This is a genomic window from Natronococcus amylolyticus DSM 10524, assembly GCF_000337675.1.
Taxonomy (GTDB): Archaea; Halobacteriota; Halobacteria; order Halobacteriales; family Natrialbaceae; genus Natronococcus; species Natronococcus amylolyticus.
Window position 1 is genome coordinate 145,044 of sequence record NZ_AOIB01000013.1, and the last position, 112,154, is coordinate 257,197.

At 65.9% G+C, this 112,154-nt stretch carries 107 protein-coding genes, 1 tRNA gene and 2 pseudogenes; 49 read left to right on the forward strand and 61 right to left on the reverse strand.

Annotation, left to right across the window (positions count from 1 at the left end; translation table 11 throughout):
• Positions 1 to 9: 9 nt before the first annotated feature.
• Positions 10 to 453, reverse strand: coding sequence for a cupredoxin domain-containing protein (locus C491_RS02845; RefSeq protein WP_005553654.1), 444 nt, complete (start codon positions 451 to 453; stop codon positions 10 to 12).
• A gap of 221 nt (positions 454 to 674) precedes the next feature.
• Here C491_RS02845 and C491_RS02850 point away from each other — a divergent pair, with 221 nt between their 5' ends.
• The 3 genes and pseudogenes from C491_RS02850 to C491_RS02860 all read left to right on the forward strand — a co-directional run bounded on the left by C491_RS02850 (position 675) and on the right by C491_RS02860 (position 4,977).
• Complete coding sequence (locus C491_RS02850; protein WP_005553656.1) at positions 675 to 1,406, forward strand: protein sorting system archaetidylserine synthase; 732 nt, start codon at positions 675 to 677, stop codon at positions 1,404 to 1,406.
• A 324-nt stretch (positions 1,407 to 1,730) separates the two neighbouring features.
• A pseudogene (locus C491_RS02855) lies at positions 1,731 to 3,168 on the forward strand (HEAT repeat domain-containing protein).
• 54 nt (positions 3,169 to 3,222) lie between these two features.
• Complete coding sequence (locus C491_RS02860) at positions 3,223 to 4,977, forward strand: phospholipase D-like domain-containing protein (protein WP_005553657.1); 1,755 nt, start codon at positions 3,223 to 3,225, stop codon at positions 4,975 to 4,977.
• Between the two features lie 39 nt (positions 4,978 to 5,016).
• Here C491_RS02860 and C491_RS02865 read toward each other — a convergent pair whose 3' ends face one another.
• From C491_RS02865 to C491_RS02895, 7 genes are all read right to left on the reverse strand, one after another.
• Entirely contained in the window at positions 5,017 to 5,445 is a 429-nt protein-coding gene (locus C491_RS02865; RefSeq protein ID WP_005553659.1) for a metal-dependent transcriptional regulator, read from the reverse strand.
• A gap of 64 nt (positions 5,446 to 5,509) precedes the next feature.
• A complete protein-coding gene (locus C491_RS02870) occupies positions 5,510 to 6,004 on the reverse strand; it encodes a hypothetical protein (protein ID WP_005553660.1) in 495 nt (164 codons plus the stop codon).
• 32 nt (positions 6,005 to 6,036) lie between these two features.
• A complete protein-coding gene (locus C491_RS02875) occupies positions 6,037 to 6,783 on the reverse strand; it encodes a hypothetical protein (protein WP_005553662.1) in 747 nt (248 codons plus the stop codon).
• An 80-nt stretch (positions 6,784 to 6,863) separates the two neighbouring features.
• Positions 6,864 to 8,084: a Fe-S cluster assembly protein SufD gene (gene sufD, locus C491_RS02880; protein WP_005553663.1), complete on the reverse strand. Its 1,221-nt coding sequence runs from the start codon at positions 8,082 to 8,084 to the stop codon at positions 6,864 to 6,866.
• A gap of 1 nt (position 8,085) precedes the next feature.
• Positions 8,086 to 9,516 carry a Fe-S cluster assembly protein SufB gene (gene sufB / locus C491_RS02885; RefSeq protein WP_005553664.1) on the reverse strand — a complete coding sequence of 477 codons (1,431 nt, stop codon included), beginning with the start codon at positions 9,514 to 9,516 and terminating at the stop codon, positions 8,086 to 8,088.
• A gap of 61 nt (positions 9,517 to 9,577) precedes the next feature.
• Entirely contained in the window at positions 9,578 to 10,486 is a 909-nt protein-coding gene (locus C491_RS02890; RefSeq protein ID WP_005553665.1) for an ABC transporter ATP-binding protein, read from the reverse strand.
• Between the two features lie 213 nt (positions 10,487 to 10,699).
• Positions 10,700 to 14,662, reverse strand: coding sequence for an intein-containing DNA polymerase II (locus tag C491_RS02895; RefSeq protein ID WP_005553667.1), 3,963 nt, complete (start codon positions 14,660 to 14,662; stop codon positions 10,700 to 10,702).
• A gap of 110 nt (positions 14,663 to 14,772) precedes the next feature.
• On the opposite strand from C491_RS02895, the gene C491_RS02900 reads away from it, so the two are divergent.
• Genes C491_RS02900 through C491_RS02910 form a run of 3 tightly spaced genes read left to right on the forward strand, consistent with a single transcriptional unit; the run spans position 14,773 to position 16,074 of the window.
• Positions 14,773 to 14,961, forward strand: a complete 189-nt coding sequence (locus C491_RS02900) for a DUF7331 family protein (RefSeq protein WP_049891401.1) — start codon at positions 14,773 to 14,775, stop codon at positions 14,959 to 14,961.
• Between the two features lie 55 nt (positions 14,962 to 15,016).
• A complete protein-coding gene (locus C491_RS02905) occupies positions 15,017 to 15,586 on the forward strand; it encodes a DUF7322 domain-containing protein (protein ID WP_005553670.1) in 570 nt (189 codons plus the stop codon).
• Complete coding sequence (locus C491_RS02910; RefSeq protein ID WP_005553671.1) at positions 15,583 to 16,074, forward strand: DUF7346 family protein; 492 nt, start codon at positions 15,583 to 15,585, stop codon at positions 16,072 to 16,074. The genes C491_RS02905 and C491_RS02910 overlap by 4 nt, the downstream gene beginning before the upstream one ends.
• A 27-nt stretch (positions 16,075 to 16,101) precedes the next feature.
• On the opposite strand, the gene rad50 is transcribed toward C491_RS02910, so the two are convergent.
• The 3 genes from rad50 to C491_RS02925 form a co-directional block, all read right to left on the reverse strand.
• A complete protein-coding gene (rad50, locus tag C491_RS02915) occupies positions 16,102 to 18,780 on the reverse strand; it encodes a DNA double-strand break repair ATPase Rad50 (protein WP_005553673.1) in 2,679 nt (892 codons plus the stop codon).
• On the reverse strand, positions 18,777 to 20,237 hold the full coding sequence (mre11, locus tag C491_RS02920; RefSeq protein ID WP_005553675.1) for a DNA double-strand break repair protein Mre11: 1,461 nt from the start codon (positions 20,235 to 20,237) through the stop codon (positions 18,777 to 18,779). The genes rad50 and mre11 overlap by 4 nt, the downstream gene beginning before the upstream one ends.
• A gap of 113 nt (positions 20,238 to 20,350) precedes the next feature.
• Positions 20,351 to 20,620 carry a MarR family transcriptional regulator gene (locus C491_RS02925; protein WP_005553676.1) on the reverse strand — a complete coding sequence of 90 codons (270 nt, stop codon included), beginning with the start codon at positions 20,618 to 20,620 and terminating at the stop codon, positions 20,351 to 20,353.
• A 125-nt stretch (positions 20,621 to 20,745) separates the two neighbouring features.
• Here C491_RS02925 and pan1 point away from each other — a divergent pair, with 125 nt between their 5' ends.
• Positions 20,746 to 21,963: a proteasome-activating nucleotidase Pan1 gene (gene pan1 / locus C491_RS02930; protein WP_005553679.1), complete on the forward strand. Its 1,218-nt coding sequence runs from the start codon at positions 20,746 to 20,748 to the stop codon at positions 21,961 to 21,963.
• A 36-nt stretch (positions 21,964 to 21,999) separates the two neighbouring features.
• Here pan1 and C491_RS23105 read toward each other — a convergent pair whose 3' ends face one another.
• A complete protein-coding gene (locus C491_RS23105) occupies positions 22,000 to 22,137 on the reverse strand; it encodes a hypothetical protein (protein ID WP_005553680.1) in 138 nt (45 codons plus the stop codon).
• 160 nt (positions 22,138 to 22,297) lie between these two features.
• The gene (locus C491_RS02935) at positions 22,298 to 23,872 is read right to left on the reverse strand and encodes an oligosaccharide flippase family protein (protein ID WP_005553681.1); all 1,575 of its coding nucleotides are present in this window, start codon (positions 23,870 to 23,872) and stop codon (positions 22,298 to 22,300) included.
• 294 nt (positions 23,873 to 24,166) lie between these two features.
• On the opposite strand from C491_RS02935, the gene C491_RS02940 reads away from it, so the two are divergent.
• Positions 24,167 to 24,727 (forward strand): GMP synthase subunit A, encoded by a 561-nt coding sequence (locus tag C491_RS02940; protein ID WP_005553682.1) that lies wholly within the window; start codon positions 24,167 to 24,169, stop codon positions 24,725 to 24,727.
• 235 nt (positions 24,728 to 24,962) lie between these two features.
• A complete protein-coding gene (locus C491_RS02945) occupies positions 24,963 to 25,868 on the forward strand; it encodes an NmrA/HSCARG family protein (protein WP_005553683.1) in 906 nt (301 codons plus the stop codon).
• Positions 25,869 to 25,883: 15 nt separating this feature from the next.
• On the opposite strand, the gene mfnA is transcribed toward C491_RS02945, so the two are convergent.
• Complete coding sequence (gene mfnA, locus C491_RS02950; RefSeq protein WP_275040004.1) at positions 25,884 to 26,981, reverse strand: tyrosine decarboxylase MfnA; 1,098 nt, start codon at positions 26,979 to 26,981, stop codon at positions 25,884 to 25,886.
• Between the two features lie 213 nt (positions 26,982 to 27,194).
• Here mfnA and C491_RS02955 point away from each other — a divergent pair, with 213 nt between their 5' ends.
• On the forward strand, positions 27,195 to 27,545 hold the full coding sequence (locus C491_RS02955; protein WP_005553685.1) for a helix-turn-helix domain-containing protein: 351 nt from the start codon (positions 27,195 to 27,197) through the stop codon (positions 27,543 to 27,545).
• A 2-nt stretch (positions 27,546 to 27,547) separates the two neighbouring features.
• Positions 27,548 to 28,033, forward strand: a complete 486-nt coding sequence (locus C491_RS02960) for a hypothetical protein (RefSeq protein WP_005553686.1) — start codon at positions 27,548 to 27,550, stop codon at positions 28,031 to 28,033.
• 52 nt (positions 28,034 to 28,085) lie between these two features.
• On the opposite strand, the gene ppsA is transcribed toward C491_RS02960, so the two are convergent.
• From ppsA to C491_RS02975, 3 genes are all read right to left on the reverse strand, one after another.
• Positions 28,086 to 30,428, reverse strand: coding sequence for a phosphoenolpyruvate synthase (ppsA, locus tag C491_RS02965; RefSeq protein WP_005553688.1), 2,343 nt, complete (start codon positions 30,426 to 30,428; stop codon positions 28,086 to 28,088).
• Positions 30,429 to 30,535: 107 nt separating this feature from the next.
• The gene (locus C491_RS02970) at positions 30,536 to 31,435 is read right to left on the reverse strand and encodes a PhzF family phenazine biosynthesis protein (protein WP_005553689.1); all 900 of its coding nucleotides are present in this window, start codon (positions 31,433 to 31,435) and stop codon (positions 30,536 to 30,538) included.
• Positions 31,436 to 31,542: 107 nt separating this feature from the next.
• Positions 31,543 to 32,871: a S46 family peptidase gene (locus C491_RS02975; RefSeq protein WP_005553690.1), complete on the reverse strand. Its 1,329-nt coding sequence runs from the start codon at positions 32,869 to 32,871 to the stop codon at positions 31,543 to 31,545.
• Between the two features lie 129 nt (positions 32,872 to 33,000).
• Here C491_RS02975 and C491_RS02980 point away from each other — a divergent pair, with 129 nt between their 5' ends.
• The 3 genes from C491_RS02980 (at position 33,001) to C491_RS02990 (ending at position 35,664) form a co-directional block, all read left to right on the forward strand.
• Positions 33,001 to 33,696, forward strand: a complete 696-nt coding sequence (locus tag C491_RS02980) for a phosphoribosyltransferase (protein WP_005553691.1) — start codon at positions 33,001 to 33,003, stop codon at positions 33,694 to 33,696.
• Positions 33,697 to 33,746: 50 nt separating this feature from the next.
• Entirely contained in the window at positions 33,747 to 34,601 is an 855-nt protein-coding gene (mtnP, locus tag C491_RS02985) for an S-methyl-5'-thioadenosine phosphorylase (RefSeq protein WP_005553692.1), read from the forward strand.
• Positions 34,602 to 35,052: 451 nt separating this feature from the next.
• Positions 35,053 to 35,664 (forward strand): DUF7344 domain-containing protein, encoded by a 612-nt coding sequence (locus C491_RS02990; RefSeq protein ID WP_005553693.1) that lies wholly within the window; start codon positions 35,053 to 35,055, stop codon positions 35,662 to 35,664.
• A gap of 74 nt (positions 35,665 to 35,738) precedes the next feature.
• Here C491_RS02990 and C491_RS02995 read toward each other — a convergent pair whose 3' ends face one another.
• The 4 genes from C491_RS02995 to C491_RS03010 form a co-directional block, all read right to left on the reverse strand.
• Positions 35,739 to 36,674 carry a segregation and condensation protein A gene (locus C491_RS02995; protein ID WP_005553694.1) on the reverse strand — a complete coding sequence of 312 codons (936 nt, stop codon included), beginning with the start codon at positions 36,672 to 36,674 and terminating at the stop codon, positions 35,739 to 35,741.
• A complete protein-coding gene (gene smc, locus C491_RS03000) occupies positions 36,667 to 40,248 on the reverse strand; it encodes a chromosome segregation protein SMC (protein ID WP_005553695.1) in 3,582 nt (1,193 codons plus the stop codon). The genes C491_RS02995 and smc overlap by 8 nt, the downstream gene beginning before the upstream one ends.
• 53 nt (positions 40,249 to 40,301) lie before the next feature.
• Positions 40,302 to 40,616: a DUF7518 family protein gene (locus C491_RS03005; RefSeq protein ID WP_005553697.1), complete on the reverse strand. Its 315-nt coding sequence runs from the start codon at positions 40,614 to 40,616 to the stop codon at positions 40,302 to 40,304.
• Positions 40,617 to 40,700: 84 nt separating this feature from the next.
• Complete coding sequence (locus C491_RS03010; protein ID WP_049891404.1) at positions 40,701 to 41,417, reverse strand: helix-turn-helix domain-containing protein; 717 nt, start codon at positions 41,415 to 41,417, stop codon at positions 40,701 to 40,703.
• 143 nt (positions 41,418 to 41,560) lie between these two features.
• On the opposite strand from C491_RS03010, the gene C491_RS03015 reads away from it, so the two are divergent.
• The 4 genes from C491_RS03015 to C491_RS03030 all read left to right on the forward strand — a co-directional run bounded on the left by C491_RS03015 (position 41,561) and on the right by C491_RS03030 (position 46,366).
• Complete coding sequence (locus C491_RS03015; protein WP_005553699.1) at positions 41,561 to 42,418, forward strand: SDR family oxidoreductase; 858 nt, start codon at positions 41,561 to 41,563, stop codon at positions 42,416 to 42,418.
• Between the two features lie 8 nt (positions 42,419 to 42,426).
• On the forward strand, positions 42,427 to 44,484 hold the full coding sequence (locus C491_RS03020; RefSeq protein ID WP_005553700.1) for an AMP-binding protein: 2,058 nt from the start codon (positions 42,427 to 42,429) through the stop codon (positions 44,482 to 44,484).
• Between the two features lie 134 nt (positions 44,485 to 44,618).
• Entirely contained in the window at positions 44,619 to 45,635 is a 1,017-nt protein-coding gene (locus C491_RS03025; RefSeq protein WP_005553701.1) for a PhnD/SsuA/transferrin family substrate-binding protein, read from the forward strand.
• Positions 45,636 to 45,886: 251 nt separating this feature from the next.
• Positions 45,887 to 46,366: a hypothetical protein gene (locus C491_RS03030; protein WP_005553702.1), complete on the forward strand. Its 480-nt coding sequence runs from the start codon at positions 45,887 to 45,889 to the stop codon at positions 46,364 to 46,366.
• Between the two features lie 72 nt (positions 46,367 to 46,438).
• Here the strand turns inward: C491_RS03030 and C491_RS24345 are convergent.
• Positions 46,439 to 48,443, reverse strand: a pseudogene (locus tag C491_RS24345) (primary-amine oxidase).
• Between the two features lie 336 nt (positions 48,444 to 48,779).
• Here C491_RS24345 and gatB point away from each other — a divergent pair.
• From gatB to C491_RS03050, 3 genes are all read left to right on the forward strand, one after another.
• Positions 48,780 to 50,276 (forward strand): Asp-tRNA(Asn)/Glu-tRNA(Gln) amidotransferase subunit GatB, encoded by a 1,497-nt coding sequence (gatB, locus tag C491_RS03040; protein WP_005553703.1) that lies wholly within the window; start codon positions 48,780 to 48,782, stop codon positions 50,274 to 50,276.
• Positions 50,277 to 50,372: 96 nt separating this feature from the next.
• Complete coding sequence (locus C491_RS03045) at positions 50,373 to 51,386, forward strand: MBL fold metallo-hydrolase (RefSeq protein WP_005553704.1); 1,014 nt, start codon at positions 50,373 to 50,375, stop codon at positions 51,384 to 51,386.
• Positions 51,387 to 51,478: 92 nt separating this feature from the next.
• Positions 51,479 to 52,990, forward strand: a complete 1,512-nt coding sequence (locus C491_RS03050) for an amidase (protein WP_005553706.1) — start codon at positions 51,479 to 51,481, stop codon at positions 52,988 to 52,990.
• Positions 52,991 to 53,030: 40 nt separating this feature from the next.
• Here C491_RS03050 and C491_RS03055 read toward each other — a convergent pair whose 3' ends face one another.
• Positions 53,031 to 53,735 carry an SDR family oxidoreductase gene (locus C491_RS03055; RefSeq protein ID WP_049891405.1) on the reverse strand — a complete coding sequence of 235 codons (705 nt, stop codon included), beginning with the start codon at positions 53,733 to 53,735 and terminating at the stop codon, positions 53,031 to 53,033.
• 146 nt (positions 53,736 to 53,881) lie between these two features.
• Entirely contained in the window at positions 53,882 to 54,673 is a 792-nt protein-coding gene (locus C491_RS03060; protein WP_005553709.1) for an N-acyl homoserine lactonase family protein, read from the reverse strand.
• 201 nt (positions 54,674 to 54,874) lie between these two features.
• On the opposite strand from C491_RS03060, the gene C491_RS03065 reads away from it, so the two are divergent.
• Together C491_RS03065 and C491_RS03070 are read left to right on the forward strand one after the other, a co-directional pair.
• Positions 54,875 to 55,012: a hypothetical protein gene (locus tag C491_RS03065; protein ID WP_049891406.1), complete on the forward strand. Its 138-nt coding sequence runs from the start codon at positions 54,875 to 54,877 to the stop codon at positions 55,010 to 55,012.
• Between the two features lie 67 nt (positions 55,013 to 55,079).
• Positions 55,080 to 56,378 (forward strand): NAD(P)/FAD-dependent oxidoreductase, encoded by a 1,299-nt coding sequence (locus C491_RS03070; protein WP_005553710.1) that lies wholly within the window; start codon positions 55,080 to 55,082, stop codon positions 56,376 to 56,378.
• A gap of 73 nt (positions 56,379 to 56,451) precedes the next feature.
• Here C491_RS03070 and C491_RS03075 read toward each other — a convergent pair whose 3' ends face one another.
• The 3 genes from C491_RS03075 to artA all read right to left on the reverse strand — a co-directional run bounded on the left by C491_RS03075 (position 56,452) and on the right by artA (position 58,657).
• On the reverse strand, positions 56,452 to 56,856 hold the full coding sequence (locus C491_RS03075; RefSeq protein WP_005553712.1) for a hypothetical protein: 405 nt from the start codon (positions 56,854 to 56,856) through the stop codon (positions 56,452 to 56,454).
• Positions 56,857 to 56,930: 74 nt separating this feature from the next.
• Positions 56,931 to 57,650, reverse strand: a complete 720-nt coding sequence (locus tag C491_RS03080) for a metallophosphoesterase (RefSeq protein ID WP_005553713.1) — start codon at positions 57,648 to 57,650, stop codon at positions 56,931 to 56,933.
• Entirely contained in the window at positions 57,647 to 58,657 is a 1,011-nt protein-coding gene (gene artA / locus C491_RS03085) for an archaeosortase A (RefSeq protein WP_005553715.1), read from the reverse strand. Before artA ends, C491_RS03080 begins: the two co-directional genes overlap by 4 nt.
• A 106-nt stretch (positions 58,658 to 58,763) precedes the next feature.
• On the opposite strand from artA, the gene C491_RS03090 reads away from it, so the two are divergent.
• The gene (locus tag C491_RS03090; RefSeq protein WP_005553716.1) at positions 58,764 to 59,543 is read left to right on the forward strand and encodes a DUF7839 domain-containing protein; all 780 of its coding nucleotides are present in this window, start codon (positions 58,764 to 58,766) and stop codon (positions 59,541 to 59,543) included.
• 44 nt (positions 59,544 to 59,587) lie between these two features.
• On the opposite strand, the gene C491_RS03095 is transcribed toward C491_RS03090, so the two are convergent.
• The 7 genes from C491_RS03095 to C491_RS03130 form a co-directional block, all read right to left on the reverse strand.
• Complete coding sequence (locus C491_RS03095) at positions 59,588 to 59,785, reverse strand: hypothetical protein (RefSeq protein WP_005553717.1); 198 nt, start codon at positions 59,783 to 59,785, stop codon at positions 59,588 to 59,590.
• Between the two features lie 243 nt (positions 59,786 to 60,028).
• The gene (locus tag C491_RS03100) at positions 60,029 to 61,408 is read right to left on the reverse strand and encodes a flavin monoamine oxidase family protein (RefSeq protein WP_005553718.1); all 1,380 of its coding nucleotides are present in this window, start codon (positions 61,406 to 61,408) and stop codon (positions 60,029 to 60,031) included.
• A 346-nt stretch (positions 61,409 to 61,754) separates the two neighbouring features.
• Entirely contained in the window at positions 61,755 to 62,528 is a 774-nt protein-coding gene (locus tag C491_RS03110; protein ID WP_005553722.1) for a proteasome assembly chaperone family protein, read from the reverse strand.
• A gap of 6 nt (positions 62,529 to 62,534) precedes the next feature.
• Positions 62,535 to 62,714, reverse strand: a complete 180-nt coding sequence (locus tag C491_RS03115; protein WP_005553723.1) for an RNA-protein complex protein Nop10 — start codon at positions 62,712 to 62,714, stop codon at positions 62,535 to 62,537.
• Complete coding sequence (locus tag C491_RS03120; protein WP_005553724.1) at positions 62,714 to 63,514, reverse strand: translation initiation factor IF-2 subunit alpha; 801 nt, start codon at positions 63,512 to 63,514, stop codon at positions 62,714 to 62,716. Before C491_RS03120 ends, C491_RS03115 begins: the two co-directional genes overlap by 1 nt.
• Positions 63,511 to 63,684, reverse strand: a complete 174-nt coding sequence (locus C491_RS03125) for a 30S ribosomal protein S27e (protein WP_005553725.1) — start codon at positions 63,682 to 63,684, stop codon at positions 63,511 to 63,513. Before C491_RS03125 ends, C491_RS03120 begins: the two co-directional genes overlap by 4 nt.
• A gap of 5 nt (positions 63,685 to 63,689) precedes the next feature.
• A complete protein-coding gene (locus tag C491_RS03130; protein ID WP_005553727.1) occupies positions 63,690 to 63,971 on the reverse strand; it encodes a 50S ribosomal protein L44e in 282 nt (93 codons plus the stop codon).
• A gap of 124 nt (positions 63,972 to 64,095) precedes the next feature.
• Between C491_RS03130 and C491_RS03135 the strand changes: the two genes are divergently transcribed.
• The 4 genes from C491_RS03135 to C491_RS03150 all read left to right on the forward strand — a co-directional run bounded on the left by C491_RS03135 (position 64,096) and on the right by C491_RS03150 (position 66,357).
• Positions 64,096 to 64,362, forward strand: coding sequence for an HAH_0734 family protein (locus C491_RS03135; protein WP_005553728.1), 267 nt, complete (start codon positions 64,096 to 64,098; stop codon positions 64,360 to 64,362).
• Between the two features lie 51 nt (positions 64,363 to 64,413).
• Positions 64,414 to 64,860, forward strand: coding sequence for a GtrA family protein (locus tag C491_RS03140; protein WP_005553730.1), 447 nt, complete (start codon positions 64,414 to 64,416; stop codon positions 64,858 to 64,860).
• A 66-nt stretch (positions 64,861 to 64,926) separates the two neighbouring features.
• A tRNA-Met gene (locus C491_RS03145) sits at positions 64,927 to 65,001 on the forward strand.
• 480 nt (positions 65,002 to 65,481) lie between these two features.
• Positions 65,482 to 66,357, forward strand: coding sequence for a hypothetical protein (locus tag C491_RS03150; RefSeq protein WP_005553732.1), 876 nt, complete (start codon positions 65,482 to 65,484; stop codon positions 66,355 to 66,357).
• Between the two features lie 12 nt (positions 66,358 to 66,369).
• Here C491_RS03150 and C491_RS03155 read toward each other — a convergent pair whose 3' ends face one another.
• The 10 genes from C491_RS03155 to C491_RS03200 form a co-directional block, all read right to left on the reverse strand.
• Positions 66,370 to 66,912, reverse strand: coding sequence for a hypothetical protein (locus tag C491_RS03155; protein ID WP_005553733.1), 543 nt, complete (start codon positions 66,910 to 66,912; stop codon positions 66,370 to 66,372).
• Positions 66,913 to 66,958: 46 nt separating this feature from the next.
• A complete protein-coding gene (locus C491_RS03160; RefSeq protein WP_005553734.1) occupies positions 66,959 to 68,338 on the reverse strand; it encodes an ABC transporter ATP-binding protein in 1,380 nt (459 codons plus the stop codon).
• Complete coding sequence (locus tag C491_RS03165) at positions 68,335 to 69,420, reverse strand: ABC transporter ATP-binding protein (RefSeq protein ID WP_005553735.1); 1,086 nt, start codon at positions 69,418 to 69,420, stop codon at positions 68,335 to 68,337. The genes C491_RS03160 and C491_RS03165 overlap by 4 nt, the downstream gene beginning before the upstream one ends.
• 1 nt (position 69,421) lies before the next feature.
• A complete protein-coding gene (locus tag C491_RS03170; RefSeq protein WP_005553736.1) occupies positions 69,422 to 70,471 on the reverse strand; it encodes an ABC transporter permease in 1,050 nt (349 codons plus the stop codon).
• Positions 70,464 to 71,420 carry an ABC transporter permease gene (locus C491_RS03175; protein WP_049891409.1) on the reverse strand — a complete coding sequence of 319 codons (957 nt, stop codon included), beginning with the start codon at positions 71,418 to 71,420 and terminating at the stop codon, positions 70,464 to 70,466. The genes C491_RS03170 and C491_RS03175 overlap by 8 nt, the downstream gene beginning before the upstream one ends.
• A 39-nt stretch (positions 71,421 to 71,459) precedes the next feature.
• Positions 71,460 to 73,397: an ABC transporter substrate-binding protein gene (locus C491_RS03180; RefSeq protein WP_005553740.1), complete on the reverse strand. Its 1,938-nt coding sequence runs from the start codon at positions 73,395 to 73,397 to the stop codon at positions 71,460 to 71,462.
• 202 nt (positions 73,398 to 73,599) lie between these two features.
• Positions 73,600 to 74,166 (reverse strand): hypoxanthine/guanine phosphoribosyltransferase, encoded by a 567-nt coding sequence (hpt, locus tag C491_RS03185; RefSeq protein WP_005553743.1) that lies wholly within the window; start codon positions 74,164 to 74,166, stop codon positions 73,600 to 73,602.
• Positions 74,167 to 74,323: 157 nt separating this feature from the next.
• The gene (gene coaBC / locus C491_RS03190) at positions 74,324 to 75,523 is read right to left on the reverse strand and encodes a bifunctional phosphopantothenoylcysteine decarboxylase/phosphopantothenate--cysteine ligase CoaBC (protein WP_005553744.1); all 1,200 of its coding nucleotides are present in this window, start codon (positions 75,521 to 75,523) and stop codon (positions 74,324 to 74,326) included.
• Between the two features lie 46 nt (positions 75,524 to 75,569).
• On the reverse strand, positions 75,570 to 77,684 hold the full coding sequence (locus C491_RS03195) for an IucA/IucC family protein (RefSeq protein ID WP_005553745.1): 2,115 nt from the start codon (positions 77,682 to 77,684) through the stop codon (positions 75,570 to 75,572).
• A gap of 49 nt (positions 77,685 to 77,733) precedes the next feature.
• Positions 77,734 to 78,477: an NAD(P)/FAD-dependent oxidoreductase gene (locus C491_RS03200; protein ID WP_005553746.1), complete on the reverse strand. Its 744-nt coding sequence runs from the start codon at positions 78,475 to 78,477 to the stop codon at positions 77,734 to 77,736.
• A gap of 140 nt (positions 78,478 to 78,617) precedes the next feature.
• Between C491_RS03200 and C491_RS03205 the strand changes: the two genes are divergently transcribed.
• Together C491_RS03205 and C491_RS03210 are read left to right on the forward strand one after the other, a co-directional pair.
• Positions 78,618 to 79,139 (forward strand): SRPBCC family protein, encoded by a 522-nt coding sequence (locus tag C491_RS03205; protein WP_005553747.1) that lies wholly within the window; start codon positions 78,618 to 78,620, stop codon positions 79,137 to 79,139.
• Between the two features lie 284 nt (positions 79,140 to 79,423).
• Complete coding sequence (locus C491_RS03210) at positions 79,424 to 79,897, forward strand: response regulator (RefSeq protein ID WP_005553748.1); 474 nt, start codon at positions 79,424 to 79,426, stop codon at positions 79,895 to 79,897.
• 93 nt (positions 79,898 to 79,990) lie between these two features.
• On the opposite strand, the gene C491_RS03215 is transcribed toward C491_RS03210, so the two are convergent.
• Positions 79,991 to 80,485 carry an FxLYD domain-containing protein gene (locus tag C491_RS03215; protein ID WP_241431287.1) on the reverse strand — a complete coding sequence of 165 codons (495 nt, stop codon included), beginning with the start codon at positions 80,483 to 80,485 and terminating at the stop codon, positions 79,991 to 79,993.
• A gap of 170 nt (positions 80,486 to 80,655) precedes the next feature.
• Positions 80,656 to 81,723 (reverse strand): M42 family metallopeptidase, encoded by a 1,068-nt coding sequence (locus C491_RS03220; RefSeq protein ID WP_005553750.1) that lies wholly within the window; start codon positions 81,721 to 81,723, stop codon positions 80,656 to 80,658.
• Positions 81,724 to 81,887: 164 nt separating this feature from the next.
• Here C491_RS03220 and C491_RS03225 point away from each other — a divergent pair, with 164 nt between their 5' ends.
• From C491_RS03225 to C491_RS03235, 3 genes are all read left to right on the forward strand, one after another.
• Positions 81,888 to 83,054 carry a thiolase domain-containing protein gene (locus tag C491_RS03225; protein WP_005553751.1) on the forward strand — a complete coding sequence of 389 codons (1,167 nt, stop codon included), beginning with the start codon at positions 81,888 to 81,890 and terminating at the stop codon, positions 83,052 to 83,054.
• On the forward strand, positions 83,051 to 83,440 hold the full coding sequence (locus C491_RS03230; protein WP_005553752.1) for a Zn-ribbon domain-containing OB-fold protein: 390 nt from the start codon (positions 83,051 to 83,053) through the stop codon (positions 83,438 to 83,440). Before C491_RS03225 ends, C491_RS03230 begins: the two co-directional genes overlap by 4 nt.
• A gap of 264 nt (positions 83,441 to 83,704) precedes the next feature.
• Positions 83,705 to 84,559: an NAD+ synthase gene (locus C491_RS03235; RefSeq protein ID WP_005553753.1), complete on the forward strand. Its 855-nt coding sequence runs from the start codon at positions 83,705 to 83,707 to the stop codon at positions 84,557 to 84,559.
• Between the two features lie 85 nt (positions 84,560 to 84,644).
• On the opposite strand, the gene C491_RS03240 is transcribed toward C491_RS03235, so the two are convergent.
• The 3 genes from C491_RS03240 to C491_RS03250 are packed head-to-tail and all read right to left on the reverse strand — an operon-like array spanning position 84,645 to position 87,170.
• Entirely contained in the window at positions 84,645 to 85,637 is a 993-nt protein-coding gene (locus C491_RS03240) for an alpha/beta fold hydrolase (protein ID WP_005553754.1), read from the reverse strand.
• Between the two features lie 46 nt (positions 85,638 to 85,683).
• Positions 85,684 to 86,757 carry a methylmalonyl Co-A mutase-associated GTPase MeaB gene (gene meaB / locus C491_RS03245; RefSeq protein ID WP_005553755.1) on the reverse strand — a complete coding sequence of 358 codons (1,074 nt, stop codon included), beginning with the start codon at positions 86,755 to 86,757 and terminating at the stop codon, positions 85,684 to 85,686.
• On the reverse strand, positions 86,754 to 87,170 hold the full coding sequence (locus tag C491_RS03250) for a cobalamin B12-binding domain-containing protein (RefSeq protein WP_005553756.1): 417 nt from the start codon (positions 87,168 to 87,170) through the stop codon (positions 86,754 to 86,756). Before C491_RS03250 ends, meaB begins: the two co-directional genes overlap by 4 nt.
• Before the next feature lie 230 nt (positions 87,171 to 87,400).
• Between C491_RS03250 and C491_RS03255 the strand changes: the two genes are divergently transcribed.
• Positions 87,401 to 88,072 carry an HD domain-containing protein gene (locus C491_RS03255; RefSeq protein WP_005553757.1) on the forward strand — a complete coding sequence of 224 codons (672 nt, stop codon included), beginning with the start codon at positions 87,401 to 87,403 and terminating at the stop codon, positions 88,070 to 88,072.
• Positions 88,073 to 88,136: 64 nt separating this feature from the next.
• Here C491_RS03255 and C491_RS03260 read toward each other — a convergent pair whose 3' ends face one another.
• A complete protein-coding gene (locus tag C491_RS03260; RefSeq protein WP_005553758.1) occupies positions 88,137 to 88,811 on the reverse strand; it encodes a LysE family translocator in 675 nt (224 codons plus the stop codon).
• A 52-nt stretch (positions 88,812 to 88,863) separates the two neighbouring features.
• Positions 88,864 to 89,016: a hypothetical protein gene (locus C491_RS23110; RefSeq protein WP_169331726.1), complete on the reverse strand. Its 153-nt coding sequence runs from the start codon at positions 89,014 to 89,016 to the stop codon at positions 88,864 to 88,866.
• A gap of 314 nt (positions 89,017 to 89,330) precedes the next feature.
• On the opposite strand from C491_RS23110, the gene C491_RS03270 reads away from it, so the two are divergent.
• The 4 genes from C491_RS03270 (at position 89,331) to C491_RS03285 (ending at position 91,773) form a co-directional block, all read left to right on the forward strand.
• Positions 89,331 to 89,972 (forward strand): TlpA family protein disulfide reductase, encoded by a 642-nt coding sequence (locus tag C491_RS03270; RefSeq protein WP_005553761.1) that lies wholly within the window; start codon positions 89,331 to 89,333, stop codon positions 89,970 to 89,972.
• Between the two features lie 108 nt (positions 89,973 to 90,080).
• Entirely contained in the window at positions 90,081 to 90,779 is a 699-nt protein-coding gene (locus C491_RS03275; RefSeq protein WP_005553763.1) for a TlpA family protein disulfide reductase, read from the forward strand.
• 190 nt (positions 90,780 to 90,969) lie between these two features.
• Complete coding sequence (locus C491_RS03280; protein WP_005553764.1) at positions 90,970 to 91,272, forward strand: ribbon-helix-helix domain-containing protein; 303 nt, start codon at positions 90,970 to 90,972, stop codon at positions 91,270 to 91,272.
• Positions 91,273 to 91,773 (forward strand): hypothetical protein, encoded by a 501-nt coding sequence (locus C491_RS03285; protein ID WP_005553765.1) that lies wholly within the window; start codon positions 91,273 to 91,275, stop codon positions 91,771 to 91,773. It abuts the gene before it with no gap.
• A 21-nt stretch (positions 91,774 to 91,794) separates the two neighbouring features.
• Here the strand turns inward: C491_RS03285 and C491_RS03290 are convergent, their stop codons facing one another.
• Complete coding sequence (locus C491_RS03290; RefSeq protein WP_005553766.1) at positions 91,795 to 94,278, reverse strand: DNA topoisomerase I; 2,484 nt, start codon at positions 94,276 to 94,278, stop codon at positions 91,795 to 91,797.
• Positions 94,279 to 94,586: 308 nt separating this feature from the next.
• On the opposite strand from C491_RS03290, the gene C491_RS03295 reads away from it, so the two are divergent.
• Positions 94,587 to 96,038, forward strand: a complete 1,452-nt coding sequence (locus C491_RS03295) for an MATE family efflux transporter (RefSeq protein ID WP_005553767.1) — start codon at positions 94,587 to 94,589, stop codon at positions 96,036 to 96,038.
• Here C491_RS03295 and C491_RS03300 read toward each other — a convergent pair.
• Positions 96,035 to 97,552, reverse strand: coding sequence for an oligosaccharide flippase family protein (locus tag C491_RS03300; protein ID WP_005553768.1), 1,518 nt, complete (start codon positions 97,550 to 97,552; stop codon positions 96,035 to 96,037). The two genes, C491_RS03295 and C491_RS03300, sit on opposite strands and share 4 nt — an antisense overlap.
• A gap of 84 nt (positions 97,553 to 97,636) precedes the next feature.
• Positions 97,637 to 98,026 carry an FxLYD domain-containing protein gene (locus C491_RS03305; protein ID WP_005553769.1) on the reverse strand — a complete coding sequence of 130 codons (390 nt, stop codon included), beginning with the start codon at positions 98,024 to 98,026 and terminating at the stop codon, positions 97,637 to 97,639.
• A 104-nt stretch (positions 98,027 to 98,130) separates the two neighbouring features.
• Between C491_RS03305 and C491_RS03310 the strand changes: the two genes are divergently transcribed.
• The 3 genes from C491_RS03310 to C491_RS03320 all read left to right on the forward strand — a co-directional run bounded on the left by C491_RS03310 (position 98,131) and on the right by C491_RS03320 (position 100,353).
• The gene (locus C491_RS03310; protein ID WP_005553770.1) at positions 98,131 to 99,060 is read left to right on the forward strand and encodes a sulfide-dependent adenosine diphosphate thiazole synthase; all 930 of its coding nucleotides are present in this window, start codon (positions 98,131 to 98,133) and stop codon (positions 99,058 to 99,060) included.
• Positions 99,061 to 99,132: 72 nt separating this feature from the next.
• Positions 99,133 to 99,399: a hypothetical protein gene (locus C491_RS03315; RefSeq protein ID WP_005553771.1), complete on the forward strand. Its 267-nt coding sequence runs from the start codon at positions 99,133 to 99,135 to the stop codon at positions 99,397 to 99,399.
• 51 nt (positions 99,400 to 99,450) lie between these two features.
• Entirely contained in the window at positions 99,451 to 100,353 is a 903-nt protein-coding gene (locus C491_RS03320; RefSeq protein WP_005553772.1) for an NAD-dependent epimerase/dehydratase family protein, read from the forward strand.
• Positions 100,354 to 100,383: 30 nt separating this feature from the next.
• On the opposite strand, the gene C491_RS03325 is transcribed toward C491_RS03320, so the two are convergent.
• Positions 100,384 to 100,674 (reverse strand): hypothetical protein, encoded by a 291-nt coding sequence (locus tag C491_RS03325; protein ID WP_005553774.1) that lies wholly within the window; start codon positions 100,672 to 100,674, stop codon positions 100,384 to 100,386.
• Between the two features lie 90 nt (positions 100,675 to 100,764).
• Between C491_RS03325 and C491_RS03330 the strand changes: the two genes are divergently transcribed.
• Positions 100,765 to 101,532 (forward strand): DUF7001 family protein, encoded by a 768-nt coding sequence (locus tag C491_RS03330; RefSeq protein WP_005553775.1) that lies wholly within the window; start codon positions 100,765 to 100,767, stop codon positions 101,530 to 101,532.
• Positions 101,533 to 101,536: 4 nt separating this feature from the next.
• Here the strand turns inward: C491_RS03330 and C491_RS03335 are convergent, their stop codons facing one another.
• Positions 101,537 to 104,968, reverse strand: a complete 3,432-nt coding sequence (locus C491_RS03335; protein ID WP_005553776.1) for a PAS domain S-box protein — start codon at positions 104,966 to 104,968, stop codon at positions 101,537 to 101,539.
• Positions 104,969 to 105,131: 163 nt separating this feature from the next.
• Here C491_RS03335 and C491_RS03340 point away from each other — a divergent pair, with 163 nt between their 5' ends.
• Positions 105,132 to 105,542, forward strand: a complete 411-nt coding sequence (locus C491_RS03340) for an acyl-CoA thioesterase (protein ID WP_005553777.1) — start codon at positions 105,132 to 105,134, stop codon at positions 105,540 to 105,542.
• Here C491_RS03340 and C491_RS03345 read toward each other — a convergent pair.
• From C491_RS03345 to C491_RS03355, 3 genes are read right to left on the reverse strand one after another with little or no spacing between them, the layout of a single operon-like run.
• A complete protein-coding gene (locus C491_RS03345; protein ID WP_005553778.1) occupies positions 105,539 to 106,219 on the reverse strand; it encodes a class I SAM-dependent methyltransferase in 681 nt (226 codons plus the stop codon). The two genes, C491_RS03340 and C491_RS03345, sit on opposite strands and share 4 nt — an antisense overlap.
• A gap of 1 nt (position 106,220) precedes the next feature.
• Positions 106,221 to 107,120: a thiamine-phosphate synthase family protein gene (locus C491_RS03350; protein ID WP_005553780.1), complete on the reverse strand. Its 900-nt coding sequence runs from the start codon at positions 107,118 to 107,120 to the stop codon at positions 106,221 to 106,223.
• A 55-nt stretch (positions 107,121 to 107,175) separates the two neighbouring features.
• Complete coding sequence (locus tag C491_RS03355) at positions 107,176 to 107,601, reverse strand: universal stress protein (RefSeq protein WP_005553782.1); 426 nt, start codon at positions 107,599 to 107,601, stop codon at positions 107,176 to 107,178.
• 80 nt (positions 107,602 to 107,681) lie between these two features.
• Between C491_RS03355 and C491_RS03360 the strand changes: the two genes are divergently transcribed.
• Positions 107,682 to 108,035, forward strand: coding sequence for a hypothetical protein (locus C491_RS03360; protein WP_005553784.1), 354 nt, complete (start codon positions 107,682 to 107,684; stop codon positions 108,033 to 108,035).
• Here the strand turns inward: C491_RS03360 and dcd are convergent, their stop codons facing one another.
• Both dcd and C491_RS03370 read right to left on the reverse strand, forming a co-directional pair.
• On the reverse strand, positions 108,036 to 108,638 hold the full coding sequence (gene dcd / locus C491_RS03365; RefSeq protein WP_005553786.1) for a dCTP deaminase: 603 nt from the start codon (positions 108,636 to 108,638) through the stop codon (positions 108,036 to 108,038).
• Positions 108,639 to 108,701: 63 nt separating this feature from the next.
• On the reverse strand, positions 108,702 to 109,271 hold the full coding sequence (locus tag C491_RS03370; RefSeq protein ID WP_005553787.1) for a YIP1 family protein: 570 nt from the start codon (positions 109,269 to 109,271) through the stop codon (positions 108,702 to 108,704).
• A gap of 90 nt (positions 109,272 to 109,361) precedes the next feature.
• On the opposite strand from C491_RS03370, the gene pth2 reads away from it, so the two are divergent.
• From pth2 to truD, 4 genes are all read left to right on the forward strand, one after another.
• Positions 109,362 to 109,700 carry a peptidyl-tRNA hydrolase Pth2 gene (gene pth2, locus C491_RS03375; RefSeq protein WP_005553789.1) on the forward strand — a complete coding sequence of 113 codons (339 nt, stop codon included), beginning with the start codon at positions 109,362 to 109,364 and terminating at the stop codon, positions 109,698 to 109,700.
• 60 nt (positions 109,701 to 109,760) lie between these two features.
• Complete coding sequence (locus C491_RS03380; protein WP_005553791.1) at positions 109,761 to 110,432, forward strand: alpha/beta hydrolase; 672 nt, start codon at positions 109,761 to 109,763, stop codon at positions 110,430 to 110,432.
• A gap of 77 nt (positions 110,433 to 110,509) precedes the next feature.
• Positions 110,510 to 110,638, forward strand: a complete 129-nt coding sequence (locus C491_RS23945) for a hypothetical protein (protein WP_005553792.1) — start codon at positions 110,510 to 110,512, stop codon at positions 110,636 to 110,638.
• A gap of 82 nt (positions 110,639 to 110,720) precedes the next feature.
• Complete coding sequence (truD, locus tag C491_RS03385; RefSeq protein WP_005553793.1) at positions 110,721 to 112,091, forward strand: tRNA pseudouridine(13) synthase TruD; 1,371 nt, start codon at positions 110,721 to 110,723, stop codon at positions 112,089 to 112,091.
• The last annotated feature ends 63 nt before the right edge of the window (positions 112,092 to 112,154 follow it).

Below are 112,154 nucleotides of genomic sequence, written 5' to 3' on the forward strand. Positions count from 1 at the left end.
TCACGCGGGCTACTCGACGACGACTTCGCCGATCATTCCGCCCTTGACGTGGGGTTCGCAGATGTAGGCGTACGTTCCGGCAACCTCGAAGGTGTGTTCGTACGTGTCCCGCGTTCCGAGCCGTCCGCCGCGGTACTCGTGCCAGGCGTCGATCGCCGTGTCCTCGTCCTCGTAGCCGCCGCTTGCGAAGTACGCGGCGTCGTCGGGGATCTGGTTCTCGAGGGCGGTGACGGTGTGATCGGCCCCGCTCGTGTTCTTCCAGACGACGGTTTCGCCAACGCTCGCGGTGTACGTCTCGGGGAGGAACTCGTTGCGGCTCATCCCGATGTCACACTCCTCGCCGGCACACGGGCCGTCGTCATCGTCGTCGAAGACGCTGAGGACGGACGAGCAACCGGCCAGGCTGGCCGAGGCGGCGGTCCCGACGGTGGCGAGGTAGACGCGCCGGTGCATACGCGAGCGTTAGGACGGTCACGGTATAACGGGCCCGGTTCGACTCTCGAGCCTGTCCTGTAGTGTCGAACACGTTCGGAGGCGGGCGTGACGCGGTCGACCGTCCGAACGGATTCGAGTCGGTCTCGCGTCTCGCCTGGTTCGATTCGACCGTCGATCAGATTAGTTCACCCCCTTCTGAAACGAAAACAGTAAGGTATCGGCCGCTCGAATCGAGGAGTATGCTTCCGCGGTTCGTCGGACGACTGGGGGTCGCGGACGCGGTGACGATCGCCAACGCGACGCTCGGCTTCGTCGCGATCGTCGTCGCGTTCGTCGACATCGAACTCGCGGCGCGGCTCATCCTGCTGGCGGCGATCGCCGACGGCCTCGATGGCCTGCTCGCGCGCCGGTACGGCGGGACCGAGGCAGGGCCCTACCTCGACTCGCTGGCCGACGTCTCCTCGTTCGCCGTCGCTCCGGCCGTCCTCGCGTTCGTCGTCGTCAGCGACGGGCTCGGACTGAGCTTCGACGCCGTTACTGCCGAGTTACTCGTGGTCACGGCGGTCTGTGCGCTGTTCGTCGCGATGGCCGTCACCCGACTGGGGCTGTACACTGCTTACGACACGACCGGCAGCTACACCGAAGGGGTCCAGACGACGCTGGCCGCGACGATCATCGGCGCCGCCATCCTCGCCGGCGACCCCGCCGACGCCCCCGTGCTCATCCTGGCGATCACGGCCGGCTTCACGTATCTGATGGTCTCGCGGATTCCGTATCCGGATCTGCTGGCTCGAGACGCCGCCATCATGGGGGTCGTCCACGCGCTGGCGATCCTCGTGCCGACAGCCGCCGGCCGAACCTTCCCCTACGCCCTGTTGACCCTTGGGATCGCGTACATGACGCTGAGTCCCTGGCTCTACTGGCGCCCCGAACCCCGTCCGGCCGAAACCGACGTGCATGGAAACGCTTAGGAACGTGCTGACACGACCTGTACGTATGAACGAAGTCACGCGTCGGTGTCGTCCCCGGGTGATTCCATGAGCGAGGACGAGGCGAACGGTGACGAGGAGCCGGCCGACGAGCCGGACGAGCAGGAAACGGCCGACGAGGAACCCGAAACAGAGGCGGCCGAAACCGAGGAGGAAGCGGAAGACCAGGCCAACGAAGAAGCCGAATCCGACGAAAACGGGACCGAGGAGGAGTCAGAGTCGGCTGAAGACCCAGAGGATGAAGAGGACGTAGGTGACGAAGCGGACGCAGAAGAGGAAGAAGGCAAAGCGGACGCAGACGACGAAGTGGACGAAGCGGACGCAGACGGCGAAGCGGACGCAGAAGACGAAAAAGATCTGGACGAAAATGCGAACGAACTCGAGGCGATCCGCGGTCAGCTCGCCGCCTTCGAGACCCAGATCGAGGAGTTCGAGGCCGAACTCGAGGCCGCCGAGACCGAGGACAACCTCGACGAGGTCGAGCCGAAACTCGAGGCGTTCCGCGAGGAGCTCGAGGGCCTCGAGATTCCCGAACCGCCCGAGGAGGACGAGGACGACGAAGACGAGGAAGAGGAAGACGTCGTCCACCCCGAGGAGGAGCTCCAGGACCGCTACGACGAGATCGAGGACGACCTCGACGACCTCGAGGACGATCTCGAGGACCAGCGCGGGCCCTACGCCGAGGACGTGATCGGCGAGATCAACGGCGTCGCCGGAACGATCACCGGCACCCGCTGGACGATCGAGGGCGAGGAGGAACTGATCGACCCCGTCGAGGCGTTCGTCGCGAAGACGAACGACCTGCTCGGGGCGTCCGTCACGGTTCCCGACGACCTCGAACCGACCGAGTGTGCCGAACTCCGCGAGGACGTTCCCGACGAGGACGAGGGCGTTCCCGAGCGGCTCGCGGCGACGCTCGAGGACGTCACCGACGCCGTCGAGGACGCCGATCTCGATCCCGACGAGGACGCCGAGACGATCGCCGCGCTGCTCGAGGCGACCGACGACCTCGAGGACGGCGTCGACGACGCCACCGAGTGGACCGATCTGAAGGTCCGCGAGCAGCTCCGCCGCGAGGGCTTTTACGACGTCCTCGACCACGTCAAGGACTTCCCGCCGGAGTGGCACGCCCTCAAAGTCCACGAGAAGCAGGGCAACGTCGAGATGATCCTGCTCGCACTNAGATGTGTATAAGAGACAGATCCTGCTCGCACTCGACTCCCTGGGATCGGAGTTCATGGAGGACCACTGCATGGAGGCCCTCGAGCGAATGGGTCGCGAGGAAGCCATCGAGCCGATGATCCAGAAGGCCAGCCGACGGGATACCAAGGCGATGAGCATCCTCGGGAAGATCGGCGCTGACGACGAACAGGTCGTTGACGCGCTGCTCGACTACGTCGACTCGAACATCCAGCTCCAGCGGCCTGCGTTCAGGGCCCTGGGCGAAATCGGCGCCGAGGACGCCGTCCAGCCGATCGCCGAGGAGCTCGCCACCAACGACGAGCCGGCCGTTCGCAGCAACGCCGCGCGTTCGCTCGGACTGATCGGTGACACGCGGGCGATCCAGCCGCTTTCGGACGTCCTCGAGGACGATGACGCCGACCGCGTCCGGGCCAGCGCCGCGTGGGCGCTCAACCAGATCGGCACGAAGGAGGCCCTCGAGGTCGTCGCGGACTACGCGGACGACCGCGCCTACCTCGTCCAGGCCGAGGCCGAGCGCGCCGACCTCGAGCCGGCTGCCTGATCATCACTCCTTCTCTCCGCAAGTTTATATCCGAGAGCGCGGCCAGGAGAGCCGATGGTCTCCAGGCGAGTCGCGCTCGTACTCTGCGCGACGGCCCTGCTCGGTACTCTCTTTGGAACCCCGCTCGCGGCGAGTCTCGGCGCTGCATCTCCCTCGTCGGGGCTCGACGGTCCGGACGCGACAGCCGAAGCTGACGAAGCCGACGGGCTCCGCTGTCCGCAACCGATCGACGCTACCGAAACGGGTGATGATCCTCGAATCATCGAGCTATATCCGAACCCAACGGCACACGGAAACGTCGGCGAGTACCTCGTCGTCGAGATCCCTTCGGAGACCGACCTCGAGGACTGGTCGCTCACTGACGGCCACACGACCGCGCACCTCCCGAACGAGACGGTGTCCGGACGGGTCGCGCTTACGACCGACCCCGAGGAAACCCGAGAACTGACCGACGATCCGGTCGTCGAACTCGAGGGAACGGTGCGACTCGCCACCGACGGGGACGACCTCGAGCTTCGAGACGGAAACCGAACGGTGGATACGGTGACGTACGACCGCGCGCCGACGGCCGAGCGGTGGTACCGGACGACTGAGACCGACGGCGGCGAGTCAGCCAACGTGACGCCCGCCGGTGGCGAGTGGTGGCCCCGCGGTGCGACCTGTGTCCCGACGTCGACCGTCGACGCCGACGAGGCGACCGCGTTCGTCCTTCCCGACAGCCCCGACATCCCGCAGGAGACGATCCGCGACGCGGACGATCGGCTCCTGGTAGCCGGCTACACGTTCACCGACGAGGACGTCGCCGACGACCTCGTCGCGGCCGCCGACCGGGGCGTCGACGTGGCAGTGTTGCTCGAGTCGGGACCCGTCGGCGGGACGCCCGATACGAGCGAGTCCGTCGTCGAGACGCTCGAGCGCGGCGGCGTCGACGTTCGATTCGTCGGCAGCGAGGGGGCACGCTACCGGTTTCACCACCCGAAGTACGCGGTCGCGGACGAGTCGGTCCTCGTAACGAGCGAGAACTGGAAGCCTGCGGGCGTCGGCGGCGAGTCGAGTCGCGGCTGGGGCGTCCGCCTCGCGGACGACGCGCTCGCGGACGAACTGGCCGAGATCTTTCGGGCGGACTTCGAGGGCTGGGACGCCAAGTCGGGAGCGAGCTTTCGGGAGGACGCTACGTTCGTCGAGGACGACGCCGCGCCGCCGCGGGAGTTCCCGATGAATCACGGAGCGGAGACCGTTTCGGTCGACGCCGCCGAACTCCTTCTCGCGCCGGAGAACGCCGAGCCGCGGCTGCTGGAGCTGCTCGACGGCGCCGACGACGAGATCCTCATCAAACAGGCCAGCATCGCCGACGACGTCTCCCTGCTCGAGGCGACGCTCGACGCAGCCCGGCGGGGCGTCGACGTCCGGATTCTGCTCGACTCGAGCTGGTACGTCGAGGACGAACACGAGACGCTGGCGGCCGACCTCGAGCGCACGGCCGACGAGGAGGAGTTATCACTCGAGGCCGAACTCGTCGAGGACACCGACGCCTTCGAGAAGATCCACGCGAAGGGGATCGTGATCGACCGCGAGGTCGCCGTCGTCGGGAGCGCGAACTGGAACGAGAACTCGCTGCAGAACAACCGCGAGGTGTTGCTCGCCCTGCACGGAACCGACGCGGCGGCGTACTACGCCGACGTCTTCGAGAGCGATCAGGCTGAGGACGACACCTGGTCGCTCCCGTTCGAACTCTCCGTCGCGGTCGTCGTCGCACTCGCGGTTGCGGCGGTCGTCGGTCACCGGTACGTGCGATTTGGCTCGGAGTAGTCCGATTCTCGTCCGAAACGGTCCGTCGTCGGGAACTCGCTAATCTGCCCGGGTGGGGACCTCGAGGTACTTACAGCAGTCGGCCTCGGGGTCGAAACAGTCCGGACACTCCTCGGGGCGGTCGATGATCGTGTCGAGTCGCTCTGCGACGGTGTCGTCGATCACCGCCTCGAGCGCGTGAGCCTCCTCGCGGAACTCCTCGACTTCGAGGACGTTCGCGAGAAACCGCTCAATGATACAGTAGGTCTGGAGGGCGTCGTGGGCACGCTCGAGCCCCTCGTCGGTCAGGCTGGCCCCCTTGTACTTCTCGTGTTCGACGAGGCCACGTTCCTCGAGCTTGCCGATCATCTCGTTGACGCTGGCCGGACTGACCTCGAGCAGGTCGGCGAGCGTGCCGGTCGAGGCTGGACCGTCGTCGATACGCTGTGCGAGGTAGATCGCCTTGAGATACTGGTCTGCGGTGTTCATCGCGTCCCTCCGTCGGTGTCGGTCCGGCTGCGATCCGTCGGTCGTCGATCGGTCTGGACGCCGATCATGCTCTGCGCTCCATAATCTCGGTTACTTCTTCGACGCCCTCCCGTTCCTCCTCGCGGATGTCGTACAGCGTCTCGAGGAGGCGATCGCGGTCGATGGCGAACTCGGCGTCGGAGGCCTCGACGGCCTCGATCAGGTCGTCGTAGAACTTGTAGGCGGTCTCCTCGTTGCAGAGCTGATCGTAGAGCACCCCGTCGGTATCCTCCGGGGGGCCGTACTGCGCGTCGACCAGGGCGTTGATCTCCTCGTAGGCGACCGTCTCGGCGTCGAGGTCGTCGACCAGCGTCTCGAGGCGCTCGCGATGCTCGGCCGACTCCTCGGCGGCTTCGGCGAGCAGCGCCCGCACCTCGTCGTCGATCGTCTCTCGTTCGTCGGCCGGCAGCGACTCGAGGTGGTGGGCGGCGCGCGACTCGACCACCTCCTCCAGAACGACCCCGATCTGGAGGAGTCGGGCGAGCTGGTGGTCGCTCGAGACGCGCTGTCCCAGACTCATACACGTACCGTCGGTGAGCGTGCTACTTAACTTCAGGCATCCCGCCTTCGAGTGCTCCCGACGTACCGCCAGACGCGGCTGCCGGCACCGCCCTCGACCGCGTCGACCTGCTCGAAAACGTCCTTGAGAAACGCCCACCAGCCGTCGGCGGTCTCGTAGCCCACAGGATACGAGTCGTACAGCTCCCCCACGACCGTCGCCTTCTTCGCCTGGCCCTCGTCGCGGAGGAAGGCGATCGCGCGTCCGGCGACGGCCCGTCGCCGCTCGCGTCGATCCGCGGATCGACCCGGAACCGACAGCGCGTCGAGATCGATGAGGTCGGCGCCGGGTTGGAGGCCCTCCCGTCCGAGCGGGGTCGTCGATCGGTACTCGAGGCCCGTCTCGACCTCCCGATCCAGCCGACTGCGCGTCTCGGCGACCGCTCGTCGCGAGAGTTCGTCGAGGCGATCGAACCGGACGGTCTCGAGGACGGTCGCGTCCGCGCCGACGTTGTCCTCGGGAACTCTAGTAACGCGCTCCGGAGTCAGCGATCCCGGAGCGTCGTCGAATCCGTCGGTTTCGGTCGCCCCACTCGTACCGTCCGGGTTCGTCGTGGTCGAATCCTGGTCCTCGGACTCGATCTCGAGTCCGTCCGCTCGAGGCCGAGCGTCCTCGAGCGCGTCCCGCCGGTCGACGAGCCACCGGACGTAGGCGCCTCGGCTCTCGAATCCCAGGAGCCGTCGCTCCGCCTCGAGTTCCTCGAGCGTTTCGGCGTCGAACGCGACCGACAGCCCCGGCATTACTGATCGGTACCGGGCTTCGATACAAAAAAGCTCGTCAGACGGACGAAAACGGCGCGTCCGAACCGGTTCGATCGTCGTTAGTCGCGCTTCCGGAGACGCGCCGCGACGAGATCCTCGAGGTCCTCGCGGAGCTCGTCGACCGCGATCTCGTCGAGGACGGGCACGAAGAACCCTTCGACGAGCATGTTGCGCGCGTCCCGGGGCGAGATGCCGCGGGAGGTCATGTACAGCAGGTCCTCCTGGTCGATCTGACCGACTGTCGCGGAGTGGCTTGCCTCCGTGTCGTGGTTGTTGATGATCAGCTTCGGCGAGGCGTCGGCCTCGCTCTCGTCGCTAAGCATCAGCGTGTTCTCGCGCTGGTAGGAACTCGTGTCCCACGCGTCGCGACCGACGTCCTGGACCCCCTCGTACACCGAGCGGGCGACGTCGTCGGTGACGCCACGGGTGACGAGGTCGGCCGTCGTGTGCTCGCCGCGGTGCCAGACCTTCGCGTCGAGGTCGAAGTGCTGGTCGTTGTGGCCGTAGAAGGCACCGACGATCTGCGTCTCGGAGGAGTCGCCGTTGAGCTCCGTCGAGACGCCGGACTTGGTCAGCTGTGTACCGACGTTGACCTCGATCCAGTTGATCGTCGCGTAGGTGTCGGCGTCGCCGCGCTTGAGCGCGAAGTTGTAGGCCTCCTCCGAGAGATTTTGAAGGCTGCCGTACTGGACGTTGCTGTTCTCGCCGGCGACGACTTCGACGATCCCGCTGTAGTACTGCTCCTCGGCTTCCTCGCCGGTCGACTGGCGCTCCATGATCGTAACCGAGGCGGACTCCTCGGTGACGACGAGCGTGTAGTTGAACAGCGAACTGGAGTTCTGCTCGGTCCGGATCGTCACGTCCTCGGCGTCGACGCCCTCGGGGACGTAGACCACGGTCCCGGTGCTGAACAGCGCCGTGGACAGGGCCGTCAGGTAGTTCTCCTGGGGGTCGACGATCGAACCGAAGTGCTCCTGCAGGAGCTCCTCGTGTTCGGCAACGGCCTCGCTCCAGGGCAGGACCTCTGCCTCGTCGGGCCCGACCTGATCCTTGTTTTCCGCCGCGTTCAGCGGATCGACCAGCGACTCGAAGTCGAGCTCGTGGAGGTTCGTCCAGTCCCGACCCGGCGTCCGGATGACGTCGGGCATGTCGAGTTCCTCGAGGGCCTCGAGGGCCTCGAGACGGGTCTCGAGCAGCCAGTCGGGCTCGTCGAGATCGCCGCTGATCTGGCGTACCTGTTCTTCGGTCAGATTGGCGTGTACCTGCGTTCCTGCGCTCATATTATCCGAGGCTCCCCTCCATCTCGAGTTCGATGAGGCGGTTGAGTTCGACCGCGTACTCGATCGGCAGTTCCTCCGTGATCGGCTCGATGAAGCCGGCGACGATCATCTTCTTGGCGTCGTCGTCGTCCAGTCCGCGGCTCTGGAGGTAGAAGATGTCCTCGTCGCCGATCTTGCCGACGGTGGCCTCGTGGGCGACGTCGACCTTCGACTCCTCGATCTCCATGTACGGCATGGTGTCCGAGGTGGACTCGTTGTCGAACATCAGCGCGTCGCACTCGACGGCAGTGCTCGAGTTCTCGGCGCCGTCGGCGATGTGGACGAGACCGCGGTAGTTGGTGCGGCCGCCGTCCTTGGCGATCGACTTGGATTCGATGGTCGAGCTGGTGTCGGGCGCGTTGTGGTAGACCTTCGCGCCGGTGTCGATGTCCTGGTCCTCGCCCGCGAAGGCGATGGTGATGTGGGTGTCCGTCGAGCCGCGACCCTTGAGGATCGTACACGGGTAGAGCATGGTGGCCTTCGAGCCCATCGAGCCCGAGACCCACTCCATCGTTCCGTTCTCCTCACAGATCGCGCGCTTGGTGTTGAGGTTGAACGTGTTCTTCGACCAGTTCTGGACCGTCGAGTACTGGACGTGGGCGTCCTCGCCGACGAACACCTCGACACCTCCGCTGTGGAGGTTGTGGGTGCCGTACTTCGGCGCGGAACAGCCCTCGATGTAGTGCACTTCGGAGCCTTCCTCGGCGATGATGAGCGTGTGCTCGAACTGGCCCATCCCCTCGGAGTTCATCCGGAAGTACGCCTGGACGGGCATCTCGACGGTGACGTCCTCGGGGACGTAGACGAACGAGCCGCCCGACCAGACGGCGCCGTGAAGCGCGGCGAACTTGTTGTCGCTCGGGGGGACGCAGGTCGTCATGAAGTGCTCCTTGACGAGCTCAGGATGCTCCTGAACCGCCTTGTCCATGTTCATGAAGACGACGCCCTTCTCCTCCCACTGCTCCTGCATGTTCTGGTAGACGACCTCGGACTCGTACTGGGCGCCGACGCCCGAGAGGGCGTTCTTCTCGGCTTCCGGGATGCCCAGCTTGTCGAAGGTGTCCTTGATCTCGTCGGGGAGCTCGGTCCAGTCGTCGACGCCTTCGCGCTTGTCGACGTCCGGACGGATGTATGGAACGATCTCCTCGATGTCGAGCTCGGTCAGGTCGGGCTGACCGGGCCAGTCCGTCGGCATCGGCATGTTCTGGTACTGCTTGAGCGCGCGGAGACGCCGCTCGAGCATCCAGTCGGGCTCGTCCTTGTCCTCGGAGATCATGCGGATGACCTCTTCGGTCAGGCCCTTGTCGGACTTGACGGCGGCGTTCTGCTCCTTCTTGAACTCGAAGCGCGCCTCGGTGTCGGTTTCTTTGAGGTGGTCTTGTTCGGAACTCATGATTGGTATGTATTCGTGTTTACGGCTGCAGCGTTATTACGGTTGTTCTAGTCGGATTCGGTTACGCCGTGCCGTAGACCTCTTCGCGGACCCAGTCGTACCCCTTGTCCTCGAGCTCCTCGGCGAGCGAGGCGTCGCCGCTCTTGGCGATCTGGCCGTCGAGCATCACGTGGACGTGATCGGGCTCGACGTAGTCGAGGATGCGCTGGTAGTGGGTGATCTGGAGGATCCCGGTGCCCTGCTCGTCGCGCAGGGCGTTGATCCCGTTCGAGACGTCCTGCAGGCGGTCGATGTCGAGCCCCGAGTCGATCTCGTCGAGGACGGCGACCGACGGCTCGAGGATGGCGGCCTGAAGGACCTCGTTCTGCTTTTTCTCCCCGCCGGAGAAGCCGGCGTTGAGGTAGCGCTGGGCGAACCGCTCGTCCATGTCCAGTTGCTCCATCTTCTCCTGGAGGATCTCCTGGAACTCGGCGACGCCGACCTCACCCTCGTCGACGTCTCCCTCCATCGGGGACGTCTCGAATCCGGCCTCCTCTTCTTCCTCCTCGTCGGCGTCTTCGCCCTCGAAGAGCTCCTCGCGCTCCTCGATCTTGGCATTGAGCGCCGTGCGAAGGAAGTTGACCATCGTGACGCCCTCGATCTCGGCGGGGTACTGGAAGCCGAGGAAGACGCCCAGCGCCGCGCGCTCGTTGGGCTCGAGTTCGAGCAGGTTCCAGGTGCGCTGGTCCTCGTCGATCTCGATGTCCTCGCCGAACTCGTCGTCCTCGAGGTGGAGCAGGACCTCGCCCTCGGTGACGTCGTAGGCCGGGTGGCCGGCGATGACCTTCGCACAGGTCGACTTCCCGGAGCCGTTCGGTCCCATCAGGGCGTGGATCTCGCCCGATTCGACCTCGAGGTTGACGCCCTCGAGGATCTTCTCGTCGCCGTCCGCCACTTCCGCGTGCAGGTTGCGTAGTTCGAGGCGTGCCATAGTAGTCTGTCGTGTGAACCCTGGGTCGTCCGCCTGATAACGGTTTCGTATGCGGTTGGATACGGTTTCGAATAACCAAGAATATTTCACCGAACGAGAAGCGCCGACGGACAGATGCGAACTGCAGTACTGTCGACGGTTTCGGTCCGTCGGGCGCTGAACCTGCCGATCCCCTCCTACACGAGTCCGCAAGGCGACGTCGTCGAGTGATGGTTACCAGTACTGGTCGAGCCCGGTCTGTTCCTGGCCCGATTTTATCTCTTCCCAGGAGACGTCCAACGCCTCGAGGATCCGCGAGATCGGCCCCTTCAGCGTCTTCTCGAGCATCGTATCGTAGTCGACCGCGAACTCCTCGGGGATCTGATCGTCGTACTCGAAGCAGATGACGTCGGGATCGCGCTTGAACGCGCCGTAGACGGGATCCCGGCGCGCGTTGAGTCCCTCCTCGTTCTCGAGTCGCTCGAAGAAGGCGGGATCGACGCGCTCGAGGTAGAGCCGTTTCGGCTTGCTTCCGCGCTGGAAGTTCGTCCCGAGCACCCGGTTTGCGTACTTGGCGCCCCGAACCTGGGCCGTGTCGGTGTCGTAGTTGTCCAGGCGCTTGCCGATCCCGCCCGGGATGGCGATCTCCTCGAGGCTCACCTCGCCCGTGCGGACGTCCTCGATGACGCCCTGGACGTACTCCTTGGCGCCCTCGATATCGCCGTCCCTGACGATCATCTCGATCACGCGGTGTTGGACTTCCTTCGTGATCGGGGCGATGTCCGAGCGCTGGTACTCGAAGCCGACGATGTCGATGTCGTCGACGTCCTTCCCTTCCTTCCAGGTAATGTGGCCAGCGTAGCGTTTCTTCTTGCCCGCCTGGAAGAAGCGCCGGTAGAGCTTCTCGAACTCGATCTGGAAGCGGTGGAACTCCGCGTTGAGTTCGGTGCGTGCGAAGTCGTCGTACCGGTCGTTGATGTGTTCCTCGATCTCGAACGATTGCTCTATCGCCTCTTCCTTCGAGACGTCGGGTCCGAGCTCGAGCATGACTGAATCGGTGTCACCATAGGTAACTTGATAGTTCATCTCAGTCGCAGCAGTCTCGGTAAATTCGATGACTTCGCGCCCAGTAGCGGTAATTGCGGATGCTGCCTCCTTATCATATAGTCTGAATTGTTCCCACCCTGAGACACCATATAGGGATTGCCCGACGAACTGGAACTTCCCGTTTCGTCCCGCAAGCAGCGTGTGATTGTCCTCGACGGTAACACAATAGACGCCGTTTTCGGCGGTGCTTCGGGACGAACTTCGATGCATCCGAAGCGTGTTCTTCGCCCCTTCGGTGACGTAGATCCGCCACGTGTCGCTATCACGACCGTAGCTCGCGGTCAGGCCGAGGTGTGCACAGAGCCGCAGAACGTCGTCCCGGAGCTCGTCGCTCGAGGTGGAGTAGCGCCACGAGTTCACCTGTCGATCGCCATCCCCGTCGATGAGTACGTCCAGAAACCGTCGCTTCTGTCGACGGCTCCGATCGAAGACGAACTCGGGGATTCGTTTCTCGAAACTCCCCTCGCCACAGAGCTCGGTCACGAGATCCGCGAGAAGCTTCGACGTGATCGTATACGATCGATCGTCGGCGTACGAATTGAATCCCATCCCGTCGAGTAGTTCGCCGATCGTCGTATGGTGATTTTTCCCTCCGTCGGCGACGGGGCGATCGTCCTGCGCGAGTTTGACGGTCGTCGCAGAGCCACGAAAGTTCTCGCCGAACTGCTTGTCCTCGGACGTGTATACGTTTCCTTCCGTCACGAACCAGGCAAGCAGATCGAGGAAGTCGTCTCCGTCGTACGTCCGCGGAATCCACTTCCGGCCGGATTCCCGGTGAACGAAGCTCATCTCACAGACGTCTTCGATGTACTCGCGGTGCCGCTCGAACTCCTCGGCGGTGAACACGTATCCTACCTCCCCTACGTCGGCTTTCGGCACGCGACGGGGTGTCCATCCCAGCTCCGCGGTGAACGTGTGGCCGTGTACGGACGGCCGAACCCATACTTCGTACTCACCGTCGATCAGTTCCGTAAGATCGACGGTTTCGAGTTCGTCACCGTCGGGCCCCTCCCAGTCGTGGGGAAGCTCGTAGTTCGTCGCCCGGTCGAGATCACCTGCCTCAACGAACCCGTATCCGTCTTCCGTGATCCCGTTAGTCTCGTTCTTGCGGACGAGCATTCGGTGGTTCGGCGTGACACTGAAATCGATCTTGCTCGTCTCGATATCGATCAGATCACCGCCGTAATCGGGGTAGGCATGAGTTTCGACGACGGGCTTGGCTTCCAGTTCTTCGGTTTCCGGATCGAGCGAGTACACCACGTCACCGATCTCGAGGTCGGTAATACCTCGGACGCCCTCGGGAGTCAACACCTCCGTGTCCGGCGTGAAACAGTTCATAATAACCTTGACAGCTCCCTGCTGTCGGTCGTACTGCTCGTATTCGGGTGAGCCGGGCTCGTGGTCGTTCCGAAGCCCCTTCTTCTCCTCGCGCTCGGCGAGCAGCTCCGTGATCATCTCGCGCATCACGCCGTCGGGCTCCTTGCGAAAGTGGATGGGCTCGGGTTGGGTCGGCGCGGTGTAGGTCTCGCCGTCGTACTCGTCGGGATCGATCCGCGTCTCCGGCGAGGCGTTGATCGTCGTCATGCACATCGGATACAAACTCTTCAAATCTAGAACAGTTACGTTCTCTTTGACCCCAGTAATCGGGTCGAAGACGGCCCCCCCCTCGTACTCCTCCCCGCCTTCCTGTTGTCCTTTCGAGGGTAGCGCGAACTGCCCGTGGGCCTGGTGAAGGACGTACATGTCGACCGCGTCGCCGGGTGTGGGGGCGTCCTCTAACTTGCAGCCGACGAACGCGCGCACCTCGTCCCAGAACGGGATGATGCTCTGCTGACGGTCGAGCTCGACGCAGATCTCGACGTCCCGGAGGTTGTACGCGAGCAGCTGGGTGGGATCACCTTCCCAGAGGTCACCGATGTCGCCCGCGTAGCGCTCCTTGCCGACCCCGAGCTCGGACTCGCCGACGGCGTCGAGCCGGTAGGAGTCGAGTTCGGAGAAGACCATCCGCTGGTAGCCGTACAGCAGGTCGAAGACGACCCGGCCCTTGATGTCGGGGCCGCCCCAGTTGCTGCGCCAGACCTCGTCGACCCGCGAGAGGCGGTCGATCTCGAGGTCGTAGTCGTGGCCGCCTTGGAGCACCTCGAGCCGGTCCAGCAGGTACGGCGCGTCGAAGTCCTCGAAGTTCCACCCCGTCAACACGTCGGGGTCCGTTGCTCGAATGTAGTCGATAAAGGCCTCGAGCATCGCTTCCTCCTCCTCGAAGCTCCGCACCTCGTGGTCGAGCGGTCCCTCGATGGGATCGTACTCCTCGACCGCGTCGGGGATCGGCCCGTCGCCGATCGGCGCCTCGTAGAGCCACATGACGTACTCGTCTCGGTAGGAGTCGTGGCTCGTGAGACAGATGATCGGTTCCTCACCGTCCTCGGGGAACCCGGAGCGGTCGTCGACCTCGATGTCGAACGTCTGGACCCGGGGCTCGGCGTCGACGTCGGCCGCCTCGACCTCCTCGTGGGGAACGACCAGCGAGTCGTCCTCGGCCCGTCGCTCGGGAACCCGGATTCCGCTGCGAACGTCCTTGTCGATGAGAAACCGGTTCGGGAAGAGGATGTCGGCCTCGTAGTGTTCGAACTCGTCGCGGACCTGGCCGACGTCCCGCGGCGTCTGGCCGAAGATCTTCGTTAGCTTCTCGCCGCGGATGCTCTCGTAGGGTTCGCCGTCCTCGCCGACCTCGCGGCTGCCGGTGAGTCGGTCGTAGGACTCCTCGGGCGGCCGCTCGAGGGACTCCGTCGGCGCGTAGAAGTACGGACGAAAGCCGACGACCTGGACGTGCTCGAGCTCGCCGTCGGCCGTCCGGCCGAAGACGTGCATAATCGGACGTTCGTCGTCGCCGTAGCCGGCGATGGTGTAGTCGACCTGCATTACGGCGAGCTCGAGCGCTCCCGTCGGCTCCGGAAGCGTCTCCTCGCGAACGTCGATCACTGCTGTGCTCTCTCCCGTTCCGTCGCCGGCGACGGCGGCTGCCTCTTCGTCCGGCCGTTCGGAAGACTCGCGGGAAAACTTCGCGAGTCCGGTCTGGCCCGCCTCGGTCATTGTGTCGACGTTTGGCGCCGCCGGTTAAAAACCCACCATTCCCGTCGATACCACCCAAAACTGAAGGAAGAACAAAGCATATAATGTGGTAACACATAGCAAGGGCTGAGGTGACCGATGTGTCCATTCGTGCCAACGAAGACGAGGTGGCGGATCGAGGCGAACCGAGTAGCGAACCCGAGGGCACAGCGACGATCGAGGCCTACGAGATCGAGGACGGCGTCGTGTTCTACGACGCGGAGAACCCCCTCGCGTGGGTCGAGGCGAACAGAACGCTGACGCTCGAGGAGTTCGTCTAACGCTCTCCGCGGGTGAACGCGAATCCTTTTCCTTGCGCTTCCCGTCTTTGACCGTGTGGTGTTCGACCGATCCGAACACGAACCCGAGGAGTGGGACCCCGAGGAGGAGTTTACCGATCCCGAAGAGGAGTTCACCGACCCCGACAGCGACTCGCTGACGATCCCTCGAGTGTCGACCGAGGACGCGGGCTCCAACCTCAGGTCGGACCTGCGCTCGGAGTTCGGAGCGTCGGCTGACGCGGAGACGACGGTCGAAACCGACGTCTCGAGCGACCTGCTACAGGCGTTCTGGTCGATCGTGCTCGTCGTCAACGCGGCCGTGCTCGCGTTCTCGGTCGGCGTGTTGTTTCTGCTCTTCGACGGTCCCTCGACGAACGGTTTCGCTCTCGTCGCCGGCGGAGTCGTCCTCTCGGGGTTCGCCGTCCGCCGCTACCGAAACTACCGAGCGACGAGCCGCGAGGATCCGCCGACAACGGATGACGACACCGACACTGACGCCAACACCGACACTGACGCCAACACCGACACTGATTCCGACACGGATACCGAACCGTCAACACCCGGCGAAACGACTTCGGAGCCGGAGTCCAAACACCAATCACCCGACGACCCCGACCGCACATGAAACCCGTCCAAGACGACACCGGGAAGCGATACGTCCTTCTCAAACGCTCCGAGCACGCGAGTCTCGTTCGTGATCCCGAAACCGGAAACGAGTGTTACGTCCAGAACGACCGCCTCGAGCACCTGGCCGAGGAGTCCGTCCTCGAGACCGCCGCTCGGACTGTCGAGGAACCCGTCCGAACGCTGCTGTCGGCCGTCCACGACGAGACCGGTCTCGGGCTGCTCGTCGAACTCGGCAAGCGCGGTCCGCTTGGCGTTCGCGAGATGATCGGCGTCTACGACTGCTGCGAGAGCGATCTCCACGGCCGACTCACGGTGCTGACGGCCGCGGACCTGATCGCCGAAACCGACGTCGCCGGCGAGCGCGGGTATCGACTCACCGACGACGCCGAGGCCGCGCTCGAGGCCATCGGTGCGGACATCGACGAGGAGTCGGCGGCAACTCGGTCGGCCGACGACGATCCCGTCGGAACCGAACCCGGCTCCTAATCAGCTCTCCCCACCGTTTCGAACCTTTCAGTCCGAACGCAGCAGTGCCGCCTCCGTCTGCCGGCCGCGCTCGAGCCGCGAGCGGTTCGAGGTCGCGTCCTTCTCGACGCGGACCAGCGAGTCGGCCGCGCCGATCAGCTCCTCGTCGTGGCTGACGACGACGATCTGCTCGACGCCCAGATCCCGCATCGACTCGACGAGCGAGACCAGCTGCGTGACGTGTCCCGAGTCGAGGAAGACGGTCGGCTCGTCCAGGATCAGCGGCGGCATCGGGGCGGTACCCTCGACGCCCTCCGCGAGCAGCCGGTAGATCGCACACCGCAAGCTGAGGTTGAACAGCGCCCGCTCCCCACCCGAGAGCTGTTCGGGCTCGAGCGGTTCGCCGTCCTTCTGGTAGACGGTCAGCCGGTACTCCCCGTCGAGGTCGATCGCGGCGTAGGAGTCGTTCTGGTAGACCAGGTCGAACGTCTCGTTCAGCAGTCGCTCGAGGGTCTCGACGTTTCGCTGGCGAAGCTCCGCGCGCAACTCCCCGTAAGTCGTCTGCAGCGTTTCAGCCTCGTCGTACAGCGAGTCGAGCCGCTCGAGTTTCTCCTCGACGGTCTCGAGACGGTCTCGAAGCCGCTCGAGTTCCTCGATCTTCTCCTCGACGCCACCGATCTTCCCCTGTAGCTCGTCGCGGTCGGCTTCGAGCGACGCGAGCTTCTCGTCGACCTTCTCGAGGTACTGCTCGGCGTTTGACTGCTTCGTTCGGGCGGTCTCGACCCGATCGTCGTCGAACTCGGACTCGAGTTCGCGCTTGTGTTCGCGGTCGGCCGAGAGCTGCTCGCGGCGCTCGTCGTTCATCGTCTCCCAGTCCGCGCGTCGCTGCCGCAGCGTCTCGATCTCGCGGTCGAGTTCGGCGCGCTCGGCTTCGATCTCGCTGGCTCGACGAAGCGTCTCCAGGCGTTCTTTGATCTCGCCGCGCTCGGCGTTGATCTCGCCGAGCTCGGTCCGTGCATCCGCGACCTCGCTCTCGAGGTCGCTCGCCCGCTCGCGTTTCGTCTCGGCCTCGCGCTCATGTTCGTCGCCCTCCTCGCGGAGCCGGTTCCGCTGCTCCCGTCGGTCCTCGAGACTCTCGCGTTTCTCTTCGAGGAGCTGTGCGACGTTCTCGCGGTTCTCCTCGAGGCGGTCGACGCGTCGCTCGGCCTCGACCAGCGACTCGGCGCGCTCGATTCGCTCGTCGAGCTCCTCGCGGTCATCCTCGAGACCCGACAGCCGCTCCTCGAGCGTCGCGAGCGTCTCGCGTTTCTCCTCGAGGATGTCGACGTGGGGTGAGCCTGCGACGTCCTGGCCGCACTCGGGGCACTTCCCCGCCTCGCGGAGCCGCTCGCCCTCCTCGATCGCGTTCTCGACGGACCGGATCTCGGCGGTGACGTCGTTGATCGTCGAGACCAGCTCCTCGCGGTCGCTCTCCAGTTTCTCGAGGTGGCTCTCGGCCCCGCCAAACGCGACCGGTGCGTCGTCGAACGCCGAGCGGGCGGACTCGACATCGTCGTCGAGGTCGTCGACCGTCTCCTCGCGATCCGCGATGGCCTCGCGGTCGTTCTCGATCCGCTCGTCGAGCTCGTCGGCCTCCTCGCGGGCCTGCTCGGCCTGGGATTCGAGCTCGTCGGCCTCCTCGCGCAGCCGCTCGACCTCGCCGTTTCGCTCCGTGATTGAAACGCGGACGTCCTCGAGGTCGTCCCGGAGCTCCTCGTCGCGGGCCTCGAGTTCCTCGATTCGGGACTCGACCGCGTCGGCGTCGATCGTCTCGAGTTCGGTCTCTCCGAGCAGTCCGTCGCGCTCGTCTTCGAGTTCCTCGCGTTCGCTCCTGCGTTCGCGGAGGGTCTCGCCGGCGTTCTCCCGTTTCCGTTCGGTCTCGGCGATCTTCGAGCGCAGCTCCTCGATCCCCTCCTCGAGGTCGGCGATCTCCTCGCGGGTCTCCTCGTGGCGCTCGAGGACGCTCTCGGCCGTCTCGAGGGTCTCCCGCGCGTTCTCGCGCTGAGACTCGAATCGTTCGATATCGTCAACGACGTCGGCGTGACTCGACTCGAGGGCGTTCAGCCGGTCGTGGAGCTCCTGGTCTTCCTTGCGCTTTACCTGCCTCCGGAGATCCTCGAGCACCTCGCGCTGGCCGTCGAGCACCGACTTGACCCCGAGTCGGGCGTCGCTCGCCCGCTCGCGGTACTCCTCGAGCGCGCCCAGCTGCAGGAGGTCGTCGATCATGTCCTGGCGCTCGCCCGGCGAGGCGTGGATCAGCTTGTTCACCTCGCCCTGGCGGACGTACGCGCAGTTGACGAACGCCTCGGCGTCCATCCGTAACAGTTCGGTTACCTCGTGGCGGACGTCCCGTGCCCCCTCTATCGCCCCACTCGGTCCCTCGAGGAGGCACTTGGTCGTTGTCGCGCGGTCGCCCCGAAGCTTGAGCCGTCGCTCGACGCGGTAGCTGCGGCCGTCGTGGGTGAACTCGAGTTCGACCTCACACTCCTCCTCGCCGGTCGTGATCACGTCGTCGAGGGTGCGATCGCCCAGCGCCTTCGAGCCGTACAGCGCGAAGAAGACGGCCTCGAGCAGGGTCGACTTTCCGCTGCCGTTGACGCCGTGGACGATCGTCACGCCCCGCTCGAGGCCGAGCTCGGCCTCGCCGTAGCACTTGAAGTTACGCAGGCGTACGCGATCGACCCTCATTCGAAATCACCCAGCGAGGCGTACTCGCCGTCGGAGCTCGGCTTCGGCTCGGTCCGGTCTTCGGACTCCGCGTCATCGGTCCCGTCGGCCGACGGTCGGTTCCCTTCGGCTCCGTCGCCGTCGGCAGTTTCGTCGGCCGACGCCACCGCGGTGTCGGCTTCGGAACCCCCGCTCGAGTCGCCCGTCTCGGATTCGTCGGCGCTCGCTTCCGCCGCACCATCGGTCGTCTCCGCGTCGTTCGTCTGCACGTCGGCCATCTCCGCGTCGTCCGCGTCCGTCAGTTGATCGGCGACCGTCGACACATCCTCGTCGCCCGGCTCCCGATCGGGTGCGGGTTCGAACGCCGTCTCCTCGTCTTCGAGCAGCTCCCGGGTGCGTCGCTCGACCTGCTCGCGGACGTTCGCGTCCGCGAGGTCGTCGTCGCGAACGGTGCGGTCGATCTCGAGGGCGGCGTCGCTGAGTCCGAGCTCGCGAACCCGCTCGCGGACGGCGTCGTCGGGGTTGGCGAAGCTGACCGAGACCCCCTCGCCCTCGTCGGGCAGCTCCCGGCGGTCGTTCACGCGAGCAACGAGCGCGCCGCGGTCGACGGCGAGCTCCTCGACGGCCGCGGGCGCGATCGGCTTCCCCTCGCCCTCGATCGTGACGATGACGACCGCGTCCTCGAGGCCGTGCTGGCGGACCCGCTCCTGGACCCGGTCGACGCCCTCGTTCTCGGCGAGTTCGACGTCGACGAAGACGAACTCGCGGGTCAACTCGATCCCTCGACGCCGGATCGCCGGCTCCTCGCCGGGCTCGAACGCGACGAGGTTGTATCCGCGATCCCCGCGTTCGCTGGCGCTTGCGCGTTCGGTCGACCCACAGTAGGTGACCCACGTCTCCCGCAGTTCGGCGGTGTCGGGGTGGTGGTTGTCACCGAGCAGGACGGCATCGAACTCGACGGTCGACTCCGTCAGGAGCCGCTCGGTGTCCCAGTCGGCGTGGGGGAACGGCTCGAACAGCCCGTGGCTCACGAGCGCGGCGTGTGCCGCTTCGTCGGGAACCGGGGCGAACTCGTACTCGAGGTCCTCGCGTCGGGAGCGGGGCACGAAGTCGAGGCCGTAGAACGCGACGTCGTCGAGTACGTACGGCTCGGCGCCGAGCCTGGTCGCGAGCCCGAGGTCGGCGAACAGGTCGAGCCACTGGGCGTCGCGTTTCCCCTCGTGGTTGCCGACGACTGCGAGGAAGGGGACGTCGGCGTCCTCGAGCGAGCGAAGGATTTCGACGGTCCCCTGGAGGTCGACCAGGTTCGGCCGCCGGTCGTGAAAGAGATCGCCGGCGTGGATCACGGCGTCTACGTCGCCCTCGATGGCGTCCTCGGCTACGCTCCGGAACGCCTCGAGGAAGTCCCGTCGTCGCTCGGGCGAGTTGTACTGCTGGTACCCGATGTGGGTGTCGCCCGTGTGTATCACCCGCGTCATCTACCGGGAGTTGATGACGGGGCCCTAAATGGATTCCGCGACCGGACTGAAAGTAGAGCGTGCTGACGAAAACGAGGGGTTCACCTCGTGTGGAATCGGTACGGAAGATTCCGCTACGACTCGATATCGAGACTGTACAGCCGCTTGCGCGCGTCGGAGAACGAGAAGCGGGAGTCGATGACGTGCTCCTCGTCGAGCCGGTTCAGGGCGTACCGAACCGTCCGCGCCGGCAGGAGCGTCTCCTCGGCGATCTGCTGTTGGGTCATGGTGTCGTTGTACTCGAGAACTTTCGCGACGAGTTTCGCACTCGGCGGGAGCTCGCGGACGTCGTCCCACGACCCCCGATTCGTGGGTTCGGGCTGTGGCGACTCTAGAGAACTCATCCTGTACTCCCATTACGAATACGGCCTGATAATATTTTCTGTTTCATTCTATGTCCTATGGTAATATTCCGACGGGGCTGTAGTTACCCGAAGCCTCTTATGAGCCAACACCCAACTCACGAGTGATGAGCGACACTGTGGACGACGTCGACCTCCCCTACGACGAGGACGAGGCGTCCCAACAGGAGAAAATCCAAGCACTCGAGGATCGGTTAGAGATTCTCGAGTCGCAAAACGAGGAGATGCGCGACAAGCTCCTCGATGCGAACGCCGAGAACAACAAGTACCAGCAGAAACTCGAGCGGCTTACCCACGAGAACAAGAAGCTCAAGCAGTCTCCCCTGTTTGTCGCCACGGTCCAGGAGCTGACGGACGAAGGCGTCATCATCAAACAACACGGGAACAACCAGGAGGCACTGACTGAAGTAACAGAGGAGATGCGCGAGGACATCGAGCCCGATGCCCGCGTGGCCGTCAACAACTCGCTGTCGATCGTCAAGACCCTCTCGAACGAAACCGACGTCCGGGCCCGCGTGATGGAAGTCACCGAGAGCCCCGAGGTCAGCTACGAGGACATCGGCGGCCTCGAGGAGCAGATGCAGGAAGTACGGGAAACCGTCGAAATGCCCCTCGAGAAGCCCGAGATGTTCGACGACGTCGGCATCGAGCCACCGAGCGGCGTCCTGCTCTACGGCCCGCCGGGAACCGGGAAGACGATGCTCGCGAAGGCCGTCGCCAATCAGACCGACGCCACCTTCATCAAAATGGCCGGTTCCGAACTCGTACACAAGTTCATCGGCGAGGGCGCGAAGCTCGTGCGGGACCTGTTCAAGGTCGCCCGCGAACACGAGCCGGCCGTCATCTTCATCGACGAGATCGACGCCATCGCTGCCAAGCGCACGGAGTCGAAAACCTCCGGCGACGCCGAGGTCCAGCGAACGATGATGCAGCTCCTCAGCGAGATGGACGGCTTCGAGGACCGCGGCGAAATCCGCATCATCGCCGCGACCAACCGCTTCGACATGCTCGATCGAGCGATCCTCCGTCCAGGCCGATTCGATCGGCTCATCGAGGTCCCCAAGCCCAACCAGGAGGGCCGCGAGATCATCTTCGAGATCCACACCCGCGGCATGAACGTCGCCGACGACGTTGACTTCTCGGAGCTGGCCGCCGAGGCCGAAGAAGCGTCGGGCGCCGACGTCAAGGCGATCTGCACCGAGGCCGGGATGTTCGCCATCCGCGACGACCGCACCGAGATTCGGATGGAGGACTTCCGCGGCGCCTGGGAGAAAGTTCAGGCCGAGACCGACGAGACCGACGAGGTCTCGAAGACGTTCGCCTGATCGGACTGTCAGGTCGACTCGTCCCGTCTTTTCTCTTTACAGCGCGGCGAAGACGAGCCACGGCACCACGAACAGCGCCGCCGTCAACACGGCGAGAATCAGGAGGTAGCCGACGACGGTGCTTCCCGCGGTGAGCCAGGCGGGATGCTCGAACTGGCGTGTATCGAGTGCCATGTAGGTACGAACCGAAGAGGCGTCCATAAACGTACCGGCGCACCTATCTGCTACCCACTGCTGAAGCGATGGGCTTGTGAGCCGGACCCAATCGCAGGAAACAGCGTCGAAACGAGTCGATATCCGTTGAGATGCTTGCCTCCGAATACGGCATCGGTCCCTAGAAGTACCGCAACAGACCGCTCTCGTCGTCGGCGTTTCGGAGACGCCGACAGGCCAGACTGGCCTTCGACCCGATCGGGTCGGGGAACTCCGTGAGGATACGGACGATCTCGGTCAACTCGAGGGCACGGCAGAGGACGGCGATGACCAGGAAGACGACCAATCCTGCAGGCGGGACGACGAACATCGAGATCGGGACTGCGCCGACGATCGGGACCCCGATCGGGATCGAGAGCGCATCGGCCATAAGGTAGATCGGGACCGCCGCAACGGCGGTGGTGGCGGCTACCCGTCCGTACCGGGCGTTGGTGATCGGGTCGAACCCGGTCTTGCGAGCGCTCCAGAGGTGGAAGATCGCCATCGAGCCATACCCGATCGACGTCGCGATCGCCGCCCCGCGCATCCCGTAGGCCGGAATGAGAGCGGCGTTCAGGACCAGGTTGATTATTGCCGCGGCGCCGGTCGCGATGATCGGGTACCGGAGTTCGCCCTTTCCCTGGGCGATCGCGAGCATCGGGCGGGCGAGCGCGAACCCGACCGCACCGGGAAGCAAGAGAAGCAGCGGCGCGATCACCGGTTCGGAGCCGGGCCCCCAGTAGATCGGGACGGCGGCGTCGGCGAGGGCCGCCATCCCGAGTGCCATCACCGCTGTGATCAAGAACGTATACCGGAGCGTCCGACCCGCGACCGCAGAGATCTGATCGACCTTCCCCTGAGACCAGAGTTCGGACGTCGAGTGGACGAACACCGTCTGTAGGACGATAGGCGCGAACCAGAGGAACTCGGCGAACACGAGCGCCGCCTTGTAGTGACCCGGCGCATCCTCCGAGGCCATCGCCTGGAGCATCAGGATGTCGATGTGGTACAGCGACATCAGGAGGAGGACGAGGACGATCGACAGCGAATTGAAGGTCATCATCTCCCGTTTGGGAAGCATCCCGTCGTTCGTCTCGAAGACACCACGGAGCGACTGATGGTAGTGGAGGACGATCAACCCGACGAGCGCTACCAGCCCGCTCGAGAGGATGTGACCGAGTAGGGCTCCGACGACGCCGTAGCCCAAATACACGAGCGGGAGGGCGATAGCTACGAACGAGACGTTGAAGAGAACCTTCAGCGATTCCGAGTAGCGCTCGAGGCCGAATCCCATCAGCGTCTTCCTGGCAAAGGGCCAGTACTGAGCCGTGAGTACCAGCGCGACGGAGACGTAGAAGTAGAGCGTGAACTCCTCGCGCCAGAGCCACTCGAAGAAGCCGAGATAGGTGACGATGCCAAGAGCGGCTGCGCCGAGGACGGCCAGTAGCGTCGCCAGCCGGAAGTAGAAGCCGACGACAGTCCGTTCCCAGGCGGGGTCATCGCGGTCCTCGGCGACGTACTTCCGGACGCCGTCGGCGATCGGGGTACTGACGACGATCATGAACAGCGAGTGGGCAGAGAGGACCGTCGCGTAGGCGCCGTAATCAACGTCGCCGAGCCAGCGATAGAGCAGCGGGGAAGCGATGATCCCCAGAATCAACGCGACGAACTTGCCGCTAGCGACCGAGAGAATTGCACTCGTCAGACTACGCTTCACCTATTGTCCTCCGGACGACCATAGGGAACCCGTGTCCAGTATAAAAGGTGACGAAAGCGAATCACCATCGTGTGAACCATCTCGAGAGCCACGTCCAGACGCCCCACCGACAAAGACGTGAGGGGGCAGCCAACGACGACGATCGGGTAAGCTTCTGATCACAGTCGGTTGAACGTGCAAACATAGTCAATCGCGCAACTCGGAACAGGAGAAGTCCTGTTCCACGATCGGATACTATATCACCCACTCGCGGTTCCGGTCCGCTTTTACCGGCCGACTGGCTATACCGTCGTAATGACGAAGATCGTCGTGGTGGACAACCACGGACAGTTCACCCACCTCGAGCAGCGGGCGCTTCGGGACCTCGGCGTCCAGACGGAACTGATCGACAACGACGCGGACCCAGCGGAGGTCGACGCCGATGGCGTCGTCCTCTCGGGCGGCCCCGACATGGATCGAATCGGCCGTTCGGCGGAGTACCTCGAGTCGGACGTCCCCGTCCTCGGCATCTGTCTCGGGATGCAACTGATCGCGACGGAACTCGGCGGCTCGGTCGGCAGCGGCGAGTACGGCGGCTACGCCGACGTGACCGTCGACATCGTCGACGAGGACGATCCGCTCACCGGTAGCCTCCACCCCGAGACGCGAGTCTGGGCGAGTCACGCCGACGAGGTCACCAAACTTCCCGAGGGGTTCGAACTCACCGCCCGTAGCGACGTCTGTGACGTCGAGGCGATGAGCGACACCGATCGCGACCTCTACGGCGTCCAGTGGCATCCCGAAGTGGCCCACACCGAGGAAGGCGAGGAGATCTTCGAGAACTTCCTCGAGATCTGCGAGGAAAACGGCGCGTAACGAGAGGAGAGTCTCTACTCACCCCGGGTTTGCGTTTCGCTCTTTTCGAACCGACCTTCCGGACAGCGACGACTCGGCGCGCACGGGCCGATAACACCGGTGTTACGTGGTATCTCCGGTGTCGCCAAACGCGTATATGGTTACGTGACGAATCAGGTAACGTAATGCAACCACAAACCGACGCCGCTCGAGCCGAGTTCGCCGCACCGATCGCGACCGACGAACGGGGTGTAAAATGAGCACGAGCGTTCTCGTCACCGGCGCGACCGGTAACCAGGGCGGCGCGGTCGTCGACCACCTGCTCGAGAGCGATACCGAGTTCGATGTCTACGGACTGACGCGGGATGCCTCGAGCGAGACGGCTAAGGAACTGTCTGAGCGAGGGGTAACGATGGTCGAAGGCGATCTGGACGAAAAGGAGTCGCTTGCCCCCCACGTCGCCGAGGTCGACGCCGTCTTCGCCGTCACGAACTTCTGGACCCAGGGGTACGACGCGCAGGTCCAGCAGGGCAAGAACATCGCCGAGGTCGCCGCCGACGAGGGGGTCGACCAGTTCGTCCTCAGCGGCGTCGGCAGCCACTGGGAGGACACCGGTGTCCCCCACTTCGACTCGGCACAGGAGATCGACGAGTACGCCCAGGACCTCGAGCTCCCGATGACGGTCCTCGGCCCTGTGTTCTTCTTCCAGAACTTCGAGGCGTTCGCCGAGGACGTCGTCGAGGAAGGGCAGATCGCGCTGCCCCTCGAGGAGGGCGTCTCGCTGCAGATGATCGACACCGACAACGTCGGCCACGCCGCCGCCGTCGCGCTCGCGAACCCCGAAGCGTTCGTCGGCGAGCGGATCGAACTCGCGGGCGACGAGCTCACCCTGGCGGAAGCTGCCGACACCCTCTCCGAGGTGACGGGTCGGGACGTCGAACCAGTCCACGTCCCGATCGAGGACGCCTACGACTCCTTCGGCGAGGAGTTTACGGTCATGTGCGAGTGGTTCAACGAGGTCGGCTACAGCGCGGATCTCGAGGGGCTCGAGGACCGCTTCGGCTTCGAGTTCACCGAGTTCGAGCGCTACCTCCGCGAGCACGGCTGGGAGGACAAGGAGGGGATGGCCTCGGTTCCGGGCTGGGTCAAGGCGATGCAGTAGCGCCTGGAGTCTTTCTCAATCGTCGCTCGCGACGGGCACGCTCGCACGCACCTCGAGTCGATCCAGCTCCCCGACGAAGGAGGCGAGCATTTCGCGGGTAACGTGGGGCATACAGACGACTCGAAGCTCGCCCGTCGCGGTCCTGGAGATCCGCCACCCCTTCGCCCGGAGCGCGTCGAACGTCGCTCGAGGGACCGTCGCGGCAACCAGCGGCAGGGTGGGATTGACGACCTCGTACCCACGTTTCTCGAGGGCGTCGGCCAGCCACTCGGCGTTGTGCTGGGAGCGAACGTACTGTTCGCGGTAGCCGTCGGGCCACAGCGCCTCCATCGCCGCCACGGCGCTGGCGACGCCCGCACCCGACCGAGTTCCTGTTAGTGTGGCCTGGGCGGTCGACTCGAGGTAGGGCGTGTCGACGGCCAGTTCGTCAAGCAGTTCGTCGGAACGGGCGAGCAAGCCGCCCGCCGGAACCGCGGCCTGGCCCATCTTGTGGGGATCGATCGCCATCGTGTCGACGGCCGCGTGGCCGAAGTGCCACTCGTGGTCCGTGAAGGGAAGGACGAACCCGCCCCAGGCGGCGTCGACGTGCAACAGGGCACCGACCGAGTCGGCGATTCGACCGAGTTCGGGGATCGGATCAACCCGGCCGTACTCCGTGGTGCCGGCGACGCCGACGATCAGGGCGGTGTCGGTATCGACGCTGGCCCGAACCGCCTCGAGATCTACGCGGTGATCGTCGTCTGTCGGGACGAGCCGCAGCTCGACCTCGAGCACGTCGGCGGCCTTCTGAAAGCTGAAGTGGCCCGACTCGGGGACGACGACGTTCGGCCTCGGCGAGTCGGCTCGCTCGCGGGCGATCCGGACAGCCTGTATGTTCGCCTCCGTTCCGCCGCTTGCGACGTAGCCGGTGGGATCCCCGAGACCGGCGAGCTCCCCGAGCATCGCGACGGCGTCGTCCTCGAGGGCCGCGACCCGCTGGTAGGTGGCGGGATCTCCGGGGTTCGTCGCAAGAAACCGCTCGGCCGCATCGCGTGCGTCCGGGTGGGGTGTCGTACACATCGAGGATAACACCCGGTCGAACGCCTGCGGCTCCGCTTGCATATCACTCAGCAGTCGGGTCAGCCGCTTAGTAGTTGCGTTCTTCCCGAACGGAACGAGGCCCGGGCTCTATCGAGTACGCTGCAGTACGGAAACCGCCTGTTGGTAGCTTCGACCCCGATGTGTATCAGATTGACCAAAACTGGTACTCGTGCAGATAGTACATTCAGTACATGCCTACAAAGTACATCGAGTACATTCACAGCGCTCCGAGACGAATACACGAGTATGGCGATCGATATCGACCAGTTCGACGAACGCTCACCCGAGGAGTTAGCGGAACTGAGCAATCCCGAGCAGGTGCTGAAGTTCCTATACAAGAATCGGGATCGCGCGTGGAAGGCCAGAGAGATCGCCAACCGAACGGGAATCAACGAAAATTCGATCCATTCCGTTCTCTCCCGCCTCGAAGAGCGAGAACTCGTTCGCCACAAGGGACCGTACTGGGCGATCACCGACGAGACGAGTAGGCTGCGCCAGGCCTACGATACGCACAGAGTAACGCAGTTGTTCGACGGTCTCTACGGCGAGGAGGATCGTGACGAGTGGATCCAAGCGAGCGAGCAAGCCAACGAATGAGCATGCTATCGCGACGAGCACTCGCGGCGCTCGACTTCCTCGGAAACGCGACGGCCGTCCTCGTCCAGTTGTTTCTCCGGAACGAGTCGGCTCGAGTCGAACGGCTGCGACGGGAGGGCTCGCTCGAGAACCCCACCGCTGAGAGTAGCTGTTCCGGAGAGGAGCGCGAGGTGACGTTCGACGACGCGCGGACCGCCTTCGCGGTCGGGGTGACCGACGAGATGGACCTACCGACCGTTCGAACGCGCTGGGCGCTTCTCGGGGCGGTCGTCGCCGCCGGCTACCGGACGCTGCTGGATCGGAACGTCGCCGGAGTTCGTCGCTCCCGGCTCCGTCGCGCGACACTCATCGGGGGTGTCTGGACGGCCTGGTTCGCGCTCGGGTTCGACAACCGGGATCGGCTCCACAGCCTCGGTCTCGGGTCGACGATCGGCGCGCTCTGTTACCGCGCGAGATACGGGCTTCTGGGCAATCTTCCAAACGAGTAACCCAACACGGACGAAAAAGACGCGGCGAAATCCGCGGCTGTGACGGCCCGAATCAGCGCACCGAGTCGAGCAGCAGCTTCTGCTCGACGCGCTTGACCTCGTGTTGGACGTCGCGGACGGCGTCGATGTTCGCCGAGATCGAGTGAACGCCCTCGTTGACGAGAAACTGGACCATCTCGGGTTTCGAGCCGGCCTGGCCGCAGATGCTCGTGTCGACGTCGTGTTCGCGACAGGTCTCGATGACGTCGCCGATCAGCCGGAGCACGGAGGGGTGGAGCTCGTCGAAGCGGTCGGCGACGTGTTCGTTGTTGCGATCGACCGCGAGCGTGTACTGGGTGAGGTCGTTGGTCCCGAAGGAGGCGAAGTCGATGCCCGCTTCGGCCATTCCCTCGACGGCCAGCGCCGAGGCGGGCGTCTCGATCATCACGCCCCAGGTGCGCTTCTCGGGGTCGATCCCGGCCTCCGTCATGAGCTGTTTGGTTCGGTAGACGTCCTCGGCGTCGTTGACCAGCGGGAACATGATCTCGACGTTGTCGTAGCCCAGCTCGTAGAGCCGGCGGAACGCCTCGAGCTCGTGGGCGAAGATCTCGGGTCGGTCGAGCGAACGGCGGATGCCCCGGTAGCCGAGCATCGGGTTGTGCTCGTGGGGTTCGTCCTCGCCGCCCTCGAGCTGGCGGAACTCGTCGGTCGGCGCATCCAGGGTCCGGACGCGGACGGGTCGGGGGTAGAACTCGTCGGCGACGCCGCGAACGCCCTGGACGAGCTCCTTGATGTAGGCGTCCTCGCCGTTCTCTTCGATGAACTTCGCTGGCGTCTGATTCAGCGAGAGGATCATGTGCTCCGTGCGAAGCAGGCCAACGCCGTCGGCGCCGGTCGCGGCGGCCCGCTCTGCGGCCTCCGGAATGGAGACGTTGACCTTGACCTCGGTCGCGGTCATCGGCTTGACCGGCGACTGCGGGCGCACCTCCTCGACGGGTTCGGTCTCCTCCTCGGACGAGACAACGTCGCCCTCGAGCACCGACCCCTTGTCGCCGTCGAGCGTGACGACCTGCCCGTCCTCGAGGACGCTGGTGGCGTTGGTCGTGCCGACGATCGCGGGCACGCCGAGTTCGCGGGAGACGATGGCTGCGTGGCTGGTCATTCCGCCTTCGTCGGTGATGATTCCCGCGGCTCGCTTCATCGCGGGCACCATGTCGGGCATCGTCATCTCGGTGACGATGATGTCGCCCTCGCCGACCTTGTCGAGCTCGTCGAGCTTGGTGACGATCCGGGCGGCGCCGCTGACCCGGCCCGGGCTCGAGCCCAGCCCGTCGACCACCACGTCGCCGGTCCCGGCTCCGGTCGCGCTCTCGGCGCTATCGGCGGCCCGGGCCTGCGTCCCGCTACCGTCGGTGAGCCCCGCCGTGATGTCGCCGGTGTCGGCGGCGCTCGTCGCGTCTGTGTCACTCTCGTCGATCGTCGTGATCGGGCGCGACTGGAGCATGAAGACCTCGCCATCGAGGATCGCCCACTCGACGTCCTGGGGGGTGTCGTAGTGGTCCTCGACGCGCTCGCCGAGTTCGACGAGCCGGTCGATCTCGTCGTCCGAGAGGACGCGGGCGGTGCGTTTGTCCGCCGGGACCTCGCGCTCGACGGTTTCACCGGTTTCCTCGTCTTTGGCGTGCATCACCTTCTTCTCGGCGACGGTGACGTCGGTGTCACTGCCGTCCCGCGGAACGATGTAGTTGTCCGGGGAGACGGCCCCCGAGACGACAGCCTCGCCCAGTCCCCACGCGGCCTCGATGATCATCGTCGGATCGCCGGTCGAGGGGTGGCTCGTAAACATGACCCCGGATTTCTCGGCTTCGACCATCTGCTGGACGACGACGGCGATGTTCACCGCGGAGTGGTCGAACCCCTTCTCCTGTCGGTAGTAGATCGCCCGCTGGGTGAAAAGAGAGGCCCAGCAGCTCCGAACGCGGTCGAGCAGGTCGTCCTCGGTGATGTTGAGATACGTCTCCTGCTGGCCGGCGAAGGAGGCGTCCGGAAGGTCCTCGGCGGTCGCTGAGGATCGGACGGCGACGAACGCCTCCTCGCCGGAATCGCCGACCTGCCGGTAGGCCTCGAGGATCTCATCGCGGACGTCCTCGGGAAACGGCGTCTCGAGGATGAGTTCCTGAGCGCGCTCGGCCGCCGCTGCGAGCGCACTCGAGTCGTCGACGTCGACGTCGACGACCTCGAACAGTTCCTCGTCGATGTTCGCGTTCTCGATGAACGATCGGTAGGTGTCCGCAGTTACGACGAAGCCAGGTGGGACGGGAAGTCCAGCGCCCGTGAGCTCGCCCAGAGAAGCTCCCTTGCCGCCGACCTTCTCGAGGTCACCGGCGCTGATCTCGTCCAACCAGAGTACAGCCATCTGTAGCTGGAAGGTCACCGGACCGGCTAAAGAAGGTTGCGAACGGCACACATGATTCAGAACTCGTGACCGAATGAGTTTGTCGCAGCCGCGGCAATTTTGAACTGTCAGCCCTCGATGATTTCGTCGCCGTCGTCAGCGGGAACGACGAGGCTCCCGTCCAGTGCCGTCACACCGCGGCCCCCGACCCTAACGCGGTCGCCGACCCGAACGAAGACCGTGCCGGGACGGTCGACGTAGTGGCCCTGCTCGAGACGAAGCTCGTCGGGGAGGTCGTCGTCGAACGCGCCGAACCGATCGAGGTACGCGCCGGCGGCGCCGCTCGCGGTTCCGGTGACCGGGTCCTCGGGAACGCCGGCGCCGGGGGCGAACATCCGCCCGTGCAGGGTCGACTCGCGATCGAGCGTGTCGAACGAGAAGAGGTAGATCCCGGTCGCCTCAAGTTCGTCGGTGAGTGTCTCGATAGCGGCCATATCGGGATCGGCCGCGCCGAGATCGGAGAGGTAGGTTATCGGAACGATCAGAAACGGAAGCCCGGTCGAGGCGACCGCGAGCGGGATGTCGTCGCTGGCGCCTTCGAGCGCAGCCGATTCGACGCCGAGTGCCTCGGCCACCCGATCGTAGCCGACGTCGACCTCCCGGATCGTCGGTTCGTTCTGGGTCATCCAGATCGTCCCGTCGCCCTCGAGTTCGATCTCGAGGACGCCGACGTTCGTCTCGAGGGCCGTCGTCCCCGGCTCGAGGCCCTCGTCGTGGAGGGAGGCGTAGCTCCCGATCGTCGCGTGACCGCAGAGGTCCACCTCCTGAGTCGGGGTGAAGTACCGAATCCGACGGTCGGCATCGTCGCTCGAGCGGAGAAAGGCGGTCTCGCTCAGGGACAGTTCGCGGGCGATCGCCTGCATCTGCTCGTCGGTGAGCCCGTCGGCGTCCGGAACGACGCCTGCGGGGTTTCCCGTCAGCGCCTCGTCGGTGAACGCGTCGACCTGCAGGACCCGAATCGTCTTCATACGTCGGGGTCGAACGCGTGGCGCATCAATCCATCGTCGCCCTTTCACGGTCCGTCGCTCGAATCGACGAACCCGGAGATAGCGGTCCGACGCCGTCGAGTAGGTTCTTACCCGATCGTGCCGCCGCGGATCGCAACGGTGACCGTCGAATCCGCGTCGTCCGGAAGGGGGACCGTCACGTCGATCTCGTGTTCCGCGTCGTCCCTACCGCTCTCGAACGTCTTCCGTTCGTCACCGACCTCGAGCCAGTACTCACCCGCCTCGGTCGCCGTCACGACGACCGTCCCACCGACCGTTGCACCTGGCTCCGGCTGTTCGTCGAACGTCACCGACTCGAGCGCGAGCGTCGCGTCTCGAAGGTCGATCTCGAGATCGGTCTCGAACGACGTCGTGTACACCGGAACGTCCCGATCGTCGTCCTCGTCGTCTTCGTCGTCGTCGTCGTCTCCGCCCCCGTTACCGTCGTCCGGTTCCTCGAGGAGGATCTCCACCCCGAGCTGCCGTTCGACGTTCTCGATCCGGTTACAGATCGTCTGCTGGAACGAGCCCGCAAACAGGAGACCGACGAGCTCGCCGTTCTCGAGAAAGACCGGCGAGCCGCTGTCCCCGCCCTCGGACATGTAGTCCGTGATCAGCTGGTCGCGCAGCGTCACCGACCCCTGTTCGGCGCCGAACTCGACCTCGACGGTCGCGCTCGTGGCCTCCACGGTGGCGCTGGTTACTCCCGTCGTCCGTCCCGTCTTGGTCAGCGTCTCGTCGCGGAGGTCACCGTACTCGTCCCGGCGGATACCCGTCGGCCACGCCTCGTCGAGTTCGTGATACCGGTCGGACTCCCGCTCCGGGTCGACGGATCGTGCGGCGACGTCGACCTCGACGCCGTCCTCGACCGGAACGTACCCCACGAGCTGGCCGACCTCGTCGTCGGGGCCGCCGCCGTCGTGGGGCGAGGGCTGGAGGATCGACTCGCCGAGGTCGGCCTCGTTCGAGCGCGCGTAGACGTGGTTGTTCGAGAGCCGAACCAGCTCGTCCGGTTCGACCGCCTCGTCCCAGATCGCGTCCTCGGCGTCGCCCGTAACCCGCGCGGGGTAGGGCCCTCCGGTGCCCGCCGACAGGTCGTCGTTGGCCTCGCTCGCCCCGGCAGGCACCGGCCGCTTGCGGTCGCTTCGCCCCTCCGCGGCCTCGGGAACCGCCTCGAGGGTCGCCAACGGATCGAACCCCTGCCGCTCCTCGCCGTAGCCGGCGTCGACGACGTCGACGGTGATCTCCTCGTCGCCGACCTCGCGGATCCGTTTCTCGACGTCGTCTTTATCCTCGAGGGTACCGGGTGGCTCCTTCTGTGAGACGAACACCCGAACCTCGTTTTCGCTTTCGTCGTAGTCGACGCCAATCACGTTCTTGCACTCGAGCAGGTACTCGAAATCCTGTGTTTTGGGCATAATTTGAACTTACAACCAATTCGTACCGAACCATCTTAGCTGTGTGGCTGTCTATCGCACACCGAGATGCCGTCCGTTTAGTCCCACTTATGGGGACGGGGCGAATTCCTTCGGCTAGGTGGCCACCAGATGTCCGACTTACCGGACGATTTCGACTGTACGATAACGAACTGGGACTACATCTACAGCCTCTGTCGCGACGTTAGCGACGAGGTCCGTCGGGACGACTTCGAGCCCGACGTGATCGTCGCGCTCGCCCGCGGCGGCTGGTTCGCGGGTCGCTGTATCTGTGACTTCCTCGGGATGGACGACCTGACGAGCCTGAAGATGGAACACTACGTCGGCACGGCCGAGAAAAGCGGCGAGCCGACCGTCCGCTACCCGATGCCGGAAGGCAGCGTCGAGGGGAAAGACGTCCTCATCATCGACGACATCGCCGACACGGGCGGCTCGATCGAGCGCGCCCACGAGTACGTCGACGAGCGCAACGCAGGCGAAGTCCGAACGGCGACGCTCCAGTTGCTCCAGACTAGCGAGTACGAACCCGACTACATCGGCGAGCGCCTCGAGGAGTGGACCTGGGTCGTCTACCCCTGGAACTTCATCGAGGACATGGTCGACCTGATCTCGGGCGCGATGGAGCGGGCCGACCGGGAGCAGTTCACCAGCGAGGAGATCCGCCACTTCCTCTCGGAGTATCACGGGATCGAGCGCATGGAGATGGAGATCGCCCAGCCCGACCGTCTTCAGGAAGTTCTCCGGGAGATGGATCGACGAGAGGTCGTCGAGATGGCCGACCACGGCGAGTGGCGGCTGCTCGAGTAGTCGGTCCGAACCCACACCGTTTACGTCCTCGCCCGCGCGAGATGACCAGTATGACCATCGGTGTCATCGGCGGCAGCGGTATCTACGAGGCACTGCCACTCGAGAACGTTTCGACAAAGTCCGTCTCGACGCCCTACGGCGAACCGAGCGAGGACGTGACCCTCGGCGAACTCGGCGGCCGAGAGGTCGCCTTCCTCCCACGCCACGGCGGCGACCACCAGCACACGCCGACGCAGGCGAGCTACCGGGCGAACATCTACGCGCTGAAGTCGGTCGGCGTCGATCGCGTGATCTCGACGAACGCCGTCGGCAGCCTCCGTGAGGACCTGCCGCCCCGAACGCTGGTCGTTCCGGATCAGATCTACGACCGGACGAAACACCGAACGCCGACGTTCTTCGGCGACGGGATGGTCGTCCACATGAGCTTCGCCGAGCCGTACTGTCCGGAGATGACCGCACACCTCGCGGAGTCCGCCCGCGACGCAACGGACGCCGACGTCTCGGAGGACGGCACCTACGTCTGTATCGAGGGTCCACAGTACTCGACGAAAGCCGAGAGCGAGTTCTACCGCGAACAGGGGTGGGATATCGTCGGGATGACGACGATTCCGGAGGCGAAACTGGCCCGCGAGGCCGAACTGAGCTACGCGACCGTCGCGGGCGTCACCGACTACGACGTCTGGAAGGACGACAGCGAGGTCAGCCTCGAGGAGGTGCTCGCGAACGCCGAGGCGAACCAGGAGTCGATCAACGCCGTCGTCGAGCACGCGATTCGGACGATGCCCGAGGGCTTCGAGAGCGAGGCCTGGAACGCCCTGGAGGGAACGATCAACACGCCGACCGACGCGATCCCCGAGGAGACCCGCGAACGGATCGATCTGCTGGCCGGCGAGTACCTCCGATAGCGGAGGTCCATCGACGCTAACACGTCGACTACCGCGGTTCGTTCGTTTCTTGGAACCGTTTCCGTTCGACAATCGGTCCGTTATCGACCGCGTAGCGGAGACGTATCGACTGGATAGTGACTCCCGCGTTCGACAGGAGTCCCGGCAGCAGGGTGGGCCTGGGCGTTATGGTCATACTATCCGAATCCTGTCAGCGAGTACCATACCAAATATCGTTGGAGCAACCCCTATGCCACTCTCACCCCTCTCCGTAAGTACGAGACGAACCGAACCCGTCGATATGCTCGAGGAGGTGATCGGCGAAACACTGCCGATCCCGAAGTGCAACAGTTGTGCACTTCCTCAGCGTTTAATTCTTCATTAGTATCCTATAGTTACGCATATCTTCAAAAGTTGAGATTGTCACGGAAAGTTTTATGTATGTACGGATACCACTGTTCGAGTGAAGAGCATGACCCTCGAAACTGACCACTCAGCCCACTCATCGGACGACGAGGAAGAGACGGCGTCCGACGAGACGCCGACCCTCTCCAGTGACGACATCTTCCACCTGCTCCAGACCAATCGCCGGCGGGACACCATCCGCTACCTCCTCGAGGAGGAGGGTCCCGTCAAGATGCGCGACGTCGCCGAGTACGTCGCCGCTCGCGAGAACGACACGACCGTCGCCGAGCTGTCCTCGACTGAGCGCCAGCGTGTGTATATCCCGCTGTACCAGTCGCACCTGCCAAAACTCGACGAGGAAGGCGTCGTCGAGTACAACCAGCCCCGCGGGATCGTCAAACCGACCGACAACCTCGAGATCTTCGCGCCCTACATCGAGGCGACCGAGAAGGGAACGGCGGAGCTCGACTCCCAGCTCTCGAGCAATCGTGCGGTCCGGGAGTATTACGTCACGGCGGTCGCCGCGAGCGCGAGCCTGTTGTTCGCCTCCGCGGTCGGCCTCCTCTCGATCCCCGGTGTCGCCCTCGCGGCGATCATCACGGCGCTGTTCGCGCTGATCACGCTCGTTACGAACCTCTCACAGTTCGTAGAATCGGCGAACAGTCTCACCGCCCAGTAACGTCTCTCCCTCGTCTGTAGTGGGTCGCGTGCGGGTTTGCCCGACCGAACCCGCTCCCAGTTTTGCAACGACCGTTAGTTCGCTACCGGCTCGGCCCGATCGGTGTCGGCGTCGGCCCGCCGGAGCCAGAGATCACCGAACAGCTCGTCCTGCTCGAGCGTGATCGTCCCTCGGTGAGAGAGAAAGAGCACGGCGAGATACGTCATCACGCGCGAGCCGCCGACCTCGTCGATCTCGGCGTACAGGACCTCCTCGCGGCCCCGCTCGTACCGGGTCTCGAGTTCGGTCGCGACGTCGTCGATCACTCGCTCGATGTCCTCTTCGTGGGTCGTATGCGTGACGTCGTCGCTGGTCGGCTCGTCGTCGACCCGAAACTGGTCCTCCGCGTGGTAGCTCAGCTCCTGGACGCCGCGATCGTATCCCCGAGGCGAGTCGCTCGTGTCGTAGCTCCGGGACTCCTTCCACCAGGTGTCCCGCTCGGCGTCCCGGAGGTCACGAACTAGCTCGTCGAGCGTCTCGGGCTTCCCGCGGGCCTGCTTTCGCTCGAGACGGCGTTCCATCTCCGCCTCGAGTCCCTCGACGGGGTCGAACGCAGGTGCGTCGTCGCCCTCCTGAATCGGCGCCTCGTCGGCAAAGGGGGCCTCCCACGGTGGCAGCTCCTCCTCCTCGGGTTCGGCGGGGCCGAACAGCTCGTCGCTTTTCATCCGCAACAGGACGCTGGCGTAGAACAGCGCCCGACCCGAGGTCCGCAGGTCGGCGTCGTCCAGCGCCTCGAGGAACCGATCGGTCACCTCGACGATGTCGATGTCCCAGGGGTCGATCTCCCCGTTCTCGGCGAGCTGGACGAGCAGTTCGACGGGCTCGACCTTATCGTCGTCTTCGCTATCGTCGTCGACCGGCCCGACCTCTTCGTCGTCGAACTCGAACACCGCCTCATCGTCGCTCGGTCGGGCTCGCTCGTCGTGTCCGGTGATATTCAGCGGGATCTCGTCGTCGGAGTCGCTAGTCATCGGCCGGAACCTCCGTCGTCTCCCCGTCGCCCAGATCGATACCGGTCACCGCGCTCACGTTGTCCCGCTGCATCGTCACCCCGATCGCGCGCTCGGCACGGTCGAGCATCGCCGAGCGGTGGGAGACGACCGCGAACTGAGCGTCCCCGGAGAGCTCGTCGACCATCTCGCCCACCCGGTCGGCGTTGACCGCGTCGAGGAAGGCGTCGATCTCGTCGAGCGCGTAGAACGGCGCCGGGTTGTGTCGCTGGATCGCGAAAATGAAGGCGAGCGCGGTCAGGGACTTCTCGCCGCCCGACATCGCGTCCAGACGCTGGATCGGCTTGTCGCCCGGCTGGGCCTTCATCGTCAACCCGCCCTCGAAGGGGTCGTCCTCGTCCTCCAGGTGCAGCGATCCGGTCCCCTCCGAGAGCTGTTCGAAGATCTCGGTGAAGTGGCCCGCGATCGCCTCGTAAGCGTCCATGAACGTCCGCTTCTTCTGGGTCTCGTACTGCTCGATCCGGTCGCGGATCCCGTCGGCCTCCTCGACCAGCGTCGCCTTCCCCTCCTCGAGCTCCGCGAGGTCCTCCCGGACTTCGTCGTACTCGTCGATCGCGAGCATGTTGACCGGCTCCATCGCCTCCATGTCGGCTCCCAGGAGCTCGATCGTCTCGAGAACCGTCTCGTGGTCGGGCACGTCCTCGGGATCGTAGTCGCCGACCTCCGCCTCGAGGCTCTCGATCTCCCACTCGAGGTCCTCGAGCCGACCCCGCTTGTCCTCGAGCTTGCTCTCGACGGCGTTGACCCGGTCCTGTTGCTGGTCACGTTTCGTTCGGGCGTCGGCGAGCTCCTCCTTGAGCTCGCTGCGGTCGGCCTTGAGCTCGGTCAGCTCGTCCTCGAGTGCCGCGACGGCCTCGTGTTTCCCTTCGAGCTCCTCGCGTTTCTCCTCGATCGTCGCCTCGTGGTCGTCGATCCGGTCCTCGTGGTCGGCCTTCCGATTCTGGGCCTCCTCGATGTCGTCGTGGAGCTCCTCGATCGCGTCCTCGGTGTACTCCTTCTCCAGGCGAAGCTCGTTGAGTTTGCCGTCGAGGTCGTCGATGCGCTCTTCGCGCTCGTCGATCTCGGCCTCGAGCTCCTCGATCTCCGCGGTGAGTTCGGGGATCTTCGAGTCGGCGAGTTCGGTCTCGAGCTCGTCGATGTCGGCCTCGATCGCCTCGATCCGCTCGGTCTTCGCGTCGATCTCGTCGGAGATCTCGGTCATCCGCTCGTCGACCGACTCGCGCTCCTCGCGCAGCTCCTCGAGTTCGCTCTCGAGGTCGTTGATCTCGTCCCGCACCGTCTCGCGGTCGCTCTCGATGCGCTCGAGTTCGCTCTCGATCGAGCGGACCTCGTCGGCCGCGTCCGTCTTTCGGTCGCGGGCGTCGTCGAGGCGATCCTCGACGCTCCGCAGCTCCTCGCGCAGCTCCTCGCGCTCTTCTTGCAGGTCGGTGATCCGTTTCGCGACGCGCTCGAGCTGGCCCTCACCGCCGCCGGTGAAGGAGTACCGAGAGCCCTTCCGGGACCCCCCGGTCATCGCGCCGCTTTTCTCGACCAGGTCGCCGTCGAGCGTAACCATCCGGTAGTCGCCCGTGTACGAGCGGGCCGTCTCGAGGTCTTCGACGACCAGCGTATCGCCGAGGACGTACGAGAAGATCCCCGCGTACCGCTCGTCGAACTCGACGAGATCGTACGCGAAGCCGACGATACCGGGATCGGTCGGCGCCGACGGGAGTCGGCGCTCGTGCATGTCGGTCATCGGGAGGAAGGTCGCGCGCCCGGCGTTGCGCGATTTGAGGTGTTCGATACACCGCTGCCCGACGCCGTCGTCGTCGACGACCACGTTCGCGAGCCGGCCGCCCGCGGCGGTCTCGCAGGCGACGGCGTACTCGCCCGGCACCGACCCCAGCTGTGCGACCGCGCCGTGGACGCCGTCGACCCCCGCGTTCAGGATCGTCGTCACCGCGCGACCGAAGGAGGAGTCGCCGCTCTCGCCGGCGTTGGCCTCGAGTTCGGCGTACTCCTGTTGTTTCGCCTGGATCTCGTCGTCGAGCTCGTCGAGTTCGGACTGGGTTCGGCGCTTCTCGGCTTTCAGGTCGTCGACGACGCTCGCGATGTTCTCGCGGTTCGTCTCGGCTTTCTGCAGCTCGCGTTCGAGGTCCGACTCCCGTTCCTCGAGTTCGGGAAGCTCCTCGCGTTTCTCCTCGATCGTCGCCTCTTTCTCGCTGATGGCGTTCGAGCGTCGGCGGGCCTCGTCGAGCAGCCGATCCTGCTCGCGCTGGAGATCGTTTCGTTCCGTTTTGACCACCTCGAGGTCCTCCTTGCGCTCCGCGAGGTCCGCCTTGAGCTCGTCGAACTCGGTGTCGACGGCGTCGATCTCGGCCTCGAGCTCGTCGCGTTCGGCCTCTCGCTCGGCGATCTCGGTCTTGACCGACGCCTTCTCGAGTTTGTGCTCGCGGATGTCGGCGTCGAGCTCGTCGACCTGTTCCTGCTTGCGGTCGATCCCGACGAACGCCTCCCGTCGGTCGGATTCGGCGGCCTCGATCTGTTCCTCGCTGGCCTCGATCTTGTCCTCGAGCCGGGAGATGTCGCCCTTGATCTCCTCGATCTCGCCTTTGATCCGGAGCTGTTCGTCCTCGCCTTTCCGCTCGATCTCGGCGTTCAAATCCTCGAGATCCTCCTGGAGGCGAACGACCGTTCCCTGGCGCTCGTCTAACGTACGCCGAAGTCCCTCGAGTTCGGAGTCGAGGTCGTCGACGGTCGCCTCGAGCCCGTCGAGCTCCTCGCGTTTCTCTTCGAGCTCGCTGGCCTTCTTGTAGCTCTCGTACTCCTCCTTCTCGCGACGGAGCCGTCGGTAGCGAAGCGCCTCCCGTCGTTCGTCCTCGAGCTGGGTGAGTCGAGTTCGTTTCTCCTCGATCCGGAGTTCGGCCTCGTCGATCCGCTCCTGGACCGTCTCGAGTTCCGCGAAGGCGTCTTCTTTCTTCGCGTCGAACTCCGCGACACCCGCGATCTCGTCGATGATCTCCCGACGGGCGTAGGGCGTCATGTTGATGATTTCGGTGACGTCACCCTGCATAACGACGTTGTACCCTTCCGGGGTGACGCCGGCCTGTGCGAGCAGGTCCTGGATGTCCGAGAGGTTGACCGAGCGATCGTTGAGGTAGTAGTAGGAGTAGTAGTTGTCCTCGGTCTCCTTGACGCGGCGACGGATACGAATCTCGTCGACGTCGCCGACGTCGTCGCTGCCGGCGGCGTTGACGACCTGAGACCGCTCGAGCGTTCGATCGGTGTTATCGAGGATCACCTCGACGGTCGCCTCGCGGGGACCGCTCGAGGAAGCGTCGTCCTCGTGACCGGGATTGTAGATGAGGTCGGTCAGCTTCTCGGCACGGATTCCCCGGGTTCGAGCGAGCCCCAGCGCGAAGAGAACGCCGTCGATGATGTTCGACTTCCCGGAGCCGTTCGGACCGGTAACCACGGTGAAGTCCTCGTAGAACGGAATCTTGGTCTTGCGTCCGAAGCTCTTGAAGTTGTCTAAGACGAGCGCCTTGATGTACATACCCTTCTCGAATCCTCCGTCAACTCGGCCGTCTCGGCCCGGCTGCGGTGCGGTTATGCGACGATAATGTCGTCGCTACCTGAGTCTTCCGTTTCGTCGGCGTCGCTCTCGCCGTCCTCGTCCGATTCCGGCTCGGCTTCGGGGGTAGCGTCGTCCGCCGACTCCGACTGTTCGGGTGGCTCCTCGTCGACTGGCTCCTCGCTCTCGCTTCGCCGCTCCGGAACGCGGGTCGGCGTGTCGGCGTCCAGTTCGGCCTCGAGGACGCGAATTCGTTCTTTCGCCTCGATAAGTTCACTCGTCAGTCCCTCGACGGTCGACTCGAGTTCGGCGACGGTCGACTCGAGTTGCTCCACGCGGTTGTTCGACATACCATCTAGGGAATGGTCTGGAACCATAAACGTACGTCAGACACAACTAACAGTTCTGGTAACTTACTGTGAATCTGTACCAAACTACAGCTCGTCGTGATCGTCCATCCCCTCGATCGCACCCAGTGCGGCCTTCAGGATCTTGCGCTCGCTGCGTCGCAGGTTCATCGAGACGGCGGTCTTCGAGATGTCGAAGTGGTCGGCCAGCTCGTCGAGCGTCGTCTCGCGGGGCGTCTCGTAGTAGCCGTTCTTCGAGGCGACCTCGAAGGTCTCCTGTTCGGTCTCGGTGAGGGAACGACAGCCCTCGAGCAGGCGAAGCGCGCTGTCGGAGTTCTCGAGCAGGTCGAACAGCGTCGTCGGGCCGAACTGGTCGCGATCCTCGACCTCGTAGTCGTTGTGTCGCTCGAGTTCGGCGAGGGTGCGATCCTCGGCGTCGTCGTCGTCGAAGCCGACGTGCCAGCGCTCGCGACCGTCCTCGATCCGGAACGGACCGGTGATGTAGCCGTCGTTCTCCTGGATCGCCCGCATCGCGTTCGTCTGTTCGATCGTCGTCCCGATCTGAGCGACGTTGTCCCGTTTCGTGAGGATGTAACAGTCGCGCATGTTCGGGTGGGTCCGAAGCTCGTGGAGTCCCTGGTCGAGCGCCGCCGCCGACTCTCCCTTCGCGATAAGCCGCGTCTCGAGCTTCTCGGCGTCGGTGTCGAGCTGCCACTGGACGGCAGAGAACGCGACGTCGACGTCGTCGGTCGTGTCGATGAACGGGCAGTCGTACTGCCGCATGTCGAGATCGAGGTCGATCATAGCACGGTACATTATAACCATAATACGGATATTAATCGTTCGCATTTGCGGGCGACGCGGACTGCGGCCGCGACGGCGGGTCGGCAACCGCCGTTGATATGTTAACAGGGTCGCTTTAGCGCCCTGCGATCCACCTACACGGTATGCCTCAGGACAAAGTGAGCCCGCCGACGATCACGCGGGAAGATATTCACACGATCTCGGACGACTCCTTTACCGACCGAAACGTCTGTCTGGTCACGGGTGGTGGATCGGGTATCGGTCAGGCGACCGCGCTGGCGGCCGCGGGCAACGGCCTCACCGTCGCGATCACGGACATCGACGAGTCCGGCCTCGAGGAGACCGTCGCTCGCGGCGAGGAGCTGGGTCTCGAGGGAGAGATCGTCCCGATCGTGGGCGATCTCACGGTCGACGACGACATCGAACGGATCGTCGCCGAGGCCGCCGAACTCGGCGACCTCAAGTACCTCGCCAACGTCGCGGGGATGCAACACATCGACTCGATCGAGGAGTTCCCGATGGAGACCTACGATATGCTCCACGAGATCATGCTCCGGGCACCGCTGTACCTTTCGAAGCTGTGTATGCCCCACTTCCGGGACACTCAGGACGGACAGGGTTGTGTCGGGAACATGGCGTCGGTCCACGCCCACTACGTCACCAGCGACAAGGTCGCGTACAACGTCTCGAAGTTCGGGCTGCGCGGGCTCACCCAGTCGATCGCCGCCGAGGGCAACGGCAAGATCCGCTCGTTCTCGGTGAGTACGGGCTACGTGAAGACCCCGCTCGTGACCGCCCAGCTCGAGGACACCGCCGAGCAACGCGGTATCAGCGTCCAGGAGGTGATCGAGGACGTGATGGTCGGCCAATCCCGGGTCAAGGAGATGATGGAACCGATCGACGTCGGCAACCTCTTCGTCCTCGGCTTTTCGGATCTCGGCCGACACCTCGACGGTGGCGACCTGTTGTTTGATGGGGGCATGACGCTAACCTACGAGTGAGAGTGACGATGGGAGGAAACACCAGTCTGGAAGACGTCGACGAGATCGTTCACGAACCGAGCGAGGAGTTCGTCGAATCGACCAACGTCGCCGCGTTCATGCGGGAGTACGGGATCGACGACTACGAGGCGCTGATCGAGCGAACGACGACCGAACTCGAGGGCGAGCCAGAGAGCGGCGTCGACTGGTTCTGGGACGAGCTGGTCGACTACCTCGGGATCGAGTTCTACGAGGAGTACGACGAGGTACGGGACGACGGCGAGGCGCAAAGCACCTCGGACGACGCGAGCGGTGAAACCGCGAGCCGCGGGGGACCCCAGTTCACCGACTGGTACCCCGGCGGCGAGCTCAACCTCGCCCACAACGTCGCCGACCGCCACGCCGCCCGCGACGAGGAGCGGCGCAACAAGGTCGCCACCATCTGGGAGGGTGAGGACGGCGAGGTTCGGGAGATCACTTACCACGAGCTTCGTCGTCAGTCGAATCAGGTCGCGAACGCGCTCGAGGAGCGAGGGATCGAGACGGGCGATACGGTCGGGCTTTACATGCCGATGGTCCCCGAGGTCGCCTCGATCCTCTACGGCTGTTTCAAGGTCGGCGCGATCGCGGTGCCGATCTTCTCGGGCTTCGGCGTCGACGCCACGGCGACCAGGATCGCCGACTCAGAGTGTTCGGTGCTGTTCACCGGCGACGGCTTCTACCGCCGGGGGAGCCCCGTCCGTCTGAAGGGGTCGGCCGACGAGGCGATCGAGGAGGCCGGCTACGTCGAGGACGTGATCGTCTTCGATCGGTTGGGTAGCAGTGACGACGGCGACGTTCCCTGGACCGACGACCGCGACGAGTGGTGGGCCGACGCCGTCGAGAGCCAGTCCGACGAGTACGAGACGAAGTCTCTCCCGTCGAATCAGGAGTCGATGCTGCTGTACTCGTCGGGAACCACCGGGAAGCCCAAGGGGATCGTCCACACCCACGCGGGCGTCCAGGTCCAGTGTCCGAAGGAGGTCCACTTCGGGATGGATCTCAAGCCCTCGGATCGGTTCTTCTGGGTCTCCGACATCGGCTGGATGATGGGGCCCTGGACGCTGATCGGCACCCACACCTTCGGTGGCACCGTCTTCATGTACGAGGGTGCACCCGATCACCCCGAACCCGACCGCTTCTGGGAGATGATCGACCGCCACGAGCTGACCCAGTTCGGCATCTCGCCGACGGCGATCCGGGCGCTTCGAAAGCACGGAGACGAGTGGCTCTCCGGTCACGACCTCTCCTCGCTTCGACTGCTGGGGTCGACGGGCGAGCCCTGGGACCCCGAATCCTGGCGGTGGTTCTACGAGAACGTGGGCAATGGCGAGGCCCCGATAATCAACATCTCCGGCGGCACCGAGATCTGTGGCTGCTTCCTGATGCCGATGCCGAGCGAGCCCCTCAAGCCGTGTACGCTCGGTGGCCCCGGCCTCGGCATGGACATCGACATCGTCGACGCTACCGGCGAGTCGATCAGGGAGGACAACGAACGGGGGTACCTCGTCGCCCGGGACTCCTGTCCGTCGATGACCAAGTCGCTGTGGTCGGGCGACGAGCGCTACCTCGAGGAGTACTGGTCGCGGTTCGACGACATGTGGAACCACGGCGATTGGGCCCAGAAGGACGCCGACGGCTTCTGGTTCCTCCACGGCCGGGCCGACGACGCCCTGAACGTCGCGGGCCGCAAGGTCGGCCCCGCCGAGGTCGAGGGCGCGCTGATCGATCACGACGCCGTCAACCAGGCTGCGGCGATCGGCGCCCCCGACGACACCACGGGCACTGCGGTCGTCACCTACGTCATCCTCGAGGACGGCCGCGAGGAAAGCGACGACCTCCGCGAGGAGCTTCGTGCGCAGGTCGGCGAGGAGCTCGGCAAACCGTTCCGGCCGCGCGAGGTGCTGTTCGTCGATGAGTTCCCCAAAACGCAGTCGGGCAAGATCATTCGTCGGGCGATCGAAGCGACCTACACCGGCGAGGATCTCGGCGACATGAGCAGCATCGAGAACCCCGACGCGCTCGAGGATCTCGAGGACGCGCGGTAGGACCGACCGAACCGGTATCGGAAGCGAACCCGACCCGCTCGGTGTTCCAAATCAGTCGCCGAGACGAGCCGCTGTACGAAACGCCCGCGGCCGCATCTCGCTGATTTTATAATGAGTGACTCTGGGTACGAAATATGGCGAAGCTATCACGCCGTGGTACCAACACCCGACGAACGTTTCTGACCGCGACCGGCGGGGCCGCATTCGCGGGCCTAGCCGGGTGCCTCGGAGAGGGCGACGGCGGCGGCAGGGAGGACGACGATCCGGTTCGGTTCGTCCTCAATCCCGCGGAGGAGCAGACCGACATCGTCGAGGAGTACACGCCGATGAAGGAGTACCTCGAGGAGGAAACCGCCGCCGAGATCGAACTGATCCGCGCCGGTAGCTACGTCGAGACCTTCGAGGCGCTCAACACCAACCAGGCCGAGATCGCCGACACGTCGCCGACGGGGCTCCCGGGGAGTCAGGAGTTCGCCGACGTCCTCGGCATGCGGACGGCCTTCGGCGGGCCGCTGTACTTCTCGACGATCATCACTACGCCCGACAGCGGGATCGAAACGATCGACGACCTCGAAGGTGAGACGATGGCCACCGGCGCGCTCCTGTCGTTCAGCGGCACGCTCGCGCCGGCGATGATGCTGAGCGAGGCCGGGCTGGATATCGGCGATTTCCCGCAGGGCGACGCGAACGATCTGGAGATCCAGACCGCGGACGACCACGATACGACCCGCGAGCAGATGATCAACGACGACACCGTCGCGGCCGCGGCGACGGGTGCGTTCGCCTCCGCGCCGCAGATCCCCCAGGAGCAGTTCGACGAACACGAGGAGTTTGTCGAACACTCCGCGGAGTACGACGACGCGGGGAGCGCCCTCGAGGACGGGGCGGAGGAACTGCAGCTGGTCGCCGTCTCGGATCCGCTCCCGCGGGCGCCGATCGCGGCTCGGAGCGACTGGGACGAGCCCGTTCGCGACGACGTCAGGGAGGCGCTGCTCGACGCCGAGGAGGAGGATCTCATCCCGGAGGACGTCGACGAGGACTACGAGCTCTGGTTTACCGGTATCGAGGAGGCCGACAGGGACGACTACGAGCTGGTCGTCGAGCTCTTCGACGAGCTGGATCTCGAGTTCGAGGACTTCGAGGACGAGTAGAAGCGAGTACCGCGGACGGTCGTCGGGGCCGTCTCGAGCCCGTTCGAGGGTTCGCCTCTCGAACGCAGACCAGGTGCGTGCTCCCGAAGCGGACCGCACTCGAGTCCTGGATCTCGTGGCGTGGCTCGAGGACTTCGAACGGGAACGCCGAGGGCCGATCGCCGACCGTCGAGGCGGTACCGTCGTTAGTCATCCCACGTGTAACATGGCGAATGTTTCTAAGGATGGGTGTCGAATCGACGTACAGAGCCATGTCCGAGGACGAGATCGAGGGGGCCGATTCGAACCCGCCGGACGACGCGAGCGACGGGGTACAGTTCACCGCGCCGACGGTCGACGACGCGAGCGGGTACGGGCTCTCGATGACGCTGCTGGGTGGGGTGTTGCTCGCGCTCGCGTACTACGGCTACCTCGCCGTGAGCGCCGTCGGCTTCGGGGCCGTGCCTGAGCCGTTTTACGTGCTGGCGCTCGCGTTGCTGTTCGTGGTCGAACTCTTTCGAAGCCCGGGGTACGACGGGGAAGCGCTCGTCCGGGCGGTCGCGTTCACCGCGGTCTACGGCGGGCTGGTCGTCCTCGCCATCGAGGGCGGCGTGTACCTCTTCGAGCGACCCGAGGCGGCGCTCGAGGGATTCGTCGGGGTGACCGTCCTCGCCGTCTCGATCGTCGTCGCCGCGCTCGCGTACTTCCTCTTTCTCGCGGTTACCACCGCGACGCTCTCGGACGAGCGCTGATCGGGCGGGCAACGCCGGCGGACGGCCGATACTCCGTGTCGATCCGTTCGAGAGGCGGCGGTGATCGACCGTTCACTCGTCGACCTCCATCGACTCCTGGCGATCGGTCCTCCACCGCTCGACGTCCTTGATCGCGTGCTCCGGCGGGACGTCGATCGCCGGGTTCTCCTCGAAGAAGTGGGCCGGCTGGAGTTTGAACGAAACCATCTTCGCAGGCAGGATCGGCCAGTCCTCGGGCACCGAGACGTGGGTCTGACAGAGGTTGTACCAGACGACGAGGTCCTCGCCCGCGATCGATCGGTCCGCCTCAGTCCAGGCCGGCAGCCCCTCGCCCCCGGGATTCTGGTTCGGATACTCGCCCGCTGGGTAGCGCTCGTCGTCGGCGTACCGCGTGACCCAGAGGTGCTTCTTCGCGAATCCGGCCCGCTTCACGACGCCAGAACCGGGCTGCATCGGGAACGTGGTGTTCGTCCCGTCCCCGCCGACCAGCCGGTAGCCGACCGGTTCGCCGGTCGCGTCGTTTTGGACGTCCTCGTTGACGATCTCCCAGTAGCGACCCGCGTGGGTGTCGGTCAGGCGCTGGGCATCGGACTCCCGTTCGAACCGCGTGCGGTCGACGTAGGCGGCGTTCCCGTGCGGGTTCAGGTGGTTTCGATCGGCGTCGGCGTAGGGTGTCGGATCGTATCCCCCGGGCCCATAGGGCACTTCCCGGAGGTTCACCTCTCGGACGGTGTTTGCCGGACCGTCGACCTCGAAATCGAGCCGACAGTTGAACACGTGCTGGTGGCTGTCTCTTATACACATCTCTGATGGCGCGAGGGAGNAGATGTGTATAAGAGACAGGCCGAACCTCCGCCTCGACACCCCCGTCCTGGTAGAAGTACCAGTAGAACCCGAAGTCGTAGTTTCCGATCGTCGAGATAAACGAGATCACGAGCCGTCGGTTGCGCCGCACCTCGTGGTCGCCCACCCGCCAGTCGTAGTGTTTCCAGAGGAGACCGTAGTCCTCCTCGTGGAGACAGATCGCGTTCGGGATCACCTGCGCGTTGCCGTCGGCGTCGTTGAGCGCGGCGTCCCAGTAGTGCATGTACCCAAGACAGTCACAGCCCTCGGTCAGCGAGTTCGCCAGCCGACCCAGTCCGTACTCGCCGACGTCGAAGGGCGCCTTCCAGTCGTGGTCCGGATCGGGATCATTGTACGCGGTGACGACCTCCGGCCAAGAGGCCCGCCGGAGGATCGTCCGCTCGTCGCCGTCGTCCTCGTAGCTGACGTCGTGGAGCACCAGCCCCTCACGGTGGTTGAACCCGACTCGAACGTGCCAGTTCTGCCACTCGACGGTGTGGCCGTCGACCTCCCAACTGGGTCCCTCTGGCTGGATCACGTTGTACGGCTCGAGGTCCTCGCGAAGGTCGCGTTTGTCCTCGCGATAGTAGCTCGTCCGGAGGTTTCCCACGACGTCCTCGGTCTTCGGGCCCGTGTCGACGACCTTCACCACCTCGCGGTCGTCGAGGTCGACCCAGGCGTGGATCCCCGACAGCGGTCGGTTGTACGCCTCCGCGCCCTCGTCCTCGGCGTCGCCCTGGACCCAGGCGATTCCGTGTGCCAGTCGCCGATTCCGGTCGATATCTTCGGGAACGAAGTCGTAGCCGGCCGACCAGGCCGTGACGATCGCCAGGTCGGGGTCGGCGCCCCGACGGCGTACCGCCTCGCGGAACTCCTCGTTTTCGGTCACCGTCTCCTCGACCTCGACGAACTCCTCGCCAATCATTCGGGGCTGGCCGCGCTCGATCTCGTGCCACTCGACGATCGTCTCGTCCTCGAGCGAGACGATCCCCTCGTAGGAGGCCCCCTCCGCCTTGTCGCGGACGACGATCCGCGCCCGTCGCTCCGGTCTCGAGTCGCCGTCCTCGAACGCGCGAAGCGCCGCCTTCGGCGGTTCGGCGAGCGTAATCTCGATCGCTCGAGCGTCCTCAGAGAGTCCGCGCTCCTCGGTGGCGATCGCCCAGCTCAGTTCGATCTCGGCCGGTGCTAGCGGATCCAGCGGGTGTCCGCCAGCGTCGCTGTCTTTGGTAGACATTCTCTCTCGGGTACTATCCGCGCCGAGTTATACTCTTAGGGCCAGCACGGGCGAGAAACGCAGGTTCCGACTCGTCCGAAGGGCTATCCGAAGCTCAGTCATCTCCCGGCGCGTTCTCGCCGCCGATCTCGAGCCCGCGAGTCGGAGCATCCCACGACTCACTCGAAAAGTCGATCCCACCGTTCCAGCGGGCGACGACGGCCGTGACTGCGAGATCACCGGTACAGCTGTCGAACCGATGCTACCGTCCGGCGTTCGAGGCGAACGTGCTTTCCGTTCCCGCGCGACGCCCTCGCTCCGTTATGTTTTACCGGCCCCGGCCCGAATCGAGGCTCAATGACTGCCCAGACCGTCCAGCAGGGCGACCTCGTCACCGTCATCGGGCTCGAGGTCCACGTCCAGCTGGAGACCGACACGAAGATCTTCTGTGGCTGTTCGACCGAGGCGACCGACGAGCCGAACGACAACGTCTGTCCGGTCTGTCTCGGCCTGCCGGGCGCGCTGCCGGTGCTCAACGAGGGCGCCGTTGAGGCCGCGGTGAAGATCGGGAAGGCGATCGACGCCGACATTCCGGAGGAGACGCGGTTCCACCGGAAGAACTACTACTACCCCGACCTGCCGAAGAACTTCCAGATCACCCAGTACGACGAACCGATCTGTCAGGAGGGGGACCTCGAGATCAGCGTCGAGGGCGACCGCCGCACCGTAACGATCGAACGGGCCCACCTCGAGGAGGATCCGGGAAGTCTGCAACACGTCGGCGGTGGCGGCGGGATCGACTCCGCGGAGTACACGCTCGTCGACTACAACCGCGCGGGGACGCCGCTGATGGAGATCGTCACGGCACCCGACTTCCGCAGTCCCGACGAGGTTCGAGCCTTCCTCTCGGAGCTCGAGGAGGTCCTCGAGTACCTGGGCGTCTTCGAGGCCGAGCGGGACGGCAGCCTCCGAATCGACGCCAACCTCTCGATCATCCCCGAGGATGAGATCGAGAGCGACGACGTCACCGAGATCGGTCCGGACGCGCTCGCCGCGGCCAATCGGACGGAGGTCAAGAATATCTCGAGTCACAAGGGCGCCCAGAAGGCCCTGGCCTACGAGGAGACCCGCCAGAAGAACGCGATCCAGCGCGGCCGCGCGGTCGAACAGGAGACCCGCCACTGGGACGAGTCGCGGGGGATCACCGTCTCGATGCGCTCGAAGGAAGAGGAGAAGGATTACCGCTACTTCGAGGAGGCCGATCTGCCGCCGCTGCGGGTCTCGGGCTGGAAGGAGGAGATCGCGATTCCGGAACTGCCGACCGCTCGGCGGGAGCGTTTTGAGGAAGAGTACGGGCTGAGCGACGAGGCCGCCTCCAAGCTCACCTCGACGAAACAGGTTGCGGACTTCTACGAGAACGTCGCCGGCGAGTACGACCCTGACCTCGCCGCGACCTGGGTCGCCGACAACCTGCTCGGCGAACTCAACTACCGCGACATGGAGATTACGGACATCGAGGGTCGACTCGAGGAGGTCACCCGCCTCGTCGAACTCGTCGCCGAGGACGAGATCACGGCGAAAAACGCCCGCGAGACGGTGCTTCGAGGGATGCTCGACGACGGGAAGGGACCCGACGAGATCGTCGAAGCGGAGGGGCTGGGCAAGACCGGCGAAGACGAGGTCCAGCAGGCCGTCACCGAGGCCGTCGAGGAGAACCCCGAGGCGGTCGCGGACTACGAGTCGGGCGACGACGGCGCGATCAACTTCCTGGTCGGCCAGGTCATGCAAAAGACCGGCGGGAGCGCGGACCCGGGCGACGTCAACCAGCTGCTACGAGCGGAGCTCGAGGAGTAATCCTCCCTCCATCTATCGCGGAGGTCGGATCCGATCGCGCCGATGGGCGTTTTGTTATCGCGCAAACTAATAGCGGGTAGCCGTTTCCTACTCGGTATGGACAGGATCACGCTGGGCAACGAGGAGTTCGAGGGACGGAACAACGCCTACGTCCTCGCCGACGGGGACGAGCTCGCGCTGGTCGACACCGGCGTCTCGACCGACGACATCCGGGCCGACCTTCGTGACGGGCTCGCCGAACGGGGCTACGAGTTCGCCGACGTCGACGACATCGTACTCACGCACTTCCACGTCGATCACGCGGGACTGGCGGGCGAGATTCAACGTGAGAGCGACGCGACGGTGTACGTCCACGAGGCCGACGCTCCCCTCGTCGAACAGGACGAAGAGGCCGTCGCCGCCCTCGAGGACCGCCGCGAGACGCTGCTCGAGGAGTGGGGGCTTCCCGAGGACGCCCGCGAAGAGCTGCTCGCGTTTCTCGACGGCTCGGTCCACATCGAGGGGCTGCCCGCGGAACCGACCCCCATCGAGGACGGAACCGTCCTCGAGGTCGGCGGGACGACCCTCGAGACGGTCCACGCGCCCGGCCACGCGGCGGGACTCTGCTGTTTCGAGATCGGTGACGCCGCGGGGACGGACCGCGCCGAAGAAGGGACTGACGGGGACTCGCGAACCGGCGGAGAGGCGTTCGTCGGCGACACCGTTCTCCCAGTCTACACCCCGAACGTCGGCGGTGCCGACGTTCGGGTCGAGCGTCCCCTCGAGCGCTACGCCGAGACGCTGCGGTCGTTTATCGATCGGGAGTACGACCGGGTCTGGCCGGGCCACCGCGACCCCATCGAGGAGCCCTCCGAGCGCGCGCAGACGATCCTCGACCACCACCGCGAGCGGACCGGAAACGTCCTCGACGTCCTCGAGGAACACGGCCCGGCCGACGCCTGGGCGGTCAGCGCCCACCTCTTTGGCGACCTCGAGGGGATCCACATCGTCCACGGCCCCGGCGAGGCCTACGCCCACCTCGATCACCTCCGCCACGAGGACGTCGTCGCGTACGACGACGGCGAGTACCGACTGCTCGAGCGGCCGACCGATCTCGAGTCGCTCGTCTAGCTCGTCGGTCCTCGGAGCGACGGCTCTCGCAACGGAATCGACCGTGCAGGGTCATGCTGAACCCCTTTTTGTTGTAGCGGTGATGGAAACGTATGCCAATCCGTCCGCCGTCCGAGGACGACGTCCGGGAGCTGGGCGAGGAGCTGTTCCTCGACCTCACGCCGGGGGAAGTCGAGTTCTACCACGAGCAGCTCACCGACAACATCGAGGAGTACGAGACGATCGAGTCGTACGATCCCGAGCCTCGCGGGCCGAGCACGCGAACCCGGCCCCGGAACTCGGGAACCCGACTCGACGACGACGAGAACCCGCACAACGGGTGGGTAACGAAGTGCGAGGTCAAGGGCGACGAGGAGGGGCCGCTGTCGGACTGGGAGGTCGCGATCAAGGACAACGTCGCGGTCGCCGGCGTCGAGATGACCTGCGGCTCGAACGTCGTCGAGGGGTACATCCCGAACGTCGACGCGACGGTCGTCAGCCGGCTGCTCGAGGCCGGGGCCGATATTGTCGGGAAGACGAACATGGACGACATGGCCGTCACCCGGGTCGGTCACACCGCGTTCGGCCCGATCACGAACCCCCGCGACGACGACTACCTCGCGGGGGGCTCGAGCGGCGGCAGCGCGGTCGCCGTCGTCGAGGGCGAGGTCGACGCCGCAATCGGGAGCGACCAGGGCGGGAGCATCCGGATCCCCGCCTCGCTGTGTGGAATCGTCGGCCACAAGCCGACCTACGGACTGGTCCCCTACACCGGCTGCGTCGGCCTCGAGCATACGATCGACCACCCGGGGCCGATGACCCCCGACGTCGAGACGGCCGCGGAGATGCTCACCGAAATCGCCGGTAGCAACGCGGCCCACCTCCGGCGACCGACGGACGTGCCGACCGAACGCTACCAGGACGCCCTCGACGGCGACGTCTCGGACCTTTCAGTGGGTGTTCTTGAGGAAGGGTTCGACAAACCCAACGGCGACCCTGGCGTCGACGAGCAGGTACGGGACGCGATCGACCTGCTCGAGGAACGCGGCGCGACCGTCGAGGAGGTCTCGATTCCGCTACACGAGGACGCCGACACGATCCACACGATCTGTACGAACGAGGGGCTGGTCGCCGCGATGATGGGCCAGGGGATCGGCCACGGCTGGAAGGCCTGGTACAGCACCTCGTGGGTCGAGGCCTTCGGCAAGTTCCAGCGCGCGCAGGGCTATGATTTCCCGCCGAACCTCAAGCTCAAGCTGCTCCAGGGGCTGTACACCCTCAGTCGGTACCACTCCCGGTACTACGCGGCCGGAATGAACCTGATGCTCGAGCTGGCCGAACAGTACGACGCGGCCCTCGAGGAGTACGACGTCCTCGCGATGCCGACGACGGACGTGACCGCGCCCGAACACGACCCCGACCGGGACGCGTTCGATCGGCTCCTCGAGACCGACGTCCCCGCCAACACCTCGCCGTTCAACCGCAGCGGCCACCCCGGAATCAGCGTCCCCGCGGGCGAGGTCGACGGACTCCCGATCGGGTTGATGCTCGTCGGCGCGCGGTTCGACGACGCGACGGTACTCAACGCCGGCTACGCGGTCGAGCAGGCTCGTAGTGGAGGGTAGCGTTCGACGAGAACGGGCGCCGTCGGCGAAACCGGAGCGCTCAGACCGACGACGTCAGCCCCCCGTCGACGCGGATGTTCTGCCCGGTAACGTAGCTCGAGGCGGGCGAGAGCAGGTACGCGACGGCGTCCGCGATCTCCGCGGTTTGTGCCGGTCGCCCCATCGGGATTCGGTCTCGAGTCTCCTCGTCGACGTCGTAGCTATCGACGAAGCCAGGCTGGACCGTGTTCATCCGGATCCCCGCCGCCGCGTACCGGTCGGCGTAGAGCTTGGTGAAGCTCCCGAGTCCGGCTCGAGCCACCGACGAGACGGGGAACTCGAGCGACGGTTCGAACGCCGAGAACGTGGAGACGTTCACGATCGATCCGTGACCCCGTTCCTTCATGATGGGTGTGACGAGTCGGGCCATCCGAACGGTGTTCAACAGCGCGAGGTCCATCCCCTCGTACCACTCCTCGTCGGTGATCTCGAGGAGGTCGCCCGAGGGCGGGTGTCCCGTGTTGTTCACCACCGCGTCGATGCGCCCGTAGCGTTCGCGGGTCGTTTCGACGAGAGCGGCCAGATCGTCGGGGTCGGTCACTGACCCCTCGAACCCGTCCCCGCCGAGGTCGTTTGCGACCTCGACGGCGCTACCCGACGGCGACAGCAACACCGGCGTGTATCCCTCGTCGGTCAGTCGTCGGGCACACGCCTCTCCGATTCCGCTTCCAGCTGCTGTCACTATCGCTGTCTTCTGCTCAGCCATGCCACCACTACCCCGGCATCCCTCATAAGAATCGGCTCGGCGCACGTTCGTCGTCTCCGTCGGCGTCCATCGGTGATTCCGGCTCCTCGAGCGCAACTCGTTCGGACGGGATGCGAGCCGACGACTGACCCGCTGCCGACGAATCGCTACAGCTCCCGCAACGTCTCGAGGTCACGCTCGTCGTGGCCGCAAATAATCGTCGCGTCGTGGCGTCTCGCCTCCTCCTCGAGCAGTCGGTGGCTCTCGAGCCAGGAGCGCTTGCACCACAGCAGCCCCCCGCCCATCGGGTGTTCGTCCTCGTAGTTCTCCCGGACGTAGGCCTGGTCGCCCGCGATCAGGACGGTGCCCGCGTCCTCGAGTTCGAGCCGAACGCCGAGCAGGCCGGGCGTGTGACCCGGCAGACGGACGACCTCGAGGTCGCGAAAGCGCCGCTCGCGGTCACCGTGGACGATTTCCCAGTTCAGCTCCCGGTCGAAGTCGCCCGCGAGGTAGGCCTCGTCGCCCGCGTCGGTCTTGGCGCTGTAGTAGGCGTGTTTCAGCTCCCGCTCGTGGACGACGATCGGAACGTCGGTCCCCTCGAAGGCGTACAGCCCGCCCGCGTGGTCGAGGTGGAGGTGGCTCTGGATCACGCAATCGATATCCTCGAGTGCGTAGCCGGCCGACTCGAGGTCGTCCTCGAGCGGCCGGAGCCCGGTGTGTTCGAAGGCTGCGTACAGCTCGGCGGGCCAGTGGCCCGAATCCGCCTCGGGGTGGGAGCCGGTATCCCAGAGGATCGTCGCCTCGGGGTGGTCGATCACGACGTTGTAGACGGGGCCGTCGCCCATCGTCGTCTCGGGGTTCGGGTCGTCGGCCGTCCCCACCGTGTGGCCCTCGAGGATGTGGTTGTAGTCGGTCGTGATCGTGCCGCGCTCGATCGGCGTGAGTGTCGCATCGACCATGCAGTTCCTACGGTCGGTCGGAAGTTATAGTAGCCACCGAAAGTCAGTGCGAACCCGACCGTACGACGGCTGTGTGATCGGTGTGCAAACAGTTTCAGTCGTTACTATAGGGAGTGGGCCTCCGTCGGTCGTCGATCGAATCGACACACTCGCTGGAGATGCCTGCCACAGCGATACCTGCCGCGAAGCTCATCGACCTGTATGGTCAGAGTGTCGACGGTCGTCGCCCTGTTCGGTGTTGCACTGCTTTTAGTCCCGGTTCCGCCGTTTATCACCGCCGCGATCGGCATTCCGGTGATTCTGGCCGGGGTTGCCCTCCGGCTGTTGACGGACCACTGAGAGGTTCGGGGTTCGCCCAGCGACCGCGACGGGTACGACTTTCCGTCTCGGTTTCCAACGACCGGATATGACTCAGACGCCGCGAGCCGTCGTCGCCGGCGGCGGGCTCGCCGGACTCGTCGCTGCACGGCATCTCGCCGGTGCGGGACTGGACGTAACGTTGCTCGAACGGTCGGAAAACGTCGGCGGGCGAGTTTGGACCCAGGAGCACCGGGGGTTCCGGTTCGACCGCGGATTTCAGGTACTGTTTCCGTCGTATCCCGCCGTCCAGCGGGAGCTCGATCTCGAGCGGCTCGATCTGCGCCGGTTCGCACCGGGAGCGTGCCTCGCCCGACCCGGCCACCGGTCGACGCTATCGGATCCGATCCGGGATCCGCAGGCACTGCTCGAGACGCTGTCGAACACGGACGTCTCGATGGGAGACAAGCTCCGCGTCGCGCGACTGGCGGTTGAACTCGCTCGATTCGATCCGGAGACGATCTTCGACCGTTCCGAACCGGACACGAGTATCGAGGAATTCCTCCGCGATCGCGGATTCTCGGACCGGTTTATCCACAACTTCGTCGCTCCCTTCTACGGTGGGATCACCCTCGATCGGTCGCTGTCGACCTCGAGTCGAGTCTTCGAGTACACGTTCCGGACGCTGTTGACGAGCCGTGCGGCTGTTCCCGCGACCGGGATGGCCGCGATCCCAGCCCAGCTGGCCCAGCACGCGCGGGATGCCGGCGCCAGCATCCGACTCGAGACCGAGGTGACCGACGTCTCGGTCGAGGGCACGAACGGGGAGTCGGCGACGGTAACCTCGACCGAGAGCGAGTACGACGCCGACGCGGTCGTGGTCGCGACCGACCCGCCCGCGGCGCAGGAGCTGACGGGCGTCGAGTCGATCCCTACCGACGCCCGAGCCTGCGTCACCCAGTACTACGAGCTACCGGCGGGGACGGATCTCGAATCCAGGGGGAAGCTCCTCCTCAACACGGCCGACGAGGGCCCGAACCAGATCGTTCCCCACAGCGCGGTCGCTCCCGAGTACGCCCCCGACGGCGCCGAACTGATCAGCGCGACCTACCTCGGGGAGCGCGAGGAGAGCGACGCAGAACTCGAGACGATCACCCGCGAGACCCTCGAGTCGTGGTACCCTGACCGTCGGTTCGACGCGCTCAAGACCCGGCGAACTGACCGAATCGAGTTCGCGCAGTTCGCACAGCCGCCGGGCTTTCGCGATCGACTGCCCGATCCCCGCGACCCGGACGGTCCGGTCTATCTGGCGGGTGATTACACCCAGTGGTCGTCGATCCAGGGCGCGATGAAGAGCGGGCGCCTCGCGGCGAAGGCGGCGGTAGACGACCTCTGCAGTACTCGCTGAGAGGCGGTGTACTCCCGCTCGCACTCGAGCGGTGAAGTAAACTGTTCCAGGACCTCGATGGCCGAACGTCCGATCAGAGTCGGTCCTGAAAGAGAACTCCGTTCGTAACGAGCAGTACGCTCATCACGGCGATTTCGAAGGATGCGGCGCCGACGAGCCAGAACCCGAGCGCGACACTGTTGAACCCGAGTGCGATAGCCGGCGCACTCGTCCGGATTGTCCGCAGATAGGGAGCGATCCGATCGTCGCTCCCGCCATCGACCGCTCGGTCCGTCTTGGCTCTCGCATCGGATCCCGTCTCGCGGCCGTCGTCCTCCGGACAGCTGTTCCCGTCGCGGGCCTCGTCGGGCGCCAGGAAGTCGGTTCCGCAGCGCCGACAGCTGATCCGTCGTCTCGAGAACGGCGTCGGGTAATCCGCCGGACAGTTCGGGCAAACGAGGCGATCCGCGACCGGACGGTGTTCTACGGGTTCGGCCATCTTGCTACCGGAGGGTATGTGCGATGTGCTATATGTCTTTCCTTGAATATAGTCTTTAAATTTTATATCTTCATTCAGAGGAGGTGACGCGATTCTCCTAACGACGGAAACCACAGGGTCTCCCCGCTCGAGCGGTCGTAGACGGCCGGGTAGTAGTCGTCGAGGTCCCCAATCAGTGGGGACTGCAGATCGCTCGAGCGGAGTCGGTTGACGGTTCGGCCGCCCGCGAGTCGGGTAAACGCCGGGAGGATCAGGGTCGCCGCGCGGTCGTCGCCGCCGGGATCGTACAGCGTGCAGGGTCGTTTTCGCCCGTCGATCTCGATCGCCGGATGTTCGTGTCCGATGACGTACCGCGTCGCACCGCGAACGTCGTCCGGGGGCGACTCGTGGCCGTGACAGACGACCGTCTCCCCGTCGGCCAGCCGGTACGCGGGTGCCGTCTCGCCGTCGAGCACCGACTCGAGCATCGTATCGTGGTTACCGGGGGTAACGACCAGCGAGGCATCGGCGGCCTCGATGCCGTCGACGAGCCGGGTGATCGATCGTTCGACGCCGCGAGGGATCCGGGAAAACGAGTGCAGCAGGTCGCCGGCGATCACGACCGTTTCGGGATTTCGGGTGTCGAGCAGTTCCTCGAGCCTGTCGCCGACGTCCTCCTCGCCGCCGATCGGTGCCTGGACCCTCGAGGCGGCGCCGCGTCCGAGGTGGAGGTCCGCGAGGACGAGCGTCTCGGCGCGGGGAAAGTAGACCGCTCGATCGTCCAGTTCGAAGGGGACGTCGACGGCGTCAGTCATGTGTCGCGAGAGCCGCCGTCGGTCCGAACGTCCGCGCCGAGGGCCGTCTCGAGGTCGTACTCGGTGCCGGTGAGCACGAACAGCACCTCCTCGAGGGGCTCGAGGACCTCGGGGAGGATCTTGACCACCAGGTAGGTGACGCCGATCAGGGCGACGACCGCGAGCAGCTGGGAGATGTAGTTGTGCGCGACGAGATAGGAGACGCGGGCCTCCTCGGCGCCCATGTAGGTCGTCACCAGCGAGACGACGAGGTCCTGCTGGAACCAGCCGTGTGGGGTCGCCAGACCGATGAAGACGTTCCGGACGAGGTTCAGCAGCCAGATGACGCCGATCGCGAGCGCGAACGCGGTCAGCTTTCGCCGCAGCGGAGCCGACACTGCGGCGATCAGTCCGCCGAAGATAGCCATGCTCCCGAGCCCGGTACAGGCGAGGACGATGTAGGTGGTCCGTCCGGTCGCCGTCTCCTCGGAGTCGAAGTTGAACCGGCTCTCGTACCCGTTCATGCCCTCGTTGATACCGGGGCTGTGGCCAAGCAGCTCCATCCCGTAGTGGGTCTGGACCGCGGTCGTCTCGATCAGCCACTGGCGGACGATCGGGATCGTCTCCGCGGGCAGGTAGATCAGTCCCATGAGCGCGACCGCCTTGGTCAGCACGAACAGCGACTCCCGGCCGTTCCAGAGCAGGTAGCCGGTGTAGGCACACAGCGGTAAGGCGACGAGCGCCAGTACCGTCTGGAGGGGGCTCTGTGCGTCGTAGTAGTAGTACGGCACCATCGTCAGCCAGTAGGTGCCAAAGAGGAGCCAGGCGACCCCCGCGATCGGACGGGCCGGGGCCGCGACGTCCGACCAGCGGACGAGCAACGCGAGTCCGAAGGCGACGATGGCGATCCAGGCCAGCGCGTCGATCGGCTGGGCGCTCCGGAGCGCCGAACTGACCGCCCCGTTACTCGCCGACGCGACGACGACGACGGTCTCGAGTCCGACCGACGTCGAAGGGGGCGGCGACATAGTCATTCTTTCTGATGTACTCTCGCGGTATCAACTTGTTGCCTCGACGACCGAAGGGGCCGCCGACTGCGTACCTTTTTTGCCGCCCTGGAGGAAAACGACCCGTATGGTCGACGTCCTCGACAACAAACGGGCTGCGACGCGGTTTCGGATCCTCGTCCAGATCGCCGAGCGCCAGCCCGCCGTCAGCCAGGGAGAGATCGCCGAGGAGGTCGGCGTCACGAGCCAGGCCGTCAGCGAGTACATCCGCGAACTCGTCGACGACGGGCTCGTCGAGAAGGAGGGCCGCTCCCGGTATCGGGTCACCAAGGAGGGCGTCGACTGGCTCTTTCAGGCCGCCGGCGACGTTCGACGGTTCGCCGACCACGTCACCGAGGACGTGCTGGGCGCGATGGGCGAGGACACTGCGATCGCACTCGAGGATCTCGAGGAGGGCGACATCGTCTCGCTGTCGATCGACGAGGGGCTGCTCCACGCGGAACCCGGCGAGGTCGGACCGGCGACGGGCGTCGCGACGACCGACGCCGAGGCCGGCACCGACGTCGGCGTCACGAGCTTCGAGGGCGTTATCGACCTCGAGCCCGGCTCCGTCACCGTCCTGCAGGTGCCCGCGGTGCGGTCGGGTGGCAGCCGCGAGATCAGCGCCGAAACGATCACCGAGCACTGTGACGACGCCGACCTCGTCCTCGCGACGGGCGTCGAGGCGGTCGTCGCCTGCGGACGGGCCGACGTCGATCCCGCCGTCACCTTCGCCGTCGGCGAGGTCGCGACCGACGCCGCCGAACGCGGGCTTGCAGTCACCGCGGTCGCGACGACCGAGGCCGTCGGTCGGGTCACCGACACGTTACGGGATGCTGCCGTCTCCTACGAAGTCCTCGAGGGGTAGCGGTAGATTCGGAGATATACTAAATCTACACCAACTCCATCCGATCACAGAGCAGTCGTTTCGTCGGTGAGGTCGGCTTCCGCTGTGTTCGAGCGGGTAGACAACCAGGTGCTCAGAGCCACTGCTACTCCGGTCAGAACGCCGATTCGCACCCCGAGTTGCCTCCCGCCGACCGCGCCGGCGACGGCGGTCGCAACGACGAACGCGACGAGACCGCTTGCGAGAACGCCTTTCGATGCCATACGTGCTCCTTTCCGGAGAGAATCAAAGACCCGTCGGTCGAGAGCCGACTGACGGAAGCGGTGCTCGCGATTTCGAGAGACGAACCGGCGAGGTATCGCCCGCCGTGTTCCGTACTTCGACACCATCGCTGCTGATCGATCGATGGATGCGTGGTAGACTCGAATCGCTACGTACCGAACTCCTCCGTTCGGACTCGATCCTCGATAGAGAACCCGTACTGCCGACTACCGGTACGTCAGACGTCAGCTCCCTCGAGCACTGCGATCCTCGAGAATTTCGCTCGCGACCCGCTCCCCCGAGCGGATCGCTCCCTCCATGAAGCCGCGCCACTCGAGGGCCGTCTCCGAGCCGGCCCAGCGGACGCGGCCGACGGGCTCGCGGAGCACGTCGCCGCAGGTCGTCAGCGTCCCCGGCGTCATCGCGGCGTTGTACCCGCCCGCCGACCACCGGGTCTTCGACCAGACCTCGTCGTCGTACGCTAGCGGATCGGCCGCCTGCGGCCCGAGGTAGCGGCCGAACTCCTCGAGCACCCGCTTCTGGCGCTCGGCCGCGGGACGGTCGCTCCACTCGAGGGCGTCGGCCCCGGCGACGAATCCGACCAAGAGACCCCGGTCTCCGTCGGGGAGCGTTCCGTCTGCGATTTCGGTTACGATGCCGTCGGTCGCCAGCACCGACCCCGAGTAGCCGTCCTCGCGCCAGAACGGCTCCTCGTAGGCGGCGAAACACTTGATCACCGCGCCCATCGGCATCCGCTGGACCAGCCCCTGTCGACGGGCGGGCAGCGGCGGCTCGTGGTCGATGCGGTCGATCAGCGGCGGCGGGACGGCGACAATGGCGTCCGAGACCGCGTACGCTCCGTCGTCGGTCTCGAGGGTTACGCCGTCGTCCCGTCGCTCGAGCCGGCGAACCGGTTCGCTCAGTCGGATCGCGTCGCCGAGATCGTCGGCGAGCCCGTCCGAGAGCTGCTGGGTGCTACCGGCGAGGCGATACTCCTGCGTTGCGCTGGTCGACTCGCCGGGAATCTCGAGCCCGCCGCCGGCGTCGACGGCCGCGAGGAAGTACAGTAGCGAGATCGCACTCGGTTCGACGGTGAACTCGGCGCGAACGAACGCGTCGAACGCCTCCCGTGCGGCCCCGGTTGCCATCGTCTCCCGCTTCCAGGACTCGAGGGTCGTCCCGCCCCACCGCTCGGCGTCGGGCGCCTCGTCGGGCGACTCGAGGGGAACGTCGCGACGGAGACTCTCGATCCGTTCGAGCGCCGCCCGCAGCTCCGCGGTCGACTCCTCGGGAAGCGCCCCAAAGCGGTCCTCGTGGTCGAACAGCCCGCCCGCGACGGCGACCCGATCGACGCCCGCGCCGTGCTGTTCGCACAGCTCGAGATCGAACTCCTCGACCAGCTCGAGGACGCGGTCGTGGTCGGCGCCGATCCACTCCGCGCCGCGGTCGATCGTGTCACCGGTCGACAACGATCCCGCAGCCGTCCGCCCGCCGACGCGGTCCCTGGCCTCGAGGACGACTACCTCGAGCCCGGCGTCGATCAGCTCCCGTGCCGCCGTCAGTCCGGCCAGTCCTGCGCCGACAACGCCGACGTCGTAGCGTTCGGCTGTTCGAGAAGCAGTCATATGCGGTCCGTGGGTCGGCACGAAAATAGCGTTCGCGGTTCCCGCAGCGATTCTCGGAGCCGATCGGCCTGTGATGGCAGGCGAACCACGCTACCGATCGACGTGGGGCCAGTCCGCTTCGGATACGAACTCGGTCCCATCACAACAGCCACATGCTCCGGGTGGCTCGTACCGGTGGCCGGTGTCAGTACGCTCGGCGACCGTCCCGGCGTGTATCGTCTGACAGTCGACACAGACGTACCTCTTGGGGAGTTCGGGGCTGTGTGCCATGTCCGGGACCACTACGCCCAGAACGATATAACACGAGTACGACGTTACCCGCGGCAGCTGACTCGACTCGAAGCGACTACCCGATGTAGCGCAGGTCGTCGTCGGTCGGCACGTCCATCTGCTGTTGTTGCTGCTGTTCCATCTCCTGGATCTTGCCGATGACGTCTTCCATCTCGTCGGCGCGCTCGTCGAGACTCTCGTAGTCGAGTTCGAACCCGAGCAGCGCCTCGAGCACCTCGAGGACCGCGCGGGCGCTCTTGGGGTCGACGAGGTAGCCGCTCGTCTCGCCCATCAGGCAGGCGGCCTCGAACCCGCGACGCTCGCCTAATCCGAGCAGGAGTCCGGAGACGCCGACGATGCCGCCGGCGGGCTCGTCCTCGCGGAACTCGACGCCGGCGTCCTCGAGGGTTTCGACCAGCGACTCGTCGCTGACGGCGCCGACGACGGCGTACTCGTCGATCAGCTCGCCGGTCGGCACACCGCCGAGTGCGTACAGCTCGCTCGCGCCGAACTCCTCGGCGACGTCGAGAAACGCCGACGCCAGCACGTAGTGGCCCTCGTTGGTCTGGGCCTGGTGGTCCCCGGTCAACACGAGCAGATCCCGACCGTCGGGAACCGAGACGGCGTGGATCTCGGCACAGGTCAGGTCGGCGACGCCGTCCTCGATGCTCACCTTCGGCGGGAACTCGTGAGAGTAGATCCGGCGGACGAGGGTGCTCTCGCCCTCGAGCTCCTCGAGGAGGTGTTCGACCGCGAGACTGCCGACGTGTCCGACGCCGGGCAGCCCCTCGACGAGTACGGGGTCGTCCAGCTCGACCTCGGCGACCGCGTCGATCTCGAGTTCGTCCATACCGTATCAGCGACTGCGACGTTTAAGAGCGCGTCGGTACTCGCCGTAGGCGTCCTCGGGGTCGAACGGCGCCGGCGCGCTGTTTACGGCCTCGGCACCGCAGTCGGGACAGGTCGACAAAAGGGTGTACACCGGGCGGTCGTGGGCGTCGCGCCACGCCGAACAGACCCGGATGTCCGACTTCATTACTCGTCGTCGGTGCGCCGTTCGCGGTGGAACTCGCCGGAGCCGCCCTCGCCCTCGATCGCGGCGACCGCACGGCGGGCGCTCTCCTCGAGCTGGGACTCGGCGGTCTTGTAGTTGGGCGCACGGACGTTGATTCGGTACTCCGGGGCGCCGACGTAGCTGACCTCGAGGTCGACCTCGTCGGGGACCTCGCCGTTCCCCTCGGCGGCCTCCAGGGCGGTTCGAATGCCGTCGACGCCGCTCGGGGAGGCGTTCTCGAGATCGACGTAGCCGGTGACGTCGACGTACGGCACCGAGACGTTCTCGCGGGCGGTTTCGACGAGTGCGTCGATCTCACCCTCCGAGAGGTCGGTTCCCTCGAGCGCCTCCTCGCCGTGGATCGCGGCCTGCTTGAACCCATCGTAGAGGCTGCCGTGGGCGCCGATCAACTCGTTGGCGACGGCGGTGTAGGTCTCGTCGTCGGCGTCCTCGCCGAGCGCGAGCGCCATCCAGTTGTCGGCCTTCTGCTCGTTTTTCCACTCCTGGATCTTGTCGGAGCGCTGGTGGTCGTTGACGTCCTTGAGCGAGAGGTCGATCTGCTGGGACTCGGTGTTGACGTCGAGTACCTTGCAGACGACGATCTGGCCCTCGCGAACGTGATCGCGGACGTTCTTGATCCAGCCGCTCGCGACCTCGGAGATGTGGATCAGGCCGCGCTGGTCCTGGTACTCCTCCAAGTCGACGAAGACGCCGAAGTCCTCGATCTCGTCGATCTTGCCGACGACGAGCTCGCCGGTGTCGGGCCAGCCGCTGTACTTCATCGTGACTCGACTGTCTCGAGGATCTCGTGGTCGATCTCGGCCTTGCCGCCGGTCGGTCGCGCCAGCGTCGTTCCGCAGACGGCACACGCGACCTCCGTGGAGGCCTTGCCGAAGACGGTCTGTTCGTTCTCGCAGTCACCGCAGCGGACGTTGTAGAAGTTTCCTGCCATAGTAATCACTCCTGGAACTCGAGTCGGCCGGCGCGCCATCCCTTGCGGAGGTGGGCCTTGCCGCAGTCGCTGCAGCGGTACTTGAGGTCCGTCTTCTTCGTCGGCTTCTCGCCGCCGGGCACCTTCGAGAACCGACCAGCGTTCCCGATCGTTGCGGTGTTGCGCCGGGTGCGGCGCGCGTCCCATTTCATCCCCGAGGAGCGGCCGGAACGGGACTTCTCGACCTCGTGCTCGTGGTGTTCGTTGCAGTGCGGACAGTACGTATTGAATCGGCGTGGCATCTGCATCGTTAGCTCACTTGACGTGGGCTAAGACAGCGCTGTTTAAAACCCGTTTGGTTCGTCGTCGACCCGATGGCGGCCCCCTCGGGCCTTCGAAGCGTTTAATCCCCTCTCGCGTGAACGCACTCGCATGAAGCGTCTCATCATCCACGGGGATCCGGGAATCCGGAAGGGGGCCATCGTGGAGTACGACGGGGAGGAGGTGGTGTGTTTCGCCGTGACGCGCAACGGCGAGTGGCACGGACCCGAGAAGGTCCAGCTGTGGTGTACCGTCGGCGCCGACTCGGAGTTCGAGGACTTCGAGAAGCGTAACTTCACCCCTCACTTCCTCAACGTCGACCGCGTCGACGCTGACGACATCGACGTCGTCCGCGCGAAAGCCGACCTCGAGCTATAGCCACGAACGCCGACCGTTCTCTCGAGACCGACACTCTAACCAGAGACCGCGATGTCACGCTCACCGACGGACGCGCTCCGGGTCCGACTCCGGGCGCTGCTCTCGGCGACCAGGTTCACCCAGTTCGCGAGCGTCGGGCTCGTCGGCGCAACCGTCGACAACCTGGTTCTCGTCACGCTCGTCGAACTCACCGTTCTGGGACCCGTCGCCGCGAAGGTGATCGCCTGGGAGTTCGCCATCGCGGTGATCTTCGCGATCAACGAACGCTGGACGTTCGCGAGCCACGGCACCTCGAGCGCTCGAGCGCTCGGCCGGCGCTTTCTCCGATCGAACACGGTTCGGCTCGGGGGGCTTTTCGTCTCGCTGAGCGTGTTGGCCCTGCTGGTGTACGGTTTCGGCGTCTGGTATCTGGCGGCGAACCTCGTCGGAATGGGGATCGGCTTCTTCGTCAACTACACCTGCGAGAGCCTCTACACGTGGAAGGTCCACCAGGGTTGACGACAGAAACCCACATACGGCGGCCGAATCACAACCCTTAACTAGCGCACCGGGTTACGAAGAAGTAGCGGGATGGGATAGCCAGGAGATTCCGGCGGGCTCATAACCCGCAGACCGGTAGTTCAAATCTACCTCCCGCTACTTTTCACGAATTCACCGACGAACGACGAGCATAGCGAGGAGTGAGTCCGGAATTCGTGAAAGTAGTATGGAGTAGGTTTGAACCAGGCCACGAGCGACCGCAGGGAGCGAAGTGGACGTGGTTCAAATCTACCTCCCGTTTTCACCTCGAGAACAGTCGAACCGTCCTCCGGCAACCGATTCGGGACATACGACCATCTGACCACAGCCAACTCGAGTAGAGACCTGTTTTCAGGCAATCACTGTCGCCACCAGCTCTTATGCCGTCCAGTGACGCCCTCCACATGAGTCACGGTAGCGAGGACGACCTCGAGTGGACCGAACTCGAGCCGTTCGTGAGTTCGCTCCCGAAAGACGGGACGAGCGACCGCTCGAGGGATGCCACGGGAACGACGATGTCGGCGACCGGAACGAGTGAGTCGGCGAGACGACCCCGCTCGAGCCATCCCGTTTTTGGTGACACCGTCACAACCGACGGGTATGAGAGAGTCGATTCGGACGGCGCTGGCTCGCGTCCGAAACCCCGAGTACACCGGCGAGAACAGGTGCGTTCCGTGTACGATCGTCAACGTCTCGCTCGCCGCAGCGGGGAGCGCGATCATCGGTAGCGTCTCGCGAAAGGGTGGCGCTGCGGCGTTCGCGGGCTCGCTGGCCGCGATCGGCCTCCGGGGCTACCTCGTTCCCGGGACGCCGGCGCTGACGAAGCGATACCTCCCGGCGCCGATCCTCGAGCGCTTCGACGCGCACCCGCTCGAGGAGTCCGACGAGGACGCCGAGGCGCTGACGACCGAGACCATCGAGGAGTACGAACGCCAGCAGGAACGAGCGGTCAATCCCGAGCGGTTCCTCTTGGACGTCGGCGCCGTCGAGCTCCGAGAGAACGATCTCGGCTTTACCGACGACCTCGCCGACCGGATCGACGGTCGGCTTCGAACGCTGCCCGACGACCCGCTCGAGCCGGCGCTCGTCGCCGAACTGTACGGTCTCGAGCCTGCGGCGGTAACGGTCGCGGACCGTCCGTATCCCGCCGTCAGGATCGGCCGTCGAATCCACAAGTGGCCGTCGACGGCCGCCCTACGGGCGGATCTCGCGACCCACCGCGCGCTCGAGGGACTGACCGATCGCTGGCGGGAGGTTCCGCAGGCCCAGCGGATCGAACTGCTCGAGGTGTTGCGGTCGTTCCGCGAGCGCTGTCCGGACTGCGGGGGACCGATCACGCTGACCGAGGACACCGTCGACTCCTGCTGTCAGACCTACGCGGTCCACGCGCTCAACTGCGACGGCTGCGAACAGCCGCTGCTCGAGTTCGATCCGGACGACACCGATCGGGGCGCGAGCGGCGGCTTCCAGCCGTAGGGACCCGTCGGATCAGGCGTCGTCCGGTTCGACAGTGATCGTCGTCTCGTCGTACAGCCCCTTCTCGTCGGCGTCCGCGACGTTCAGGCCGGCACCGATCGTGTGCGTTCCGGGCTCGGCAGCCTCCCACTCGTCGTCGGCGACCCGAAAGTGCTGGTGCCAGCGCTTCGTGAACTGCTTTCGCTCGCCGCGGTCGAACCGGAACCCCTGGGGTTCCGCGGGCGGATCGTGAACCGGGATTTCGGCGGCGTCGACGAGCCCGTCGACGCTCCAGCGCCAGAGAATCGGCGAGCGCGTCCTCACCGTAATCGGGAACGGCATCGCGTTTCGCATCGTCACGCGAAACGGGATCGCGACCCCGGCCGGGTACGTCGACCGCGGCGTCGAGACGTCGATCGAGATCGCCCAGTGACAGAGTCGGTCGGGAACGAGCCGACGGCTCAGGCTCGTGCTGTCGATCGACCGCATCGACTGCGGCTCGGTCTCTCGCTCCCGGGGCGAGAAGGGTTCGTCGTCGTCCCGGCGGAGAGCGCTCGACTCGTAGATCCGACGCATAGTTGGTGCAGGCGCGACGAGAACTAAAACGTTCGGAAGCCGCAGGTCAGTCGTCGGCGACGGCATCGGTCGCGCCGTCGTCAGACCGGAACTCGCCGTCGGTGTACCGGTCGTCGTACAGCAGACAGGCGATCTCGTGGGTCTCGCCCGTCGGAACCTGATGGGGATCGTGGGTCTCGCAAGGCGACGTGAAGGTCTCCTCGAGTCGCTCCCGGGCGGCCTCGAACTCCGCGTCGTGAAGCGCGTCGAGACTCTCGTCGAGCGCGCGCTCGACCGTCGGGTCGGAAACGGTCTCGGGAATCTCGAACTCCTCGCGGACCGACCGATCGAACGCCTCGCGGGGGAGCTCGTTCGGGTCCGTCGCCTCCTCGTCGACCTCGTCGACTGCGGTGATCGCCTCGAGCTCCTCGGCGCCTCGAACCCGTAGCTTGAGATCGACGATCGAGCGCCAGACGTCCTGCGGGAGGTCGATCCCGTCGGGCGGGATGATCCGCGGACACCGGGTGTGGAACCGACAGCCCGACGGCGGGTTCATCGGCGACGGGACGGTTCCGGGGAGCAGGATCTGCTCGCCGTTCCAGAGCGGATCCGGCTCCGGGATCGCCGATAGCAGCGCCTCCGCGTAGGGGTGATGGGGCGGCGAGAACACCTCTTCGGTCGTCCCGACCTCCGCGAACTCGCCGAGGTACATCACCGCGATTCGATCCGAGATGTGCTCGACGACGCTCAGGTCGTGGGCGATGAAAATATACGAGAGGCCGAACTCCTCCTGGAGGTCCTCGAGCAGGTTGAGGATCTGTGCCTGTACCGAGACGTCGAGCGCCGAGACGGGTTCGTCACAGACGATGACCTCCGGGTCGACCGCCAGCGCCCGGGCGATACCGATGCGCTGGCGCTGGCCGCCGGAGAACTCGTGGGGGTAGCGGTGGGCGTGGTTCTGGCTCAGTCCGACCGTCTCGAGCAGCTCGTAGATTCGCTCGGTTCGTGCCTCGCCCTCGGCGATGTCGTGGATATCCAGTGGCTCGCCGATGATGTCGCCGACCGTCAGCCGGGGATTCAGACTCGAGAACGGGTCCTGAAAGATGTACTGGACGTCGGTTCGCAGATCCCGCAGCTCCGAACTCGAGAGGCCGGTGAGTTCGACCTCCTCGCGGCGGCCGTTCTCGCCGACCCGCTGGCGATAGTAAACCGAACCGTCGGTCGGCTCGAGCAGACGAAGCAGCGACCGACCGAGGGTACTCTTCCCGCAGCCCGACTCGCCGACGACGCCCAGCGTCTCGCCCTCGTGAAGCTCGAGATCGATCCCGTCGACGGCCTTGACCCACTTCGTTCGGCCGAGCAGTCCGTCGATGAAGCCGCTGCTCGCGTCGTAGTACTTCGTCAGGCCCTCGGCCCACAGGATCGGCTCCCCGCTAGACCGGCTCATCGCCGATCACCCTCCGGATTCGGCGCGGTCGCGTCGGCGCGGGTGTCGTGTCCCTCTCGGATCTCGACCTCGTAGTCGAGTCCCTCCTGGAGCTCGCCGGTGTACTCGAGACACGCCGCCGCGCGCTCGGCGTCGGTTCCCGAGGCGTCCCGGCCCGTTTCCGGATTCAACAGCGGCGGTTCCCGCTTGGTACAGACGTCCTCGGCGTACGGACACCGGGGGTGGAAGCTACAGCCCGGCGGGAGCTCAACGAGGTCGGGCATCGTCCCCGGAATCGTCTGGAGGCGCTCGCGCCTGTCGCCGACGCGAGGGATCGAGCTCATCAGCCCGACCGTGTAGGGATGTTTCGGGTCGTAGTACAGCTCCTCGACGGGCGCCTTCTCGACGGGGCTGCCCGCGTACATCACCATCACTCGATCGCAGACCTCGGCGACGACGCCGAGGTCGTGGGTGATGAGCTGGATCGCCGTGTCGAACTCGTCGGCCAGGCTCTCGAGCTCCTCCAGGATCTGGGCCTCGATCGTCACGTCCAGAGCGGTCGTCGGCTCGTCACAGAGCAACAGGTCGGGATCACAGGACAGCGCCATCGCGATCACCGCTCGCTGTTGCATCCCGCCGGAGAACTCGTGTGGGTAGTCGGAGTACCGCGACTCGGCCTCGGGGATCCCGACGGTGTCGAGCAGCTGGATCGTCCGTTCGCGAGCCTCTTCGTCGTCGTAGTCGAGATGGTGGCGGACCGCCTCGGCGATCTGCTCGCCGACGGTGTACACCGGGTTCAGGGCCGTCTGGGCGTCCTGGAAGATCATCGCGATCTCGTTGCCCCGGACGTCCCTGATCTCCTCCTCGCTCATCTCGAGTAAGTCCTCGCCCTTGAACAGGATCTCGCCGCTCTCGATGCGACCCGGGCTCTCGATGAGCCGCATCAGCGAGAGGGCGGTGACGCTTTTCCCGGCGCCGCTCTCGCCGACGACGCCGAACTTCTCGCCGCGCTCGATGCGATAGGAGAGGTCGTCGACGGCGGTGACGACGCCCTCCTGCGTGTAGAACTTGACCGTGAGATCGTTGACCTCGAGTAGTGCCATCTTAGCCACCTCCCTGCCCTTCGATACCCGTCTCCTGGGCGTCGAAGGCGTCGTTGACCCCGTCGCCGATCATGTTCATCGCCATCACGAACAGGAAGATCGCGCCGCCGGGGAAGACCGTGGCCCACCAGGGGATCGCGCCGCCGGGACCCTGGATGAGTGTCTCTCGCGTCTGGTCGAGCATCGTCCCCCACTCGGCGGTGCCGGGCGGCATGCCGAGCCCGAGGAACCCGAGCGCGGCGACGCCGATGACGACGGTGCCGATGTTGAGCGTCCCGTAGACGATCAGCGGCGGCATCGCGTTCGGGACGATGTGTTTGAAGATCACCGACCGATCGCGCGCACCTAACGCCTTCGCGGCCATAACGTACTCGTTTTCCTTGATCGTCAGGACCTCGCCGCGTATCAGTCGGGCGTAGGTGATCCAGCCCGGGATCGCGAACGCAGCGACGAGCTGCCAGTAGCCGCCGCCGAGTGTGGCGACGATGATCAGCGCCAGGATGAGGCCGGGGAACGCGTAGACGGTGTCGACGATTCGCATCAGGATCTCGTCGGTCCAGCCGCCGTAGTAGCCCGAGATCGCCCCGTAAACCAGTCCGAAGGTGGCGCTGAGGCCGACGACGATGAAGCCGATCGAGATGCTGTACCGACCGCCGTACAGGACCCGCGAGAACAGGTCGCGGCCGTCGCCGTCGGTCCCCATCGGGTGGGAGAGCGTCGGCGAGTCGTAAGTTCCCGCCGACGACTCCGGGCTCATGTACATGATCGTCGTCGGATCGTAGGGGGCGATCGAGAACGGCTGGACCGTCATCCCCATCATCGTAATCGGACGGGCGAAAACCGCGAGCAGGGTGAGAACGGCGACGACGAACAGCCCGATCAGCGCCGTCCGGTTGCGTTTGAACCGCTTCCAGGCCCGCTCGAACCGCCCCTCGGTCTCGCCGCCGCTCTCCTCGGTCCAGTCGGACAGCGAGTCGCGCTGTCGGACCCGCTCCGGATCGAAGCCGGTCACTCGAATTCGTCCGCGCTCGGTGTGTTGCTCGTTACTCATATCTGATCCTCGGATCGAGAACCGCGTACAGGATGTCTGCGAGCAGATTCGCCAGGACGATGAACACGCCGGTAAACAGCGTGATCGCCATGATCAGGTTGATCTCGCGCTGGTTGATCGCGTCGATGAACTCGCGACCGAGCCCCGGCCAGTTGAACACCACCTCGACGACGACCGAGCCGGCGACGATACTCGCCGTCAGCGTCGCCGCGAGTGTCACGACCGAGATCAGCGAGTTCCGCAGCACGTGTTTGAGGACGACCTGTCGCTCCGGAAGCCCCTTCGCTCGAGCCGCGGTCACGTACTCCTTGTTCAGCTCCTCGGCCATCGAGGTTCGCATCACGCGCATGATGCTCGCCGCCGCGGCGGTTCCGATCGTGATTCCGGGTAGGATCAGATAGAACAGCATCTGCGGGTGGTACAGCGGCAGGCGGGAGGGCGGCAACACGGTCCAGATCTCCAGCCAGAGCGCGCCGATCAGGATCAACATCAGGCCGAGCCAGAAGTTCGGGATCGAGATCCCCGACAGCGCGACGAAGCGGCTGACGGTGTCGGCGAGCTGGTCTTTCTTGATGGCCGCGTAGATCCCGGTCGGGATCGCGATCAGGAGACCGAACAGCCAGCCGAACAGGCCGAGCGCGATCGTCTCGGGGAGTCGCGCGATAATAACCGAGGAGACGTCCTGGCCGGAGCTGACAACCTCGCCGAAGTCCCCGGTCAGGACGTTCCCCATCCAGGTCAGGTACTGCTCCCAAATCGGGCCATCGAGCCCGTATCGGGCGCGCATCTGGGCCTCGTCGGCCGCCGTCATATGGGGATTGGTTGCGGCCATCTGGCTGATCGGATCACCCGGCGTGAGATGCACCAGCGCGAAGGTGATCACCGAGACGCCGAACAGAATCGGAACGATCGACAACAGTCGCTTCAGTATGAAACGTCGTAAACTCATGATATTTCTCGAACACTGCAAACGGCTACCGGGACGACCTCACTCGAGGTCGTGGTCTTCTATCACTTCTTCGATGAGCTCCGCGGCCGCCTCGGGGTCGTACTCGTTCGTCGGCCGGATGGTCTCCTCGAGGGCCTCGGCGTCGGTCGTGCCGTTCTCCTCGGCGAGCTCCGGCAGGTCGGTCCAGGCCGGACGCGCCCAGCCGTTGAGCACGTTGTCGACGATCTCCTGGCGCGGAACGAGGTGGTTGACGGCCCGACGGAGACGGTCGTCGTCCCACGGCTCGACGTTCATCGGATACTGGATGTACTCGTACCCCCCGGCCTCGACGCTGTCGATGACGTAGTCGTCGTCCTCCTCGAAGTCGTCGAGGACGTCCGTCGCGAGCCCGTAGGTCATATCGATCTCGTCGCTCTGGAGCGCCCCCGCGCGACTCGAGTCGTCGGGAACGATCTCCATCTCGAGTTCGTCGATGACGGGGCCGTCCGGGAACTCCTCGGGGCCGTCGAACCACTCCTTGTTCTCGAGACCGATTTCCTCGAGCCAGTACCCGTCGTTCTTGGTGAACTCGACGTACTGCCCCTCGGAGTAGTCGCTGAGTTCGTAGGGGCCGGTCCCGATCGGGTCGTTGTCGGCGCTGGGGTCGAGTTCGCCGCCCTCGAGTTCGGCCTGCTCGAGCGAGTGGATGTACAGCCCCGGCAGCTCGCGTTCGGCCTCGGCGTCGGGGATCTGGGCGTAGAGGTTGACGGTGTACTCGTCGACCTCCTCGGCGTACAGCAGCGAGTCGTAGGTCTGGGCCTCCAGATCGGAGTTCTCGTAGCGCCGGGCCGTCGCGACGACGTGCTCGGCGGTCAGCTCCTCGCCGTTGGTAAACTCGATTCCCTCGTGGAGTTCGTACTGGAACTGCATCCCGAAGACGCCGTCCTCGACGGCCTCGCCGGCCTCCTCTGGGGTGAGTACGCGTACCGTGTCGTCCTCGGCCGGGTTGTCATCGGGGTGAGTGACGACGACCTGCTCGTCGGTGTCGAGGACGCCCTCCTCGTCGGCGTCGACCTCGATCATGTACTCCTCGTAGTCGGTCCGGTCGATGTCCTGGGTCTCGACGAGCTCGTAGTCCTCGGCGAGCCACGGGTAGAGATTCCCCTCGGTGTCGCTTGCGACCAGCTGTTCGAAGATCAGCACCTGGACGAGCGTCGAGGGCGCACCCGTCGTGTACGGCGGATCGAACAGTTCGGGATCCTCGGTGAGTCCGGCCCGAAGGGTGCCTCCCTCCTCGAGGTCCGAGATGTCCGTTTCGTCGGGATGGGCGTCCTCGTCGATCCAGGTGACGACCTCGTCCTGTGGGGCGTGGAGCCCGTAGCTGAACGTGCTCTCGGTGAACGGGTTCTGTCTGAATCCGTGAACGTTTGTGTTCATCACGCCGGCCTGCAGATCGAAGTGCGTGATCGAGCTGTAGCGCTCGTCGGCGAGGTACTCCCAGATCTCGTCGTAGCGCTCGCGTCGTTCCTCGTCGTCGTCCGCGACGTCGACGCCGTAACGGGCGTCGTCCATCATCTGGTCGAGCTCGTCGTCGCTGATCCCGTTTAAGTTACAGCACTGGCCGATGTTGTCGCTGTGGTGAAGCGCCTGACAGAAACTTTCGGGGTTGAACGTGCCCGAGAGCCCGATACAGGGGACGTACCCGTTCTCGGCGTACTCGGGGTCCATGACGCGCTGGGAGTAGTCGTTGAACTCGTAGGTGTCAATCTCAGTCGTGAAGTAGCCCGACTCCTCTAGGGAGGTCGCGATCAGGTCGACCATCTGGACCCGGTCGTCGTTGTCGGAGTTGACCTCCAGCTGAACGTGAATCGGCGCGTCGTCGTCGCCGTCGTCTCCACCAAGACAGCCGGCGACTGCCGCGATACTTACCCCACCAGCACCCTGCAGTAATCGCCGTCTATCGATATCGATTGAGGATTGCTTGTGATCCTGCACCATGATCTTTCATGTGTAAAGCTAATATATATATGTATTGCTTCAGGACGGCGCAACACTTACCCCGTCTAATTCGGTGTTACTCTGGCGGATGGACGTCCAGTAGAACCACCAGTAGGAGACGATCGTTGGAAAGCCTCGGTTACCTGTTGAAGGAATAGAAAACAATTAGAGAGTTTCAATCGCTCAGAAACGAACGTGTAACTTAATCGCCCTCTTCGTCGACGATAACGACTTCACCGTCGACGACGTCGACGTTAATCAGCGTCTTGACGTCGTAGCCGGCGTCGGCCACCTTGTTCTCGCCACCGGCCTTCTTGATCACCGCGACCGTGTCGATGACCTCCGCGCCGATATCGTCGAGCGCCTCGAGCACCGCCGCCAGCGTGCCGCCCGTCGAGAGCACGTCGTCGAGCACGAGCACCCGTTCGCCCTCGCGAACGTCGTTGATGTACATCTCGTTCTCGGAGTAGCCCGTCTCCTGGAAGATCGCGACCTCGTCGTCGAGCCCGTACTGTCGTTTCCGGATGACGGTCAGCGGGATGTCGGTCATCAGCGACACCGCCGTGGAGATGTGAATCCCCATCGCGGCGGGCGTGACGATCCGGTCGACGTCCTCGAGGTCGGCCTTCCGGATGATGCGGATGACGATTTCGCGCAGGAGGCCGGGGTCGAGCTTCGGGACGCCGTCACTGATCGGGTGGACGAAGTAGTGGTAGCCGTCTTTCTCGATGATCGGCGCCTCGAGGAGCGACCGCTTCAGCTGGTCCATGTCGTGGGTCGGACGGTAGGCGAGTAAAAGTTGACGATACACGCCGGAGCCGTCCGCGCTGAATCGTCCGTACCACGACTCTCTCCGACATCGAGCGCTGTAACCGAGCCACACGGCCGTCGGAGCGCGATCTCGGAACCCCGACGTGTCGCCGGCCCTACGTCTCGAGGACGGCTGCCAGCGAGTCGGCGACCTCGAGGGAGAGCCCCACCTTTGAGCCCGTGTACGACGATGTACCCCCCTCACGGACCAGCAGCGCGCGCGTTCGATCCGATCCCATGACGCTCGCGTCGTTGGCGACGACGAACTCGAGGGCCGCCCGCTCGAGGGTTTCCCTGGCCCGGTCGATCATCGCCTCGTCGTCGCCGGAGGTCTCGGTCTTGAAGCCGACGATCGGCAGGTCGGGGTGGGTCTCGCGGATCTCGTCGATGAGCTTCGGCGTGGGCTCGAGCTCCAGGGACAGCTCCTGACCGGAACGGATCTTCTCGGGACTGGACTCGAGGGTGTAGTCGCCGATAGCGGCGACCGACACGAGCGCGTCGGCGTCCTCACAGCTCTCGCGGGTCGCGTCGAGCATCTCCGCTGCGCTCTCGACCCGCTCGACCTCGACGCCGGGGATCGACTCCCACTCCGACCCGCCGCCCGCCTCGAGCGAGTGCGGGCCGACGACGCCGTGGACCAGGGTCACGTCGGCGCCCCGAACCGCACAGGCCCTGGCGACGGCCCGTCCCGTCTTCCCCGACGACCGGTTCGTCAGCACGCGAACGGGATCGATCGTCTCGCTCGTCGCCCCGCTCGTGACGACGACGTGACGCCCCTCGAGCGGGCGGTCGCCGACCGCGCGGGCGACGCTCGTGACGATCGCCGCCTCGCTGGCGATCTTGGCCTTCCCCTCCTCGATCCGGGGATCGGTGAACTCGACGCCCCAGTCTTCGACGGTCTCGATCGCCTCGAGCACGCCAGGGTGGTCGTACATCGGCTCGTGCATCGCGGGGGCGATCACGACCAGCGTGTCGGCGCCGAGCGCCGTCGTCGCACACGTCGTGACGGGCGTGTCGTCGACCGCGCCCGCGATCTTGCCGACGGTGTTGGCCGTCGCGGGCGCGATCAGGAACACGTCAGCCCAGCCCTCGTATCCGCAGAGTTCGACGTGCTCGACGCTCCCCGTGATCTCGGTGACGACGTCGTTCTCGGTCGCGAACTCGACGGCCCAGGGGTGGACGATCCCCCGTGCGCTCCCGCTCATCACCCCTCGCACCGCTGCGCCGTGGCGCCGCAGCTCGTGGGCCAGTTCGACCGTCTTTACGGCCGCGATCGACCCCGTCACTCCGAGCGCGACGTTGACTCCCTCGAGCATTCGTCCCCTACTCTCGCTCGGGACGTGTTAAGCGTAGCGAGGGCGGCTACGGGTCGATCCGTTCCCGTCCGTGCGCCGAGAGGGGGTTCGCGACCTCGCTGGTCACGTACTCGTGGCGCTTGCCGCGCAGACGCATCGCGGTCAGAGCCTTGTGGGTCGTCGACGCGGCGAACAGCGCCCGCTCGTCGCGCTCGAGGCGGTCCTCGGGAACCCTCCCCTCGGCCCGGATCGCGTCAAACGCGCGCTCACAGCGCTCGGCGAGCAGCTCCCAGCAGTTCCGCTCGTCGATCGCGAACTCGTCGGCGACCGTCGCGACCAGTTCGGCGAGGTGGTTCTGGAACAGCGCGTAGTGCAGCTTCCGGTAGCAGTCCGCGGCGTCGTCGGCCTCGAGGTCCGAATCGGGGTAGGGCTCGAGCGAGAGACCGCGTTCGGCGAGCCGATCTCGGTGGACACGAATGCCGCCCAGATCGCGAACCAGCGTTGCGACCGGTTCGGCGTCCTCGAAGACGATCAGGCTGTTCTGGAGGTGGCTCTCGAGGGCTACCCCGTACTCGCTCAGCAGGGCCAGCTGCTCGGGGACGACGACGTCGGCGTAGCGCTCGAGGAACGACAGCGCCGCCTCGCGGGTCGTCGGCGCCCCCGTTCGGTCGCCGTAGCGCTCGATCACCCTGCAGACGAGCGGGCGCCCGGTCGTCGGGGCGTCGGCGACCAGACTCGAGGCGACCACCGGAACCCCGTCCTTGGGAACAAGCGGGTGCGAAGCGGGGTTCTGCCGTAACAGTCCCGAGAGATGTCTCGCGTCGTCGAACGCCTCCCCCTCTGGGTGGGGACCGCCCGGCGGGTAGTAACAGGCCGCGGCCGGCTCGGCGAGTAGTCCCAGTTGCTCGAGGTCCTCCCGCTGCTCGATCGCCCGGACGACGTCGGTCACCTGCGGCCCGTTCGAGACGGCGTGGGGCGAAAGCGTGCGAACGACGTTGGTTGTCTGGACCGGAATCGCGAGCTTGAGGTGGGGAAGCGGCCCCTCGGCGGTGCGGTTGGTGGCGTAGGGAACGACCGTCCGGAGGTTGAGCTGAGGCGTCGCCGGCGTCGTATAGTCGGGGATCGGAACGACCCGTCCGTCCTCGATCCCGTCCGCGTACCGCTCCGGGACCGTCCGGTGGTACTGCAGCGGGTGAACGGGGACGACGGCGTACTCCTCGCTCGCACGATCTGCAGGGATCGCCCGCTCGAGGGCGCCCTCGAGACCCTCGAACGTCGTGTACAGGCGATCAGTTAGCTGCCCGTCTTCGATCGCTTCCGCTCGCGTCTCGAGGGCGTACTCCCGGTCGACGGCGACGAACCGGAGATCGATTCGGTCAGTGAACTCGGGCGCGTACGCGAGGCCGTCGGCGGCGTTCATACCACGGCGTATCTTCCCGGAAGGGTGGAACGGGTGGCCGTCCGTGACGATTCGCTCGAAGGCTGTCGCCGGATCCGCGGCCGGAACGCCGCTCGCGACGGCCTCGAGGATCGATCCGTCCGCGTCGGCGGCCGTCTCGACGTCTCGCGCGTGGACTGGCCTCGCCAGCCGCGCCAGCGCGAGGTTGGCGACGCTCTCGGCGACCTCGAGGCGGATCCGCTCGGCCTGCTCGCCGTCGCTGAACGCGCCCTCGCGCTCGAGGAGCGGAACGAGGTCGACCGGGTGCTCGAGCTCCCGGCTCGCGCCGTCGCGTCCCGCCAGCTCGGGCGACCAGCGACGCATCGGTCCGGAAAACCGAAAGCGGTCGTAGCCGTGTCTCGCCGCGATCGGCGCCACGAGCACCGTCTCGGAGGCCGAAAACGGCAGCAGCGCGAGCCGATGACACCGCTCGGATAGCGGATCGACGAGCGACCGGAGTTCGTCGGCTCCGAGGCCCTCGAGCGGAGTCGGTTCGTCCGGAACGGTTGGATCTGCCGGCTCGACGAACCTGGCGTCCGGAACGCCCGCTGGTCGCCCGCGGAGCAGCCCCCGAACGAAGCGGCGGAGAATCTCCCGGCGAGCGACGGGGAGCGCCTCGAGATACGCCGCCTCGGCCGGAGTTCCCAGTCCGTTCGCTCGCGCGTAGCTGGTGGCCGCACCGAGCGTTTCACGTTCGGCGCTCGTTCGGAGCCGGACCGACTCGCCGTCGACTCGGTTGCTCATCTTCCCCTCGACGGGACGGTCACCATCGACCCGGACTCAGTATTCGGCCTCATTCTCGGTCACGCTCGACGCTCGGGTGCATCGTCGGCCGCTCCTCGAGCGGTTCCGAGAGCGCCTCGACCATCGTTTCGCGGGCGCGCTCGTCCCGCCGTCGGCGCTCCTCGTCGTCGATCTCCTCGCACGCCGGCGGCACTTCGCGGCCGCGTCCGGTGAAGTACCCCTCCGGGACGACCCAGTCCTGGTAGTAGTTGACGTCGGCGTCGTGGATCACCGCGAAGCCGACCTTCGCGCCGTGACCTGCGGCGATGATCGCCTGGTGGGGCTCGTCGGCGATCCGCCCCGCGGCGTAGACGCCGTCGACGGCGGTTCGGCCGCCCTCGTCGACGCTGACGAAGTGTTTGTTCCCGCGCTGGAGCCGACCGACGTCTAGTGGCACGAGGTAATCGCTGTCCGACCAGGAGGCCGCGATCACCCGTCGAGCCTCGAGCGGGTCGCCACCGTCGGTCTCGAGGACGAACCCTCGCTCGAGGACGGTCTCGTCGATCGCCGTGACGCCCTCGACGTGGCCGAGTTCGAACGTCGCGCCGGCGTTTTTGGCCTGCTCTCGAGTCAGCTGGAGATACCGACGGGCATCGATCCCGTCCGGGAAGCCGGGATAGTTCTCGAGGCTGGCGTTGCGCGCGAGGATCGATTCGCCCCCGTCGACGACCAGCGTGTCCAGTCCCGCACGCGCGGTGAAAATTGACGCGGCGAGGCCGGCGACGCCCCCACCGACGATACAGACATCTCGCATACGTGGCCGTTGACGGCCCGCCGTATAGAAGATTCCCAACCAGGTGCGCCCCCGAACTCGAAACGTCGGCACTCGTTCCATCGCGGCGCGTGACTCTCGGAATGGGAATCCTTACTACCGACGCACGCCCTACATCGGTTGTGGACAGGATCCTGCTCAGTACGGTCGCGTACCGTCCGCCCGAGGAGGTGTTTCCGTACGTTCGGTCGTTCGTCGACTACCCGCGGTACACGGACCACCTCGAGGAGGTTCGCGTCCGCGGAAACGGCGACGCCGGCTCGGTGTACGATCTCCGGCTCGCCTGGTGGAAACTCAACTACACCGCCCGGTCGAAGGTAACCGCGATCGACGCCCCCCGATCGCTCGAGTGGCACCTGCTCAACGACGTCGACGCCAGCGGCGAGTGGCGCGTCGAACCCGAACCTGACGCCGCACCCGCGGGTGTCGAGACGGCGAGTCGGGTCTACTTCGATGCGACCTACGACCCGTACTCGGCCGACGAGAGCGCGCTCTCGCTACCGCGGTTCGTCTCGCTGGACTGGGTCGTCCGAAAGGTCGAGCCCAAGATCCTCGACGAGGCCGAGACCGTCGTCGAACGGCTGGTCGCCGACATCGAGGGCCAGTACCGGGACGTCGAGCTGACGGTCCACGAGATGCCGTAGCCGCCGATTACCCCGGACCGCCGCTGTCGCTGGCTCTCGAACGCCGAGAGACCGCTTCGACTCGAGAAGAACGTCCTCGCGTGGCTCGTCGGCATCGAGAGCGGCGTCGCCGGACGAGTATATAAAGGCGTTACATAGGTAGTCCGCATTCTCTCGGTGGTCGGTAGTCTCTACTCCGACATGGGACTCTCGAGCACGCACCGATTGGCGACCGACGCACTCTCTCTTTCCATCGACGAGCTGCCGACGGACACTGCGAGCTCACGGTCCGTACTCGAGGAGCGATGACCGACAGCGAGGCCTCGAAACGTGTTCCGCCGTCGGAACCCAGCTCCGAGGATGCCGAGATCCTTCTCGTCGAAGACAACCCCGGCGACGTCCGCCTCCTGCAGGAGGCGCTTGCAGTCACCGCGATTCCACACCAGCTTCACGTCGTCACCAACGGCGACGAGGCGGTCGAGTTCGTCTACCAGCGCGGCGAGTACGCCGACGCTCCCCAGCCCGATCTGATCCTGCTCGACCTGAACCTGCCCCACACGGACGGCCACGAGGTGCTCACCGAGGTGAAGTCGGATCCCGAACACAGCCGGATTCCGATCATCGTCCTCTCGAGTTCGAACGACGACGACGACATCCAGCGGGCCTACGCGGCCGGCGCCAACGCCTACCTGACGAAACCGGTCGACCCCGACGAGCTCGTCGAGCGGGTCGAGCTGATCCAGACGTTCTGGTTCTCGCTCGCTCAGCTTCCGGACTGAGTGTGGCCGAGTCAGTACGAAGCTAGTTCCTGAGGAGACCGACGGTTCTCAAGTCGACTCGGAAAAAGTGATGTCACAATCCGCCGTCGGACGTCAGTACCGACTGCCGCTGACCCCGATGTCGTAGTCGTCGACGTCCTCGGCGTCTTCCATGACCATGATGTCGAACGCCCAGGTCTGCCCGCCGTCGAGGTCCTGCGTGTTGGTCATGTACCGGTCGAGCTGGTGGCCATCCGGATCGTAGATTCGGACGCCGACCTCGACGTAGTCGAACTGCTCGTCCCCGGTGTTCTCGATGACACCCTCGACCTCGATGTCGTCGCTGAACTCGCCTTCCTCGATCACGAGCTCGTGTTCGAGAATCTCGAGGTCGCCGAACTCGAGGACGTCCTCGCCCTCGTCCCGGTCTTCGACGTCCTCCTCGTCGAGTTCCTCCTCGTCACCGTCGTCGGCTTCGTCGTCGTTGCCGTTCTCGTCGCCACCGTTTCCGTCGCCACCGTTCTCGTCGCCGTTTCCATCACCGTCCTGGTACTCGTCGTCGCCGCTATCGTCGTCGCTGGCGCAGCCCGCCAGAACGCTGGTCAGCACCACTGATCCACCAAGTAGCACATTTCTTCGGTCCACGAGACAGTCAACATCGACGACACACAAAAGATTACTGAATTGATATGAATACGCAACAAACCTTCACTACTATTTTTGTGTCACTACATTAACTGATGGTGCGGATCGCTCGAACCGGGAGCCGTTCGCCGCTCTCAGAGCGTGTACTCGTGGTCGCCATCCTCGCTCTCGAGGAACGCCTCGAGCAGGTCGATCGTCGCCGCGATATCGTCGACGTGGGCGGTCTCGGTGACGGTGTGGAGGTATCGCGTCGGGATCGAGATGGCGCCGACGGGTTTCGCGCCCGCGGTGTTCTGGAAGCCGGCAGTGTCGGTGCCGCCCGCGGGCAGGATCTCGAGCTGGAAGTCGATCTCCCGCTCGTCGGCGACGGCCTGCATCCGACGGTGGACCTTCGGGTTCGTGATCACGCTCGAGTCCTTGAGCTTGATCGCCGCTCCCTCGCCGAGTTCCGTGACGGACTCGCCGTCGTCGAACTCGGGCAGGTCGTTGGCGACGGTGACGTCGAGCGCGATCGCGAGGTCGGGGTCGAGGTCGACGCCCAGCGCGTTCGCGCCGCGGAGCCCGACTTCCTCCTGGACCGTCGCACAGAAGTGGATCGTGACGTCGGGTTCGGTGAGCTGGCGCGCGGCCTCGAGCATCGCGAACAGACAGACCCGATCGTCCAGTGCCTTTCCGGTGATCGTCTCGCCGACGCGCTCGGTGGTCTGATCCATCGTGACCAGATCGCCCGGGGAGATCCGATCGATCGCCTCCTCGTAGGGGAGGCCGACGTCGACGTCGACGTCCTCGACTTCGGCTTTCTTCTCTCGCTCTTCCTCGTCCAGGGTGTGGGGCGGCGGCGAGCCGATGACGCCCGGGACGTCACCGTCCTCGGTGTGGATCGTTACCCGCTGGGCCTTGAGCACGCGGGCGTCCCACCCGCCCAGCGCGTCGAGTTCGACGAATCCGAACCCCTCGTCCTCGCCGCGGACGTTCCGAACCATGAAGCCGATCTCGTCCATATGGGCCGCGACGGCGACCGAGTACTCCGAGTCGCCCTCGAGGGTGCCGACCACGTTCCCCATCGCGTCGGTTCGAACGCGGTCGACGCTCTCCTCGAGTTCCTCGACGACGAGCTCGCGGACGCGGTCCTCGTAGCCGGGGACCCCGCTGGTCTCGGTCAGCTCCTCGAGAAGGTCGGTGTCGAACGGCGCGGATTCCATACCCGAACGTGCGAACGAGTGGGTGATAAGCGCGTGGAAACCGGACGGTGCGTGCCACCGAGTTGAACTCGCATCGGAGTTAATTCGAACGCTGGGCGGCCAATACTGCCGACGTTGAGATATTAACCGCGGGGTATTAACGGGTCCGTCCACAATGGATGCGTATGTCTGACGTACGTGTCGCAGGTTCCGGGCTGACCGCGTTCGGTCACAGTCCCGAACGGACGAGCCGGGACCTCTTCGCGGAGGCAACCGTCACCGCCTTCGAGGAAAGCGACGTCCCCCGATCGGACGTCGACGCACTGTTGTACGGAAACTTCATGGGCGAACTGTCGGAACACCAGGGCCACCACGGCCCCCTGATGGCCGAGGCCGCGGGGATCCAGGCTCCGGCCACCCGCTACGAGTCGGCGTGTGCCTCGAGCGGGGCCGCCGTCCGCGACGCCGTGTTTCGGATCCGCAACGGCGAGGACGACGTCGTCCTCGTCGGCGGCGCCGAACGGATGACCAACCTCGGCACCGCGGGCGCGACCGAAGCCCTGGCGATCGCAGCCGACGACCTCTGGGAAGTCCGAGCAGGGATGACCTTCCCCGGGGCCTACGCGCTGATGGCTCAGGCGTACTTCGACGAGTACGGCGGCGAGCACGAGGATCTCGCCCACGTCGCGATGAAAAACCACGAGAACGCCCTGACCAACGAGAAGGCCCAGTACCAGAGCGCCATCGAGATCGAGGACGTCCTCGAGGCGCCTCCCGTTTCGGAACCGCTCGGGCTGTACGACTCCTGTCCGATCTCCGACGGCGCCGCCGCGGCCGTCCTCGTAAGCGAGGAGTACGCCGAGGAACACGACCTCGACGCACCGGTCTCGATCTCGGGGACGGGACAGGGCGGCGACCGGATGGCCCTCCACGACCGCGAGTACCTCGCGCGCTCGCCCGCCGCCCGTGAGGCCGGCGAGGAAGCCTACGCCGACGCAGGGATCGACGCGGCCGACGTCGACGTCGCCGAGGTCCACGACTGCTTTACGATCGCGGAGGTACTGGCGATCGAGGCGCTCGACCTCGAGCCGGTAGGCGAGGGAATCTCCGCGGCTCGTGACGGTCGAACCACGGCCGACGGCGAGACGCCGATCAACCTCTCTGGCGGGCTGAAAGCCAAGGGCCACCCCGTCGGCGCGACGGGCGTCTCACAGATCGCCGAACTGTCCGACCTGCTTTCGGGCGATCATCCGAACAGCGAGTTCGTCTCCGACGCGGCGACCGGCGTCGCGCACAACGCGGGTGGAACGGTCGCGAGTGCAACCGTTCACGTTCTGGAGGTGGACCGATGAGCGACGACGACGTCCAGGACGCCGGCTTCGACGAGTGGCTCGACGCCGCCGAGGACGACGCGGCCTACTGCCTCGAGTGTCCCGAGGGCCACGCCTCGCTGCCCCCCCGTCGGGTCTGTCCGGACTGCGGCGCGACCGATCTCGAGGAGACCACCCTGCCCGACAGCGGCGAGATACAGACCTTCACCGTCACCCACGTCCCGACGCCCGCCTTCGAGGAGGACGCCCCCTACGCGACGGCCGTCGCCGCCTTCGGCCCCGTCCGGCTCACCGGCCAGGTCGTCGACGCTGACCTCGAGACCGTCGAGACCGGCCTCGAAGTCGAACTCGAGATCACCGTCTCGGAGACGACCGGCGAGCGCGTTCTCGGGTTCAGCCCAGTCTGAAGCGTTCGGCGAACCCGATCCCTCTTTTCTGGCTCGAGACACGAGTCGCAACCGGTTCGACAGACGCGTCGTCCCCCGCCGCGACGAGCCGATCAGTCGGTCTTCAAGATCCAGTTCGTCGACGACCAGCACGCGGGAACCGAAACGGCCCGAGGAGAGCGAGGTCGCTGATGATCGTTCACCCGAAATCGGGGAGATCAGAGCCTGATCTGCTCTTGAAAGCGCATGGCTTTTCAGTCGGACGGCCGGTTATCCAGTACTCACATGGCAGATCACTACGAGCAGACGCAGGACGAGATCAGTCCCGTAGACCTTCGATTCTCCGAAGACGAGATGAACGCACAGGTCGATCACCTGACCAACTTCATCCGGGAGCGCGTCGACGCGATGGGTGCCGACGGCGCGGAGATCGCGCTCTCGGGCGGGATCGACAGCACGGCGACCGCCTACCTCGCCGTCGAGGCGCTCGGCGCGGAGAACGTCCACGGCGTGCTCCTCCCCAAGGAGGTAAACGAGGACGAGAACATGAGCGACGCCGAACGCGTCGCCGAGGACCTGGGTATCGACTACGACGTGATCGGCATCGACTCGATCATGGAGGAGGTCCTGGCCCAGGGCGACGCCGAGACCGAGAACCCCTCCGAGGACGAGTGGGAAGGACGCTACGTCGGCAACACAAGCGCCCGCGTCCGGATGACGCTGATCTACCTGCTGGCCAACCGCGAGAACCGAATCGTGCTCGGCACCGGGAACCGCGCCGAACTCGGGACCGGCTACGTGACCAAGTACGGCGACGGCGGCGTCGACTGCAACCCGCTCGGCAACCTCTACAAGCAGCAGGTCCGACAGGTCGCAGCCCACCTGGGCGTCGACGAATCGGTCGTCCGGAAGACGCCGACCGGCGGGATGGTCGACTACGGCACCGACGAGGAAGAGATGGGGATGAGCTACGACACGCTCGACGCCGTCCTCGCGTTCCACATCGACGGCAACCTCCCCGCGTCGGTGACGGCCCGACTGACCGACACCTCGATCGAGGCGGTCGAGCGCATCCAAGAGTTCCATGAGGAAAGCGCCCACAAGCGGACGCCGCCAGCCGAACCTGAACCGCTGTTCTGAGGCCTTCTCCTCTCGAGTCGCGTCGTTTTCTTTTCAACCCCGTACTCGGCAGCGGCGAGCTCTTAGATCGGCCGGCCGTCAGGCGTCAGGCCTCGAGATCGGAGTCGGAGCCGATCCCGGAGTCCGAACTGGCCCCGGAGTCGACGCCCAGGTCGCCCTCGAGCAGCTCCGTCGTCAGGTACTCGACGAACTTCTCGGGGTGTTCGGCGTGGGGGAGCTGGGTCGCGTAGTCGATGACCACGAGGTCGCGGTCGGCCGCGTCCGCGAGAGTCCGTCCCTCCCGCAGGGGTACGAGCTCGGCGTCACGCCCCCAGACGAGCGTGGTCGGCGTCTCGAGGGCGGCGAGTTCGGTCTGGAGGTCGAAGTCGGGGTCGAGCGTCCCCGCGACGAAGGAGGCAGGAGCGTACCGCGCGCCGGGCTGGTGGGCGCTCGTCCAGGCGTACTCGACCTCGTCGTCGTCGATCCGATCCGGGTTGTAGTAGCCGTCGCGGTCGTAGAAGTACCGGATCGACGGCTTGCTCGCTACCAGATTGAACAGCGTCGTGCCGACGACGGGTGAGCGGATCAGCGATCGTAGCCATGGGCGGCTGTCGCCGGTGTCGCCAGTCGGGCTGATCAACACTAGGTGCGCGAACTCGCTGTCCGCGGCCGCGTCGACGGCGAACGTCCCGGTCAACGAGGACGCGATGACGATCGGCTCGTCGGTGACGTCGGCCGAGAAATCCCGAACGAACTCGGCGTACAGCCCCGCAGAGTAGACCAGCGGCGGCCGCTCGGAGCGGCCGAAGCCGGGCAGGTCGACGGCGACGACGCGGTAGTTCTCGGCCAGCAGCTCGATGAGAGGTTCGAACTCGTAGTTGCTGGCGCCGGCGTGGATCCCGTGGAGCAGCAGTAGATCGTCGTCGTTCGGATCGCCGGCGACGGTGTAACTCACTTCCATCCCCCGCCAGCGGTACGTTCGCTCGAGGCCGGGTAGTCCGTGCTCGAACTGGCTGGCGCGGCGCTTCAGGAGTCGGTTGCCGAGTACGGCCGCCCCGGCGGTACCGACGAGACCTCCCAGAACTGTTCGGATTCGCATACCGATTCGTACCGCGGCGAACGCCTTATGCCTGCGGTTGGCACAGCTACGGGTTCCGAGTCTCGAGCTCCGCGAGGCAGTCCTCGACCGGCGACAGCACCTCGTCGGCGACGGTGTAGGGGTCGGTCTCGCCCGCCGCGACCGCGGCCGCGAGGTCGTCGATCCCGCCCGCGCGCTCGAGTTCCGCCTCGAGCATGGTATGGACGTCTTCCCGGAGCAGGGTTCGGATCTCTTCGGCCGAGCGCTGACGGGCCTTCTCCGCGCGGGCGCCGGAGTCGACGAGGTACTCGCGGTGGGCCGCCAGCTCGTCGATGAACTCGTCGACGCCGGTGCCGTCGGTGGCGACCGTCTCGACGATGGGCGTCGTCCACGTCGCGCGCTTTTCGGGGTCGTCCTGCGTCGCGACCGCGGAGCCGCCGCCGTCGCTCCCCGCGTCGGCGCCGTGGTGACCGCTCCCGCCGAATCCGCCCCCGGAGTCGAGTTCGATCATCTCCCGGAGCTCCTGGACCGTTCGATCGGTGCCGGGACGGTCGGCCTTGTTGACGACAAAGACGTCCGCGATCTCGAGGATGCCCGCCTTCAGCGTCTGGACGTCGTCGCCCGACCCCGGCGGGACGAGCACGGCGACCGTGTCGGCGGTGCGAACGATGTCGATCTCGTTCTGGCCGGCGCCGACGGTCTCGATGATGATCTTGTCCTTTCCGAAGGCGTCCATCGCCTTCACGGCGTCCGCAGTGGCGGTCGAGAGCCCGCCCAGCGTCCCGCGGGCGCTCATCGAGCGCACGAAGACGTCCATGTCTCCAACCGTCGAGGCCATCCGGATCCGGTCGCCGAGCACCGCCCCGCCGGTGAACGGCGAGGAGGGGTCGATCGCGATGACGCCGACGGTCTCACCGCGCTCGCGGTAGGTCTCGGCGAGCTTGTCGACCAGCGTCGACTTCCCCGCGCCGGGACTGCCCGTGATCCCGATGACCTCGGCCTCGCCCGTGTGGGCGTACAGCTCGGAGATCAGCTCCCGGTAGCCCGGCGCGCGGTTCTCGATCTTCGAGATCGTCCGGGCCAGCGCGCGGTGTTTGCCCTCGAGGAGCTCCGCCAGCAACGTTTCGTCGTCGGCGTTCATCGGTCGGGAGCGTTCTCGCGGACGAATTCGATCGTTTCCTCGATCGACGTCCCCGGGCCGAAGATCGCGGAGACGCCCTCGGCCTCGAGCTCGGGACGGTCCTCCTCGGGGATGACGCCGCCGACCAGGACGAGGGTGTCGTCCTTCGCGTCGTACTCCTCGAGTCCGTTCATGATCTTCGGGACGAGCGTGTCGTGGGCGCCCGAGAGGATCGAGATCCCCAGCACGTCGACGTCCTCCTGGACGGCGGCCTGGACGATCTCCTCGGGGGCCTTGTGCAGCCCCGAGTAGACGACCTCGAACCCGGCGTCGCGGAACGCGCGCGCGATGACGTGTGCCCCGCGGTCGTGCCCATCGAGACCGACTTTGGCGACCAGACAACGGATCGACTCCTGCTCCGGTTCACTGCTCATACGCTCCCTTCCCGAGCCGGCTGTTTGACTTTAACGGAAATTCCTGCAGATTTCCTCGCCCCGGTTCCCCCGTCAGCGGAGGATCGGTTCGGACGCGGCCGAAACGGTACCGAACCGGACAGGTTCCGGCAGTCGTGACAACAACCACCATTCCGAACCAAAGGCCTAAGAGCGAAACCAGCTTACATTCACCCAATGAGTATCGTACATCTATTGCGGAGGGATCTCTCATGGGCGTCGAAATAAAAGAAACCCGAGTAACCGACGCCGAGTTCGAGGCGATGCAGGAGTTCGTCTTCGAGTATCTCGCCGCAAGCGTCGAGAAAGAGGAGGAAGGCGGACGGATGCGCTGGTACCCCTGGCACTCCGCGGAGTACCGACACAACCACATCCTCAACGTCGTTTCGCTGGCCGAGGAGATCGCCCGGAAGGAGGGCGCCGACGTCGACATCACCCGCGTCGCCGCGCTCTTTCACGACGTGGCGAAACTCGAGACCGACCAGGACCTCCACCCGGAGGCCGGCGCCCGCGTCGCCCGCGAGTACCTCGAGTCCCGCGCGGAGTACCCCGACTCGTTTATCGACCAGGTGTGTCGCGCCGTCGAACAGCACGCCTACCAGGGCGACCTGAACGACGTCTCGCTCGAGACCCAGTGTCTGATCGAGGCCGACCTGCTCGACAAGATCGGCGCCAACGGCACCGCCCTGATGCTGTTGCGGATGGGCTACGAGGCCCGCACGCACATGGACACCGACGAGATGGTCGAGCGCGTCTTAGAGCGCGGCTACGACGCCGCCTCGCGGGTCGAGAGCGACACCGCCGAGGGGATCGCCCACCAGCGACTCAAGCGCGTCAAGTGGTTCCGCGAGTGGCTCGAGGACGAGATCGCGGCGATGGGTTGACCGGCCGTCGAACGACCCGTTTTTAGGTGGAGATCGACGCCTCGAGCGACGCGTCCGGCCCGTCTCAGGCGAGTCCCATTGCCCCAACCGCGAGGAAGACGACGCCGAAGCCCGCCAGCACGAGTGCGCTGCCGGCGGCGACGATCGGCGCCAGTGCGTCGACCCGCCGACCGGCCGACACCAGCCCCGCGGGGTAGAGGACGATCCAGACTGCGATCCCGCCGAAGAAGCCGGCCAGCAGCGCGGGCGAGCCGGTCTCGACGACGAGCGCTCCCTCGAGGGCGGCGCCGACGGCCGGGACGTGTGCGAGGACGTCCAGCGACCCCGGTCGGAGCAGGCCGACGCCCGCGGTGAGCCAGAACCCGATCTGGTAGGGGTTGGTCAGCGACAGCGCGAACGTCTTGCGAAAGCCGGTCGACGTCGCGTGGCCCCCGTCGGTAAAGGAGGTCGCGGCCCGCGCCTCCCGGATCGCGCCGACGGCGAAGTAACACATGAGCAGTCCGCCGAGCAGGTAGAGCACGGGGCGGACGAGCGGGTAGCGATCGATCACGGCCACGACGCCGGCCAGCGTCAGGACGAAAAAGAGCACGTCGGCGAGCATCGCGCCCAGCCCCGCCCAGAAGCCGGCCGACCAGCCACGGACGACGCTCTCCTCGGCGATGATGGCGTTCATCGGTCCCGGCGGGGCGGCGAGTGCGATGCCGAAGAGGACGCCGGCGAGCGCGGTTGCGACTGGCACGGTGTTCGGTCTCCTCTCCGTCGCCGATCGTGAAAAACGACGCGTTCGACGGCTACTCGAGGCTGCCGGGAACGAACTGGCAGCCACAGGGCGAGGCCACACCCTCGGTCGGCCCGGTCAGCGTTACCGTTACGATCGGCCGCCCACAGACGGGGCAGTCGGGAAGCGTTCCCGAGGACGTCGAGTCGGCGGCGTCGCGGGTCATCGCTCACCCCAGTTAGAGGCCTGCAACCGTCTCGAGCGAGGCATCGAACGTGTCGCGCGGTCGTGGATCATGGATTTGGCTCGGTTCCCACTCGAGACGGTGGCTCCCGAGTCGGCGTTCGACTGAACGTTCACCCGAGCGGCCTTATTCCTACTGGTGATTATCGTTCGCTGCGTCGTGACCGCTTCGCGGCTGTGTCGGACGGCAGGTAACTCTTTGCCGTCGACGCCCGATACTGCGCGTATGGATCGACTCCGCGACCGTCCGTCGGCGGGTACGCTCCGGAGCCGACGTCCGGGGACGGCGAGGGTGCGATGGGACTGAGACGCCGGACGCTGCTCGTGGTCGCCGGGGCGAGCGCGGTCGCGGGCTGTCTCGAGGACGACGCAGCGGACGATTCCGACCCCGACGGCAGCGATGATGACGGCGGCGGCGACGAGCCCGAATCGCCGCCGTTCGAGCTGCGAACGGTCGACGCACCCGGCAGCGAGGCCGGAACGACGACCGTCCCGGGCGAGGGACAGGTCACGTTTCTCAACCCGACCCGAACGCTGTGTCCGACGAGCGAGGGGCTGATCGAGACGATCGGCGACGCCAGAGCCGACCTCGAGTCCCGGTACGATGTCGGACCTGACGGCGACGTTCGGTTCGTCTCGATGGTCGACCCCCGCTCCGGCCCGAATCCGTCCGAGGAAGAGCTGGCCGACTGGTGGGTCGAACACGGCGGCGAGTGGACGGTCGGGATCGACGAGGACGGAACGATCAACGACTACTACGAGGTCAACGGGTTCCCGACAGTGCTGGCTCTCGACGCCGACGGCGAGGTCCACTGGCGCGACACGGGCGGCACCGGCGCCAGCAACATGGTGACCGGAATCGAGCGCGCCCTCGAGGCCGAGTCCGAAGCTCCGGACCCGGAGGACGCATCCGACGACGCGAACGAGTCGACGGAGTGACCGAATCGGAGAACCCTTTTTCGTCCGGATCGTACGCGTGAGCATGAACGACCGTCCCGCTCGTCGACCGATCGCCCGCGTCGATCGCCTTCGAGGGGTGAGCGTCCGATGAGGCGGCGCGACCTCGTCGCCGGGATCGGTAGCCTCGGCGTGCTCGCGGGCGCAGGGTCGATCGTGCGCTACGGCCCGCCGTCAGTTGGCGGTGACGGCGATACCGACGGCGAGATCGAGGACGACGGGGACGAGGACGAGGAGTGGCCGATCGAGGTCGAGACGATCGAGGCCCGCGGAAGCGAGGCCGGGACGGTGACCGTCCCCTCCGAGGACGTCATGGTCCTCATGTTCTTCGTCAACGGCTGTGGCAACTGCCAAGTCCAGGCCGGACGGCTCGCCGACGCCAGGGCCGAGCTCGAGGCCGAACACGGCGAGGACGTCCGGTTTCTCTCGTTGACGTACGACGATGAAGAGCAGTTCCCACCCGACGATCTCCAGGAGTGGTGGGAAACCCACGGCGGGAACGGCTACGTGAGCTACGACGCCTCGAGACCGATGCAGGAGTACGCAGCCGTCGGCTACCCCGTGACGATCGTCGTCGACCCCGACGGGGAGGAACACTGGCGCGAGACGGGAACTACCGACGGAAGCGAGATCGCGTCGGCGGTCGAGAACGTTCTCGAGGCGACGGCCGACGAGAACGACGAGGAGTCGAACGGAAACGAGTCGTCGGACGGCGACGCTGCGAACGAGAGCGACGGCGCGGACGACGAAGCGGAGACAGCCGAAGACGACCCCGAGGGGTCGGACTGATCGTCTCGAGTCGCCACCGTTCCTGGACGGCTTTGTGACCGACCTGGCGACTGTCGAAAGTTCCGTCTTAGGGGGAAGACCGATAGTGGAATCTGCCCTCTCGACGCGGTCGCCGTTCTCAAGATGGGTAGATCGAAATAGCGGTCCAGCTGGCACAATAGCTAAGTTCTGTGTGTACGAATGTACACACGTGAGTTCGAGCAAACGAGTCCAGTTCCGCGCGCCCGAACAGTTGATCGAACAGGCGGATATCCTGGCGACGGCAGCGGACCGCGACCGAACGGACGTGATCATCGAGGCACTTCGTTCGTATCTGCGTGAATCGTCCGAGAGCGATGACGTGAAGCGTGATATCGCTAACGCGTACTACGACGGAACCATTCAGTACGACGAAATGAAGGCGGTTCTCGGACCAAAAGAAGCCGAGAACCTTCGACTGCTCAAGGACCAGCTCGAGGATGACGAGCTCGCGGAAGACGTTGCGAACCTATAGATGGTCGTCGTCGCAGATACATCCGCTCTCGTCAGCCTCGCAATTGCGAGCAACGAGCGTCCGATTCGGCTCCTCTTTACGGAGTACGACGTTCAGGTTCCGCCCGCAGTCGTTGAAGAACTCGAGGAGATCGCTGCCCACGACGATGCGCATGCGGAGGCAGCAACGCGGGTACTTGGTCACCTGGCCGAAGAGCATATCCGGCAACCGAGTGAGCAGCCGGAGTATCCACTCGACGAGGGTGAAACGGCGGCTATCGCGCTCGCGAACGAGGTGAACGCCGAGATATTCCTGTGTGACGAGTACGGTGAACTCTCGACGGTGCACGCGCTCTTATCGGGTTCCCGGCTTCTCACGACGCCCAAGATGATCGAAGCACTCGTTGTGCGGGACGTTCTTTCGGCCGAGGACGCACGAGTAGCGCTTTCGGAGATGGTGGATGAGCGAAGTTGGCGCAACAATTCGTACGTCCGGCAGTTTCTTGCTCGCTTCCGGGATTGAATCCCGGAGCCCGTACCGACGCTACGCCTTCGCCTGCCAGCTCCGAACCCGATCCGCGCTGACGCCGTCGACGTCGTCGGCGACCGCGTCGGGGTCCGCGTCGCTCAGATCCTCGAGGCTCTCGATGCCCGCGTCGACGAGCTTTTCGACGGTCTTGGCGCCGACGCCGTCGAGGCTCTCGAGGTCCGAGTCGCTGTCGGCCTCGCGGGCCTGGAACTCCTGGTAGTTACAGATCGGGCAGCCGAGTTCCCAGGGCTCGTCGCCGCTGTGGACGACGAGTTCGGGGAGCTCGTGTTCCTCGCAGTGCTCGTCGGTGACCTCGATCTCGCCACGGCGGGGCAGCGGCAGCGAGTACTCACAATCGGGGTAGCGGGTACAGCCCACCAGCCGGGAGCCGCTCTGGAGGGTCTTGATGACGAGTTCGCCGTCGTGGTCCGAACCGCAGTCCGGACAGTCGCCCAGGATCTCGCCCTCGCCCGCCTCGTCGGCCTTACACAGCGGACAGCCGTGGACGAACGTCTGGCGGCCGGCGAGCATCTTCACCTCGTTGAGCCCGTGCTCCTCGCACTCGCCGTCCATGATCAGCGGCTTGCCCGTCGAGGGCAGCGGCAGCGTGTTCTCGCAGTCGGGGTAGCCATCACAGCCGATGAAGTACGAGCCGTGGCGACTCTGACGGACGAGCAAGTCCTCGCCGCACTCCGGACAGGGACCGAGGCGCTTGTCGTCTTTCAGCGACTTCCGGAGGTGGTCGCCGATCTCCTCGCGCGAGTCCGCGAGGTTCGCGAAGATCTCCTCGAGCATCTCCCGGGACTCGTCGGTGACGTCCTCGAGGTCGGCCTCGCCGGAGGCGATGGCGTCCATGTCGGCCTCGAGCTGGGCGGTCATCCCCTCGCTGACGACGCGGTCGGCGTAGTTCTCGGCGGCGTCGACGACCGCCATCGCCAGCTTGGTCGGGCGGGGCGGATCGCTCTCGATATAGCCCCGGTCGTAGAGTTTCTCGAGCGTGTTGTGGCGGGTTGACTTCGTTCCCAGCCCGAGATCCTCCATGGTCTCGATCAGCCGCGACTGGCCGTACCGGCGGGGCGGCTGTGTCTCCTTCTCCTCGAGCTCGACGGCCTCGATCGAAAGCTCCTCGCCGGTCTCGACGTCGGGAACGTAGTTCTCCGTCGTGTTGAAGTAGGGGTAGACGTCGTGGTAGCCCGGTTCGACGAGGCGCTTGCCGTTCGCCTTCAGGCGGGCGTCGTCGACCTCGGCGACGACCTTGAGGTGTTCCCATTCGGCGGGGTCGGCGACAGTCGCGTAGAACCGGCGGACGACCAGCTCGTAGATCTCCCACTCGTCGTCGCTGACGTCCCCGCCGCGGCTCGGAATCTCGCCGGTCGGGTGAATCGGCGGGTGGTCGGTCGTCTCCTCGTCACCCTCCGTGGGCCGGATCTCGTCGGCCTCGAGCAGCGAGTCGGCCGACTCGCCAAGCGTCGAGTGGCCAACGAACTCCTCGAGCAGCTCCTCGGGATCGAGGTCGTCGGGGTAGACGGTGTTATCCGTTCGGGGGTAGGTGATGTAGCCCGCCGTGTACAGATCCTCGGCGATCGACATCGCGCGCTTGGCCGAGTAGCCGATCGCGCTGGCCGCGCGGATGAACTGGGTCGTGTTGAACGGCGCCGGCGGGGCGTCGGTCCGGGTGCGGCGGTTGACGTCGACGACCGTCGCGGCGTCGCGTCCCGACAGGGTCTCGTAGACCTCGTCGGCGCGGGCCTCCGCCCAGACGCGCTCGGCCTCGTTGTCGTCCTCGTCGCGGTAGAAGTACTGGGCCTCGAACGTCGTCTCCGCCTGTCGGAGGTCGGCAAAGAGCTCCCAGTACGTCTCGGGATCGAACGCCTGGATCTCGCGCTCGCGGTCGACGATCAGCTTGAGGGTGGGCGACTGGACCCGACCGACGGAGATGAAGTCGTTGCCGAGCTGCCCTGCGGAGAGCGAGAGGAATCGGGTGAGCGCGGCGCCCCAGATCAGGTCGATGATCTGGCGGGCCTCGCCCGCGGCAGCGAGGTCGAAGTCCAGCTCGTCGGGCTCGTTGAAGGCGTTCTGGACCTCGTTTTCGGTAATCGAGGAAAAGCGCACCCGACGGATGGGGACGTCCTCGTCGACCTCGCGGACGATGTCGTAGGCCTCCTTCCCGATGAGTTCGCCCTCGCGGTCGTAGTCGGTCGCGATCGCGACCCGTTCGGCCCGGCGGGAGAGGATCCGCAGCGTGGCGACGATGTTCTCCTTCGTCGCCGTCTTCTCGATACTCGCGTCGATGAGCTCGACGGGCTCGACGTCGCGCCAGTCGGAGTACTCCGCGGGGAAGTCGACGCCGACGACGTGGCCTGACAGCCCCACGCAGCGCTTGCCGCCCCACTCGTAGACGTTGACGCCGTTCTCGCGGCTCGAGTCGTACGTCCCACCGGAGAGGATGTCGGCGATCCGTCGCGCGGCGTTGTCCTTCTCGGTGATGATCAGTTCCACGGCCGATCACCCCGCGGCTCGAGCGGGAGGTCCGGGAAACGAGTCGTCGTCATGGTCGCTCGGTACGACTGAGTCTCTGATAACGCTTTCGGCAAAAACGGCAGACAGCGCGGGTGTGCGTGCGTTACGCGGGCGTCTGCGCTCGCGCGTGCGTGAGGTCCATGCAGTCGGGTCGGCCGCGGCGAGCGCGACTCGGGACACTCGAGAGCCGGCAACTGGGCCGGGGAGTCGAGCCCTTTTCCGCTCCGGAGCGAGAAGGCACCGAAAGCGCCGTGGCAGAGCCGGAATCCGAGCGGAAACGCGTTGATATGACGGCGGGATCGATCCCGCCGAAGCTGCTCCACCTAGCCTGGCCGCTCGTGCTCGGCAACCTCCTGCAGACATTCTACAATCTGGCGGATATGTTCTGGGTCGGCCGCGTGAGCAGCGAGGCGGTCGCCGCCGTCTCGCTGATGTTTCCGCTCTCGTGGATGTTCGTCTCGACGGCGATGGGACTGACGGCGGCGACCATCGCGCTGGTCTCCCAGTACGTCGGCGCCGACGACGACCGGATGGCCGACCGGGTCGTTGCCCAGACGATCCTGCTCGCGCTGGCCGTCTCGACGGCGCTCGCAGCGGTCGGTCTCTACTTCCGGCGGCCGCTGCTCGTCCTGATCGGCGCCCGCGATCAGGTGTTCGTCGAGGCGCTGGCCTACATCGAGGTCATCTTCCTCGCGCTGCCGCTTACCTTCCTGTTCTTCGCGTTCCGCTCGTCGCTGCAGGGCGCCGGCGACACGAAGACGGCGATGTGGCTCGTGCTGATCTCGGCCGGGCTCAACGTCGTCCTCGACCCGTTCTTCATCCTCGGCTGGGGACCGTTCCCCGAGATGGGGACTCGAGGTGCGGCCGTCGCGACGTTCATCGCCCGCGCGTTCGCCACCGTCGCCGGGATTGCCATCCTGCTCGACGGGCGGTTCGGCGTTCGACTCCGGGTCGGAGACCTGGCCCCCGACCTCGCAATCCAACGCCAGCTGGTCGACATCGGCTACCCGGCGACGATCGACGGCTGGGCGCGCAGTTTCGCCTCAGTCGCGATGGCCGGTTTCGTCGCCCGCTTCGGGGCTGCCCCGACCGCAGCGTACGGGATCGGCGTCCGGTTCATGTCGGTGACGTGGGCCGTCGCCGGCGCGGTCGGCAACGCGACCGCAACTGGAGTCGGGCAGAACCTCGGGGCGGGGACCCCCGACCGGGCCGCAGCCGTCGCCCGGGTCGCGACCGCGGGGACCATGCTGTTGATCTTCGCGGTTGCGGCGGTTCTCGTCGCCTTCCCCGCACAGGCGATGCGGGTCTTCGTCGCCGACCCCGACGTGATCGCCGAGGGCGTTCTCTTTCTCCGAATCATGGCGCCGTTCTGGGCGCTGTTCGCCGGCGTGATGGTCCTCCAGGGGGCGTTCCGGGGCGCCGGCAACACCCGTGAGGCGATGGTGCTTTCGTTCCTCTCGCGGTGGATCTTCCGGGTTCCGGTCGCGCTGGTGTTGGCCTTCGCGGCCGTGACGGTCCCGTTCGTCGGCGTGACGATTCCGACGGTCGCCGCGATCGACCTTGGCGTCGCGGGGATCTGGTGGGCGTTCTCGTTCGGGATGGTGGCCTCGTTCGTCGTCGCCGTACTCTGGTTCCGGCTCGGCACCTGGACCGAGGGCGTCATCGACGAGGCGGGCGAGCATCGAGAGACCCAGGTCGGCTCGAGCGCTGCCGACGAAGGCGAGGTGCTCGATCCCTAGCTCGAGCCGCCGACGGGGAGCCACTTGCGCAGCGTCGGGCTGAACTCTGCGGCCATGCGGGCGTCGTCGTCGGTGAAGGCGTCCGTGAGGACGAGCGTTCCCGCGTAGATGGCGACCACGACGATCGGCAGGATGACGACGGTCAGGAGATCCGACTCGAGGACGTAGACGATCGGTGCACCGGCGATGGCCGCCGGAACGCCGGCGCCGACGATCTTCGCGAAGTCCCGGGTGAACGGGTGGATCCCGTCGAGGTAGTAGATCTCCGCGAGCGTGAGCCCGCCGACGAGAAAGAGCGCGGTTGCCGAGCCGATCGCGGCGCCCTCCATCCCGAGAAACGGCACGAGCGTGAACGAGACGAGGAGGTTGACGCCGAAGAGGACGAGGGTGTTGGCGAAGACGAACCGGGAGTAGCCAAGGCCCTGCAGGAGCGAGCCGTCGGGGCCGCCGAAGGTGACGTTGAAGAGGAACGCGGCAGCCAGGAGGGCGACGACGGCGGTCGCCTCGGCGTACTGGGGCGTGTACAGCACCGCGAGGAAGGAACTCGCGCCGAGCGAGAGGAAGATGGCGATCGGCAGCGTGATGCCGGCGATCCAGCGGGCCATAATTCGGAACCGCTGTTCGACGAGGTCGATATCGTCTCGGCTCTCGGCGATCAGGGGTTTGAACACGGGCGACAGCGAGTTGAAGATGATCATCAGCCCCGAGCCGAGCATGTAGCCGACCCGGTAGATCCCGACGTCGTCGGAGTCGAGGAAGAAGCCGAGCACGAAGTAGTCGACGTGGCCCATCAGGACGAAGACGACGCTGGTCATCGCCAGCGGGACCGAGTACTTCACCAGCGGACCGGGGGCGACCAGCTCGAGTTCCCTCGAGAGCAGGTCCCAGGCCTTGTAGGTGAAGACGGCGGCGCCGACCGTGATCGCGACGAACAGCCCGACGATGTAGCCGGCGACGAGCCCGAGCAGTCCGAACCCCGCGAGCAACAGCCCGGCGGTGGCGATAAACCGAACGATCGGGCGAACCAGGTCCCGCATGATCACCCGGTACTGGAGTTTCTTGATGCTGTAGTAGGAGGTCAACAGGACGTTGTAGATCGCCAGCATCGGGATCGTCACCGAGAGGAGCAGGAGCCCGACCCGCAGCGCCGGCTCCTCGAAGAACTCGGCGAAGGCGGCGGCGCTGAGCGCGAGCGCGAGCGCGACCAGCGACGACGTTACGAGTACCGTCGCGGTCACCTGGACGATCACGCCCTTGGCCTTCCCGTACTCGTCGTCGTCGAGGTACTGGGGGACGAAGTAGTCGATCGCGAGCGGGAGCCCGAGGTTGGCAAAGACCTGCATGAACAGGATGACCGACGTCGCCAGCACGAACAGCCCGTAGACGGAGGGACTGACGAACCGCGTCATCAGCATGACGATCGCGAACCCCATTGCGCCGTTGATCACGTTTCCGGCGAACGTGATACTCCCCTGTCTGGCGAGCGTGGTGACGCCTTCGTCCTGGTCGGTCATGGCAACGTTGGGTGTGGGTGATCGCGACGTCCCGCGAGCGTCGTGTGCAGCCGTCGGCACCTCCCTGTGGTCGGCTCGAGCACGTCAGACACCCGTCGCCGGCTCGAGCTCGTAGCTGTCGACTGCAGCGGCCTCCTCGCCGAAGTGGGGGAACTCCGCGTCGAACGGCCACTCCTCGCCCTCGGCGACGTCCTCCTCAACGTTCTCGATGACGCTCTCGAGCTCTTCGCCGTCCTCGTCGAAGAACGTCACTCGGATCTCGATGTACGACAGCGTTCGCTCGCCCGCGTTCCTGACGACGCCCCAGACGTAGACGCGTTCCTCGTCGGTGCCCGGGTCGTCGCGCACGAGGTCGTCCCAGACGATCTCGACGTCGGCGGGTTCGGTGATCTCCTCGGCGTCCTCGGTGAAGTACTCGAGACAGCCCGACACCGACAGCGAGGTGGCGACGGCCAGGAACGCGCGGCGGTGCATCGAGTCGGTCGTTTGCAGCCGCGGGTCTTGAGGGTACGGATTCGAGTTAGCGATCCGATGTATCGCGACACACTTTTCACTACCCACTGTTACCACCTAGTTGTATGAGCGAGTTCGATCAGTTCAGCGACGTCGGTGAAGCGGACGTAACACGGGCAATCGGCCAGGAGTGGACCGAGGAGTTCATGGACTTCTCGGACTCGGACGTCATCATCGTCGGCGGCGGCCCCTCGGGGCTGACCGCGGCCAAGGAGCTCTCCGAGCGCGGCGTGAAAACGATGGTCGTCGAGAAGAACAACTACCTCGGCGGCGGGTTCTGGCTCGGCGGCTTCCTGATGAACAAGGTGACGGTGCGTGACCCCGCACAGAACATCCTCGAGGAGCTCGACGTCTCCTACAAGCAGTCGGCCGACAGCGAGGGGCTGTACGTCGCGAACGGCCCCGAGGCCTGTTCGGGGCTGATCAAGGCCGCCTGTGACGCGGGCGCGAAGATGCAGAACATGACCGAGTTCACGGACATCGTCATCCGCGAGGACCACAAGGTCTCGGGGATCGTGATGAACTGGACGCCGGTCCACGCTCTCCCTCGGGAGATCACCTGCGTCGACCCGATCGCCGTCGAGGCCGACCTCGTCATCGACGCGACGGGCCACGACGCGATGGCCGTCAAGAAACTCGACGAGCGCGGCGTCCTCGACGCGCCGGGTATCGGCGACGCCGAGGCCAGCGCCACGGGGATGGACCAGACCGACGACGACAGCTACGGCGCCCCCGGCCACGACTCGCCCGGCCACGACTCGATGTGGGTCGGCAAGAGCGAGGACGCCGTCGTCGAACACACCGGCCTCGTCCACGACGGCCTGATCGCGACCGGGATGGCGACCGCGACGACCTACGGCCTCCCGCGGATGGGGCCGACCTTCGGCGCCATGCTCGTCTCGGGCAAGCGCGCCGCCCAGGAGGCACTCGACGAACTCGAGGTCGACGCCGACCCCGTCGACATTACGTCGCGCGCCGCACCAGCGGACGACTGACGTCGCAGTCGACTCCCACCACGGGTAGCGATAATCACTGAATTGATACGACGTCCGGCTGTCGGCCGTCGTATGGAAGACGACCGCGACGGCGTAACCGCAATCCGGATCGCCCTGCGACGCGAGCTACACCGATTTTTCAAACGGATCGTCGGGCTAGTTGTCGCCACCGTCGGTATTCTGCTCGGTCTCGCCGCGATGCTCCTGCCGTTCATCGTGGGGTTCGGTAGCTCCACTCTGTTCGGAGCGGGCATGCTCGTGGCGACCCTCTGTAGCTGGTGGATCCTCGGCGCAACCGGGAGCCCCGATTTCGAGGACCTGACGGACGACCTCGAGTGATCGATCGCCGAAATCCACACTGTTTTCGTCGGCCCGCCGCAGCCTTCGGGCATGAAACTCGTCGTCACCGGTGCAACCGGCGGGATCGGGAGCTGGGTCGTCGAAAGCCTCGCGAGCGCAGGCCACGAGGTGCTCGGTGTCGACCTCGAGCGTCCGTCCGGCGAGCGCGAGAACGCCACCTTCCTCGCGGGAGATCTGACGGAACAGGGCGTCGCCAGGGAGCTGATCCGCGACCCCGATCCCGACGCCGTCGTCCACTGCGCTGGAGTCCCGGCGATGGGGATCCGTGCCGGCGGCGAGACCTTCGAGACGAACGTGGTGAGCACCTACCACGCCCTCGAGGCCGCCGGACTGGCGGGTGCGGAGGTGGTCTGGACCTCGAGCGAGAGCACCTACGGGATGCCCTTCGCGGCGACTCCCTCCCTGCCCGACTACCTGCCGATCGACGAGGACCACCCCCAACGTCCGGAGGACCCCTACGGCACCTCGAAGCTCGTCGGCGAGGTGATTGCCGAGCGCGCGGTCCGGGCGTTCGACGTGCCGGTGACCTCGCTGCGCCCCGCGTGGGTGAGCTATCCCGGCAGTCAGCAACTGGCCCGCGTCAGAGAGGCGTTCGACCCCGAAACGGTCGAACCCGGAGATCAGGGAAGCGGGAACTTCTGGTCGTACGTCGACGTCCGCGATCTGGTCTCGCTGGTCGAGGCCGCGCTCGCGACCGATGTCGAGGGCCACGAAGCGTACCTCGCCGTCGCGGCGGAGAACTACCTCGGCCGACCGACCGCGGAGACGATCGAGGACGTCTACGGCGATCTGCCCACGGACTGTACGCTCGAGGGCGAGGAGTCGGCGTTTGCGACGGCGAAAGCCCGCGAGGAACTCGGCTGGGAGCCCGAGCACACCTGGCGGGAGACCGAAGCGGAGGAGGCGGTAGAGCCGTCGTTTCTGGACGGCTGACGCGAGTGCGAGTTCGAGCGCTCGAGACGGCTACCAGGGACCGAACCGTCCGGTTCGCCGATCGTCGCCCGCGTCGCGGGCGTCGGTCTCAGCGGGCGGTCGCTCGTCGTCGTAGATATCGACATGGTGGACCGCGCTCGGCGAGAGCAAGCGATCGCCCTCGAGTTCGAGCCAGCCGTTGGCGTGGACAACGAGCGGTCCCTCGTAGAGGGGGTCCTCGGCGTCGACCTCGTCGTAGACGACCGCGTCGTGGTACGCCCGCGTGAGCGGGTTCACCTCGTCGGTGAGGATCGACTCGCTGGAGAACACCGGCGGAAACATGTTTACCGTAGTGAACGAACGAGGATGACATAAATCGGTCGGCGACCGCGAGACCGTAACTGATTCACCCGTGGTACGACTAGGTAATACATGGTCGAGCAGATCCTGTGTTATCGGGCGCCGACGACGGTCGCCGACGCGGCCGAGATCGCCGACTGGCTCGAGCCTCGCGTCGAGGCGACGGTTTCGGTCCGGGATCGGTTCCTCGAGGTTCACCGGACAGACGACCTCGGCGAGCGGTTCGCCGAAGCACGGGTTCCCTCGCCGTACGACCGCGAGACCGGGAACACCATGCTGGGGACGATCCGCTACGAGGAACGCGCCCTCGAGCACCCCGAGCGCGAGGGAGGCGTCCTCTACGACGGCCGACAGGTCCAGCGAGCGTTGAACAGCGCACTCCCGTCCGAGGAGCGCGGGCTCGAGACGCTACACGTCGCCCTCCTCGATCGGGCGATCGGTACCTGGGGCGACCACGACGGGCGCTGGCACAAACGGGTGAACGTCCTCGGGCAGCCGGCGCTGGTGTCGGTGCCGGGGCTCTACGAAGCGCCTGCCAAGCCCGAAGAGTACTACAAGGAGAAGCAACGACACTCGCTGCTGTCGGGCGACGCCCCACCACGGGAGGTTCTCGAGAACCGCGTCGAGGGCGACTTCCTGATCGAGGACGACCCCCGGACGACCGACGCGCTGAAGGGGTACGTCCTGCAGGCGTACCACGTCCTCGAGACCGGCGAGGCCTTCTGTGACCGCGAGGGGTGTCGGCTGTTCAACGCCCACTACCACGAGGACCTGATCGCGGCCCAGCTCCGCGAGCCCGAGTTCTGTTCCGGCCACACACGGCGGTACGGGCGGCCGTAGCCGACTACCGATCGCGCTCTTCGGGCAGACGGATCGTAAATGTCGATCCCTCACCTGGCTCGGAGTCGACCGCGATCTCGCCGTCGTGACGCTCGATGATGCGTCGACACAGCGCGAGTCCGATCCCCGTCCCACCGTGTTCGTCGTGGCTGTGCAAGCGCTGGAAGACCTCGAAGACGCGCGCCTGCTCGTCGGAATCGATCCCGATCCCCTCGTCGTGGATGTCGATCTTCCACCCCGAGTCCGTTCGCTCGGCTTCGACGTGGATCCGCGGTGGCTCGTCGCCGCTGTAGGTGATCGCGTTCTCGAGGAGGTTCTGGAACACCTGCCGAAGCTGATCCTCGTCGCCCTCGATCCGGGGCAGCGAGTCGATCGTGATCTCGGCGTCGCTCTCCTCGACCCGGAGCCGAAGATCGGTGAGAGCGTCCTCGAGGGCCTCGTCTAGCTCGACGGGTTCGAACGGATCCCCCTGGGTTTCGACGCGGGAGTACTCGAGGAGACCGTCGATCATCGCCCGCATCCGTTCGGCGCCGTCGACGGCGAACTCGAGGAACTCCTTGCCGTCCTCGTCGAGGACGTCCGCGTACCGACTCTCGATCAACCCGAGGTAGCTGGTAATCATCCGCAGCGGCTCCTGCAGGTCGTGGCTGGCGGCGTAAGCGAACTGCTCGAGGCGCTCGTTCGACGCCTCGAGTCGACGCTGGTACTCCCTGCGTTCGGTTACGTCCTGGACGACGAGCATCCCCTGTCGGGTCGCTCCGGTCGTTCTGACGGGAATCGTGTGCGCCCACAGCTCCCGCCCGGCGTAGCTCACCTCGAAGGTGTTCTCCTCGCCCTCGAGTGCCCCCTCGAAGTACGGCTTGACGGTCTCGACGAGCTCCTCGGGATACCGCTCGTAGATCGTCTTTCCGACCGCGCTCTCCCGATCGATACCGAGATTCGCGATGAGGCTGCCGCCGGCGGCCGTGTACCGCAGGTCGTCGTCGAACAGCGCGACGACGCCGTTCGGAAAGTTTTCGACGAGCGTCCGGTAGCGCTGTTCGCTCTCCTCGAGCCTGCGCCGGTACTCCCTGCGTTCGGTGACGTCGGTCTGCGTGAGCACGCCGCGGACGACCTCGCCGTTCTCGTCTCTGATCGGCATCCCGTGGATCATCACCGTGCGTCGGTCCCCGTTGGCCGTCTCGATCTCGACGACGTCCGGTTCGAGGACGGTCTCGCCCTCGAGGACGCGGCTCATCGGCCACTCCTCGGGTTCGATCGGCTCGCCGGTGTCGGCCCACCAGCCGTCGTAGCGCTCGTAGTCGGCGACGGTTTCGGCGTCGAAGACGTCGCCGCCCCAGATCTCCGCGGCGGCGTCGTTGGCCTCGACCAGGCGCCCGTCAGTCTCTGCGACGACGACGCCGACGGGCAACACCTCGAACAGCGTCTCGAGCTGGCGCCGTTGCTCCTCGAGCTTTCGCTCGGCCCGCTTTCGTCTCGTGATGTCGATCAGTGCGCCGGGGAACGTGGCCGGGTTCCCGTCGGCGTCACACTCGACGTGTCCGCGGGCGACGACCCACCGGAACTCGCCGTCGGCGTTTCGCACGCGGTACTCCGCCTCGTACTCGCCACAGCTCTCGATAGTCGCCTCGATCTTTCGTTCGACCCGTTCGCGATCGGCCCCGTGGATCGAGGCGAGGAACGCCTCGAGCGAAACTCCCTCCCGGGCCGCGTCGGGATCGACCCCGAACTGCCGGGCGAACGAGGTGCCCGTGACGAACCGGTCCTCCGGGATCTGCCACTCCCAGGTACCGACCGCGCCGGCGTCGGTCGCGGCCTCGAGCTGTGATTTGGCCTCCCGGAGTGAGCGCTCGCGTGCGTTCTGCTCGGTGACATCCTGTGCCATCGCCATGCCGACGACGACGCTCTCGCTCTCGTCGGTCACCGGAACCGTGTGAACCCGCCAGCTCCGATCCGCGTACTCGAGTTCGATCGTGTTCTCCGCTCCCTCGAGCGTCGCCCGCAGGCTCGGCTCCAGCGCGTCGGCGACGGTTCCGTCGCCGATCTCCCGGACGTGTCTGCCCTCGAGTTCGTTCGCGTCCATCGGCAGGTCCTCGAACGCGCGTCCCGCCGCCAGCGTGAACTCGAGGTCGTCGTCGAACAGCGCGACGATCCCGTTCGGGAAGCACTCGGCGAGCGTCCGGTACCGTCGCTCGGAGCGCTCGAGGTCGCGTTCGCGCCGTCGGCGCTCGGTCACGTCGCGGGCGATCGCGAACACGTACTCGCGGTCCAGCTCGACGTGGCTGACGTTGACCTCGACCGGGAACGTGCTCCCGTCCGCACGGACGTGCGCTCCCTCGAATGTCGTCTCGCTTCGGGTCCGCAGCTCCTCGAGAAACGACCTCCAGGCGTCGTGGTCGGGCAGTTCGGTCTCGATATCGGGGACCGATCGCTCGAGCAGTTCCGCCCGATCGTACTCGAGGCGCCGACAGGCCGTCTCGTTGACGTCCAGGAACCGTCCCGACTCGGGATCGATAACGAACATGCCATCGTTGGAGTGATCGACCAGGCGTCGGAACAGCTCGAGTTCTCGCTCGCGCTTCTCGCGGTCGGTGACGTCCCGGAAGTACACCGACAGCTCCGTCTCGGAGGGGTACGCTCGAACCTCGAACCAGCCGTCCAGCGGCTCGGGGTAGTACTCCTCGAACGTGACCGCCTCATCGTCGGCCACTGCCCGCTCGTAGCGGGATTCGAACGCGTATCGCGTCGCCGCCGGGAACACGTCCCAGATGCTGTGTCCGATGAGTTCGCGGTTCTCGGGGTTGATCAGTTCCTCGGCGCGGTCGTTGAGGTAGGTAAACTCCCAGTCCTCGTCGAGCGCGAAGAAGGCGTCCGAGATCCGCCCGTGAATCTCCTCGAGTTCGTCGCGGCGCTGCTCGCTTTCGATTGCCGATGCCAGCACGTTCGCAACGCTCTTGACGAAGTTCCCGTCGTGGGGGGTGAATGCGCGCTTCTCGGTCGCGTGGACGCCGAGAATTCCCCACGGCTCCTCGGGCGAGCCGATGACGACGCTGATCCCGCTGACGACGCCGTGGTCGACGAGCAGGTCGGGGCCCGAAAAGCGATCCTCGCCGTCGAGATCGTCGACGACGACCGGCTCCTCGGACAGCAGCGTGTACCCTGCCTGCGAGCCGGTATCCGTGGGGACCGCCGCCGAACCGACCAGTCCTTCCTGCCAGCCGACGCCCGCTCTGAGCGCGAGCGCGTCGTCCCCGGAACGGAGTTCGAGCACCTTCGCGTACTCGACCCCGAGGGTCTCGGCGACGACGCTCGAGGTCTCCTCGAGCAGCCGATCGATATCGTCCGTCTCGAGCGCCCGCTGGCCGAGCTCGGCGACGACCTCCTGCTGTCGTATCCGACGACGGAGCGGCCCGTCCCCCTCGGAAACCGAATCCATACTGAATCCGATACCAGAGTGGAACGCCTAAGTCCTTCTATCTGCGGCCTGCTCCCGGGATCGACCGAGGATGTTCTCGTCGTCGGCGGCGTCTCGAGCCGCGATCGACGGTCAGGACCGGAACCGGAGCCTACTTTTGTCCAACCGTCCTGGAAAACGCACAATGAGTGAGAAGTTTATCAGGGAGGTCCCGGTCCGGTTTCGCGACCTCGACCCGCTGAACCACGTCAACCACGCCGTCTACGCGAGCTACCTCGAGTCGGTCCGGATCGACTACATCGAAAAAGTGCTGGACCAGCGCCTGCGGGAGCTGTCGTTCGTGATCGCGAACCTCGAACTCTCCTACCGACGACCGATCGAGTACGGCGACGAGCCCGTCGTCGCGCTGTGGGTGACCGAGCTGGGCGAGACGAGCTGTACGATGGCCTACGAGATCCGGGTCGACGGCGAGGTCGCGGCGACCGCCGAGACCGTGATGGTCCACACCGACGGCGAGACCGGGAAACCGGCGCCGATCGACGAGGACGTTCGCGAACGGATCCGCGAGTACGAGGGGCTCGAAGCCCGGACCTAGGGTCCGATTCTCCCGCCCGTCAGTCGAACGACCCCGAAGACGTGGCTCTCGTCGGCGACCGCCCGCGAACGCTCCCGGAGCCGGGCGTGGGCCGCGTCGATCTTCGAGTCGAGTCGCAGGTGGGGGTCGTTCTCGTAGCGCAGCTTCGTCGTCGGCGGCGTCGAGAGGACGACGATCGCCCGGAAGACGGTGTTGACCGGCGGGGCGTACCACTCGTCGCTCCGGGCGGCGTTGGCGAGCACGACGTGGCCCTCGGGACCGACGAGGTCACACCAGTCGTCGACCGCCCCCGCGGGATCCTCGAGCATGCCGACGACGAACGTCGCGAGGACGGCGTCGACGTCCTCGTCGACAGGCGGTTGGGTCGCGTCGCCGCGGGCGACGTGGACGTTGTCGTACTCGGCCGTCAGATCGCGCGCCCGCTCGAGAATCGGTCCCGTGAAGTCGATCCCGACGACCGTTCCCTCGGGGCCGACCTGCTCGCGCAGATAGGGGAGGTTCGCGCCCGTCCCACAGCCCATTTCGACGACGGTGTCGCCACGCTCGAGCCGGCAGGCGGCCGCGGCCCGCTGACGGAGGGCCGGAATGCCGGGCGTTCGGCGCGCGATCAGATCGTAGAGGCGCGCCCAGCGGCCGTAGAACTCCTGTGCGGTCTCGCCGCTCGTGCTCGCCGACATGTTAGAGGAGCCGTCGAACGCTGTCGGCAACCGACTCCGCGTCGGGCCCGAGCACGTAGATCAGCGGTTCGATCCCCATCCCGCCGGTCTGGTAGAGCACCGTCGCGTCGGGCTGCTCGTCGATGGCCGCGCCGACGCTCTCGTCGACGTCGCTCGATTCGTCGAACTCGGCGGTGACGTGGCCCTGGTCGGCGAGCTCCTCGAGCAGGTCGGGATCGTAGGCGACGTTGATCGCCGCCGAGGCGTCGGCGCCGTGGCGACGCGCCGAGAGCAACACCGTCGCGACGTGCTCGGAGACGCCGAACTCGGGGCTCGTGGGCACCGTCGTCCGTCCCTTCACGTCGAAGATCCGGCCCGGGACGCCGGCGACGTCGTCGACGTCCGCGGCGTCGGGCGTGCAGGCGACGAGGTTCGAGCCGACCGCCGGGATCAGGGTCGCGAACCCGCTGGCGTTCTCGAGGAGCCGCAGCCCGCGCCGCAGCGAGGACAGCACCCGCTCGCTGGTCCGGAGTTCGCTCTCGGGATCGTGGATCCGAAAGCTCGTGCCGTGGTCGGCCAGCTCGGGGACGGCCTCCTCGTGGAGCTGGGCGAGCAGGTCGCTCCCGCTCTCGAGTTCGCGGATCAACACCTCGGTCTCGATCAGCGCCTGCACCGGCGCCATATCGCCGCTGGCGAGCCCCTCGCCGAGCTCGTCGACGAGGGCGGTGACGCGCTCGTCGTCGGCGATGCGGTCGTTGACGGTCACGTCCCCGTGGGCGTACTTCGAGACGGCGCTCTGGCTGATGCCGAGCACCGCCGCGACTTCACTCTGCGTGAGCCCCCGCTCCCGGAGCTCGCCGGCCAGCAGCGAGCGGAAGGTCGGCAGGAACTCGTCGACGACGATCTCTTCGACGAATTGCATTTCGTAGATGAGCAGACGCACGCCGCGGAAATAACTTCTGGGTCCCGCGGGGGAGCTAGCGGATGATCGTCACGGGAACCGGTGCGCGTCGGGCGACGGTTTCCGCCACGCTGCCGAGGAGGATCCGACTGACGCCGTCCCGGCCGTGGCTGCCGAGGACGATGTGGTCGACGTCGTGGGCGGTCGCATACTCCGTTATGGTCCGTGCCGGCGATCCCAGCTTCAGCTCCGTTCGTATCTCGCGGTCGTACTCGGCCGCCGTCTCCTCTGCCTCCTCGAGCACCGCCTTCCCCTGACCGCGGAGCCACGTCTCGATCTCGTCGTTGTAGATGTAGCCGTCCGTATCGCCGTACCAGTAGCTCGAGGGGTTGATCACGTGCAACGCGGTGAGTTCTGCGTCCGGAAACGATTCGATAGCGTACTCGAGGGCGCGGTCCGACCGCGCCGATCGGTCGACGGGGACGAGGACACTCTCTCCCATGAGTATCGTAGCTGCCGAACGTACAAATCGCCGCCGACGTCGCGGACGATTTATCCCGCTCTCGACGAAACCCTCTGCTGATGAGCGACCAATCCATCGGGCTCGTGATCGGCTCCGGCGTCGCGACGTTTTTCATCGTCAGCGTCGCCGTCGGCGAGCTCGCTCGCGAGCTGATCGGCGTGGGACTGCTCGTCGGCCTTCCCGTCGGCGCGCTGGCCGGCGCCATCGCGGTCGCGAGCGTCGCGACCGGGCTCGCCGAGTCGACCCCGCCACGCCAGCGCCGGCTGACCGGGGGGTTCGCCGGGTTCAGCATTGGCTTCGTGATCGGCACCGCGCTGTCGGCGTACCTGCTACACTTCGATCTCAGCTCGTCGGTCGCCGCGGGTGCGGCCGTCGGGATCGTCCTCGCAGTGCTGGTCTCCGACCGCGTGTAGTCAGTCCTCCCGCTCGAGCTGGTCGCCGCCGAACTCGTCGTCGCTCTGGATGCGCGAGGCCTGCGGGCCGGCCTGGTCCTGGTACTTCGAGCCCCGCTCGCTGCCGTAGGGTCGCTCTGCCGCCGTTTTGAGCTCGGTGAAGGTGAGCTGGGAGATCCGCATTCCGGGCGTCAGCGCGACGGGCGCAGTGCCGAGGTTCGACAGCTCGAGGGTGATCTGCCCGCGGTACCCGGGGTCGCAGAGTCCTGCTGTGGCATGCACTACCACGGCAAGACGTCCCAAAGAAGAGCGGCCCTCGACGTGGGCGATCAGGTCAGCGGGGATCTCGACGCGCTCGTGGGTCGTCCCCAGCACGAAGTCCCCGGGGTGAAGAATGAAGTCGTCGCCGTCGTCGACGACGGTCTCGGTGACGTACTCGTCGACCTCGTGTTCGGCGTCGGGGTGGATACAGGAGATGTTCGTCCGCTGGAACTCGAGGAACTCCCGACCCAGCCGGAGGTCGACGCTGGCGGGCTGGATCTGCAGTTCCGGATCGTCGATGGGGTCGATAGCGAGGGTGCCGTCCTCGAGGCGCTTCAGAATATCGGCGTCGGAGAGGATCATACGCGACGAGTCGAACGGTGGAGGTGTAAACGGTTCGACTTGGGATCGGACTGACCCAGCTTCTCAGACGAGGGCCGGGAAGACGAGCATGATAGCACAGACCCCGCCCGCCAGCAGGGCGGTCACGGTGGCGGTCGAGCGCTCGAGGCTGAATCCGACCGCGAGGCCGCCACGCCAGACGTACGCCGCCCAGCCGCAGGCCAGGAGCGCGAGCGGGACGAAGAGCCGGGAGTCGGGATCCGACGATATCGCGCCCGGATCGACTCCGAGGGTCGCGAGCGCGGCCAGCGCGAGGTTGAAGGTAGCCAGCCCGACCAGCAGGGGAACGAGCCCCCAGGCCGCGAGCGAGAGCGTCTCAGCCGGTTCGCCGTCGGCATCGACTATGAGAACGAGCCCGTAGAGGACGATCGTCGGCACGACCCAGTACAGCAGCGTCGCCTCGAGGTGTTGGAGCACGGAGAGCACGGTCACGGGGTCGCCAGCGAGGTCGCCGGCGAGCCACCAGCCGAGATCAACGGCAAGGGAGCCGAGCCAGTACGCGAGGACGAGCCCGGCCGCACGCGGAAGGGAGAACGCGTCCGCTCGAGCGAAGTAGCCGTCGGGGTCGGCGAGCGGGGTCGATGGCTTCGTCACGGTTCGACCCTCAGAGCAGCGGCCCAAAACGGTTCGGATCGCGCCGGAACTTTCGCCGCGGCTATAGGGATCGGCCTCGTTCGCTCGAGCATGAAACAGGCCATCGTCGCCCGCACCGACATCGGCATGGGACAGGGAAAACTCGCCGCGCAGGTCGCCCACGCCTCGCTGTCGGCCTACGAGAAAGCCGACAAGCGAACCCGCGATCAGTGGAAGTCAGGGGGACAGAAGAAGGTCGTCCTCAAGGGCGAGAGCGAACGGCAGCTCCACGAGCTCTCCGAGATCGCGGAGAGTCGCGGTCTTCCCAGTGCCGTGATCCGCGACGCGGGCCACACCCAGCTCGAGTCGGGCACCGTCACCGCGCTGGCGGTCGGGCCGGGCGACGAGGACGTCGTCGACCGCGTCACGGGCGAGCTCTCGCTGTTCTAGTTCGCGCGTCCGCTTCGCCGGCTCGGAAACGCCTTTTCGCCTGGCGGCCCTCGATCGAGTATGAGCAACGACCCACACGGCGGACAGCCGATCGAACGGGCCGGCGCCGACCTCGCGGACGCCTCGGCGGCGATGATTTTGGTCCACGGACGCGGCGCCCGGGCACGAGGGATGCTCGGACTCGCCGCCGAGATCGGGCGCGACGACGTCGCCTACCTCGCGCCGCAGGCGGCGCGGGGAACCTGGTACCCGAACTCGTTTCTCGCCGACCTCGAGTCGAACCAGCCCCACCTCGAGTCGGCGCTCGGGCTGCTCGGGGACGTCCTCGAGGAGGTGACGACCGACGACGGCGACGGGAGCGTCCCACTCGACCGGACGGTGCTGCTCGGCTTCTCGCAGGGCGGTTGTCTCGCGACGGAGTACGCCGCCCGGAACGCCGACCGCTACGGCGGGGTCGTCGCGCTCAGCGGCGGGCTGATCGGCCCCGAGGGAACGCCGCGCGAGTACGACGGCGCGATGGACGGAACCTCTGTATTCGTCGGCTGTGGCGACCAGGACCCGCATATCCCCGTCGAGCGCGTCGAGGAGACCGCGCGGACCTTCGAGGAGCTCGAGGCCGACGTCGAAAAGCGGATCTACGAGGGCGTCGGCCACACGGTGCTCGAGGACGAACTCGAGTACGTCCGGAGCCTCGTCGACGGCGTCGCCGAACGGCCGAATGGCGACAGGTAGTTTTTGTTTCTATAATAGATAATCCAAAATAATGGGGTGTGATGTTAATCTCCACTGGTTCGGTACCTAGAGCGAAAATGAACGCTCGGTGTCCGGAGTGCAGCGACGGGCTGGGAGAGCTGATCGGGAAGAACTACGCTAGCGGCGACGTGTCGGCGGACTTCGAGTGTCCGGGCTGTGGCCACGCGTGGGACGTGACGCTGTAGTCAGCCACGTCACCAACGGCCGAGTCCTCGGCCTCGAGAACGAACCGATTTACCCGCGGCGTCCGAACCGACGGCAACGAGCATGCGCCCAGCCCACCCTACAGAGCAGGCCGTCGGAATCGACTGCTACGTCAGCGACGCCGACGGCGTCGGCGGCCGCCTCCGCGCCGCGGACGACCAGTTCCGGGTTCGCGAACTCGAGCGCTTCGACACCGAGTCCCTCGAGGCCTCGACCGACGCCTACCCCCACCTCGTCTTCCGGGCGACGCTGCGGGGGTGGGACACCAACGACTTCGCCTCTCGCATTTCGGACGCACTGGGGATCTCCCGCGAGCGCGTGAACTGGGCGGGGACGAAGGACAAGTACGCCGTGACCACGCAGCTGTTCTCGGTCTACGGCGCCGAGCCCCCGGACCTGCCCGACGTCGACGGTGCCGACCTCGAGGTGCTCGGCCGAGCGGGACGAAACCTCGAGTTCGGCGACTTGGCGGGCAACGCCTTCGAGGTCGTCGTCGGCGACCCGGAGCGCCCGGAAAACGCCGAGGTGATCACCGACGAGTTACGTGAGTTCGGCGGGCTCGAGGACGGACGGCCCGATCGCGAGGGTAACGGGAGCGACGCGACGCCGGTTGGCGTCCCCAACTTCTTCGGCCAGCAGCGCTTCGGCAGTCGACGCCCGGTCACCCACAAGGTGGGCCTCGAGATCGTCCGCAGGAACTGGGAGGGTGCGGTGATGGCCTATCTGGGGAACCCGACCGACGCGGAGCCCGAGGGAACCCAGGAGGCACGAGCGTTCGTCGAGGAAACCCGCGACTGGCAGGAAGCCCTCGAGCGCATCCCCAACCGCCTGCGCTACGAGCGCTCGATGTGTCACGCGCTGGCCGAGTGCGAGGACGAGCCGGGTCCCGAGGAGTTCCGGGCGGCCCTCGAGCGCGTCCCCTCGAACCTCCAGCGGCTGTTCGTCCACGCGGCCCAGTCCTACGCGTTCAACCGGATGCTGAGCGAGCGCCTCGAGCGCGGGCTCCCGTTCGATCGACCCGTCGCGGGCGACGTCGTCTGTTTCTCGGACTCGGACGCTCCGGACGGCCTCGAGCTGCCCGACACCGACCGGCTCCAGCGCGTCGACGAACGACGGGTCGACTCCGTCACCCGCCACTGCGAACGCGGGCGGGCGTTCGTCACCGCACCGCTGGTCGGCACCGACTCCGAACTGGCCGACGGCGAGCAGGGCGAGATCGAACGCGACGTGCTCGAGAAGCTGGGGCTCGAGCCCGGCGACTTCGACCTGCCGGGCGAGTTCCACTCGACGGGGACCCGTCGGGCGATCCTCGTCCGAACGGAGCTGGGGCTCGAGCGCGATCCGCTGACCCTCTCCTTTGCGCTGCCGAAGGGGTCGTACGCGACGGTCGTCGCCCGGGAGTACCTGAAGGTCGATCCCGTCGACCTGGGCTGATTCGCCTCGACGCCGTCTCCCTGGCGACCCACACTGATCGGGCCTGACAGCCTTTTGCTCGCT

Coding starts and splice junctions, on each gene's coding strand:
- C491_RS02890 (WP_005553665.1), bottom strand. CDS start 10,486: ATGGCACGCCTCGAACTACGCAACCTGCACGCGGAAGTGGCGGACGGC.
- pan1 (WP_005553679.1), top strand. CDS start 20,746: ATGAGCGACACTGTGGACGACGTCGACCTCCCCTACGACGAGGACGAG.
- C491_RS02970 (WP_005553689.1), bottom strand. CDS start 31,435: ATGAAGACGATTCGGGTCCTGCAGGTCGACGCGTTCACCGACGAGGCG.
- C491_RS03155 (WP_005553733.1), bottom strand. CDS start 66,912: ATGCGTCGGATCTACGAGTCGAGCGCTCTCCGCCGGGACGACGACGAA.
- C491_RS03120 (WP_005553724.1), bottom strand. CDS start 63,514: ATGAAGTACAGCGGCTGGCCCGACACCGGCGAGCTCGTCGTCGGCAAG.
- C491_RS03235 (WP_005553753.1), top strand. CDS start 83,705: ATGGCAGATCACTACGAGCAGACGCAGGACGAGATCAGTCCCGTAGAC.
- C491_RS23110 (WP_169331726.1), bottom strand. CDS start 89,016: ATGACCCGCGACGCCGCCGACTCGACGTCCTCGGGAACGCTTCCCGAC.
- C491_RS02955 (WP_005553685.1), top strand. CDS start 27,195: ATGGCGATCGATATCGACCAGTTCGACGAACGCTCACCCGAGGAGTTA.
- C491_RS03295 (WP_005553767.1), top strand. CDS start 94,587: ATGACGGCGGGATCGATCCCGCCGAAGCTGCTCCACCTAGCCTGGCCG.
- C491_RS03330 (WP_005553775.1), top strand. CDS start 100,765: ATGGTCGAGCAGATCCTGTGTTATCGGGCGCCGACGACGGTCGCCGAC.
- C491_RS03240 (WP_005553754.1), bottom strand. CDS start 85,637: ATGCGAATCCGAACAGTTCTGGGAGGTCTCGTCGGTACCGCCGGGGCG.
- C491_RS03180 (WP_005553740.1), bottom strand. CDS start 73,397: ATGGTGCAGGATCACAAGCAATCCTCAATCGATATCGATAGACGGCGA.
- C491_RS03175 (WP_049891409.1), bottom strand. CDS start 71,420: ATGAGTTTACGACGTTTCATACTGAAGCGACTGTTGTCGATCGTTCCG.
- C491_RS03195 (WP_005553745.1), bottom strand. CDS start 77,684: ATGAGCAACCGAGTCGACGGCGAGTCGGTCCGGCTCCGAACGAGCGCC.
- C491_RS02910 (WP_005553671.1), top strand. CDS start 15,583: ATGAAACCCGTCCAAGACGACACCGGGAAGCGATACGTCCTTCTCAAA.
- C491_RS03300 (WP_005553768.1), bottom strand. CDS start 97,552: ATGACCGACCAGGACGAAGGCGTCACCACGCTCGCCAGACAGGGGAGT.
- C491_RS02865 (WP_005553659.1), bottom strand. CDS start 5,445: ATGAACACCGCAGACCAGTATCTCAAGGCGATCTACCTCGCACAGCGT.
- C491_RS03230 (WP_005553752.1), top strand. CDS start 83,051: ATGAGCGACGACGACGTCCAGGACGCCGGCTTCGACGAGTGGCTCGAC.
- C491_RS03015 (WP_005553699.1), top strand. CDS start 41,561: ATGCCTCAGGACAAAGTGAGCCCGCCGACGATCACGCGGGAAGATATT.
- C491_RS02860 (WP_005553657.1), top strand. CDS start 3,223: ATGGTCTCCAGGCGAGTCGCGCTCGTACTCTGCGCGACGGCCCTGCTC.
- C491_RS03130 (WP_005553727.1), bottom strand. CDS start 63,971: ATGCAGATGCCACGCCGATTCAATACGTACTGTCCGCACTGCAACGAA.
- C491_RS03345 (WP_005553778.1), bottom strand. CDS start 106,219: ATGTCGGCGAGCACGAGCGGCGAGACCGCACAGGAGTTCTACGGCCGC.
- C491_RS03325 (WP_005553774.1), bottom strand. CDS start 100,674: ATGTTTCCGCCGGTGTTCTCCAGCGAGTCGATCCTCACCGACGAGGTG.
- dcd (WP_005553786.1), bottom strand. CDS start 108,638: ATGATCCTCTCCGACGCCGATATTCTGAAGCGCCTCGAGGACGGCACC.
- C491_RS03210 (WP_005553748.1), top strand. CDS start 79,424: ATGACCGACAGCGAGGCCTCGAAACGTGTTCCGCCGTCGGAACCCAGC.
- C491_RS03030 (WP_005553702.1), top strand. CDS start 45,887: ATGTCCGAGGACGAGATCGAGGGGGCCGATTCGAACCCGCCGGACGAC.
- C491_RS02945 (WP_005553683.1), top strand. CDS start 24,963: ATGAGCACGAGCGTTCTCGTCACCGGCGCGACCGGTAACCAGGGCGGC.
- C491_RS03310 (WP_005553770.1), top strand. CDS start 98,131: ATGAGCGAGTTCGATCAGTTCAGCGACGTCGGTGAAGCGGACGTAACA.
- C491_RS03320 (WP_005553772.1), top strand. CDS start 99,451: ATGAAACTCGTCGTCACCGGTGCAACCGGCGGGATCGGGAGCTGGGTC.
- C491_RS03115 (WP_005553723.1), bottom strand. CDS start 62,714: ATGAAGTCGGACATCCGGGTCTGTTCGGCGTGGCGCGACGCCCACGAC.
- C491_RS03150 (WP_005553732.1), top strand. CDS start 65,482: ATGAGAGAGTCGATTCGGACGGCGCTGGCTCGCGTCCGAAACCCCGAG.
- C491_RS03315 (WP_005553771.1), top strand. CDS start 99,133: ATGGAAGACGACCGCGACGGCGTAACCGCAATCCGGATCGCCCTGCGA.
- C491_RS02980 (WP_005553691.1), top strand. CDS start 33,001: ATGTCCGACTTACCGGACGATTTCGACTGTACGATAACGAACTGGGAC.
- C491_RS23105 (WP_005553680.1), bottom strand. CDS start 22,137: ATGGCACTCGATACACGCCAGTTCGAGCATCCCGCCTGGCTCACCGCG.
- C491_RS03135 (WP_005553728.1), top strand. CDS start 64,096: ATGAAGCGTCTCATCATCCACGGGGATCCGGGAATCCGGAAGGGGGCC.
- sufD (WP_005553663.1), bottom strand. CDS start 8,084: ATGAGCGCAGGAACGCAGGTACACGCCAATCTGACCGAAGAACAGGTA.
- C491_RS03170 (WP_005553736.1), bottom strand. CDS start 70,471: ATGAGTAACGAGCAACACACCGAGCGCGGACGAATTCGAGTGACCGGC.
- C491_RS03055 (WP_049891405.1), bottom strand. CDS start 53,735: ATGGCTGAGCAGAAGACAGCGATAGTGACAGCAGCTGGAAGCGGAATC.
- C491_RS03250 (WP_005553756.1), bottom strand. CDS start 87,170: ATGAGCAGTGAACCGGAGCAGGAGTCGATCCGTTGTCTGGTCGCCAAA.
- C491_RS03350 (WP_005553780.1), bottom strand. CDS start 107,120: ATGCAATTCGTCGAAGAGATCGTCGTCGACGAGTTCCTGCCGACCTTC.
- C491_RS02925 (WP_005553676.1), bottom strand. CDS start 20,620: ATGAGTTCTCTAGAGTCGCCACAGCCCGAACCCACGAATCGGGGGTCG.
- C491_RS02845 (WP_005553654.1), bottom strand. CDS start 453: ATGCACCGGCGCGTCTACCTCGCCACCGTCGGGACCGCCGCCTCGGCC.
- C491_RS03005 (WP_005553697.1), bottom strand. CDS start 40,616: ATGTCGAACAACCGCGTGGAGCAACTCGAGTCGACCGTCGCCGAACTC.
- C491_RS02850 (WP_005553656.1), top strand. CDS start 675: ATGCTTCCGCGGTTCGTCGGACGACTGGGGGTCGCGGACGCGGTGACG.
- C491_RS03050 (WP_005553706.1), top strand. CDS start 51,479: ATGCCAATCCGTCCGCCGTCCGAGGACGACGTCCGGGAGCTGGGCGAG.
- C491_RS03335 (WP_005553776.1), bottom strand. CDS start 104,968: ATGGATTCGGTTTCCGAGGGGGACGGGCCGCTCCGTCGTCGGATACGA.
- C491_RS03160 (WP_005553734.1), bottom strand. CDS start 68,338: ATGAGCCGGTCTAGCGGGGAGCCGATCCTGTGGGCCGAGGGCCTGACG.
- truD (WP_005553793.1), top strand. CDS start 110,721: ATGCGCCCAGCCCACCCTACAGAGCAGGCCGTCGGAATCGACTGCTAC.
- C491_RS03220 (WP_005553750.1), bottom strand. CDS start 81,723: ATGGAATCCGCGCCGTTCGACACCGACCTTCTCGAGGAGCTGACCGAG.
- C491_RS03060 (WP_005553709.1), bottom strand. CDS start 54,673: ATGGTCGATGCGACACTCACGCCGATCGAGCGCGGCACGATCACGACC.
- C491_RS03025 (WP_005553701.1), top strand. CDS start 44,619: ATGGCGAAGCTATCACGCCGTGGTACCAACACCCGACGAACGTTTCTG.
- pth2 (WP_005553789.1), top strand. CDS start 109,362: ATGAAACAGGCCATCGTCGCCCGCACCGACATCGGCATGGGACAGGGA.
- C491_RS03020 (WP_005553700.1), top strand. CDS start 42,427: ATGGGAGGAAACACCAGTCTGGAAGACGTCGACGAGATCGTTCACGAA.
- C491_RS03080 (WP_005553713.1), bottom strand. CDS start 57,650: ATGACTGACGCCGTCGACGTCCCCTTCGAACTGGACGATCGAGCGGTC.
- C491_RS03285 (WP_005553765.1), top strand. CDS start 91,273: ATGGTCGTCGTCGCAGATACATCCGCTCTCGTCAGCCTCGCAATTGCG.
- C491_RS03110 (WP_005553722.1), bottom strand. CDS start 62,528: ATGGACGAACTCGAGATCGACGCGGTCGCCGAGGTCGAGCTGGACGAC.
- C491_RS03065 (WP_049891406.1), top strand. CDS start 54,875: ATGGTCAGAGTGTCGACGGTCGTCGCCCTGTTCGGTGTTGCACTGCTT.
- ppsA (WP_005553688.1), bottom strand. CDS start 30,428: ATGGCTGTACTCTGGTTGGACGAGATCAGCGCCGGTGACCTCGAGAAG.
- C491_RS03165 (WP_005553735.1), bottom strand. CDS start 69,420: ATGGCACTACTCGAGGTCAACGATCTCACGGTCAAGTTCTACACGCAG.
- C491_RS03380 (WP_005553791.1), top strand. CDS start 109,761: ATGAGCAACGACCCACACGGCGGACAGCCGATCGAACGGGCCGGCGCC.
- C491_RS02975 (WP_005553690.1), bottom strand. CDS start 32,871: ATGCCCAAAACACAGGATTTCGAGTACCTGCTCGAGTGCAAGAACGTG.
- C491_RS03010 (WP_049891404.1), bottom strand. CDS start 41,417: ATGATCGACCTCGATCTCGACATGCGGCAGTACGACTGCCCGTTCATC.
- hpt (WP_005553743.1), bottom strand. CDS start 74,166: ATGGACCAGCTGAAGCGGTCGCTCCTCGAGGCGCCGATCATCGAGAAA.
- C491_RS03070 (WP_005553710.1), top strand. CDS start 55,080: ATGACTCAGACGCCGCGAGCCGTCGTCGCCGGCGGCGGGCTCGCCGGA.
- C491_RS03075 (WP_005553712.1), bottom strand. CDS start 56,856: ATGGCCGAACCCGTAGAACACCGTCCGGTCGCGGATCGCCTCGTTTGC.
- C491_RS02895 (WP_005553667.1), bottom strand. CDS start 14,662: ATGACCGAGGCGGGCCAGACCGGACTCGCGAAGTTTTCCCGCGAGTCT.
- C491_RS02960 (WP_005553686.1), top strand. CDS start 27,548: ATGCTATCGCGACGAGCACTCGCGGCGCTCGACTTCCTCGGAAACGCG.
- C491_RS03255 (WP_005553757.1), top strand. CDS start 87,401: ATGGGCGTCGAAATAAAAGAAACCCGAGTAACCGACGCCGAGTTCGAG.
- C491_RS03090 (WP_005553716.1), top strand. CDS start 58,764: ATGGTCGACGTCCTCGACAACAAACGGGCTGCGACGCGGTTTCGGATC.
- C491_RS03270 (WP_005553761.1), top strand. CDS start 89,331: ATGGGACTGAGACGCCGGACGCTGCTCGTGGTCGCCGGGGCGAGCGCG.
- rad50 (WP_005553673.1), bottom strand. CDS start 18,780: ATGAGGGTCGATCGCGTACGCCTGCGTAACTTCAAGTGCTACGGCGAG.
- C491_RS02875 (WP_005553662.1), bottom strand. CDS start 6,783: ATGCCGGGGCTGTCGGTCGCGTTCGACGCCGAAACGCTCGAGGAACTC.
- C491_RS02995 (WP_005553694.1), bottom strand. CDS start 36,674: ATGACTAGCGACTCCGACGACGAGATCCCGCTGAATATCACCGGACAC.
- C491_RS02990 (WP_005553693.1), top strand. CDS start 35,053: ATGACCCTCGAAACTGACCACTCAGCCCACTCATCGGACGACGAGGAA.
- artA (WP_005553715.1), bottom strand. CDS start 58,657: ATGTCGCCGCCCCCTTCGACGTCGGTCGGACTCGAGACCGTCGTCGTC.
- C491_RS03140 (WP_005553730.1), top strand. CDS start 64,414: ATGTCACGCTCACCGACGGACGCGCTCCGGGTCCGACTCCGGGCGCTG.
- gatB (WP_005553703.1), top strand. CDS start 48,780: ATGACTGCCCAGACCGTCCAGCAGGGCGACCTCGTCACCGTCATCGGG.
- C491_RS03100 (WP_005553718.1), bottom strand. CDS start 61,408: ATGACTGCTTCTCGAACAGCCGAACGCTACGACGTCGGCGTTGTCGGC.
- C491_RS23945 (WP_005553792.1), top strand. CDS start 110,510: ATGAACGCTCGGTGTCCGGAGTGCAGCGACGGGCTGGGAGAGCTGATC.
- C491_RS03045 (WP_005553704.1), top strand. CDS start 50,373: ATGGACAGGATCACGCTGGGCAACGAGGAGTTCGAGGGACGGAACAAC.
- C491_RS03095 (WP_005553717.1), bottom strand. CDS start 59,785: ATGGCATCGAAAGGCGTTCTCGCAAGCGGTCTCGTCGCGTTCGTCGTT.
- C491_RS03355 (WP_005553782.1), bottom strand. CDS start 107,601: ATGGGAGAGAGTGTCCTCGTCCCCGTCGACCGATCGGCGCGGTCGGAC.
- mre11 (WP_005553675.1), bottom strand. CDS start 20,237: ATGACGCGGGTGATACACACGGGCGACACCCACATCGGGTACCAGCAG.
- mtnP (WP_005553692.1), top strand. CDS start 33,747: ATGACCATCGGTGTCATCGGCGGCAGCGGTATCTACGAGGCACTGCCA.
- C491_RS03200 (WP_005553746.1), bottom strand. CDS start 78,477: ATGCGAGATGTCTGTATCGTCGGTGGGGGCGTCGCCGGCCTCGCCGCG.
- C491_RS02940 (WP_005553682.1), top strand. CDS start 24,167: ATGACGAAGATCGTCGTGGTGGACAACCACGGACAGTTCACCCACCTC.
- C491_RS03275 (WP_005553763.1), top strand. CDS start 90,081: ATGAGGCGGCGCGACCTCGTCGCCGGGATCGGTAGCCTCGGCGTGCTC.
- C491_RS03360 (WP_005553784.1), top strand. CDS start 107,682: ATGAGCGACCAATCCATCGGGCTCGTGATCGGCTCCGGCGTCGCGACG.
- C491_RS02870 (WP_005553660.1), bottom strand. CDS start 6,004: ATGAGTCTGGGACAGCGCGTCTCGAGCGACCACCAGCTCGCCCGACTC.
- C491_RS03225 (WP_005553751.1), top strand. CDS start 81,888: ATGTCTGACGTACGTGTCGCAGGTTCCGGGCTGACCGCGTTCGGTCAC.
- sufB (WP_005553664.1), bottom strand. CDS start 9,516: ATGAGTTCCGAACAAGACCACCTCAAAGAAACCGACACCGAGGCGCGC.
- coaBC (WP_005553744.1), bottom strand. CDS start 75,523: ATGCTCGAGGGAGTCAACGTCGCGCTCGGAGTGACGGGGTCGATCGCG.
- meaB (WP_005553755.1), bottom strand. CDS start 86,757: ATGAACGCCGACGACGAAACGTTGCTGGCGGAGCTCCTCGAGGGCAAA.
- C491_RS03125 (WP_005553725.1), bottom strand. CDS start 63,684: ATGGCAGGAAACTTCTACAACGTCCGCTGCGGTGACTGCGAGAACGAA.
- C491_RS03305 (WP_005553769.1), bottom strand. CDS start 98,026: ATGCACCGCCGCGCGTTCCTGGCCGTCGCCACCTCGCTGTCGGTGTCG.
- smc (WP_005553695.1), bottom strand. CDS start 40,248: ATGTACATCAAGGCGCTCGTCTTAGACAACTTCAAGAGCTTCGGACGC.
- C491_RS03340 (WP_005553777.1), top strand. CDS start 105,132: ATGAGTGAGAAGTTTATCAGGGAGGTCCCGGTCCGGTTTCGCGACCTC.